General features: G+C 71.9%; 110 protein-coding genes and 1 pseudogene (2 of these 111 running past the window's edge). 69 read left to right on the plus strand and 42 right to left on the minus strand.

The genetic code is table 11. From position 1 onward, the window contains the following. From IEY61_RS07395 to IEY61_RS07405, 4 genes are all read left to right on the plus strand, one after another. A protein-coding gene (locus IEY61_RS07395; protein WP_189041852.1) for an LmeA family phospholipid-binding protein crosses the window boundary here: on the plus strand, window positions 1-714 show its 3' portion. 72 nt of this gene lie to the left of the window's left edge; the window shows 714 of its 786 coding nt (coding positions 73-786); its start codon lies off the left edge, out of view; the stop codon is at window positions 712-714. A gap of 74 nt (window positions 715-788) precedes the next feature. Further along, complete coding sequence (locus IEY61_RS32100; RefSeq protein ID WP_368046146.1) at window positions 789-866, plus strand: Ms5788A family Cys-rich leader peptide; 78 nt, start codon at window positions 789-791, stop codon at window positions 864-866. Window positions 867-1,078: 212 nt separating this feature from the next. After that, complete coding sequence (locus IEY61_RS07400) at window positions 1,079-1,927, plus strand: sulfurtransferase (protein ID WP_189041854.1); 849 nt, start codon at window positions 1,079-1,081, stop codon at window positions 1,925-1,927. Continuing rightward, window positions 1,927-2,250, plus strand: a complete 324-nt coding sequence (locus tag IEY61_RS07405) for a DUF1416 domain-containing protein (protein WP_189041856.1) — start codon at window positions 1,927-1,929, stop codon at window positions 2,248-2,250. The genes IEY61_RS07400 and IEY61_RS07405 overlap by 1 nt, the downstream gene beginning before the upstream one ends. A 172-nt stretch (window positions 2,251-2,422) precedes the next feature. Here IEY61_RS07405 and IEY61_RS07410 read toward each other — a convergent pair whose 3' ends face one another. Continuing rightward, window positions 2,423-6,778: a S8 family serine peptidase gene (locus tag IEY61_RS07410; RefSeq protein ID WP_189041858.1), complete on the minus strand. Its 4,356-nt coding sequence runs from the start codon at window positions 6,776-6,778 to the stop codon at window positions 2,423-2,425. Window positions 6,779-7,065: 287 nt separating this feature from the next. Here IEY61_RS07410 and IEY61_RS07415 point away from each other — a divergent pair, with 287 nt between their 5' ends. Continuing rightward, window positions 7,066-7,617: a winged helix-turn-helix domain-containing protein gene (locus IEY61_RS07415; RefSeq protein WP_189041860.1), complete on the plus strand. Its 552-nt coding sequence runs from the start codon at window positions 7,066-7,068 to the stop codon at window positions 7,615-7,617. Window positions 7,618-7,667: 50 nt separating this feature from the next. After that, a complete protein-coding gene (locus IEY61_RS07420) occupies window positions 7,668-8,528 on the plus strand; it encodes a hypothetical protein (RefSeq protein ID WP_229705748.1) in 861 nt (286 codons plus the stop codon). A 1-nt stretch (window position 8,529) separates the two neighbouring features. On the opposite strand, the gene IEY61_RS07425 is transcribed toward IEY61_RS07420, so the two are convergent. Continuing rightward, on the minus strand, window positions 8,530-8,892 hold the full coding sequence (locus tag IEY61_RS07425; RefSeq protein ID WP_189041862.1) for a DsrE family protein: 363 nt from the start codon (window positions 8,890-8,892) through the stop codon (window positions 8,530-8,532). Between the two features lie 23 nt (window positions 8,893-8,915). Between IEY61_RS07425 and mtfM the strand changes: the two genes are divergently transcribed. Both mtfM and IEY61_RS07430 read left to right on the plus strand, forming a co-directional pair. Continuing rightward, window positions 8,916-9,020 carry a small membrane protein MtfM gene (gene mtfM / locus IEY61_RS31775; RefSeq protein ID WP_268240634.1) on the plus strand — a complete coding sequence of 35 codons (105 nt, stop codon included), beginning with the start codon at window positions 8,916-8,918 and terminating at the stop codon, window positions 9,018-9,020. 55 nt (window positions 9,021-9,075) lie between these two features. Continuing rightward, window positions 9,076-9,681: a heme-binding beta-barrel domain-containing protein gene (locus IEY61_RS07430; RefSeq protein ID WP_373293109.1), complete on the plus strand. Its 606-nt coding sequence runs from the start codon at window positions 9,076-9,078 to the stop codon at window positions 9,679-9,681. 2 nt (window positions 9,682-9,683) lie between these two features. Here IEY61_RS07430 and IEY61_RS07435 read toward each other — a convergent pair whose 3' ends face one another. Further along, window positions 9,684-10,532 (minus strand): aminotransferase class IV, encoded by an 849-nt coding sequence (locus IEY61_RS07435; RefSeq protein ID WP_189041865.1) that lies wholly within the window; start codon window positions 10,530-10,532, stop codon window positions 9,684-9,686. 69 nt (window positions 10,533-10,601) lie between these two features. On the opposite strand from IEY61_RS07435, the gene IEY61_RS07440 reads away from it, so the two are divergent. From IEY61_RS07440 to IEY61_RS07455, 4 genes are all read left to right on the plus strand, one after another. Next, window positions 10,602-11,030 carry a Fur family transcriptional regulator gene (locus tag IEY61_RS07440; protein ID WP_189041867.1) on the plus strand — a complete coding sequence of 143 codons (429 nt, stop codon included), beginning with the start codon at window positions 10,602-10,604 and terminating at the stop codon, window positions 11,028-11,030. Then, window positions 11,027-12,136, plus strand: coding sequence for a CAF17-like 4Fe-4S cluster assembly/insertion protein YgfZ (ygfZ, locus tag IEY61_RS07445; protein WP_189041869.1), 1,110 nt, complete (start codon window positions 11,027-11,029; stop codon window positions 12,134-12,136). The genes IEY61_RS07440 and ygfZ overlap by 4 nt, the downstream gene beginning before the upstream one ends. 91 nt (window positions 12,137-12,227) lie before the next feature. Further along, on the plus strand, window positions 12,228-13,055 hold the full coding sequence (locus IEY61_RS07450) for a beta-keto acid cleavage family enzyme (RefSeq protein ID WP_189041871.1): 828 nt from the start codon (window positions 12,228-12,230) through the stop codon (window positions 13,053-13,055). An 87-nt stretch (window positions 13,056-13,142) separates the two neighbouring features. Continuing rightward, entirely contained in the window at window positions 13,143-14,096 is a 954-nt protein-coding gene (locus IEY61_RS07455; protein WP_189042082.1) for an asparaginase, read from the plus strand. Window positions 14,097-14,225: 129 nt separating this feature from the next. On the opposite strand, the gene IEY61_RS07460 is transcribed toward IEY61_RS07455, so the two are convergent. Beyond that, the gene (locus tag IEY61_RS07460; protein WP_308424554.1) at window positions 14,226-15,023 is read right to left on the minus strand and encodes an alpha/beta fold hydrolase; all 798 of its coding nucleotides are present in this window, start codon (window positions 15,021-15,023) and stop codon (window positions 14,226-14,228) included. Window positions 15,024-15,134: 111 nt separating this feature from the next. On the opposite strand from IEY61_RS07460, the gene IEY61_RS07465 reads away from it, so the two are divergent. The 6 genes from IEY61_RS07465 (at window position 15,135) to IEY61_RS07490 (ending at window position 19,671) form a co-directional block, all read left to right on the plus strand. Beyond that, a complete protein-coding gene (locus IEY61_RS07465; protein ID WP_189041872.1) occupies window positions 15,135-15,731 on the plus strand; it encodes a helix-turn-helix domain-containing protein in 597 nt (198 codons plus the stop codon). Next, window positions 15,731-16,576: a hypothetical protein gene (locus IEY61_RS07470; protein ID WP_229705749.1), complete on the plus strand. Its 846-nt coding sequence runs from the start codon at window positions 15,731-15,733 to the stop codon at window positions 16,574-16,576. Before IEY61_RS07465 ends, IEY61_RS07470 begins: the two co-directional genes overlap by 1 nt. A gap of 88 nt (window positions 16,577-16,664) precedes the next feature. Beyond that, the gene (locus IEY61_RS07475) at window positions 16,665-16,979 is read left to right on the plus strand and encodes a DUF2516 family protein (protein ID WP_189041874.1); all 315 of its coding nucleotides are present in this window, start codon (window positions 16,665-16,667) and stop codon (window positions 16,977-16,979) included. Further along, window positions 16,976-17,863, plus strand: a complete 888-nt coding sequence (locus tag IEY61_RS07480) for an alpha/beta fold hydrolase (protein ID WP_189041875.1) — start codon at window positions 16,976-16,978, stop codon at window positions 17,861-17,863. The genes IEY61_RS07475 and IEY61_RS07480 overlap by 4 nt, the downstream gene beginning before the upstream one ends. Window positions 17,864-17,874: 11 nt before the next feature. Then, window positions 17,875-18,612, plus strand: coding sequence for an alanyl-tRNA editing protein (locus IEY61_RS07485; protein WP_189041876.1), 738 nt, complete (start codon window positions 17,875-17,877; stop codon window positions 18,610-18,612). Between the two features lie 144 nt (window positions 18,613-18,756). After that, complete coding sequence (locus IEY61_RS07490; protein WP_189041877.1) at window positions 18,757-19,671, plus strand: SDR family oxidoreductase; 915 nt, start codon at window positions 18,757-18,759, stop codon at window positions 19,669-19,671. Here the strand turns inward: IEY61_RS07490 and IEY61_RS07495 are convergent. The 7 genes from IEY61_RS07495 to IEY61_RS07525 all read right to left on the minus strand — a co-directional run bounded on the left by IEY61_RS07495 (window position 19,662) and on the right by IEY61_RS07525 (window position 26,324). Further along, complete coding sequence (locus IEY61_RS07495; RefSeq protein WP_189041879.1) at window positions 19,662-20,642, minus strand: helix-turn-helix transcriptional regulator; 981 nt, start codon at window positions 20,640-20,642, stop codon at window positions 19,662-19,664. The two genes, IEY61_RS07490 and IEY61_RS07495, sit on opposite strands and share 10 nt — an antisense overlap. Window positions 20,643-20,717: 75 nt before the next feature. Next, window positions 20,718-21,365: a response regulator gene (locus IEY61_RS07500; protein WP_189041881.1), complete on the minus strand. Its 648-nt coding sequence runs from the start codon at window positions 21,363-21,365 to the stop codon at window positions 20,718-20,720. Next, entirely contained in the window at window positions 21,362-22,633 is a 1,272-nt protein-coding gene (locus tag IEY61_RS07505; RefSeq protein ID WP_189041883.1) for a sensor histidine kinase, read from the minus strand. Before IEY61_RS07505 ends, IEY61_RS07500 begins: the two co-directional genes overlap by 4 nt. 14 nt (window positions 22,634-22,647) lie before the next feature. Then, a complete protein-coding gene (gene tnpB, locus IEY61_RS07510) occupies window positions 22,648-24,027 on the minus strand; it encodes an IS607 family element RNA-guided endonuclease TnpB (protein ID WP_189041886.1) in 1,380 nt (459 codons plus the stop codon). Beyond that, window positions 24,024-24,605, minus strand: a complete 582-nt coding sequence (locus IEY61_RS07515) for an IS607 family transposase (RefSeq protein WP_189041888.1) — start codon at window positions 24,603-24,605, stop codon at window positions 24,024-24,026. The genes tnpB and IEY61_RS07515 overlap by 4 nt, the downstream gene beginning before the upstream one ends. A gap of 64 nt (window positions 24,606-24,669) precedes the next feature. Then, a complete protein-coding gene (locus tag IEY61_RS07520; RefSeq protein WP_189041890.1) occupies window positions 24,670-25,404 on the minus strand; it encodes an ABC transporter permease in 735 nt (244 codons plus the stop codon). 11 nt (window positions 25,405-25,415) lie between these two features. Beyond that, window positions 25,416-26,324 carry an ABC transporter ATP-binding protein gene (locus IEY61_RS07525; protein ID WP_189041892.1) on the minus strand — a complete coding sequence of 303 codons (909 nt, stop codon included), beginning with the start codon at window positions 26,322-26,324 and terminating at the stop codon, window positions 25,416-25,418. Window positions 26,325-26,492: 168 nt separating this feature from the next. Between IEY61_RS07525 and IEY61_RS07530 the strand changes: the two genes are divergently transcribed. Next, window positions 26,493-27,269 carry an EI24 domain-containing protein gene (locus IEY61_RS07530; protein ID WP_229705759.1) on the plus strand — a complete coding sequence of 259 codons (777 nt, stop codon included), beginning with the start codon at window positions 26,493-26,495 and terminating at the stop codon, window positions 27,267-27,269. 537 nt (window positions 27,270-27,806) lie between these two features. Here the strand turns inward: IEY61_RS07530 and IEY61_RS07535 are convergent. The 7 genes from IEY61_RS07535 to IEY61_RS07565 all read right to left on the minus strand — a co-directional run bounded on the left by IEY61_RS07535 (window position 27,807) and on the right by IEY61_RS07565 (window position 35,030). Beyond that, window positions 27,807-28,217 (minus strand): RidA family protein, encoded by a 411-nt coding sequence (locus IEY61_RS07535; protein ID WP_189041896.1) that lies wholly within the window; start codon window positions 28,215-28,217, stop codon window positions 27,807-27,809. 96 nt (window positions 28,218-28,313) lie between these two features. Next, complete coding sequence (locus tag IEY61_RS07540; RefSeq protein ID WP_189041898.1) at window positions 28,314-29,321, minus strand: LacI family DNA-binding transcriptional regulator; 1,008 nt, start codon at window positions 29,319-29,321, stop codon at window positions 28,314-28,316. 19 nt (window positions 29,322-29,340) lie between these two features. Beyond that, window positions 29,341-30,714, minus strand: coding sequence for a GH1 family beta-glucosidase (locus tag IEY61_RS07545; RefSeq protein ID WP_189041900.1), 1,374 nt, complete (start codon window positions 30,712-30,714; stop codon window positions 29,341-29,343). Beyond that, the gene (locus IEY61_RS07550) at window positions 30,711-31,544 is read right to left on the minus strand and encodes a carbohydrate ABC transporter permease (RefSeq protein ID WP_189041902.1); all 834 of its coding nucleotides are present in this window, start codon (window positions 31,542-31,544) and stop codon (window positions 30,711-30,713) included. The genes IEY61_RS07545 and IEY61_RS07550 overlap by 4 nt, the downstream gene beginning before the upstream one ends. Further along, window positions 31,541-32,548 (minus strand): carbohydrate ABC transporter permease, encoded by a 1,008-nt coding sequence (locus IEY61_RS07555; RefSeq protein ID WP_189041904.1) that lies wholly within the window; start codon window positions 32,546-32,548, stop codon window positions 31,541-31,543. Before IEY61_RS07555 ends, IEY61_RS07550 begins: the two co-directional genes overlap by 4 nt. A gap of 110 nt (window positions 32,549-32,658) precedes the next feature. Further along, complete coding sequence (locus tag IEY61_RS07560; RefSeq protein WP_189041906.1) at window positions 32,659-33,960, minus strand: ABC transporter substrate-binding protein; 1,302 nt, start codon at window positions 33,958-33,960, stop codon at window positions 32,659-32,661. 305 nt (window positions 33,961-34,265) lie between these two features. Then, window positions 34,266-35,030 (minus strand): maleylpyruvate isomerase family mycothiol-dependent enzyme, encoded by a 765-nt coding sequence (locus tag IEY61_RS07565; RefSeq protein ID WP_189041908.1) that lies wholly within the window; start codon window positions 35,028-35,030, stop codon window positions 34,266-34,268. A gap of 70 nt (window positions 35,031-35,100) precedes the next feature. On the opposite strand from IEY61_RS07565, the gene IEY61_RS07570 reads away from it, so the two are divergent. Next, complete coding sequence (locus IEY61_RS07570; RefSeq protein ID WP_189041910.1) at window positions 35,101-36,183, plus strand: UDP-N-acetylmuramate dehydrogenase; 1,083 nt, start codon at window positions 35,101-35,103, stop codon at window positions 36,181-36,183. A 91-nt stretch (window positions 36,184-36,274) separates the two neighbouring features. On the opposite strand, the gene IEY61_RS07575 is transcribed toward IEY61_RS07570, so the two are convergent. Both IEY61_RS07575 and IEY61_RS07580 read right to left on the minus strand, forming a co-directional pair. Further along, window positions 36,275-37,069: a class I SAM-dependent methyltransferase gene (locus IEY61_RS07575; protein WP_189041912.1), complete on the minus strand. Its 795-nt coding sequence runs from the start codon at window positions 37,067-37,069 to the stop codon at window positions 36,275-36,277. A gap of 4 nt (window positions 37,070-37,073) precedes the next feature. After that, a complete protein-coding gene (locus tag IEY61_RS07580) occupies window positions 37,074-37,838 on the minus strand; it encodes an SDR family NAD(P)-dependent oxidoreductase (RefSeq protein ID WP_189041915.1) in 765 nt (254 codons plus the stop codon). 184 nt (window positions 37,839-38,022) lie between these two features. Here IEY61_RS07580 and mshA point away from each other — a divergent pair, with 184 nt between their 5' ends. From mshA to IEY61_RS07595, 3 genes are all read left to right on the plus strand, one after another. Further along, the gene (mshA, locus tag IEY61_RS07585; protein ID WP_189041917.1) at window positions 38,023-39,375 is read left to right on the plus strand and encodes a D-inositol-3-phosphate glycosyltransferase; all 1,353 of its coding nucleotides are present in this window, start codon (window positions 38,023-38,025) and stop codon (window positions 39,373-39,375) included. A gap of 87 nt (window positions 39,376-39,462) precedes the next feature. Continuing rightward, complete coding sequence (locus IEY61_RS07590) at window positions 39,463-39,987, plus strand: type III secretion system chaperone family protein (protein ID WP_373293110.1); 525 nt, start codon at window positions 39,463-39,465, stop codon at window positions 39,985-39,987. Window positions 39,988-40,234: 247 nt separating this feature from the next. Further along, window positions 40,235-41,059, plus strand: a complete 825-nt coding sequence (locus IEY61_RS07595) for a hypothetical protein (protein ID WP_444543344.1) — start codon at window positions 40,235-40,237, stop codon at window positions 41,057-41,059. Between the two features lie 347 nt (window positions 41,060-41,406). Here IEY61_RS07595 and IEY61_RS07600 read toward each other — a convergent pair whose 3' ends face one another. Both IEY61_RS07600 and IEY61_RS07605 read right to left on the minus strand, forming a co-directional pair. Beyond that, window positions 41,407-42,753, minus strand: a complete 1,347-nt coding sequence (locus IEY61_RS07600; RefSeq protein ID WP_189042085.1) for an MFS transporter — start codon at window positions 42,751-42,753, stop codon at window positions 41,407-41,409. Window positions 42,754-42,937: 184 nt separating this feature from the next. Continuing rightward, complete coding sequence (locus IEY61_RS07605; protein WP_189041922.1) at window positions 42,938-44,245, minus strand: MDR family MFS transporter; 1,308 nt, start codon at window positions 44,243-44,245, stop codon at window positions 42,938-42,940. Between the two features lie 150 nt (window positions 44,246-44,395). Here IEY61_RS07605 and IEY61_RS07610 point away from each other — a divergent pair, with 150 nt between their 5' ends. Continuing rightward, window positions 44,396-45,163 (plus strand): phosphoglyceromutase, encoded by a 768-nt coding sequence (locus IEY61_RS07610; RefSeq protein ID WP_189041924.1) that lies wholly within the window; start codon window positions 44,396-44,398, stop codon window positions 45,161-45,163. A 65-nt stretch (window positions 45,164-45,228) separates the two neighbouring features. Here IEY61_RS07610 and phoU read toward each other — a convergent pair whose 3' ends face one another. Then, on the minus strand, window positions 45,229-45,882 hold the full coding sequence (phoU, locus tag IEY61_RS07615; protein WP_189041926.1) for a phosphate signaling complex protein PhoU: 654 nt from the start codon (window positions 45,880-45,882) through the stop codon (window positions 45,229-45,231). Window positions 45,883-46,085: 203 nt separating this feature from the next. Between phoU and IEY61_RS07620 the strand changes: the two genes are divergently transcribed. Continuing rightward, the gene (locus tag IEY61_RS07620; protein ID WP_189041927.1) at window positions 46,086-47,378 is read left to right on the plus strand and encodes an ATP-binding protein; all 1,293 of its coding nucleotides are present in this window, start codon (window positions 46,086-46,088) and stop codon (window positions 47,376-47,378) included. Window positions 47,379-47,467: 89 nt separating this feature from the next. Next, window positions 47,468-48,151, plus strand: a complete 684-nt coding sequence (locus IEY61_RS07625) for a response regulator transcription factor (protein WP_189041928.1) — start codon at window positions 47,468-47,470, stop codon at window positions 48,149-48,151. 52 nt (window positions 48,152-48,203) lie between these two features. Here the strand turns inward: IEY61_RS07625 and IEY61_RS07630 are convergent, their stop codons facing one another. Next, a complete protein-coding gene (locus tag IEY61_RS07630; RefSeq protein ID WP_189041929.1) occupies window positions 48,204-49,013 on the minus strand; it encodes a DUF3109 family protein in 810 nt (269 codons plus the stop codon). 72 nt (window positions 49,014-49,085) lie between these two features. Between IEY61_RS07630 and IEY61_RS07635 the strand changes: the two genes are divergently transcribed. Further along, window positions 49,086-50,030 (plus strand): Ppx/GppA phosphatase family protein, encoded by a 945-nt coding sequence (locus IEY61_RS07635; protein ID WP_189041930.1) that lies wholly within the window; start codon window positions 49,086-49,088, stop codon window positions 50,028-50,030. 75 nt (window positions 50,031-50,105) lie between these two features. Further along, window positions 50,106-50,912, plus strand: a complete 807-nt coding sequence (locus IEY61_RS07640) for a sugar phosphate isomerase/epimerase family protein (RefSeq protein ID WP_189041931.1) — start codon at window positions 50,106-50,108, stop codon at window positions 50,910-50,912. Window positions 50,913-50,928: 16 nt separating this feature from the next. Here the strand turns inward: IEY61_RS07640 and IEY61_RS07645 are convergent, their stop codons facing one another. Genes IEY61_RS07645 through IEY61_RS07655 form a run of 3 tightly spaced genes read right to left on the minus strand, consistent with a single transcriptional unit; the run spans window position 50,929 to window position 52,947 of the window. Beyond that, window positions 50,929-51,486, minus strand: a complete 558-nt coding sequence (locus IEY61_RS07645) for a CGNR zinc finger domain-containing protein (RefSeq protein WP_189041932.1) — start codon at window positions 51,484-51,486, stop codon at window positions 50,929-50,931. A gap of 19 nt (window positions 51,487-51,505) precedes the next feature. Then, complete coding sequence (locus IEY61_RS07650; protein WP_189041935.1) at window positions 51,506-52,672, minus strand: glutathionylspermidine synthase family protein; 1,167 nt, start codon at window positions 52,670-52,672, stop codon at window positions 51,506-51,508. Window positions 52,673-52,674: 2 nt separating this feature from the next. Then, a complete protein-coding gene (locus IEY61_RS07655) occupies window positions 52,675-52,947 on the minus strand; it encodes a hypothetical protein (RefSeq protein ID WP_229705751.1) in 273 nt (90 codons plus the stop codon). A gap of 89 nt (window positions 52,948-53,036) precedes the next feature. Here IEY61_RS07655 and IEY61_RS07660 point away from each other — a divergent pair, with 89 nt between their 5' ends. The 11 genes from IEY61_RS07660 (at window position 53,037) to IEY61_RS07710 (ending at window position 63,196) form a co-directional block, all read left to right on the plus strand. After that, window positions 53,037-53,957, plus strand: coding sequence for a proline dehydrogenase family protein (locus IEY61_RS07660; RefSeq protein WP_189041937.1), 921 nt, complete (start codon window positions 53,037-53,039; stop codon window positions 53,955-53,957). Window positions 53,958-54,029: 72 nt separating this feature from the next. Continuing rightward, window positions 54,030-54,830 carry an alpha/beta fold hydrolase gene (locus IEY61_RS07665; protein WP_189041939.1) on the plus strand — a complete coding sequence of 267 codons (801 nt, stop codon included), beginning with the start codon at window positions 54,030-54,032 and terminating at the stop codon, window positions 54,828-54,830. Next, window positions 54,823-55,401, plus strand: a complete 579-nt coding sequence (locus tag IEY61_RS07670; RefSeq protein WP_189041941.1) for a TetR/AcrR family transcriptional regulator — start codon at window positions 54,823-54,825, stop codon at window positions 55,399-55,401. Before IEY61_RS07665 ends, IEY61_RS07670 begins: the two co-directional genes overlap by 8 nt. Before the next feature lie 72 nt (window positions 55,402-55,473). Beyond that, a complete protein-coding gene (locus IEY61_RS07675; RefSeq protein WP_229705752.1) occupies window positions 55,474-56,883 on the plus strand; it encodes a hypothetical protein in 1,410 nt (469 codons plus the stop codon). A 36-nt stretch (window positions 56,884-56,919) separates the two neighbouring features. Then, a complete protein-coding gene (locus tag IEY61_RS07680; RefSeq protein ID WP_189041943.1) occupies window positions 56,920-58,311 on the plus strand; it encodes an efflux RND transporter periplasmic adaptor subunit in 1,392 nt (463 codons plus the stop codon). Between the two features lie 44 nt (window positions 58,312-58,355). After that, window positions 58,356-59,099 carry an ABC transporter ATP-binding protein gene (locus IEY61_RS07685; RefSeq protein ID WP_189042088.1) on the plus strand — a complete coding sequence of 248 codons (744 nt, stop codon included), beginning with the start codon at window positions 58,356-58,358 and terminating at the stop codon, window positions 59,097-59,099. Continuing rightward, window positions 59,096-60,280 (plus strand): ABC transporter permease, encoded by a 1,185-nt coding sequence (locus IEY61_RS07690; protein WP_189041945.1) that lies wholly within the window; start codon window positions 59,096-59,098, stop codon window positions 60,278-60,280. Before IEY61_RS07685 ends, IEY61_RS07690 begins: the two co-directional genes overlap by 4 nt. Before the next feature lie 216 nt (window positions 60,281-60,496). Beyond that, window positions 60,497-60,706 carry a helix-turn-helix domain-containing protein gene (locus IEY61_RS07695; protein WP_091079691.1) on the plus strand — a complete coding sequence of 70 codons (210 nt, stop codon included), beginning with the start codon at window positions 60,497-60,499 and terminating at the stop codon, window positions 60,704-60,706. A 221-nt stretch (window positions 60,707-60,927) separates the two neighbouring features. Further along, window positions 60,928-61,029, plus strand: coding sequence for a 30S ribosomal protein bS22 (locus tag IEY61_RS07700; protein ID WP_007465623.1), 102 nt, complete (start codon window positions 60,928-60,930; stop codon window positions 61,027-61,029). A gap of 119 nt (window positions 61,030-61,148) precedes the next feature. Further along, window positions 61,149-62,222, plus strand: a complete 1,074-nt coding sequence (locus IEY61_RS07705) for an NAD-dependent epimerase/dehydratase family protein (protein ID WP_189041947.1) — start codon at window positions 61,149-61,151, stop codon at window positions 62,220-62,222. Window positions 62,223-62,284: 62 nt separating this feature from the next. Beyond that, window positions 62,285-63,196, plus strand: coding sequence for a lysophospholipid acyltransferase family protein (locus IEY61_RS07710; protein WP_373293114.1), 912 nt, complete (start codon window positions 62,285-62,287; stop codon window positions 63,194-63,196). 22 nt (window positions 63,197-63,218) lie between these two features. Here IEY61_RS07710 and IEY61_RS07715 read toward each other — a convergent pair whose 3' ends face one another. The 3 genes from IEY61_RS07715 to IEY61_RS07725 all read right to left on the minus strand — a co-directional run bounded on the left by IEY61_RS07715 (window position 63,219) and on the right by IEY61_RS07725 (window position 66,261). Beyond that, window positions 63,219-64,088, minus strand: a complete 870-nt coding sequence (locus IEY61_RS07715) for an HAD family hydrolase (protein WP_189041950.1) — start codon at window positions 64,086-64,088, stop codon at window positions 63,219-63,221. A 95-nt stretch (window positions 64,089-64,183) separates the two neighbouring features. Next, window positions 64,184-65,044: a DUF5667 domain-containing protein gene (locus IEY61_RS07720; RefSeq protein WP_189041952.1), complete on the minus strand. Its 861-nt coding sequence runs from the start codon at window positions 65,042-65,044 to the stop codon at window positions 64,184-64,186. A gap of 272 nt (window positions 65,045-65,316) precedes the next feature. After that, a complete protein-coding gene (locus tag IEY61_RS07725) occupies window positions 65,317-66,261 on the minus strand; it encodes an ECF subfamily RNA polymerase sigma factor, BldN family (protein WP_189041954.1) in 945 nt (314 codons plus the stop codon). A 682-nt stretch (window positions 66,262-66,943) separates the two neighbouring features. On the opposite strand from IEY61_RS07725, the gene IEY61_RS07730 reads away from it, so the two are divergent. Together IEY61_RS07730 and IEY61_RS07735 are read left to right on the plus strand one after the other, a co-directional pair. Continuing rightward, window positions 66,944-67,195, plus strand: a complete 252-nt coding sequence (locus IEY61_RS07730) for a glutaredoxin family protein (protein ID WP_189041956.1) — start codon at window positions 66,944-66,946, stop codon at window positions 67,193-67,195. A gap of 36 nt (window positions 67,196-67,231) precedes the next feature. Continuing rightward, a complete protein-coding gene (locus IEY61_RS07735) occupies window positions 67,232-67,879 on the plus strand; it encodes an HAD family hydrolase (RefSeq protein ID WP_189041959.1) in 648 nt (215 codons plus the stop codon). Window positions 67,880-67,967: 88 nt separating this feature from the next. Here IEY61_RS07735 and IEY61_RS07740 read toward each other — a convergent pair whose 3' ends face one another. Next, window positions 67,968-68,609, minus strand: coding sequence for a response regulator transcription factor (locus tag IEY61_RS07740; RefSeq protein ID WP_189041961.1), 642 nt, complete (start codon window positions 68,607-68,609; stop codon window positions 67,968-67,970). 25 nt (window positions 68,610-68,634) lie between these two features. Continuing rightward, window positions 68,635-69,924, minus strand: coding sequence for a sensor histidine kinase (locus IEY61_RS07745; RefSeq protein ID WP_189042092.1), 1,290 nt, complete (start codon window positions 69,922-69,924; stop codon window positions 68,635-68,637). Between the two features lie 403 nt (window positions 69,925-70,327). On the opposite strand from IEY61_RS07745, the gene IEY61_RS07750 reads away from it, so the two are divergent. From IEY61_RS07750 to hemB, 5 genes are read left to right on the plus strand one after another with little or no spacing between them, the layout of a single operon-like run. Continuing rightward, a complete protein-coding gene (locus IEY61_RS07750) occupies window positions 70,328-71,098 on the plus strand; it encodes a redox-sensing transcriptional repressor Rex (protein ID WP_189041963.1) in 771 nt (256 codons plus the stop codon). Then, complete coding sequence (locus IEY61_RS07755; protein WP_189041965.1) at window positions 71,095-72,423, plus strand: glutamyl-tRNA reductase; 1,329 nt, start codon at window positions 71,095-71,097, stop codon at window positions 72,421-72,423. The genes IEY61_RS07750 and IEY61_RS07755 overlap by 4 nt, the downstream gene beginning before the upstream one ends. A 26-nt stretch (window positions 72,424-72,449) precedes the next feature. Then, window positions 72,450-73,445: a hydroxymethylbilane synthase gene (hemC, locus tag IEY61_RS07760; RefSeq protein WP_189042094.1), complete on the plus strand. Its 996-nt coding sequence runs from the start codon at window positions 72,450-72,452 to the stop codon at window positions 73,443-73,445. Next, window positions 73,442-75,022 (plus strand): bifunctional uroporphyrinogen-III C-methyltransferase/uroporphyrinogen-III synthase, encoded by a 1,581-nt coding sequence (locus IEY61_RS07765; RefSeq protein ID WP_189041967.1) that lies wholly within the window; start codon window positions 73,442-73,444, stop codon window positions 75,020-75,022. Before hemC ends, IEY61_RS07765 begins: the two co-directional genes overlap by 4 nt. A gap of 17 nt (window positions 75,023-75,039) precedes the next feature. Further along, window positions 75,040-76,023 carry a porphobilinogen synthase gene (hemB, locus tag IEY61_RS07770; protein ID WP_189041970.1) on the plus strand — a complete coding sequence of 328 codons (984 nt, stop codon included), beginning with the start codon at window positions 75,040-75,042 and terminating at the stop codon, window positions 76,021-76,023. 144 nt (window positions 76,024-76,167) lie between these two features. Here the strand turns inward: hemB and IEY61_RS07775 are convergent, their stop codons facing one another. Next, entirely contained in the window at window positions 76,168-77,184 is a 1,017-nt protein-coding gene (locus tag IEY61_RS07775) for a GNAT family N-acetyltransferase (protein ID WP_189042096.1), read from the minus strand. Window positions 77,185-77,256: 72 nt separating this feature from the next. After that, the gene (locus IEY61_RS07780) at window positions 77,257-78,501 is read right to left on the minus strand and encodes a lytic transglycosylase domain-containing protein (RefSeq protein ID WP_189041972.1); all 1,245 of its coding nucleotides are present in this window, start codon (window positions 78,499-78,501) and stop codon (window positions 77,257-77,259) included. A 56-nt stretch (window positions 78,502-78,557) separates the two neighbouring features. Here IEY61_RS07780 and IEY61_RS07785 point away from each other — a divergent pair, with 56 nt between their 5' ends. Together IEY61_RS07785 and IEY61_RS07790 are read left to right on the plus strand one after the other, a co-directional pair. Continuing rightward, a complete protein-coding gene (locus IEY61_RS07785) occupies window positions 78,558-78,776 on the plus strand; it encodes an FmdB family zinc ribbon protein (RefSeq protein ID WP_189041974.1) in 219 nt (72 codons plus the stop codon). A 136-nt stretch (window positions 78,777-78,912) separates the two neighbouring features. After that, on the plus strand, window positions 78,913-81,738 hold the full coding sequence (locus tag IEY61_RS07790; RefSeq protein WP_189041976.1) for an ATP-binding protein: 2,826 nt from the start codon (window positions 78,913-78,915) through the stop codon (window positions 81,736-81,738). A gap of 70 nt (window positions 81,739-81,808) precedes the next feature. Here IEY61_RS07790 and IEY61_RS07795 read toward each other — a convergent pair. From IEY61_RS07795 to IEY61_RS07805, 3 genes and pseudogenes are all read right to left on the minus strand, one after another. Further along, a pseudogene (locus tag IEY61_RS07795) lies at window positions 81,809-82,051 on the minus strand (phospholipase A2); the annotation flags it as partial. Between the two features lie 184 nt (window positions 82,052-82,235). After that, complete coding sequence (locus IEY61_RS07800; RefSeq protein ID WP_189041978.1) at window positions 82,236-82,961, minus strand: methyltransferase domain-containing protein; 726 nt, start codon at window positions 82,959-82,961, stop codon at window positions 82,236-82,238. A 95-nt stretch (window positions 82,962-83,056) separates the two neighbouring features. Beyond that, window positions 83,057-84,694, minus strand: coding sequence for an ABC-F family ATP-binding cassette domain-containing protein (locus IEY61_RS07805; RefSeq protein WP_189041980.1), 1,638 nt, complete (start codon window positions 84,692-84,694; stop codon window positions 83,057-83,059). 132 nt (window positions 84,695-84,826) lie between these two features. Between IEY61_RS07805 and IEY61_RS07810 the strand changes: the two genes are divergently transcribed. The 5 genes from IEY61_RS07810 to IEY61_RS07830 all read left to right on the plus strand — a co-directional run bounded on the left by IEY61_RS07810 (window position 84,827) and on the right by IEY61_RS07830 (window position 88,172). Beyond that, entirely contained in the window at window positions 84,827-85,579 is a 753-nt protein-coding gene (locus tag IEY61_RS07810; RefSeq protein ID WP_189041982.1) for an ROK family protein, read from the plus strand. 179 nt (window positions 85,580-85,758) lie between these two features. Continuing rightward, window positions 85,759-86,139 carry a tetratricopeptide repeat protein gene (locus IEY61_RS07815; RefSeq protein ID WP_189041984.1) on the plus strand — a complete coding sequence of 127 codons (381 nt, stop codon included), beginning with the start codon at window positions 85,759-85,761 and terminating at the stop codon, window positions 86,137-86,139. Between the two features lie 167 nt (window positions 86,140-86,306). Then, on the plus strand, window positions 86,307-86,561 hold the full coding sequence (locus tag IEY61_RS07820) for a Smr/MutS family protein (RefSeq protein ID WP_189041986.1): 255 nt from the start codon (window positions 86,307-86,309) through the stop codon (window positions 86,559-86,561). Between the two features lie 263 nt (window positions 86,562-86,824). Beyond that, window positions 86,825-87,316, plus strand: coding sequence for a SigE family RNA polymerase sigma factor (locus tag IEY61_RS07825; protein WP_189041988.1), 492 nt, complete (start codon window positions 86,825-86,827; stop codon window positions 87,314-87,316). Between the two features lie 16 nt (window positions 87,317-87,332). Further along, window positions 87,333-88,172 (plus strand): hypothetical protein, encoded by an 840-nt coding sequence (locus IEY61_RS07830; RefSeq protein WP_189041991.1) that lies wholly within the window; start codon window positions 87,333-87,335, stop codon window positions 88,170-88,172. Between the two features lie 61 nt (window positions 88,173-88,233). On the opposite strand, the gene IEY61_RS07835 is transcribed toward IEY61_RS07830, so the two are convergent. Beyond that, a complete protein-coding gene (locus tag IEY61_RS07835; protein WP_189041993.1) occupies window positions 88,234-90,612 on the minus strand; it encodes a M28 family peptidase in 2,379 nt (792 codons plus the stop codon). 183 nt (window positions 90,613-90,795) lie between these two features. Between IEY61_RS07835 and IEY61_RS07840 the strand changes: the two genes are divergently transcribed. From IEY61_RS07840 to IEY61_RS07875, 8 genes are all read left to right on the plus strand, one after another. Beyond that, complete coding sequence (locus IEY61_RS07840) at window positions 90,796-92,010, plus strand: PP2C family protein-serine/threonine phosphatase (protein ID WP_189041995.1); 1,215 nt, start codon at window positions 90,796-90,798, stop codon at window positions 92,008-92,010. After that, window positions 92,007-93,752, plus strand: coding sequence for a sensor histidine kinase (locus IEY61_RS07845; protein ID WP_189041997.1), 1,746 nt, complete (start codon window positions 92,007-92,009; stop codon window positions 93,750-93,752). The genes IEY61_RS07840 and IEY61_RS07845 overlap by 4 nt, the downstream gene beginning before the upstream one ends. Beyond that, the gene (locus IEY61_RS07850) at window positions 93,749-94,201 is read left to right on the plus strand and encodes a response regulator (RefSeq protein WP_189041999.1); all 453 of its coding nucleotides are present in this window, start codon (window positions 93,749-93,751) and stop codon (window positions 94,199-94,201) included. Before IEY61_RS07845 ends, IEY61_RS07850 begins: the two co-directional genes overlap by 4 nt. Then, a complete protein-coding gene (locus IEY61_RS07855; protein ID WP_189042002.1) occupies window positions 94,194-95,024 on the plus strand; it encodes an inositol monophosphatase family protein in 831 nt (276 codons plus the stop codon). The genes IEY61_RS07850 and IEY61_RS07855 overlap by 8 nt, the downstream gene beginning before the upstream one ends. Window positions 95,025-95,216: 192 nt before the next feature. Continuing rightward, window positions 95,217-96,233, plus strand: a complete 1,017-nt coding sequence (locus tag IEY61_RS07860) for a coiled-coil domain-containing protein (RefSeq protein WP_229705753.1) — start codon at window positions 95,217-95,219, stop codon at window positions 96,231-96,233. Window positions 96,234-96,269: 36 nt separating this feature from the next. After that, on the plus strand, window positions 96,270-97,823 hold the full coding sequence (locus IEY61_RS07865) for a fused MFS/spermidine synthase (protein ID WP_189042004.1): 1,554 nt from the start codon (window positions 96,270-96,272) through the stop codon (window positions 97,821-97,823). A 71-nt stretch (window positions 97,824-97,894) separates the two neighbouring features. Further along, a complete protein-coding gene (locus tag IEY61_RS07870) occupies window positions 97,895-99,589 on the plus strand; it encodes a serine/threonine-protein kinase (RefSeq protein ID WP_189042006.1) in 1,695 nt (564 codons plus the stop codon). An 80-nt stretch (window positions 99,590-99,669) separates the two neighbouring features. Continuing rightward, the gene (locus IEY61_RS07875) at window positions 99,670-101,091 is read left to right on the plus strand and encodes a CLIPPER-2 domain-containing protein (protein WP_189042008.1); all 1,422 of its coding nucleotides are present in this window, start codon (window positions 99,670-99,672) and stop codon (window positions 101,089-101,091) included. 64 nt (window positions 101,092-101,155) lie between these two features. Here IEY61_RS07875 and IEY61_RS07880 read toward each other — a convergent pair whose 3' ends face one another. After that, entirely contained in the window at window positions 101,156-101,827 is a 672-nt protein-coding gene (locus IEY61_RS07880; protein ID WP_189042010.1) for a potassium channel family protein, read from the minus strand. Beyond that, on the minus strand, window positions 101,817-103,151 hold the full coding sequence (locus IEY61_RS07885; RefSeq protein ID WP_189042012.1) for a TrkH family potassium uptake protein: 1,335 nt from the start codon (window positions 103,149-103,151) through the stop codon (window positions 101,817-101,819). The genes IEY61_RS07880 and IEY61_RS07885 overlap by 11 nt, the downstream gene beginning before the upstream one ends. 222 nt (window positions 103,152-103,373) lie before the next feature. Between IEY61_RS07885 and IEY61_RS07890 the strand changes: the two genes are divergently transcribed. Beyond that, window positions 103,374-103,640, plus strand: a complete 267-nt coding sequence (locus tag IEY61_RS07890) for a hypothetical protein (RefSeq protein WP_189042014.1) — start codon at window positions 103,374-103,376, stop codon at window positions 103,638-103,640. A 92-nt stretch (window positions 103,641-103,732) separates the two neighbouring features. Here the strand turns inward: IEY61_RS07890 and IEY61_RS07895 are convergent, their stop codons facing one another. Then, window positions 103,733-104,008, minus strand: a complete 276-nt coding sequence (locus tag IEY61_RS07895; protein WP_189042016.1) for a GntR family transcriptional regulator — start codon at window positions 104,006-104,008, stop codon at window positions 103,733-103,735. A 452-nt stretch (window positions 104,009-104,460) separates the two neighbouring features. On the opposite strand from IEY61_RS07895, the gene IEY61_RS07900 reads away from it, so the two are divergent. From IEY61_RS07900 to IEY61_RS07920, 5 genes are read left to right on the plus strand one after another with little or no spacing between them, the layout of a single operon-like run. Beyond that, entirely contained in the window at window positions 104,461-105,666 is a 1,206-nt protein-coding gene (locus IEY61_RS07900) for a substrate-binding domain-containing protein (protein ID WP_189042018.1), read from the plus strand. Between the two features lie 8 nt (window positions 105,667-105,674). Beyond that, the gene (locus tag IEY61_RS07905; protein ID WP_189042020.1) at window positions 105,675-106,418 is read left to right on the plus strand and encodes an ABC transporter ATP-binding protein; all 744 of its coding nucleotides are present in this window, start codon (window positions 105,675-105,677) and stop codon (window positions 106,416-106,418) included. Next, entirely contained in the window at window positions 106,415-107,209 is a 795-nt protein-coding gene (locus tag IEY61_RS07910; protein ID WP_189042022.1) for an ABC transporter ATP-binding protein, read from the plus strand. Before IEY61_RS07905 ends, IEY61_RS07910 begins: the two co-directional genes overlap by 4 nt. After that, the gene (locus tag IEY61_RS07915) at window positions 107,209-108,099 is read left to right on the plus strand and encodes a branched-chain amino acid ABC transporter permease (protein ID WP_189042024.1); all 891 of its coding nucleotides are present in this window, start codon (window positions 107,209-107,211) and stop codon (window positions 108,097-108,099) included. The genes IEY61_RS07910 and IEY61_RS07915 overlap by 1 nt, the downstream gene beginning before the upstream one ends. Further along, window positions 108,096-109,220, plus strand: a complete 1,125-nt coding sequence (locus IEY61_RS07920; RefSeq protein WP_189042026.1) for a branched-chain amino acid ABC transporter permease — start codon at window positions 108,096-108,098, stop codon at window positions 109,218-109,220. The genes IEY61_RS07915 and IEY61_RS07920 overlap by 4 nt, the downstream gene beginning before the upstream one ends. 55 nt (window positions 109,221-109,275) lie before the next feature. Here IEY61_RS07920 and IEY61_RS07925 read toward each other — a convergent pair whose 3' ends face one another. Beyond that, window positions 109,276-110,079 (minus strand): hypothetical protein, encoded by an 804-nt coding sequence (locus IEY61_RS07925; protein WP_189042028.1) that lies wholly within the window; start codon window positions 110,077-110,079, stop codon window positions 109,276-109,278. 107 nt (window positions 110,080-110,186) lie between these two features. Here IEY61_RS07925 and IEY61_RS07930 point away from each other — a divergent pair, with 107 nt between their 5' ends. Both IEY61_RS07930 and IEY61_RS07935 read left to right on the plus strand, forming a co-directional pair. Beyond that, entirely contained in the window at window positions 110,187-112,310 is a 2,124-nt protein-coding gene (locus tag IEY61_RS07930) for a RecQ family ATP-dependent DNA helicase (RefSeq protein ID WP_189042030.1), read from the plus strand. Between the two features lie 161 nt (window positions 112,311-112,471). After that, window positions 112,472-112,927: the 5' portion of a DUF8832 domain-containing protein gene (locus tag IEY61_RS07935; protein ID WP_229705754.1), read on the plus strand. It continues 546 nt past the right edge of the window; the window shows 456 of its 1,002 coding nt (coding positions 1-456); its start codon is at window positions 112,472-112,474; its stop codon lies beyond the right edge, outside the window.

The following is a 112,927-nucleotide window of genomic DNA, read 5'->3' on the forward strand; positions in this document are numbered from 1 at the left end:
CTGCTGCTCGTGCTCGTCGGCCTGGTCGTCGTCGCCGACCGGGTGGCGGTCAGCGTGGCCGAGCGCACCATCGCCGACGAGGTCAACCAGCAGGTGGCCCAGCAGGGCGCGCGGTCCGCTCCGCCGGAGGTCGAGGTGGGCGGCTTCCCCTTCCTCACCCAGGTCCTCGACGGCCGCTACGAACGCATCACGATCAAGCTGCGTGACGTGCAGGGTTCGGTGCAGGGTGAGGCGGTCGCGCTGCCCAGCCTGAACGTGGACGCCCGGGGCGTGCGGGCCTCGCTGGACACGCTCCGCTCCGGCCAGGGCGACGTGGTGGCCGAGACCGTCAACGGCACCGGCACGATCAGTTACCAGAGTGTGGCCGACCTGCTGAACCGGGAGGGTTTGGTACTCAGTGAGCGGGACGGGAAGCTCGCCGTCACCGCGCCGGTGGACATCCTCGGCCAGCGGCTGACGGCCACCGGCACCGCCGACATCGTCGTCGGTGAGCAGGGACGCATCGCGCTGAAGTTCGACAACCTGGACGTCGAAGGGCTGCCCGACGTGCCGCTGGCCCGCACCCTGGTGAAGAACTTCGCGCGGAGTATCTCGGTGGACGTACCCCTGCCGGAACTGCCGTTCGGGCTCACCGTCCGCGAGGTTCTCCCGCGACCGGAGGGGCTCACGGTCACCGCCGATGCGCGGGACGTACCGATCAACGCGGCCGGCTGAACTCGACGGGGCGGCGTCCCGGATGCTGGTCGACCCGGTGGAGATGCCTGGGATGGCTGGTAGGCTCGCTGCTCATGGGGACGCTCCTCACCAAACGGCGCGCGGTCGACCTGTGCCGCGTGACCACCTGCCTGTGTCGCCCCGTCATCTGACGGCGGGGCTGTTCCGGGTCGCCTAGCGGCCATCGGCACTTGGGGTATGCGAACCTGCATCCCGGTGTACCCCACCGGACGCCCGGCAGCGGCGCCGTCGCACGAACCCGTGATCCGTTCCTAGCTATGGGTCCCGCGCGTGGTGCGACACATCCACACCCAACGATCTCCGCGCGCTGGCTCACCATCCATCCTCACCAGGGAGTGATCTGATGAGTCGCGACACCGCACTCGTCTCGGCCGACTGGGCCGAGAAGAACCTCGACGCCCCGGGCGTCGTCTTCGTCGAGGTCGATGAGGACACCTCGGCCTACGACACGGGCCACCTGCCCGGTGCCGTCAAGCTCGACTGGAGGACCGACCTCCAGGACCCGGTCCGTCGGGATTTCCTCAACAAGGCCCAGTTCGAGGCGCTGCTCTCCGAGCGCGGCATCAGCAACGACGACATCGTCGTCCTGTACGGCGGCAACAACAACTGGTTCGCCGCGTACGCGTACTGGTACCTCAAGCTCTACGGCCACCGCGAGGTCAAGCTGCTCGACGGCGGTCGCAAGAAGTGGGAGCTGGACGCCCGGCCGCTGGTCGCCGACCCGGTGACCCGCCCGGCCACCCAGTACGTCGCGAGCGAGCCGGACAACTCCATCCGGGCCTTCCGGGACGAGGTCGTCGCCGCCATCGGCACCAAGAACCTGGTCGACGTGCGCAGCCCCGACGAGTACGCTGGTCGGCTGCTCGCCCCCGCCCACATGTCGCAGGAGCAGGCCCAGCGCGGCGGCCACATCCCGACCGCGATCAGCGTGCCGTGGTCGAAGGCGGCCAACGAGGACGGCACCTTCAAGTCCGACGACGAGCTGCGCAAGATCTACGGCGCGGCCGGGCTGGACGACAGCAAGGAGACCATCGCCTACTGCCGGATCGGCGAGCGCTCCTCGCACAGCTGGTTCGTGCTCCAGGAACTGCTCGGCCACCGCAACGTGAAGAACTACGACGGCTCCTGGACCGAGTACGGCTCGCTGATCGGCGTGCCGATCGCGCTCGGCGACGAGCCCGGGGAGGCGTGATGACCGCACCCACGGCCGCCGGTTGCGCGGCACCGGACCAGGCCGCCCCGCTGCCCGCCAGCATCGACCTGGAGAAGGAGACGGTCATCACCGGTGTCGTCCGCTCCGCGCAGGGCGAGGCGGTACCGGGCGCGTACGTCCGTCTGCTCGACTCGACCGGTGAGTTCACCGCCGAGGTGGTGACCTCACCGGCCGGTCAGTTCCGGTTCTTCGCCGCGCCGGGCAACTGGACCCTGCGGGCGCTCTCCCGCCACGGCAACGGCGATGCCGCCGTGACCGCGGATCGAGGCATCCACGAGGTGGCCGTCACGGTCACCAACTGACCCACGCTCTGAACGGCCTCGTGGCCCGTGCCCCCGCTGTGGGGGTGCGGGCCACGAGCCGTCTCAGCTCCGTTTCGGCGGAATGGCGGTCATCGCGCCCGCCGGACACCGCCATTGGGTGCGGCAGAGGTGGCCGCCGGGACGAGCCGGCGGCCACCTCTGTGTGACGGGATCAGATGCCGGTGGCCCTGGTGCAGGTGGAGGCCGGATCGAGAGCGAAGTCGAGGGTGCCGACGATACCCGCTTCGATCTGGTGGCGGTGCACCTGCGGTACCCAGCCGTCCTTGGCCACGATCACCTCGTACCGGCCCTTCGGCAGCCACCAGTCGTACCGGCCGTTGCCGGCCGCGGTCAGCGTGGTGCCGGTCCCGGCCGAGACGAGGTTCACCCGGACGGTCGCCGGGATGCCGACCGTCACACCGCCACAGGTGGTGCCGGTGACGGTGCCCTGGATCTTGCCCCAGTTGGCCGGCGGCGACACGTTCATCTCCACCGACACCGGGGTGGCCGGGTACGGGGTGTTCGAGACGACGGCCAGTTCGGCGGCGTACCGGCCCGGCTGGGCGACGCCGGCCTCGGCGGTGGCCGTGAGCGTGACGGTCACCGCCCGCGAGGCGCCCGGCGCCAGGGTGAAGGTGGTCGGCGTGCCGCTGAGCCAGGGTACGTCCGCGTCGGCCGCGCACAGTTCCAGGCCGCCGAGCCGTTCGCTGTCCGCGCTGCCGACGAAGGAACTGGGCGAGCCGCCGATCTTGTACGTACCGCAGGCGGCCGCGCCCCGATACCTGCCGAACCGGGCGTTCGGCAGGTCACGCCAGGCTCCGGTGGCCGGATCGAAGCCGATGGTGCGGTTGGTGACCGTGGTGGACGCCGCCGTCACGCCGCCGGCCAGCACGAGCATCCCGCCGGCCGCCGCGTACTGCGAACCCCACAGCTCCAGCGGCAGCTCCGGCAGCGGACTCCAACTGTCGCTCGTCGGGTCGTACCGGTGGGCGTCGGCGTACTCGGTGCTGCCGATGCCGCCGGCGCAGTAGATCGCGGTGCCGATCCCGCCGCAGGACAGCCAGGACACCGGGTGCGGGTAGGCGGCGTGGGTGGCGAACGAGCCGGTCGCCGGGTCGAAGACCACCAGCTGGTCGGAGTCCGTGCAGGTGGCGTCGGCGCAACCGCCCACCAGGTACACCTTCCCGCCGAGCACGGCCTTACCGGCCGCCGCTGTCGGCGCCGGGTTGGTCACCCCCGGCAGCGTGCTCCACGTGCCGGCGGCCGGGTCGAAGACGTCGACCGTGGCGTTCACGCCGCTGCTCGCCCAACCGCCGATCACGTAGAGCTTGCCGCTGGCCGCCGCCACCACCGGCTTGGAACGCGCCGTCGGCAGGTCGGGCAGGGCCGTCCAGGCGTTGACCCCCGGGTCGTACGCCCATGCCTTGCGCTCGGTGCCGGTGCCACCGCCACCACCGATCGAATAGACCTTGCCGTTCAACCACGCCGCGGCGTTGTCGTAGGTCGCCGCCGGCAGCCGGGCGATCTCGTCCCACGTCTCCTCGACGGCCGGTCCGGCCTCGGGCGCCGCTGGGCCGTACACGGTGCCGGTCCGCTCCTTGCTGATGCCCTTCACCTTCTGCTCGCGCAGCGGTGCGCCGCCCTGGTTGAGCAGTTCGAACCGGCCGGAGCGGTCCAGCAGCTCCACGGTGGCCGGTGCGGTTCCGGTGTTGCGCACGGTGGCCCGGGTGGTGCGGGTGCTGCCGTACGGCTGATGCGACTCGATCGTGGTCGGGGTGACCGTCAACCGGCCGGCGGCGAGCGCGAGATCGGCTCGTCGCACCCCGTCGGCGGCCACCGCCACCTCCCTGGTCGCGGGCTGGTACGGCGCCCTGCCGGCGGTGAACGGGTGGGTGCCGGTCAGGCCGGAGAAGAGCCAGTAGAAGCCGTCCGGTTCGCCCGCGTCCTCGCTGGTGGCCGCCGACACCGCCCGGTCCTGCGGCCGGTCGTCGCTGACCACGGTCACCCCGTTGAGGGCGGCACCGGTGGTGCGATCGGTGGTGGTGCCGACCACCAGCCCGCCGGGCACCGGCGAGCAGTTCCGGTTGACCACCTCCACGTCATCCACCTGCCACCACCAGGCGAAGGTGCCCTTGTAGCGGAAGCGGACCCGCACGGCGGAGCCGTTCGCCGCCCCGGTCAGCGGCACCTCCTCGACCCGGGGTCCACGCCGGCTGGCCGTCTGGTGCCAGACGTTGGCCCAGGTGGCGCCGTCGTCGGTGGAGACGTCGATGTCGGCCGTGTCGCTGATCCCGACGGCCCGCCAGTCGCTGTGGAAACGCAGCACCGGCGCGCCGACCCCGGTCAGGTCCAGCGGTGGGGTGATCAGGTCGGTGTCCTGGGTGTTGCCGCTGCCGAGCGCGTCGCTGTCGACGATGGCGAACCCGCCGGAACCGCCGGTGAGGTTGCCGCGCGAGCGCGCATCGGTGAAGACCCAGCCGCCGGAGGAGGTGCGGTTGGTCACCGTCCAGCTCGCCGGGGCGCTGGTGCCGTCGAACGGCTCGCGCAGCAGCGGCTCGCCGAACCGGCCGGTGTAGCCGGCGGCGGTGCAGGCGGCGTCGACCGGCACGGACACGTCGACCGTGGCGCCGTCGTCGCCCACCGCCACCTCCCGGTTGACGGTGCGGTAGCCCGGGTACCGGGCGGTGACGGTGAGCCGGTACGAGGAGCCGCCCGGCACGGTGAAGGAGTAGCGACCGGTGACCGGGTCGGTGAAGACGGCGCCGGGCCGCCCGGCCACCTCGACCTTGGCGTACAGCGGCCAGCCGTGGCCGGAACCGTCGGTGACCCGTCCGCTCACCGTGACCGTGGGAGTCGCGACCAGGGCGAAGTGCCGGGTGACGGCGTCACCGTCGGGCACGGTGACGGCCGCCGACTGGCCGGTGTAGCCGTAGGCGCGTACCGCGAGGGTGATGTCGCCGGTCGGCGCGTTGAGCGCGTACCGCCCGTCGGGTCCGGTGGTGGTGCTGCGGGTGCCGTCGGTCACCGTCGCACCGGCGACCGGGTCACCGCCGCGCGCGTCGCTGACCACGCCGGTGATCCGGCCGATCGAGTTCCGGGGTGCCTGACGCACCGCCGCGTACGCGTCGAGGCGCCCCTCCCCGAAGACGTTGTTGTCGGCCGGAGTGCCGCCGCAGGTGGTGGCGTCGACGTCGCGGGCGGTCCGGTCCAGCAACTCCTCGGTGGCGCCGAGGTCGCCGCGCAGGCCCGGTGCCGCCGACCAGAGCAGCGCCACCGTGCCGGCGACGTGCGGTGCGGCCATCGAGGTTCCGCTCATCGAGGCGTATCCGCCGTTGCGGACGCTGGAGCGGATGCCGCTGCCCGGTGCGGCGATGTTCGGCTTCAGCGGAGCGGTGCCGGAGCCACGTCCGGAGAAGTCGGCGATGTTGCCGTTGATGTCGTACGCCCCGACCGCGTACGCGTTCGGGTAGTCGCCGGGCGAACCGGCACTGCCGCACGCCGGGCCGTCGTTGCCGGCGGAGAAGACCGGGAAGATGCCGGCCGCCCGCCAGGCGGTGACGGTCTGCTGGTACCAGGGGTCGTCGCCGTCGCCGCCCCACGAGTTGTTGACGATGTCGGGGCGCAGGTCCGGCCGCGGATTCCGGCCGCTGGCGTCGGTCGGAGCGAGCACCCACTGGCCGGCGGCGAGCAGCGAGGCGTCGGAGCAGTCGTCCGACTCGCAGCCCTTCGCGGCGATCCAGCGGGCACCCGGCGCGACGCCGATCTGGTTGCCGGCACCGTCGTCGCCGACCATCGTGCCCATGGTGTGCGTGCCGTGGTTGTTGTTGTCGCAGGGCGCGGCGCTGGGGCAGACTCCGGCCGGGTCGAACCAGTTGTAGGCGTGGTCGAAGCCGCCTCCGGTGTTGCCGCGGTAGGAGCCGACCAGCGCGGGATGGTCGTAGCGGACCCCGGTGTCGATGTTCGCCACCACGACGCCCTCGCCCCGGTCGCCGAACTCGTCCCACACCCGGGGCGCGCCGATGTTGGTCAGCCCCCACTCGACGGCGGCGGTGCGGGCCCGCGTGGCGTCCGGGGTGGGCCGCACCAGGGGGTAGCTGCGGCTCGGGGTGATCCGGGCAACCTCGGGCCTTTGCGCGATCTCGTCGAGCAGCGCCTTGTCGCCCTCGACCCGCAGCGCGTTGGCGATCCAGTACGCGGTGTGCGACACCTTCCGCTCGTCGAGCACCGCGCGCAGGTCGCGCTGGGTACGGGTGGCCGTGCTGGTGAGCAACTGATGCACCGCACGGGCCCGGCCGTCGGGGTCACGCAGCCCGGTCGCCTGGGTCAGCGGAGCGGTCTCCCGCAGGTACACCATGAACGTCGCGATCGGTGCGGCGTCGAGCCGGTCGAGCAGCTCGTGGTCGACGGTTGCTCTGGGCTGCGCCGGTTGCGTGGCCGGCGCGGCGAGCGCGGGCTGGGTGGTGACGCCCAGCACGGCGGCGGTCAGCAGCGCCACCGCCCGCCACCGGGTGGATGGTCGTGTGAACAAGTTTCCTCCCCACGTCTCGGTCCCGATCTGTTCGGTCCCGCACATCCACGCGCCCGCTGGGGCGTCGCGGAGCGGCCGGGGCGATGTGGGTGGCTGGTGGTGGCGCCCGCCCGCTGAGAGTCATGCTCTTGCCAGGAGAGCCGGTGATCAATGGGCGGCGTCGGTCAGTACTCGGTCAGTGACGGGTCGCAATCCTGACCGTTAGGCTGAGGGAGGGCGCCATTGGTGATCGTCGTTGTCGATGGGTGAGAAGTCGCAGGTCAGTGCGGTGCTCTCGGGGAGGCAGCGTGTCCGGTGGAGAGATTCCCATCCTGGTCTGCGTCAGCTCCGACGCCACCGTCCGCCAACGTGTGGTGCAGCGGCTCGACGGGGTGGGGCCGTTGGTGATCTGCGCGGACCTGGCCCAACTCCGGGCGATGTTTCCCGCACCGCCGGCGGAGGCCGTCGCACCCGACGAGGGGTCGGGCGAGGCGTCGGCGCCACGCTCGGGCATCTGGCGCGACCTCGTGGTCGACCGGGCCGGGCACCTGTTCACCTGGCGGGGCGTACCGCTGGGACTGACGCGCACCGAGCGGGAACTGCTGGCCCGGCTGGCTGGCCCACCGCTCACCCTGTGGAGCTACGAGCGGCTGTTCGCCTCCGTCTGGGGCGGTGCCTACCTCGGCGACACGGCGATCCTGCACTCGGCGGTGAAGCGACTGCGGAGCAAGCTGCGTCCCCTGCCCGACGGACCGCAGGTGCAGACCGTCCGTGGCGTCGGCTACCGGCTCAGCGCGCCGCCCGAGACGGTCGACGGTCGAGCTCCGGGCAGCGGGCCGGCGGACGCCGCCCAGGGCTGACCGTGGGCGCTGGCGGCGGAGTCCCCTGCCGCCCGTGACACGATGGCCCGGTGAGCGGCGCAGTTCCCACGTGGTACCCCCCACCCGCAGACCCTCGGCCACCGGCGCGCGGCCCCCGCTGGCCGCGCTGGCTGCTCGCGCTGACCGTGGCCTGGGCGGTGCTGCTCGCCGGTCTCACCTGGTTCTCGACCCGCAACGACCCGCCGACCGTTCGTGAGCAGCGCACCCTTGCCGAAGCCGGTCCGGTGGTCGACGGCGCGATCGGCGAACTGGTCGCGGCGGCGTCCGACGCGGTGCTGGCACTGGCCCCACCCGAGATCGACCGGGGCTGCCGGATCACTCCGTTCGCCGACGGTGCGACGCTGAGCCGCGAGGTCGAGCTGGCGGTGCCCGGCGGCGAGGAACGAGCCGTGCTGGAGCGGGTCGCCGGGCGGTTGCCCGCGACGTGGCGAGCCGGCGTCCGGGTCACCACCGACGGCCCCCGGCTGCGGGCCGACGCGGGTGAGTTCGTCGTCGTGCGGGGCCGGCCGGTCGCGGACGGCCGGATCCGGTTGACCGTCGACACCGGCTGCCGACTGGTCGGCGGCGGATACGTCCGACCGGGACCGGGCGCCGCCGGAGCCGAGGCCGGCGTGCTGGCCGAGGCGCTACGCACGCTCGGTGGCTCGGCGGCGGGTGCCGAGACGGCGGTGACCGCGCCCTGTCCCGGCGGCGGGCTCGCCCGTACCGCCTGGTCCGGCGTGGGCGAGCCGACGGTGTCGCCGCAGGCCGCGCTCGCGCCGCTGGCCGGCGGCGCGCCGGTGGTGGAAACCCCGGAGGTGTACGCCTTCCGGCGCGACGGGGTGGCCCTACTGGCCGATCTGCACCCGGACGGGATCCGGGTCGCCGCGACCAGTGGCTGCACCCGGTGACTCAGTAGACGAGCGCCTGCGCGCCCTCGGCCATCGTCTCCTCGACGAACACCGCGGCTCCGGCGATCCGGATGCCGGGCAGCACGTCGCCGACGCCGATGTCGCGGCGGGCCGCGCACTGGGTGCACGCGGTCACCGTGCCGGTGGCGAGGATCACGTGCAGCAGCTCGGCCAGCGGCGGCGAGTGCGGCAACTCGAAATCCTGTGCCCGGCCGGGCAGGGCGAACCAGGTCGACTCGCCGGTCAGCCAGAGCGAGACGGGCACCCCGGCGGCGGCCGCGGTCGATGCCACGGTGAACGCCTGGGCGCAACGCTCCGGCGCGTCGGAGCCGGCGGTGGCCTTGACGACGAGAGTGCGGGCCATGCCACCAGCATAGGATGGCCCGGATGGTCACCGAGATCGGGTTCGTCAGCCTGCTGGTCGCCGGCCTGGGCGGGCTCGCTGGTGGCCTGGTCTACCTGGCGGTACGCATCTCGAGAGGTAAATGGTGAGCGCGAGGAGTGAGCCGGTTTTGCGAGCCCCGCAGTCGCGAACGAAGGTGGCATGGTGAGCGCGAACGCGTCGAACGACAACCCGCTGGCACCGCCGCCGTGGCTGAACGCGCCGCCGGTCGAGCCCTATCCCTTCGAGGAGAGTCACGACCTGCGCGTCGGTCCCAAGCTGCACCCCACGCTGGACGGCCTGCTGCCGTACGTCGGTGTGTGGCGGGGCCGGGGCCGGGGCGGCTTCCCCACCATCGAGGACTTCGACTTCGCCCAGGAGATCCGGATCAGCCACGACGGCCGGCCGTTCCTGCACTACGAGTCGAGGGCCTGGATCCTCGACGAGCAGAGCCGCCCGGTGCGCCCGGCGGGCCGGGAGGTGGGCTGGTGGCGGCCGGTGCTGGACGGTGACCGGGCCACCGACGAACTGGAGGCACTGCTCACCACCCCCACCGGTGTGATGGAGCTGCACATCGGCCGGCGCAAGGGCACCCAGATCGAGTTCGTCACCGACGCCGTGGTGCGTACCTCCACCGCCAAGGAGGTCACCGCCGGGCACCGACTCTTCGGCATCGTCGAGGGCGCCCTGCTCTACGCCCAGGACATGGCCGCCGTCGGGCAGCCGCTCTCGCCGCACCTGTCCGCCCGGCTCATCCGGGTGGCCGGCTGACTCTACGGCACCGGGTACCCGAGCAGCTCCTGAAGTGCCCGGGTACGCGGGCTGTGGCGCAGCGGCTCGCCATCGAGGCTGAGCACCGCCACCAGGCCGCGTACGGACGAGGTGAGCCAGACGCCGTCCGCGTCGCGCAGCCCGGCCGGGGTGATCATGCGCTCGGCCGGGTCGCAGCCCACCCGGTCGGCCTGAGCGAGCAGCCAGCCGACGGTGGTGCCGGGCAGGATGCCGGTGCGTCCGGCCGGCACGGCGCAGAGCGTGTCGCCGGCCAGCCAGACCACGTTGGAGGTCGGACCCTCCAGCACGTAGCCGTCGGAGGAGACCCAGAGCACGTCGTCGACGCCAGCGCGGGCGGCCCAGCGGCGGGCCGCCGTGCTCGCCCCGTACGACGTCGACTTGATGCCGGCGGGGAGCCAGTTCAGGTCCGGGCGCGCCTCGGCGGGCACCCCCAGCGAGAGGGTGGCCACCCGGACCCCGTCGCGCCGGGCCTGGCGGGCCGCCGGCGGGACCGCCGACAGGGTGGCGTAGACGGTCGGCGGTCCGCCGCCTTCGGGCCCGCGGGTGCAGACCAACCGCAGCGCGCCCTCCACCTCCGGTGGCCACCCGGCGGCGACGGTGTCCAGCAGTTCGACCAGGGCCGCGTCGTCGGGCAGGGGCAGGTCCACGGCCGCGGCGCCGGCCCGCAGCCGGGCCAGGTGAGCCTCACGCAGCCAGGGACGCGCGCCGCGCAGGTGCATGGTCTCGAAGAGTCCGTCGCCCCGCAGCACACCGAGGTCGTCCCCGCGCAGCACCGGCTCGTCGGCCGGCACCAGTCCCCGGCCGAGTATGCCGATCCGTGACGGCACCATGGGAGGTGAGCATAGTGGGCGCACCGGTCGCGCCGGGAGGAGCGCGGACGGCCGCACTATGATCGGGGGGTGTCCGAATCCTCCCTCGCGGAACTGCTCCGCGCCCGTGGGCTGCGGCTGACGGCGCAGCGACAGCTGATCCTTCAGGCGGTGCTGGACCTGGGGCACGCCACCCCCGAGCAGGTACACACGGCGGTACGCGAGGTGGCCGCCGGCGTCAACATCACCACCATCTACCGCACGCTGGAGCTGTTGGAGCGGCTCGGTCTGGTCACCCACACACATCTGTCGCACGGTTCGCCGACCTATCACGCCGCCGGTGAGGACCAGCACGTCCACCTGGTGTGCCGGGAGTGCGGCGCGATCGACGAGATGGAGCCCGAGTTGCTGCGCCCGCTGGCCGACCGGTTGGCGCGCGAGCAGGGCTTCCGGGTGGACATCGGCCACGTCTCCTTCTTCGGCCTGTGCGGACGTTGCGGAAACGGGGAGCAGGAATGATCGACATCGCGGGTGCGGTGGCCGTGGAAAACATCGACGAGGCCAGCCGCGATCAGCCGGAGCCGGCCCACGCGGCGGCCGGGGTGCGGGGTGTGGCGGCGCACTACGGCGACCCGATGCGCGAGCAACGCCTGCTGGACACCGAGGTGGGCCTGGTGGACCGGTCCCACCGGGGCGTGGTCGCGGTGCCGGGCGCGGAGCGGATCTCCTGGCTGCACACCCTCACCACCCAGCACCTGGCCGAGCTGAGCCCCTGGCAGGGCACCGAGCTGCTGGTGCTCTCGCCGCACGGTCACCTGGAACAGCACGCGATGGTCGCCGAGGACGGCGTCACCACCTGGCTGGACACCGAGCCGGGCGCGACCGAGGGCCTGCTGGGCTACCTGGAGAAGATGCGGTTCTTCAGCCAGGTGGAGCCCCGCGACGCCACCGCCGAGTACGCGGTGCTGTCGCTGGTCGGGCCGAAGGCGACCGAGGCGGTGGCGACGCTGGACGTGCCCGCCCTGGCCGAACCGGACGTGCTGGCGGTCCCCGGCCCCAAGTTCCGTGCCGGTGAGCTGCCGCCCCGGCCGACCGCCCGCTACGACGTGAAGCCGCTGCCGGTGGGCGGGTGGGCCCGGCGTGGGCCGCTGGGGATCGACCTCCTGGTGCCGCGGGCTGCCATGGAACAGACCGTGGCGCAGCTACGCGGCAACGGAGTGCCCGCGGTCGGGCTGTGGGCGTACGAGGCGGTGCGGGTGGCCGCCCGGCGGGCCCGGGTCGGTGTCGACACCGACCACCGGACGATTCCCGCCGAGGTGGGCCTGATCGCCCCGGCCGTGCACCTGGACAAGGGCTGCTACCGGGGGCAGGAGACCGTCGCCCGGGTGCACAACATGGGCCGCCCGCCGCGCCGGCTGGTCCTGCTGCACCTGGACGGCGTCATGACCGACCAACTGCCGGCCGCCGGCACCCCGGTCACCCTCGACGGCCGGGCCGTCGGCTTCGTCGGCACCGCCGTGCACCATCACGAACTGGGTCAAATCGCCCTCGCGGTGCTCAGGCGCTCCACCGCCGACGACGCACCGCTGCGCGTCGCCGACAGCGCCGCCGCCATTGACGTGTAAGGAAGGGCCCCTTATTAACGCCTGCGGTAGAGGAAGGGCCCCTTCTTAACACCGGTGCCGGTGCCGGGGCGGCCGTTCTAGGATCGCCGGCATGACAACAGGGACGTTGATCACGGTTGCCCCCACCGGCGCGGAGTCGGCCAAGACCGAGGTGTCGGCACTGCCGGTGACCCTTGACGAGCTACTGCTCACCGCGAAGGAGTGCGCGGCGCTGGGCGCCGCCGTGATCCACGTACACATCCGCGACGACGAGGCGCGCCCCACGCTCGACCAGGGCCGGCTGCGGGAGACCGTGGCGGCGCTGCGCGACAACACCGACCTGATCGTGCAGCTTTCCACCGGCGGAGCGGTCACCGACCCGGAGCGCGATCGCCTCGCCGTACTGGACGCTGCGCCGGACATGGCCTCGTGCACCATGGGTACGGTCAACTTCGGCGACGACGTCTTCCTCAACCGCTGGGAGTTCATCGTCGACCTGCACACCCGGATGCAGGAGCGGGGCATCGTGCCGGAGTACGAGATCTTCGACCTCGGCCACCTGACCGCGTTGCAGCGCCTGCTCGGCCGGTACGGCCTGCCGCACGGCGGGCACGTGCACGTCGACTTCGTGATGGGCGTGCCGGGCGGCATGCCGGGCAGCACGGCGACCCTCGTCGCGGCCCAGCAGATGCTCCGCGACCTGCCGGAGGGCACCACCTTCTCGGCGACCGGCATCGGGCGTACGACCATCCCGGTGATGCTGGCCGCGCTCTCCGCCGGTGGCCACCTGCGGGTCGGCATGGAGGACACGGTGACGTACGCCAAGGGCCGCCCGGTGGAATCGAACATGCAACTGGTCGCGCGGGCCGTCGCCCTCGCCCAGCTCGCTCAGCGCCCGCCGCTGCACCCCACCGAGGCGCGTCAGCTGCTCGGTATGTGAGCCGGGTCTGCCTGGCAGCCGGTGACGCCCGGAGGTCGAGTCCCTGCCCACCCCGGCATCCGCACCGGTAACGTCCACTTTGTGGGAATGACGTACCGGGGTGGCGTGCCGCTCGCCGAGGTGGTCCGGTCCGGCTTCGTGGAGGGCGTGCACCGTGGCTCGGTGGTGGTGCTCAACGCCACGGGCACGCTGCTGGCCGGCGTGGGTGACGTGCGGTCGCCGATCTTTCCCCGCTCGTCGAACAAGCCGATGCAGGCGGTCGGGATGCTCGACGCCGGGTTGCCGTTGACCGACCCCGCCGAGCTGGCACTGGTGGCGGCCAGCCACGCGGGGGAGGAGTTCCACCTGGCCCGGGTCGCCGGGCTGCTCGCCGGCGCCGGGTTCGACGAGGCGGCTCTGCACTGTCCGCCGGATCTGCCCGTCGGGGAGCAGGCCCGGGCGGCGGTGCTGCGGGCCGGGGGCGGACCCACCCGGATCCAGATGAACTGTTCCGGTAAACATGCCGGGATGCTCCTGACCTGCCGGGCCGCCGGCTGGCCGGTGGACGGGTACTGGCGCCCCGAGCATCCCCTCCAGCAGCGGCTGCGGGACGTGATCGAGAAGTCCACCGGTGAGGAGGTAGCAGCGGTCGGGGTGGACGGCTGCGGAGCTCCGGTGCTGGCCGTGTCGTTGACCGGGCTGGCCGGGGCATATCTCCGGCTGGTCGCGGCCGAGACCGGCACGCACCCGAGGACCGTGGCCGACGCGATGCGGGCGTACCCGGAGATCGTCGGTGGGACCGAGGCCGACGATACCCGGCTGATGCGCGGCGTGCCGGGACTGTTGGCGAAGGTGGGCGCGGAGGGGATCATCGCCGTGGCGCTGCCCGACGTGGGCGCCGTGGCTCTCAAGATCGACGACGGTGCCGCCCGGGCCCGGATGCCGGTGCTGGTCTCCGCGCTGCGTCGGCTCGGCGTCGCTGCGCCGGTGCTGGAGGAGTTCGCGGAGGTGCCGCTCTTCGGCGGCGGCCTTCCGGTCGGCGCCGTGCGCCCCCTTTGGTAGCCCCGTCCTCGCCGATCTTGCACTTTCGGTCGCCGAGATGCCCCGTCTGATGTGATTTGTCCCGGCGGAAAGTCCATGATCGGCGAGGAGAGGGTGGGGTGCGCGGAGGGGTGGGGCGGGTGGGGTGGGTCAGGGGAGGAAGTTGAGGAGGGCGGTGTTGACCGGGGTGGGGCGTTCCAGGGGGAGTAGGTGGGCGGCGTCGGGGACGTCGGGCAGCCGGACCGCCTGCGGGGCCTCGGCCGCGATGTGGTCGGCCAACTGCCGGATTTCGGGGACGTCCGCCGCGCCCGCGCCGACCAGCACCGGTACGCGCAGCTCCCGGAGCCGTCCGGTGGCGGGCGGATGCAGTTCGGCGACGTCCACCGCGCCGAGCGCCAGTTCGGCGGCGAGCGCGCGTTCGTCCATCGCGGTGGCGAAACGGAGCAGCTCCGGATCGACCTGTTCCGGGGCGCGCTCCGGGCCGACCACCCAGAACCGCACCTCGCCTGCGGCAGCGGCGGCGAAGTCCTCCGGGTCGACGTCGCCGACCAGGCTCTCCCACAGGTCGTTGGTCTGCTCCGACCACTCGTGTCCGGACACGGCGGTGCCGAGTAGGGCGAGCGCGCTCACCCGATCCGGGTGAGCCAGGGCGGTGTCGATCGCCACCGCCCCACCGAACGAACAGCCGACCAGGGCGGCGCGGGCCATGCCGAGCGCGTCGAGCAGCCCCACGACGTCGTCGTGGTGGGCGAACGGCGTGGGCGGCAGCTCGGACTCGCCGTAGCCGCGTAGATCCAGGGCGATCACGCGGTGCCGGGTGGCCAGCGCGTCGATCTGCTCCCGCCACATCCGTCGGTCGGCGATGCCGGCATGCAGGAGTACGACCGGGGTTCCATTGCCGGCCTCGTCGTACGCCAGCATTGCGCCATTAACTTCGATCTTGGTCACCGCAGAACCGTACGACCAGGTACGAGTAACGTGCAACCGGACAATGAGACGCTGCTAACTCTGGCAAGCGTTCTGCTTGCAGATGCTAGCGGGGCGAGCTAGCGTTGGGTCATGGCCACTCCCAAAGACCTTCCCGACGTCGGCGGGTTCATTCGTGACCTGCGGCGGAACGCGAAGATTTCGCTGCGGCAGCTCGCCGAGCAGGCGGGGGTCAGCAATCCCTATCTCAGTCAGATCGAGCGTGGCCTGCGCCGGCCCAGCGCGGAGGTCCTGCAGCAACTCGCCAGCGCGCTGCGGGTCTCCACCCCGGCGATGTATCTGCGGGCCGGGTTGCTCGACGACAAGGAGGGCCAGGGCGTGCTGGCGGCCATCGCGGTCGACCCGGACCTGACCATGGCCCAGAAACAGTCCCTCACCCAGATCTACGAGACGTTCCGTCGGGAGAACGCCCGGCTCGCCGAGGCGACCGCCGCCGCTGCCACCACCGCCCCCGAGGACGCCGCTGTTCCCGAGGGCGCTGCGTCCGACGTGGCCAACCTGGCTGCGACCGGGCCCACCACCGTGCAAGGCACCCCGACCGAGGCCGTGCTCGAGTCGGTTGCCGTGACCGAGGCGGGCGCGGCCCCAGCGCCGACCGCCACCCCTGCCAGGAAGGCCGCCCGCAAGGTGGTCCGCAAGGCCGCCGCGACGGCCCAGGAGGAGAAGTGATGACCGAGCCGAAGACCAAGCGCATTCCCGCCCCGATCTACGCCGCCGCCGGTGCCGGTGAGCTGGCACTCGAGCAGCTGCGCAAGCTGCCCGCCGTGGTCAGCGAGTTGCGCGACCGAGTCGTCGCCGACGGCGGCCGGGTCGTCAACGACCTCGGTGGCAAGGCCGTGGTCACCGGCTTCGAGCTGCGCCAGAAGGCCAACGACGCGCTGCGCAACGCCAACCTGACCACCGAGTCGCTGCGCCAGAAGGCCGCCCCGGCCGCCGATCTCACCAAGCTGCGCGAGGCCGCCGACGTCAACCGGCTGCGCGAGGCCGCCGATTTCACGAAGCTGCGTGAGGCCGCCGACCTGGATCGGTTGCGGGCCCTGGCCACCCGCAACGCGGCCGTGGTCGTCGCCGGCGCCCATGCCGCCCAGGAGCGAGCGCTGGCCGCGTACGGTGCGCTGGTCGCGCGGGGCGAGCGGGTGGTCGGCACGGGCGTGCTCGACGCCGCCGAGACGGTGAACGCCGACATCGAAGCCACCGAGGCCACGGTGGAAGACGCCGCCGAGACGGCCCCGACCGCCGCGACCGCCGAGACGGCCCCGACCGCCGCGACCGCCGAGCCGGCCCCGACCGCCGCGACCGCCGAGCCGGCCGCGACCGCCGCGACCGCGGGCAAGTCGGCCGCCGACGTGCCGAGTCCGGCCGAGGTGGCCGAGATCGCCGAGGCCAAGCCGTCCGCCGCCAAGAAGGCCGCCCGGGCCAAGGCGACCACCCGGCAGCCGGCCGCCAAGCGGACCGCCACGCCGTCGGCGAAGCTGCCCCCGGCCACCAGGCGGAGTCGCCCGGCCGCCGAGTGACATGGCCAGGCGATCGCGCTGAGCTGCCGGCGACCCCGGTGACCGTCCTGTCGGACGGATCCGAGGTCGCCGGCATAAGCTTGCCGTCATGGCCAACGCCGCGCCGATCTTCGCCTTCGACATCCGCCTCGTGATCGACCTGATCCTGTTCGTCTTCGCGTTGATCGTGCAGGGGGTCGCCCTCGTGCACGCCATCACGCAGCGCTCCGACGCCTTCCCTGCCATCGGCACCCTGCCGAAGGGCGGGTGGATCGCGATCCTCGCGGTCACCCTCCTGTTGACCCTGCTCACCAAGACGACGCTCAGCATCTTCGGCCTGATCGGCATTGCCGCGGCGCTCATCTACCTGCTCGACGTCCGGGTCGGGCTGCGCGAACTGGGTGACGGTAGAGGATCCTGGTGAGATCCTTCCGCTGGCCTCCACCGCCGGACGGTGGCCCACGGACCTGGGGTCCCGGTCCGGGCGGTCCGCGCAACGGGAGGCCCGCGCTACCCGAGCCGGAGACCGAGCTGGTCGCCACGCCGCACGGCGTACGACTGGAGCGGCTGGTCACCGGCACCGGCGAGCCGGTCACCGTGTTCGCCCACGGGTTGGGCAACGGCATCGCCACCACCCGACCCTTCGGCAGCGGCGTCACCGGTCGGAAGGTCTTCTTCCAGTTTCGCGGCCATGGCCGTTCGGAGGCGCCCGAGGGCCGGTGGAGCTATCTCGACCTCGCGCGGGACCTGCGGGCAGTCGCGGACCTCAGCGGCGCGACCCGCGCTTTCGGGGCCAGCCTCGGCGCGGGCGCGCTGTGCCGCCTGCTCGTCGAGAGCCCGGAGCGCTTCGAGCGGCTCGTCTTCTTCCTGCCCGCCGCCCTCGATCAGCCTCGGGCCCCGGTCGCCCGGGCGGGGCTGGACGAGTTGCTGTCGGCGGTGGAGAGCGGGGACGCCTCGGCGGTGGCCGAGGTCGTCGCGGCCGAGCTGCCACCGGCCGTACGCAACACGCCGGCGGGGTGGGCCTACCTTCGGCAGCGCCTCGATCATCTGCTGCGCGACGGGCTCGCCCCCGGGCTGGCCGACCTGCCTGGGCAGGTGCCGCTCTCCGACGCCGGGGGCCTGGCCGCGGTCACCGTGCCGGCCCTGGTCATCGCAGTTGAGGGGGACGAGGTGCACCCGGTCGAGGTCGCCGAGCAGCTCGCGAACGTGCTGCCCCGGGCCACCCTGCACCGGTACGCCCGCCCCGGGATGCTGTGGACGGAACGCGCCGACCTGCGGGGGCGGATTTCCGAGTTCCTGAACGGGTAGCCTGCGCTGTCATGGGCGTCACACACCATGGCCGTACGCACCGTCTCGATCTGGCCGATCCCAGCCTGCGTGAGTGGGAGTGCACGGTCCTGCACAGCGATCTTGAGCAGGGCATCGTGCTGGACCGATCGGCCTTCTATCCCGGCGGCGGTGGACAGCCGCCGGACCATGGCGTACTGCTCTGGCAGGGGGTGCAGACCCGCATCGTGGGCACCCGCAAGGCCGACGACCTGTGGCTGATCCCCGCCGAGGGTGACCCGCTGCCGCCGGCCGGCACCATCGTCGTCGGCGCCGTGGAGGACGAGCGGCGTAGCCGGCTGATGCGTACGCACTCCGGGTTGCACGTGCTCTGCGGAGTGGTGTTCCGTGACTTCGGCGCGCTGGTCACCGGCGGCAACATGGAACCCGGCGAGGCTCGGATGGATTTCAACCTGCCCGAGGTGCCGGCGGACTTCAAGGCCCGGATCGAGGAGTTGGTCAACGCTGAGGTGGCTGCCGACCGGGCCGTCGCGACGCGGGTGCTGCCGCGCGAGGAGGCGTTGGCCCTGCCGGACATCATCCGTACTCAGTCGAACCTGATTCCGCCCGACGAGCGGGAGGTGCGCATCGTCGACATCGTCGGGCTGGACGTGCAGGCCGACGGGGGCACGCACGTGGCGTCGACCGCGCAGATCGGCAAGGTGCGGGTGGTCAAGGTGGAGAGCAAGGGCCGGGCCAACCGTCGCGTCCGGATCCGCCTCGCCGACTGAGCTCCGGTCCTCGGCCGGTAGCTGGCCAGCGGGCCACCACGGCCGTCGCCGTCCACCCGGCCGCAACAGCCCGACCGGCAGCGGGACGACCTGCGCCGGGAAACCTGACTTCGGCTGTCAGGTTTTGCTGGCAGCGTGGTGACCATGACGAAATCGCTGATCGGAAAAGTGGCGCTGGTCGCCGGGGCGACCCGGGGCGCCGGCCGGCAGATCGCCGTGCAACTCGGCGCTGCGGGCGCCACCGTGTACGCCACCGGGCGCAGCAGCCGGGCCGGCCGCTCGGAGCTGGACCGGCCGGAGACCATCGAGGAGACCGCCGAGCTGGTGACCGAGGCCGGCGGCACCGGCATCGCGGTCCGGGTGGACCACCTCATCCCCGACGAGGTACGGGCACTGGTCGACCGGATCGACGCCGAGCAGGGCCGGCTCGACGTGCTGGTCAACGACGTGTGGGGGGCCGACCCGCTGATCACGTGGGAGAAGCCGGTCTGGGAGCAGCCCCTGGACGCCGGCTTCCGGGCGCTGCGGCTGGCGGTCGACACCCACGTGATCACCAGCCACTTCGCGCTGCCGCTGCTGATCCGCCGGCCGGGTGGCCTGGTGGTGGAGATCGGTGACGGCACGAAGGCGTACAACGAGAAGAACTACCGTCTCTCGGTCTTCTACGACCTGGCCAAGACCTCGGTGAATCGGCTCGCCTTCAGCTGGGCACACGAACTGAAGCCGTACGACGGCACCGCGGTCGCGCTCACTCCGGGCTGGCTGCGCTCCGAGGCGATGCTGGAGCACTTCGGCGTGACCGAGGCCAACTGGCGCGACGGTGCGGCGAAGGACTCACACTTCCTCATCTCGGAGACCCCGGCGTTCGTCGGGCGGGCGGTCGCCGCCCTGGCGGCCGACGAAGACCGGGCCCGGTGGAGCGGTCAGTCGGTCTCCGCCGGAGAACTGGCCAAGGTGTACGGCTTCACCGACGTCGACGGCAGCCAGCCGGTCGCGTACCGCTATCTCACCGAGGTGGTCGACGCCGGCAAGCCCGCCGACGTCACCGGCTACCGCTGATCGTCCAGATAGAGCGTGGCGGTCCGGGCTGCCGCCTCGGCCATGCGAATCCGCAGCTCAGGTGGGTCGAGCACCTCCACCTCGGGGCCCAGCCCGAGCAGTTGGGTGTACGCCACGTCGACGGATTCGACGGGCAGCCGGGTGGTCACCCAGCCCTGCCCGTCGGGTTCGCCGGCGGCGGCGACTGCTTCGGCGTACCCGAAGGGGATGTCGGTCAGATGCTTCAGCCGGCGCAGGCCGACGGGGCTCAACCGGAGTCCCACCTCGGCCCGCAGCATGCCCCGCAGGAACGACTCGGCCTGCTCCCGCCAGTACCCGGCCAGGTCGAAGCCCGGCTCCCGGTCGAAGGTCTCCTCGTGCTGCTCGACCGCGGTGACCCGGTCCACCCGGTAGGTCCGCAGCTCCTCGCCGACCCGGCCGACGAGATACCAGATCCCGCTCTTGAGGACCAGGCCGTATGGGCGGGCCCGCCGGGTGACCTCCCGCTCGCCGCGCCGGTACCGCAGCGTCACCACCTGGTCCCGCCAGACCGCGCCGGCCAGCTCGGCCAGCCACGGCGGCGGTGCGCTCCGGCGGTACCAGCCCGGCACGTCCAGGTGGAACCGTTGGCCGGTGCGGACGGGGGCGTCGCGCAGGCTCGGCGGCAACGCCGCGAGCAGCTTCAGTTCCGCCGCCGCGACCGCGTTGGCCAGCCCCATGTCACCGGCCGGGCCGGGCAGCCCGGCGAGGAAGAGCGCCTCCGCCTCGTCCCGGGTCATCCCGGTCAGCCGGGTCCGGTAGCCGCCGAGCAGCCGGTAGCCGCCGGCCCGCCCCCGGTCGGCGTAGACCGGCACCCCGGCGGCGGAAAGCGCCACGACGTCCCGGTAGACCGTCCTCTCCGAGACCTCCAGTTCGCGCGCCAGCTCGGCGGCGGTCATCACCTCCCGCGCCTGCAACAGCAGCAGCAACGAGATCAACCGCGAGGCACGCACCCGCCCATTGTGTAAGGAAGGGCCCCTTCTTAACGCCTCCGGTATAGGAAGGGCCCCCTATTAACAAGCCGCCACCTACTTGCCGCCGGGGGTGAGCAGGCCCCGGTCGTACGCGGTGGCCACCGCCGCCGCCCGGTCGTTGACCCCGAGCTTGGCGTAGACGTGCAGAAGGTGGGTCTTCACGGTGGCCTCGCTGATGAACAGCCGGGCGGCGGCCTCCCGGTTCGAGGCACCCTTCGCGACCAGCGTGAGCACCTCCAGCTCGCGCTGGCTCAGCGGCTCCTCGGCCGGTCCGGGTGATCGCAGGCGCCCCATCAGTAGGCCGGCCACGCTCGGCGCCAGCACCGACTCGCCCCGGGCGGCGGCCCGCACCGCCCGGACCAGTTCGTCGCGGGGCGTGTCCTTGAGCAGGTAGCCGGTAGCGCCGGCCTCGATCGCCGGCAGCACGTCCGCGTCCGTGTCGTACGTGGTCAGCACCAGCACCTTCACCGGACTGCCCGACGCGACCAGCCGACCGATCGCGGTCACCCCGTCCATTCCCGGCATGCGCAGGTCCATCAGCACCACGTCGGGACCGGTGTTCGCGGCCACCGCCAGCGCCTCGGCCCCGTCCCCGGCCTCGCCGACCACCTCGAACCCGGGGTCGCCGGTGAACATGCCACGCAGGCCGTCGCGGACCACCGGGTGGTCGTCCACGATCAGCAACCGGATCGGGCTGGTCAACGGGCACCTCCGGCGAGCGCCGGTACGGACGCCGACACGGCGGTGCCGCCGCCCGGCTCGCTCTCCACGGCCAGCTCGCCACCGACCCGCGCCACCCGCTGCCGCATCACGGTCAGCCCGTACCCGCCGTCGGCGCGGCGGACGGCGGGTACGTCGGTGACGGGGAAACCCACGCCGTCGTCCCGGACGTCCAGGGTCACCACGTCCCCCATGTACGACAGGGTCAGGCCGACCCGCGACGCCTCGGCGTGCCGGGCCACGTTGGCCAGCGCCTCCTGGGCGGCGCGCAGCAGGGTCACCTCGACCTCCGGGTGCAGCGGGTGGGCGTCGCCGGTCACGTTGACGTCGGCGCGTACCTCGTTGATCGTCGACCAGCGTCGCGCCAGCTCGGCGAGCGCCTCGGGCAGCCGGGCCGCCTCCAGCGCCTCGGGCCGGACCGCCCGCACCGAGCGGCGGGCCTCGGTGAGGCTCTCCCGGGCCAGTGCGACCGCCGTGTCGACGTGGCGTTGCCAGTCGGCGCGCCGGTCCCGGGCCTGCCCGGCGGCCTCCAACTGGGTGATGATGCCGGTGAGGCCCTGGGCGAGGGTGTCGTGGATCTCCCGCGCCATCCGCTGCCGCTCGTCGGTCACCCCGGCCTCCCGGGCCTGGGTGAGCAGCTGGGCGTGCAGCCCCTCGTTCTCCCGCATCGTCTCGGCGAGCCGGCGGTTCGTCTCGGCCAGCTCCTCGACCAGCAGCTTGCGGTTGGCGTTCTGCCGCTCCGTGACCGTGCCGAACCAGCTGACCACGCCGGCCAGGCCCGCGTTGAACAGTACGAGCACCGACCAGAGCAGCCAGTGCCCGAGCGACGACGGCAGACCGCCGCTCTGCCCGGTGCCGACCAGGACGCCGGTGGCCGCCACCCCGACGAACCGCCACCGCCCGTGCAGCGCGACGAACGCGTGCACGAACCCGACCCAGGCGAAGAAGGCGTACCAGGGGCTGTCCAGCACCAGCAGACCGGCCAACCCGATCAGCCCGATGTAGTAGATCCCCATCAGCTTGCGCCGCTTCACCCAGGCGGGGTGCAGGTTCACGAACCAGGCGATCCAGGCCGCGGCGAGCGCGGCCAGCACCGGATCGGGGAGCACCGAGAAGCCGGCGGGGGTCGGCGCGACGGCGGTGAGCAGCATCCCGACGGCCAATCCGACGTACGGCAGCAGCCGGTAGAGGATCGACTCCCGGTTTTCCCAGGCGGCCAGCCGGTCGACCTGCTCGGCAGTGCTGGTCATCGGACCGTTACCTTTCAGTGCGCTCTAGTGAGCATGTGATCGGTAGTCCTACCTTGCGGTGGGACGGTCCCGGTCTGATCGGCGGTCGCCGTGCCGGGTTGACGCTTCGTAGCCACCAGCCCGCGTACGCGGGTCTTACGGTTGGCTCCACGTCCGGCCACCGGGCCACTCCCGGCGGTGTCCACCTCGGCCGCCAGGGCAGCGAGGTTGCGTGCGGCGTTGAGATCGCGGTCGAGGATGATGCTGCAGGTGGTGCAGGTGTAGGTGCGCTCGGACAGGGGCAGCTTGGTTTTCACCGCGCCGCAGCCTGAGCAGGTCTTGCTGGAGGGGTACCAGCGGTCGGCCACGACCAGCCGGCCACCGTTCCATTGCGTCTTGTACGCCAACTGTCGGCGAAGCTCACCGAAGCCGGCGTCGGCGATGTGCCGGGCCAGCCTGCGGTTGCGCAGCATCCCGGCCACATTCAAGTCTTCGACCACGATCGTGCCGTGGGTGCGGGCGAGGCGGGTGGTGAGCTTGTGCAGGCCGTCACGACGCAGATTGCTCACCCGGGCATGCGCGCGGCCCAGGCGAGCCGATGCCCGGGCCCACCGCTGCGATGGACGCTGCCTGGTACGCCGGTCAGGGCCGGTCTTGCGGGACAATGCCCGTCCCAGACGCCGCAGCCGGGCCTGGGCGGCGCTCAGGTGACGCGGGTTGTCGACCAGTTCACCGGTGGACAACACCGCCAGGTGCGTGACGCCGACATCCACACCCACCACCGAGCCAGGGCACTCTGGCGCCCGGTCGGCCCGGTCCACCTCGACGCAGAACGCCACCTGCCACCGTCCGCCGTCACGTCGCAGCGTGGCGGACATGATCCGGGCGGTGGAGTTGTCAAGGCGGCGGGCCAGCTTCCGCGCCGACTCGTGCAGCTTCAACCGACCCAGCCGCGGCAGTACGACATGCTTACGGTCCGCCTCCACCCGCATCGTTTCGGTGGTGAACCGCACGCTCGGCACGCTACGCCGGCGGGACTTGAACCGGGGAAACCCGACCGGCCGGCCAGCCCGTTTCCCGGTGCGGGAGTCGGACCAGTTCTTCAACCCGCGGGCCAGAGCGTCCAGGCCGGTGTTGAACGCCTCCTTGGAGCATTCCCGCCACCATGGCGCGGCCTCGTCCTTCGCGGCGTTCCACGCCTTGCGCAGCGCGGGCAGCGACCAGCCGATCGCGGGCGTCAGATCGGCGTCGGCGACCCCGTAGGTGCGTTCGGCCGCCCGCTGGTTCATCACCGCCACCACCCGGGCCAGCGCCCAGTTATGGGCAACCCGCGCCGCCCCGGCATGGGCCAACACCGCCCGCTCCTGCACCGGCGTGAGGTCCAACGCGTAGCGATACGCCTGAATCACCTTCACGCCGGGTCATCCCCGCAGGCAACCTCGACCGCCCGACGGACGCGGTCCGCGGCGGCACGCCGGCCGTACCGGCGGGCACACAACGACGTCAACATCTCCGTCACGTCCCGAACAAGGTCGTCATCGACCCCGGCAGGGTCCACCACCAGCAGCCGGCGGCCCTGCGCCGACAACGCAGCTTCAACGTACTCGGCACCGGAACAGGCGAACCGGCCGCGATGCTCAACCACAATCGTGCTCACGGTCGGATCACGTAGCAGAGCGAGGAACCTCTCACGATGGCCGGTGAACGCGGACCCGACCTCGGTCACCACCCGATCCACTGGAACGCCCTGCCCGGTCGCCCATACCGTGACACGCGCTACCTGCCGGTCAAGATTCGCCCTCTGGTCGGCCGACGACACGCAGGCGTACACCACCGTCTGCCCCACCGTCGGGGCCGAACCGGCTAATGGCTCTCCGACCATAATCAGCCGCCCGAGACGGTACGTGGGCACGGGAAGCTTCCCAGCCGCGTACTGCCGCCGCGCAGTCACATACGCGACGCCCTGGGATGCCGCCCACTCCTTCAAATTCACCCGACCACCCTGCATCCCATAGAGCGCTAAGCAGCGCTGACACGCCAGCAGCAGGCGCCCCCGCTCACTCCCAGCGGAACAGCTTCGCCGCGGCGGAACCAGCGAGCACGGCGATGACCGCCATTATCGCCAGGTGCAGCGGACGCGGCGCATCCGTGGTCCAGGCGTCGAGCAGCGCCTGCACGCCGGGTGGCGTGTAGTCGCCGATCCGGACCAGGAAGTTCGGCAGCATGAACCGGGGCAGATAGACCCCGCCGAAGAACATGACCAGCATGAACAGCGGCACCGCGATCGCCTGCGCCGACTTGTTCGTGGGGGCCACCGCCGCGACCAGCAGCCCCAGCGCGAGCAGCGCCGCCGTACCGAGGACGAGGGCCAGCGCGAAGCCGAGCGGGTGCCGGGGCAGCGGCACGTCGAAGGCCAGCCGGCCGACCACGATGAGCAGTACGGCACTGATCAGGATGGTGCCGAGCGAGATGACCAGTTGGGCGGCGAGCAGCGCGGCCGGGCTGGCGGGCGTGGTGGCCAGGCGACGCAGCACGCCGCGTTCCCGGTAGGTGGCCAGCACCGTGGGCAGGATGTTCACCGCCGCCATGGCGAGCGTGATCACCAGCAGCGACGGTGCGAAGTACTGGATGAAGGACCGGTCGCCGAAGTCCGGATTCGACTCCCGCAGCGCCGGGATCATTCCGAACACCGTGAGCAGCAGGAGCGGCAACACGATGGTGATCAGCGGCGCGGCGAGGTCCCGCAGGTACAGTCTCGTCTCGATTTTGAGGATCTGCCCGAAGGCGTGCATGTCGCTTCCTCTCACTCGGCGGGCCGGTGCCCGGTCAGCTCGACGAACGCGTCGTCGAGCGTGGCCTGCTCCAGCCGTAGGTCGGCGGCGATGATCTGGTTACGGGCGAGGACCGAGGTGACCGCGTGCAGCACGTCGCCGGTGCCGGTCACCACCACCTGGGTGCCGCTGCGGGTCACGGCGGAGACCTGCGGCAGGTCGGCGAGGAGCCGATCGTCCAGTGGGGCGGACGGCCGGAACCGGATCCGCTGCTCCGGCGCCACGGCCGAAACCAGCCCGGTCGGGCTGTCCAGGGCCACCACCCGCCCCTTGTCGATCACGGCGAGGCGGTCGCAGAGCCGCTCGGCCTCCTCCATGAAGTGGGTGACCAGCAGGATGGTCACCCCGCGCTCGCGGACCCGCTCGATCAGGCCCCAGGTGTCCCGGCGGGCCTGCGGGTCCAGCCCGGTGGTCAACTCGTCCAGGATGGCGATCTTCGGGTTGCCGACCAGCGCCAGCGCGATGGAGAGCCGCTGCTTCTGGCCGCCGGAGAGCTTCTGGTACGGGGTGTTCCGCTTCTCGCCGAGGCCCAGCTCGTCGATCAGCCGGGCCGGGTCGGTCGGGTCGCGGTAGAAGGAGGCGTACATCTCCAGCGCCTCGGCGACCCGGAGCCGGTCGGGCAGTTGGCTCTCCTGGAGTTGCACCCCCACCAACTGGCGTAGCCGGGTGGCGTCCCGGCGAGGGTCGAGCCCGAGGACCGACACCTCGCCCCCGTCAGGGACGCGCAACCCGGCGACGCACTCCACCGTGGTGGTCTTGCCAGCGCCGTTCGGGCCGAGCACGCCGAAGATCTCGCCGGCCGCGACGTCGAACGACACGTCGTCCACCGCCACGGTCTCGCCGTACCGCTTGTGCAGGTTGGTCACCTCGATGACCGGCATGAACCCCGCCTTTCGCCGTTGCGTTCCGCGTACCTCCCAAGGGTCGCGATTCGGCGCCGGCGGCGAATCGACCAGCCGTAGGTGATCTTGGATGGTGCCGGTTGATCCCCGTGATCCACCAACCGGTTGATGCGGCGGTCAGGCCTTAGGCTTCACGGCGTGAACGTGATTCCCGGCACCGCCGTGGGCGCGGCCCGTCGGTTCGCCGGCGGCGCCGCGCTGCTGCTGCGCGGCATCGGTCTGTACGTGCGCAGTCCCGGCCTGATGCTGCTGGGCGTGGTGCCGGCGCTGATCTCCGGCGCGCTCTTCCTCGCCGCGTACGCCACCCTGCTGTTCTTCGTCGGTGACCTGGCGGCCGCGGTGACCCCGTTCGCCGACGACTGGTCGGCGGCGGCCCGAAGCGTGGTCCGGGTGATCGCGGCGCTGGCCTTCCTCGGCCTCGGCGGGCTGCTCATGGTGCTCACCTTCACCGCCGTCACCCTGGTCGTCGGCGATCCGTTCTACGAGAAGATCTCCGAACGGGTGGAGGAGCGGTACGGCGGCACACCCGACTCCGTCGAGGTGCCGTTCTGGCCCTCGCTGCGGCGCAGCATCGCCGACTCGCTCCGCCTGATGGCACTGGCCGTGCTGATCGGCATCCCGCTCTTCGTGGCCGGCTTCATCCCGCTGGTCGGGCAGACCGTGGTCCCGGTGATCGGCGCGGCGGTGGGCGGCTGGCTGCTCGCCGTGGAGTTGGTGGGCGCACCCTTCTACCGACGGGGCAAGCGGCTGCCGGACCGTCGCGCCGCGCTGAAGGCCGATCGCCCCACCGCACTCGGCTTCGGGGTGGCGGTCTTCGTCTGCTTCCTGATCCCGCTCGGGGCCGTCCTGCTCATGCCGGCCGCGGTGGCTGGCGCCGCCCTGCTGGCCCGCCGCTCGCTCGGCCAACCGATCACGGAGGACTGACGCCCGAGGCTCGGCTGCCCGAGGCTCGGCTGGTGCGCTTCGGCGCCGACACCCATGCCACCGCCGAACGAGTGCCGGCGGCCGGCTGACTCCGACCGTCGCGCGGGTGCCTGCGGGCCGCGGCTACCGGTCGCGGTTGGATCTGCTCACGAAATACCAGGCCAGGCCGGCGACAAGCGCGACGGACGCGATGACACAGAGCAGCGTGGTGACGTGCCACGGCCGGAGAGCACCCATACCGCGCACTGTAGCCAGCGCATGCTCGCCGGCGGCGTCCCGATCTCCGTCGGGTGCACTCGGCGCTGCTGGCAGCCGGCGGCGAAAATCTGCTGCGCTTCCTCGTCGGTACGCACCCACTGCGCCGCGTCGGCCGGCCCGGCTCGCAGGACGCCTCGACACACCCGGCTCCATCGTCCGGTTGCCACCAGGTGCCGCACTTTGGCCGGGGTCAACTCGGCGGTCGCCCGTGCCCAGCTGAGCACCCCTGCCTGCCCGAAGAGCAGCCACTGCAGCGCGTCCGCGTCGCCCCTCACGGGGTCAGGAGGCCGGGACGGTGGCGATCGCCTCGACCTCGACGAGTTGGTCGGCGTAGCCCAGCACGGCCACTCCGAGCAGGGTGCTCGGCGGATCGTGGTCGCCGAACGCGTCCCGGACCACTTCCCAGACCGTGACCAGGTCATCCCGCCGGGACGAGGCCACGTACACCGTGGTCTTGACCACGTCGGTGAGGGTCGCGCTGCCAGCGGCGAGGGCGGTCGTCAGGTTGGCCATCACCTGCCGGGCCTGGGCGGTGTAGTCGCCTGGGGCGACCGTCTGCCCGTCGGCGTCCAACGGGCAGGCGCCAGCGGTGAAGAGCAGGCGGGCGGACGGGTCGACGGTGGCCAGGTAGGCGTACTCGGCGACGTCGGAGAGCACGGGAACGTGCGGCAGTCGTACCGGATGGGACATGCACGGCAGGCTAACCGCCTCGGATGGCCGCGGCGACTTGTTAATAAGGGGCCCTTCCTCTACCGCAGGCGTTAATAAGGGGCCCCTCCTTACACCTCAGGCGGAGTCGCGGATGATCAATTCGGTGGGGAGGATGAGGGCCGGCTCGACCGCCTCGCCGGCGGCGAGGCGCAGCAGCAGTCGGGTGCCCTGCCGGCCGAGTTCCACGATCGGTTGCCGGACGGTGGTCAGCGGCGGATCGGTGTAGGCGGCGGTCTCGATGTCGTCGAACCCGATCACCGCGACGTCCTCCGGCACCCGCCGTCCCGCCTCGCGCAGCGTACGCAGGGCGGCGTGCGCCATCAGGTCCGAGGCGGCGAAGACGGCGTCCAGGTCGGGGTGGGCGGCGAGCAGTTCACGCATCGCCGCCGCCCCGGACTCGCGGGTGAAGTCGCCGACCGCCACCATCTCCGGCAGCCCGGCGGCGGCCACCGTGTCCCGGTAGCCGGCCAGCCGTTCGATCCCGGCGACCATGTCCTGCGGGCCGGCGATGGTGGCGATCCGTCGCCGGCCGCTGTCGATCAGGTGCCGTACCGCCCGGGTCACCCCGCCGACCTGGTCGACGTCGATGTACGGCACGTCGGCCCCGTCGAGCGGCCGGCCGCTGCACACCACCGGGATGCCCAGCGCGGCGAGCTTGGCGGGCAGCGGGTCGGCGCCGTGCAGCGAGGCGAACAGCACCCCGTCGACGTGCCGGCCGGTGGTGTACCGCTCGACCCGCTCGTGCCCGGCCGGCGAGCCGGCCAGCATCAGCACGAGCTGCTTGTCGGCGGCCTCCAGTTCCTGCGCCGCGCCCCGGATGATGCCGGGAAAGACCTGGTCGTCGGAGAAGACCCGGGTGGCCTCCTCGGGCATGACCAGGGCGATCGAGTCGGTCCGTTGGGTGACCAGAGTGCGGGCGGCCAGGTTCGGCACATACCCGAGCTCGGCGACCGCCTGGCGGACCGCCTCCTGGATCGGCTCGGCGACCGTGGTCGAGCCGTTCACCACCCGGGAAACAGTGGCCCGGGAGACCCCGGCCCGCCGTGCCACCGCTTCCAGAGTGGGCCGTTGCGCCCCCGTCATAGGAACTACCACCACCTCGTCACAGCCCGTTCCGGGAGATCACCTCCTGGTACCACCGGGCGCTGGACTTCGGGGTACGCCGCTGGGTGAGGTAGTCGACGTGCACGATCCCGAACCGCTTTCGGTACCCCTCGGCCCACTCGAAGTTGTCCAGCAACGACCATACGAGATAGCCACGTAGGTCGACGCCGCGGGAGATGGCGTCGTGTGCCGCGCGCAGATGACCGTCGAGGTAGGCGATCCGATCGGAGTCCTGCAAGGGGCTGGTCACGTCCGTCGCCGCCTTGTCCGGGAACGCGGCGCCGTTCTCGGTGATCAGCAGCGGCGTACCCGGATAGTCGGTGGAGATCCGTTCCAGCAGCCGGGTCAGCCCAGCCGGTTCGATCATCCAACCCATGTCGGTCAGCGGCCCGACCGGCGGCAGGAACTCCACCGCGCCCTCGGTACCCGGGAACGTGCCGCCGCCGCCGGCGCCGTCCGGTCGCCCGGCCACGTAGGTCGGCGCGTAGTAGTTGATGCCGAGCAGGTCGAGCGGCGCAGCGATGATCTTCTCGTCGCCGTCCCGCACGAACGTCGGCTCGACCATCCGGGCGACATGTTCCCGGATGTCGTCCGGATACCCGCCGGCCAGCAACGGGTCGAGGAAGATCCGGTTCTGCAGGCCGTCGACCAGGCGTACCGCCGCGGCGTCGGCCGCACTCGTCGGGTCGGCTGGGCGTACGTCGGCGGGGTTGAGGGTGATGCCGACCCGGCCGGCGCCGGCCGCGCGCAGCGCCTGGGTCGCCAGGCCGTGCGCGAGCAGCAGATGGTGTACGGCGGCGAAGGCGGCAGCCGGGTCCTGACGCCCTGGCGCGTGCACCCCGCTGCCGTAGCCGAGGTACGCCGAGCACCACGGTTCGTTGAGCGTCGTCCAGGTGCCGATCCGGTCACCGAGGCGGGCGTAGACGGCGGAGGCGTAGGTGGCGAAGTGCTCGGCGGTTTCCCGAGCGGCCCAACCGCCGCGATCCTCCAGCGTCTGCGGCAGGTCCCAGTGGTAGAGGGTGATGATCGGATCGATGCCCCGGCCCAGCAACGCGTCGGTGAGCCGATCGTAGAAATCCAGGCCGCGCGGGTTGACCGGGCCGCTGCCGTCCGGCTGGATCCGGGGCCAGGACACCGAGAAGCGGTACGCCTGCAACCCCAGCTCGGCCATCAGCGCCACGTCGTCGGCGTACCGGTGGTAGTGGTCGCAGGCGACGTCGCCGGTGTGCCCGGCGTGGACCTTGCCGGGCGTACGGCTGAAGGTGTCCCAGATCGACTCGCCGCGCCCGTCGTCGCGGGCCGCGCCCTCGATCTGGTACGCCGCGGTGGCCGCACCCCAGAGAAAGTTGTCGGGAAATCGAAGTTCACTCACGCCTTGACCGCACCTTCCATGATGCCGCCGATGATCTGGCGGCCGAACAGGACGAAAACCAGCAGCAGCGGCAGCGTGGCGATGGCCGTACCGGTGAACACCTGGGACATGTCCTGGTAGTAGCCGTCGGACAGGGCCCGCAACGACAGCTGCACCGTGGGATTTTCCGGGTCGTTGAGCACCGCGTACGGCCACAGGAAGTCGTTCCACGTGGTCATGAAGGTGAGCAGGCCGAGCACGGCGGCGGCCGGACGCAGCGCTGGCACCACCACGTTCCAGTAGATCCGGGCGGTGCCGCAACCGTCCACCCGGGCCGCCTCGATCAGCTCGGTGCTGACCGCCTGGCCGGCGTACTGCCGCATCATGAACACCCCGAACCCGGTGACCAGCGCGGGCAGGATCACTGCGGGTAACCGGTCGTTGAGGTTGAACTTCGTCATCAGCATGTACAACGGGATGACGCCGAGCTGGGTGGGCACCATCATGGTCGCGATGATGACCATCAGCAGTGCGTTGCTGCCCCGGAACCGTAGCTTGGCGAAGGCGAAGCCGGCCAGGCTGGAGAAGAGAACCACGGAGACGGTGACCGTGATCGCCACGATCGCCGAGTTGATCAGCCCGGCCAGGAAGTACGCGTCGGTGTTGCCGAACAGCCGGGCGATGTTGGCGCCCAGATTGTCGCCCGGGGTCACCGGCGGGGGCAGCTGTCCCATCGCGTCGCTGGAGCGGCTGGCCACCACGAACATCCAGTAGATCGGAAAGATGGACAGGACCCCGGCGGCGATCAGCGCGCCGTAGGTGAGCGGGCTGGCCCGCCACAGCTTGCTCATCGCGCCGCCCCCTTCCGCTGGCCGACCCGCGGGCGGGCACCGGCGCCGAGCCGGCGGATGATCAGCACGTTGATCGCCGCCACGATGGCGATCAGGGCGAAGAGCAGCCAGGCCACCGCCGAGCCGTAGCCGAAGTTGTAGTAGGGCGCGAAGGCGTTCTCGAACATGTACATGGTCAGTGTCTGTGATTCGCGCAGCGGTCCGCCCCGGATCGCGTTGGTGCCGGAGTGGAACAGCCGGGGTTCGGTGAACAGCTGGAGTCCGCCGATGGTGGAGATGATGACGCAGAAGATGATCGTCGGCTTGAGCAGCGGCACGGTGACCGACCAGAACTGTCGGGCGCGGTTCGCGCCGTCGATCGCGGCCGCTTCGTACATGTCGCGGGGGATGGCCTGCATGGCGGCGAGGAAGATCAGCGCGTTGTAGCCGGTCCACCGCCAGTCGACCATGGCCGAGATGGCCACCCAGGAGGCGAACCGGTCGGATTTCCACTCGATCCCGTCGAGGCCGATCAGGTCGAGCAGCCAGTTGACCATGCCGAACTCGCGGCCGAACAACACTCCGAACACGATCGCCACGGCGGCGGTGGAGGTCACGTTGGGGATCAGCACCGTCATCCGCCAGCCGGTCCGGAACCGCAGCTGCCGGTTGAGCAGGTTGGCCAGCCAGAGCGCCAGGAGCAGCTGCGGCGCCGTGCTGATGACGAAGATGCCGAGGGTGTTGACCACCGAGTGCCAGAAGTCGCCGTCGGCCAGCAGTCGGGTGTAGTTGTCCGTACCGATGAAGGTGGGGTTGCTGCCGAGCAGGTCCCAGTCGTGCAGCGAGACCCAGAAGGTGTACGCCAGCGGCCAGGCCCCGAAGATCGCGAAGACCACGAAGAACGGGGCGATGTAGAGGTAGGGCGAGTACTTCGCGTCGATCCGGCTGAGCCGGCCGGTCCGCGCCGGCCGGGACCGGCCCGATGCCGGCGTGGCCGGCGGTCGCGCGTCGAGCTGCAACGCCATGACCCGTTGACTCCTTTCCACGCCCCGCCCGCGCCGACCCAGGGGCGGTCACCACGCGTCGACCGGCGTGGCGGAGCCTGGATCGGCGGGGGCGGGAGCCGTCGGGCCGGTTACTTGGCGGCGGCCTTCTTGGCGTTGGCGATCGCGTCCTGCCAACCCTGGTCGGGGTTGCGCTGGCCCAGCTCGACGGTGCGGACCGCGTTCTCCACCTCGGTGCGTACGGCCTGGTTCTTCGGGCCCATGTAGACCGGCTTCAGGGTCTTGGCGCCCGCCCCGAAGATCTTGCCGACCGGGGCCTCGGAGAAGTACGCGTTGGTGGCGTCGGTGATCGCGGGGTCGTCCAGCGCCTGCGGCGAGGAGGGCAGCGGGCCCTTGGCCTTGAAGGCGCCGATGTGCCCCTGGGCGCTGGTCAGGAACTTGACCAGCTTGATGGCCTCCTCCTGGTGCTTGCTCTGGCGCGGCACGGCCAGGTGCGAGCCGCCCCAGTTGCCGCCGTCGCCCGGCACCCGGGCGATGTCCCACTTGCCCTTGGCCTCCGGGCCGGCGTTGCCCTCGATCACCCCGGTCATCCAGGCGGGGCAGGCGATGGTGGCGAACTTGGACTGCTTGAAGGCGGAGACCCACTCCTCGGACCAGGAGCCGTACTTGCCGGACAGGCCGGCGTTGATGATGTTCATGGTGATGTCCCAGGCCTGCTTGACGGCCGGGTTGCTCTCCACCACGAGGTTGTCGCCGGTGTCGTAGTAGTGGTAGCCCTGCGCGTTGCCGGCGGTCTGGAGCACGATGGTGTTGAACGTGTTGGTGGCCGCGTCGAGGAACGAGGCGCCGGTGTTCGCCGCCTTGAACTTCTCGCCGACGGCGATGTAGCCCTCCCAGGTCGGCCAGAGCTTGGACACCTCTTCGCGGTCGGTGGGTAGCCCGGCCTTGGCGAACAGGTCCGTGCGGTAGCACATGGCCATGCCGCCGACGTCGGTACCGAGCCCGATCAGCTTCTGGCCGTCGGCGGTGAGCCCCTGGTTCCACTTCCACTCCAGGAAGTTGCCCTTGAGCTCGGCGGCCCCGTGGTCGAGCAGGTTGACGAAGTTGTCCGGGTTGGCCTTGTACTCGACCATCAGGCCCTCTTCGATGGCGACGACGTCACCGGCGCCCTTGCCCGCGGCGAGCCACTGGGTCAACTTCGGTGAGTACTCGTCGAGGTTGCCGCCGGTGCCCCGTTCGACGATCTTCACACCGGGGTTGGCGTCCATGTACTCCTGGTAGAGCTGCTCGTAGCCGAACTGCCCGAAGACGTCGACGGTGAGCGTTATCTTGCCGTCCCCGGCGTCGTCGCTGCTGCAACCGCTGCTGACGAGCAGCGCGCCGGCGGCGGCCAGGGCGACCGCGGCGAGGCGGTGGCGTGGAAATGTGCCCATTGTCCTGGTGACCCCTCTCAGGTCGGGTGGTGTCGGATGGGTCTGAGAGCGCTCTCGCGTAGCCTGCGGCCCCCGCCGGCCGGTGTCAAGAGAGCGCTCTCTCGTCGGGGTCACAGAACGGCCACGGCCCCAGCGCCCTCCCGACCCCATGCAGGACGCCCGCCGCGGGTGGGGTGGGCTGGGGCCGCCGTTACGCCGGAATGGCGGCTACCGACTTGTCTGGTAACCGCCATTCCGTCGGAACGGTGTTGATCAATGGGGCGTAGGTCGGGTATGGGCGACGCGGGTGCCCGGCCGGCGTGGGGTCAGCCGGTGCGTACCCCGTCGAGCAGGGCACGGTCGCCGACGACGCTCAGCGTGTCGAAGCTGACCCGGCCCCAGAGCGCCAGCAACAGGTCGCTCGCCGTGCCGCTGACGTGCACCCGGGCAGGGTGTTCGTCGTGATCGAGGATGGTGCCGGTGTCCAGCAGGGCCACCCCCTCGCCGCGCAGCCGCAGGAACCATTCCTGGGCGGCGTCGGTCGCGCTCAGCCGGACCACCCCGCGCCACTGCCCGCTCGCCTTCCGCCGGCCTGCCGGCAGCCAGGTGTCCAGCACCTCGCTCACCCCGTCGGCCGCGAGCTTCGCCTCGACCGGCTCACCGGCGGCGATGGCCAGCTGAGCGTCCCAGCGGTGCACCGCCGTCTCGTGCGCCATCCGGCGCGGCCAGAAGCTGGCCTTTTTCGGTTGTGGCGCCCAGTTCCACGCCGGTGCCTCCGGGTCGAGGGACTCGAAGAGCGCCATCAGTTCGTCGTACGCCTGCTGCCACTGCTGCGCGGCGGTGACCCCCGGCGTGGGCTCGGGCCGCTGCGACCGGGGTTGCTCCGGCGGCGTGTTCTCGCCCGACCCGGCGATGGTGCGCACCCACTGATAGGTGCCCGCGAGATGCAGGGCCAGGTCGGTCACCGTCCAGCCGGGGCAGGACAGCACCGGTGTCTCGGGCGGGGCCTCGGCCACCGCGGCGGCGAACGCCGGGCCCTCCGCCCGGAGCGCGCCGATCCAGAAGTCCTTGGTGCCGTGCATTCTGCTCATCGCCATCCTCCCGGGGGTGACCGGGCCACCTGTGGGTGCCACGGCTGCCCCTCAGCCTAGGGTGAAAGACGTGTCTGACGTCTACGCCCAGCCGACAGCGGCCGCTGAACCTGTCACCCCGGGTGATCTGTCGCAATACACCACATTGTGCCTCGGTGGGCCGGCGGGACGGATCATCCCCGCTGGCAGCGCCGAGGAAATCGTCGCCCGGGTGCGCGAGGCGGGCGAGGACCTGCTCCTGCTCGCCGGCGGTAGCAATGTGGTGATCGGCGACGTCGGTTTCCCGGGCACCGTGCTGCTCGTCCGCTCCCGGGGGCTGCGGGTGCTGGCCGAGGACGAGCAGACCGTCACGGTACGGGTCGAGGCCGGCGAGCCGTGGGACGAGCTGGTCGCGGCGACGGTCACGAACGGATGGTCCGGAGTGGAGTGCCTCTCCGGCATTCCCGGCTCGACCGGTGCCACCCCGATCCAGAATGTCGGGGCGTACGGGCAGGAGGTCGCCGAGACCATCACCGGCGTCCAGGTGTACGACCGGGTCAACGGGACGGTCGATCGGGTCGCCGCCGCGGACTGTGGATTCGCCTATCGGACCAGCATCTTCAAGTACAGCGAGCGCTGGGTGGTGCTCTCGGTCGACTTCCGGCTGAACCGTTCGCCGCGCTCCGGTCCGGTGCGCTACGCGGAGCTGGCCCGGGCGCTCGGCGTCGACGTCGGTGACCGGGTGCCGCTGACCCAGGCACGCGCCACGGTGCTGCGGTTGCGCGCCGGCAAGGGCATGGTGCTCGACGCGGCCGACCCGGACACCCGCTCGGTCGGCTCCTTCTTCACCAATCCCGTGCTGGACCGCGCCGGCTACGAGTTGCTGCGCCAGCGCGCCGCCGACCTCGGGGAGCCGCCGGCCTGGCCGGGCGCCGGAGATGTGGTGAAGATCAGCGCGGCCTGGTTGATCGACAAGGCCGGCTTCGGCAAGGGTCACCTCGGCCCCGAGGGCGTCGCCATCTCCCGCAAGCACACCCTCGCCCTGACCAACCCCACCGGTGCCGCCAGCACGGCGGCCCTCATCACCCTGGCCCGCGAGATCCGGGACGGTGTGCACGCCCGCTTCGGCGTCACCCTCCACCCCGAACCCGTCCTCATCAACTGCACCCTCTGACCCACCGCCAGCCGCCCTACCTCGTTGATCATGGACTTATTGCTCCGGTAAGCGCTTTCCGTGAACAACAACGTCATGATCAACGGGATGATCAGCGGCGTGGGGCGATGGCGGGCCAGGGGACGGTGAGTTCGCCGAGACGCCAGCGGCGGGGGCGATCGAGGACGGGCCAGCCCTGGGCGCGGATGGCGGCCACGGTATGCAACCAGCGCTGCCGGGGGCCAAAGGTGGCGTAGCCGGCGGCGGACCGCCAGGCGTCGTCCAAGGCGCGGATCAGGTCGTGGACGCCTTCGCCGGGAACGTTGCGGTGGATCAGCGCCTTGGGCAGCCGCTCGGCCAACTCGGCCGGGCTGCCCAGAGTGGTCAGTCGGGCGGCCAGGGTCAGCGAGCGGGGGCCGTCGGCGTCGAGCAGCACCCAGCCGCCGAGCCGGCCCAACTCGTCGCAGGTGCCCTCGACGAGCAGTCCGCCGGGGGCCAGTTGCCCGGTGAGCGTGGCCCAGGCGTCGGCCACCTCGCTCTCGTCGTACTGGCGCAGCACGTTGGCCGCGCGGACCAGGGCCGGGCGTAGGCCGGCCAGCTCGAACCCGCCCCGGACGAAGGTCAGACCGGGCGGGTCGGCGGCGGGCTGGGCGGCGGCGACGCGTACCGGATCGATCTCCAGCCCGACCACCCGCACGTCGGCGCGGACCCGCGCGGCGAGCCGGGCGCGTAGTTCCACCGCGGTCACCGGCGTCGCGCCGTAGCCGAGGTCGACCACCAGCGGATCCGCCGCACTCCGCAACGCGTCGGCGCAGCTCTCGATGATCCAGTTGTCCATCCGGCGCAGCCGGTTGGGGTTGGTGGTGCCCCGGGTCGGCGCACCGATCGGCCGGGCGGGTCGCGACATCGCCTCAGCTGGCCCGGTGCACCTTGTGCTGAGCGGCCTGGGCCAGTGGGCGGACGACCAGCCGGTCCACGTTCACGTGCTGCGGGCGTGTCGCGCACCAGGCGATGCAGTCGGCCACGTCCTCGGCGACCAGCGGCTCGGCGACCCCCGCGTAGACGGCCTCGGCGCGGTCCGCGTCGCCGGCGAAGCGGACCAGCGAGAACTCGTCGGTCTTCACCATGCCCGGATCGATCTCGATCACCCGGACCGGGCGTCCGCAGAGTTCCAGGCGCAGCGTGCCGGCGATCGTGGTCTGCGCGTGCTTGGCGGCGGTGTAGCCGCCCCCGCCCTCGTACACCGTGAAGCCCGCGGTCGACGAGACGATGACGACGGTCCCGGCGCCGGAGGCTTCCAACGCGGGCAGCAGCGCCTGGGTGACCCGCAGCGTGCCGAGCACGTTGACGTCGTACATCCACTGCCAGTCGCCGATCGCGCCGGACTCCACCGGATCCAGCCCGCGCGCCCCACCGGCGTTGTTGACCAACAGGGTCACCGGCCCGGGCGCCAACGCGGCGGCCTGCGCGAGGGCGGCCACCGACTCGTCCGAGGTGACGTCACAGGCCACCGCCGTGGCGGCGCCCCCGGCAGCGGCGATCTCGGCGACCAGCGCGGCCAGCCGGTCGTTACGCCGGGCCGCGGCCAGCACGTGGAAGCCCTCGGCGGCGAGCCGTCGGGCGGTGGCGGCACCGATTCCGCTGGAGGCACCGGTGACGATGGCGACACGACTCATCCGGCCATTCTCGCCCCGGCGGCCCGGACGCCGGCACCGCTCGCGGAATGAGGTCGGTCACGCCCGGGCGGCCGACCCCGGTATTTCCCACCGCCGATCGGGAAGATGTGACCCGGCGTCGGAGTTGACCTCAGGAGCGCGCCGGTCGTGCGAGACGGCATCAACCGTGGCAAAGGGAGCGGACGTGGCGGAAATGCACACCGGTGTCGGTCGGCAGCGAGATTCCCTTTCGTGGCGACGGCCCCGGCGGATCGCGACGCTCTCGGTGCACACCTCACCGCTGCACCAACCGGGCACCGGGGACGCGGGCGGCATGAACGTCTACATCCTGGAGGTCGCCCGGCGGCTGGCCGAAGCGGACGTCGAGGTGGAAATCTTCACCCGCGCCACCTCGGGAGACCTGCCACCGGTGGTGGAGGTGGCTCCCGGCGTGCACGTCCGGCACGTGATGGCCGGCCCGCTGGAAGGGCTGACCAAGGAAGAACTCCCCGGCCAGCTCTGCGCCTTCACCGCCGGCGTACTGCGCGCCGAGGCGGCCAAACCGCCCGGCCACTACGACCTGATCCACTCCCACTACTGGCTCTCCGGCCAGGTCGGCTGGCTGGCCAAGGAGCGCTGGGGGGTGCCGCTGGTGCACACCGCCCACACCCTGGCCAAGGTGAAGAACGACCGGCTCGCCGTCGGCGATCGGCCGGAACCCAAGGCCCGGGTGATCGGCGAGGAACAGGTGGTCGCCGAGGCCGACCGGTTGGTGGCGAACACCCGGGTCGAGGCACGGGACCTGATCGGCCGGTACGACGCCGACCCGACCCGGGTGACGGTGGTCGAGCCGGGCGTGGACCTGGAACGCTTCCGCCCCGCCGATGGTGACCGGGCCGCCGCCCGTGCCCGGCTGGGCCTGCCCGTCGGCGGGCACCTGGTGGCCTTCGTCGGCCGGATTCAGCCGCTGAAGGCACCGGATGTGCTGATCCGCGCGCTCGCCGCGTTGCGCGAGCGGGATCCCGCGCTGGCCCGCGACGTGTCCGTGGTGATCTGCGGCGGCCCCAGTGGCAGCGGGTTGGACCGGCCCACCGCCCTGATCGAGCTGACCGCCTCGCTAGGGATCACCGACCGGGTGCGCTTCCTGCCGCCCCGGACCGGTGCCGAACTGCCCCTGCTTTACCAGGCGGCCGACCTGGTGGCGGTGCCGTCGTACAACGAGTCCTTCGGACTGGTCGCGCTGGAGGCCCAGGCCTGCGGTACGCCCGTGGTGGCCGCCGCCGTCGGCGGCCTGGTGACCGCCGTCCGGGACCAGGTCAGCGGGGTGCTGGTGCGCGGCCACGATCCGGGCGACTGGGCGGCTGCGCTGGCCCGCCTGCTGCCCGACCGGGCCCGCCGGGCCGAGCTGTCGGCCGGTGCCGCCCGGCACGCCCGCAACTTCTCCTGGCAGCGTACGGCCGAGGGCCTGCTCGCCGTCTACGGCGAGGCGATCGCCGCCCACCGCTCCCATCTCACCACCGAACTCGCCACCTTGGTGAAAGGAAGGGCCCCCTGTTAACGCCTGGTGTATAGGAAGGGCCCCTTGTTAACGCTCGCTGGTAGCCACCCTGCCATGGTCGGCGACGGCGGTCGTAGAGTTGATCGGATGAGTGACCTTGGGGCCCTGATCGAGTCGGTCTGCGCCGAGCGGGAGCTCGCCTGCGAGCCCACCGGCCCGGGGTCGTACGCGGTGACTCTGCCCGGCACGCACAAGCTCAAGACGATCTGTCACCTGATCGTCGGGGAGCACGCACTGCGGATCGAGGCGTTCGTGATGCGCCAGCCGGACGAACGCCGCGAGGAACTGTGGGCCTGGCTCTTGCAGCGCAACGCCCGGATGTACGCCGTGTCGTTCTCCATCGACGCCGTCGGCGACGTCTATCTCACCGGTCGGGTCAACCCGGGCGGGGTCGACGCGGACGAACTGGACCGGCTGCTCGGCGCGGTGCTGACCTACGCTGACGAGTCCTTCGACACGATGCTGGAGATCGGCTTCGGCAGTTCGATCCGTCGGGAGTGGGAGTGGCGGGTCAAGCGGGGTGAATCCACCGCGAACCTCGCGGCCTTCGCACATCTCTTCGAACCATCCGGTACGGGCCCGTCGGCGGACAGGGATGCGGGTCAGCCCTGATCGCCGGCGCGAATCAGCCTGACCGAGGTCCCGGCGCAGTGGTTCAGACCGGTTTCGTTGGGTAACCCGCACCGCGCGGTGCGGCGTTTGGGACCCGCCGCGCGCCGAGACTGAGTGCCGAGGAGCGTGAGCGTTCATGGCTCAGCGAAACAGCTCGGGTCGCGGCGGGACCGCGACCGGAACCAAACGGCAGGCCGGCAACCGGACCCCGAACACGCCGCAGATTTCCGAAACGGAGATCTCCCGGATGCGGGTGGACGACATCCGCAGCCAACTGCGTCGGTACGGGGTTTCCGGCATCTCCGCCCTGCGTAAACCGGAGCTGGTGAAGACGCTGGCGAAGACGCTCCGATCGGGCGGGGCGGCCCGTCGGAGCAGCGGACCGGCCGGGCGTGCCAGCGCCACCAAGGCGCCCGCCGGCACCGCGCGCAAGACGACCACCGCCGCGCGCAAGACGACGACTGCGGCACGAAAGACCACGACCGCCGCGCAGAAGAGCACCGTGCGGAAGGCGACCGCCGCCGGGGCGAAGAAGGCCGCCCCGCGGAAGGCTGCCCCGAAGACCACCGCGGCCCGCAAGTCGACGACGACGCGTACGGCGGGAAGTGCGAGCGCTCGCAAGTCCGGCGGCGCGGCACGCGGGCCGGCGAAGGCGGCACCGGCTCGTGCGGCGGCGAAGGCGGCACCGACTCGCGGCAGCGGGGTGCGGACCGGCCGGTCGACCGCTCGGTCGACCCGGTCGTCGCAGGTCATCTCCTCGCTCCAGGATCGGCCGGAACGTCCCGGCCGGAGTCTGGTCACCACCAACCATGAGGTCATTCAGCGATGGGCCCGGGAGCGGGGAGCCAAGCCGGCGACGATCGGCGGCACCGAGCGCGACGGCCGGGCCGGCGTGCTGACGTTCAACATTCCGGGTTACCGGGAGAGCAGCCGGATCCGGGAGATCACCTGGGACGAGTGGTTCCACACGTTCGATCTGCGGCGGCTGAACCTGATCTATCAGGAGCAGATGCGGGACGGCCGGCAGAGTAACTTCTTCCGGACCGAATCACCCGATCGGGAAGATGCGTGAGCGTTTGCGGGAATGTGCGCGGGGTACCCGATGTTGCCTCTGCACGAGGGTCCCGTGAGGCGCGGGGACGGCCGAAGCTGTGACGGGCGAGACAGCCAGCCAGCCAGGTTGAATCGCGGCCAGGGGGCCAAACTAGCTTTATTGCACCACGGTCGCTCGGTACCGTTCGGGGGAGCGGTGGATCGATCAGATCCGTGCACCGGGTGGGCCGTGGTGGACGGGTGGACCGAACCGTTGGGGGACGGTGGGCCCACCTGTTTGGACCGGCGGCGCGAGCGGGCGTTGCTTACGGGGGTGAGCTTCGCCCGCCGCCGCCGGTCGTACGTTCAAACGCTCGCACGGCTCGGTCAGCGGCCGTCGCCGGCAAACGAGGGCTCGACGGCGTCCGCGTCCGCCGATGCTCGCAGGGCCGATACGCGACGTTCCCGGGACGGGCCGGCGAGCAGGTGGCCACCGGCGGCCAGCAACCCCACCCCGCCGACGATCAGCCAGTGGACATCGCCCCAGTGTTGCAGGCTGATTCCGCCGAGCGTGGGCGCGACGAACGACGCGGCCGGGAAGGCCAGGTAGAACACCGACTGGTAGCGGGCCCGCAGGGCGGGTGGCGCCAGCTCCGCGTTGATCTGTGCGTTGGGTGGCGCGGCCAGCATCGAGCCGACCGTCCAGACCACGCAGGCGCCCAGGTAGAGGGCGAGCACATCGGCGATGGCAAGGGCGCCGAAGCCGATCGCGAGCAGTGCGGTCGAGACGGCGAGCACGTGCGCCTTGCGGTGGCGGTCGATGAGCCGGGGCACGAAGAGTTGCCCCAGGACGATCAGGACTCCCCCCAACGCCATGACGGTCCCGTACGCCGATGGTCCCAGCCCGTCGGCGCGCATCGCCAGCGGCATGATCGTCGAGGTCTGCGTGGTCAGTACGGCCAAAACGAAGGTCAGCCCGACGAAGAGCATGAAGTGGCGATCGGTCAGCGCCGTGTGCAACCCCGGTCGGCGCGAGCCGGTGACCGGCAGCGACGAGCGCGCCGGACCGGGCCGTCCGGTCGGACCGGGCCGGCCCGGGGGTGCCGAGGCCGATGGCGCGGGCCGGGTCGGTGCGGTGGTGGACGCAGCCGCGCGGGTGATCGTCTCGGGCACCTTCCATGCGATGACCACGGCGGTGGCCAGCGTGGCGGCCGCGTCCACCAGGAAGAGCGCGAGGTAGCTCGCCTCCGCCAGCAGACCGGCCAGCAGCGAGGCCACCGCCATGCCGAGGTTGAACGCCCAGAACTGAAGGTTGAAGGCGCGGGAGCGGCGGGCCTCGGGTACCACGTCGACGATGGCTGCGACGAAGGCCGGGCTCGGCATCGCGTGCGTGACCCCGACCAGCAGGGCGAGCGCCGCGATCACGCCGAGGTGCTGGCTGAGGGCCAACGCGACCATCAGTACGGCGGTGGCCAGGTGCGCCGCCACCAGTGTGGCGCGGCGTCCCCAGCGGTCGGCCAGGACCCCGCCGAGCAGTACGCCGGCCGCTCCACCTGCGCCGAAGGCCCCGACGACCAACCCGGCCAGGGACTCGCTGGCACCCCGGACGGCGGTCAGATAGAGCGGCAGGAAGAGCATCGCGAACGCCCCGGCCCGGTTGATCAGCAGGCCGGTCCAGAGGTACCAGAAGGTGGCGGGTAACCCGCCTGCGGTGTCGACCAGCCAGGCGCGCAGCGCCGCAGCGGGCCGGTGGTAGGGCGTGGCAGCGGGCCGATGGGGCGGTGCTTCGGGCCGCACCCGACCTCCTGATCTGTTCGGTTACCTGACAGATCTTGCCCTGGTGGCCCGGTGTCGGAGCGGCGGGGCCACCTGTGCTGCCTCGCGACGCCTGTTGACCCCGCCTGCCGACCCCGCCTGCCTATCCCCGGGTGGTGGCGACCGGCTCGGCGGCCTGAGGCGCGGTCGGCGCAGGTGCGCTCGACTGGATCGTCACCACCGGAGCTGATCCGGCCGTACGCAGTGCGAGCGCCCGCCGCTCCCGAGCCGGCCCGGAGAGCAGGTGGCCGATCGCCATCAGCGCCCCGATCGCGGCGCAGCCGAACCAGAGGGCGGCGTTGCCGGCCTGCTCGCGTACCAGCCCACCGAGGATCGGCGCGGTAGCACCGGCCAGCTGCCAGGAGAGTGAGAAGACGCCCTGGTAACGGCCGCGCAGCTCGTCGGGGGAGAGTTCCGCGATGAGGGTGGCGTTGGACGGGGAGTTGAGCATCTCGCCGATCGTCCAGACCAGCACGGTCAGCCCGTAGAACCAGGCGACGTCGGCGAACGCGGTCAGCCCGAAGCCGACGCCCACCACCACCGAGGCCAGGGCGAGCACGTGGGAGCGGCTCCGGCCCCGGATGAGCCGGGGCACGAACAGTTGGCCGACCACGATCAGGACACCGTTGAGCGCGATCACCGTGCCGTACGTGGCGGGGCTCAGGCCCGAGTCGGCCATCGCGATGGGCAGCATCGAGATGTGCTGGAGGAAGATCAGCGCGCCGAGCAGGTTCAGGGCCACGAATCCCAGGTACACCCGGTCGGACAGGATGGTACGCAGTGCTCCGGTCGGAGCGGCGCTCTGCCGCGTGGCGACGGTGACCGTCCGGGTCTCCCGCACCTTGACGAAGATGATCAGTGCGGTGACCACTGTGGTGGACGCGTTGACCACGAAGAGCAGGAGGTAGCCGGCCTGGGCGGCGAAGCCGGCGAGCACCGCCGCGCAGGCGAAGCCGAGGTTGATCGCCCAGTAGTTGAGCGAGAAGGCACGCAACCGGTCCCGCTTGGGCACCACGTCGATCATCATCGCGCCGAAGGCGGGACGGGCCGCCTCGGCGAAGAGGCCGAGCAGCAGGGCGCCGGCCGCGACCGTCCACAGATCGCGGGTGAAGCCGAGGGCGAGCATCATGACCGCCCCGCCGAGGTGAGCCGTGAGCAGGGTCGGGCGTCTTCCCCAGCGGTCGGCCAGCATGCCGCCGATGGTGGTGCCGACCGCGCCACCCGCTCCCCACATGCCGAGCACCAGGCCGGCCTGGGTGGCGGAGAAGCCGCGCACCTGGGTCAGGTAGATGGCGAGGAAGATGAGGACGAACGAGCCGAGCCGGTTGATCAGGGTGCCAGTCCAGAGATACCAGAAGGTCTTCGGTAAACCGCCCGTGGTGTCCTGGAACCAACCCCGCATCGCGCGCACCCCGGCGCCCCCGTTTCCGTAATGACTGATCTTGATGTTGTGCCTTACAACCTAATCGGAGGCGGGAGCCGGGGCCATCGCGTTTTCCACGTGGTGGTCGTCACGACCCTTCCCGCGCGTCCCGCCCCGGGTTGCGGCAGGATGATCGGCATGACAGCTAGCGAGGGGCCCACCGTCGGGACGCTGGTCCTGCTGCGGCACGGCGAGAGCGACTGGAACGCCAAGAACCTCTTCACCGGCTGGGTCGATGTGGACCTGACCGAGAAGGGGGAGAACGAGGCGTGCCGCGGCGGCGAGCTGCTGCGCGAGCACAGCCTGCTGCCGGACGTGGTGCACACCAGCGTGATGCGACGCGCCATCCGTACCGCAGAGCTGGCGCTGAACGCCGCGGACCGGCACTGGATCGCGGTACGCCGGTCGTGGCGGCTCAACGAGCGTCACTACGGCGCCCTGCAGGGCAAGGACAAGAAGCAGACCCTTGACGAGTACGGCGAGGAGCAGTTCATGCTCTGGCGCCGCTCGTACGACACGCCGCCCCCGCCGATCGCCGACGACGACGAGTGGTCCCAGGTGGGCGACCCGCGGTACGCGCTGCTGCCGACCGAGCTGATGCCGCGTACCGAGTGCCTCAAGGACGTCGTGGAGCGGATGCTGCCGTACTGGTACGACTCGATCGTGCCGGACATCCTGGCGGGCCGGACCGTGCTGGTGGCCGCGCACGGCAACTCGCTGCGCGCGTTGGTCAAGCACCTGGACCAGATCAGCGACGAGGCGATCGCGAAGCTCAACATTCCGACCGGGATCCCGCTGCGCTACGACCTGGACCCGCTGCTGCGTCCGCAGACCCTGGGCGGCACCTACCTCGACCCGGCGGCGGCCAAGGAGGCCGCCGCCGCGGTGGCCAACCAGGGGCGCTGATCCTCCGGGCAGTTTGTTAAGAAGGGCCCCCTGCTATACGCAAGGCGTTAACAGGGGGCCCTTCCTTACACCGGTTCGCCGGTGATCAGGTAGACGACGTGCTCGCCGCTGTTCACCGCGTGGTCGGCGAACCGCTCGTAGAAGCGGCCGAGCAGGGTGGCGTCGATGGCCGTCTCCACCCCGTACGGCCAGTCCGCCCCGAGCAGCACCTCGAACAGGCCCCGGTGCAACTCGTCCATCGCGTCGTCGTCGCTGTCCAGCTCGGCGGCGAGGTCGGCGTCCGGGTTGGCCAGTACCGAGGCGATCTTCTCGGCCATCCGGTCGGCGATGGACGCCATGTCGGTGAAGGCCGGCCGCAGCTCCGCCGGAACGGCGGGCGACGGATGCCGGCGCAGTGCCGTCTTGGCCACGTGGTTGGCCAGGTCGCCCATCCGTTCCAGGTCGGCGGCGACGTGCAGCGCGGTGATCATGGCGCGTAGGTCGGACGCGACCGGTGCCTGCCGGGCGAGTACCTCGGAGACCCGCTCCTCCACCTGCCGGTAGAGCTCGTCGATTTCGACGTCCCCCTCGATCACCGCCTCGGCCGCCCGGCGGTCGGCGGTCAGCAGGGCCCGGGTGGCCTGCCGCAGCGCCGCCCGTACGCCTTCGGCCATCTCCACCAGCAGCTGGCTGACGGCCTGGAGTTCGGCCCGGAATTCGGCCCGGAACTCGTCGCGCATACCTCACGTCCTGTCGGTCGGTGCCGGCGGCTGCGCCGGCGGGCTGTCACGGGGGTTTCGCCGGCCAAGCTAGGGGCCGGGGAAGGACCGCAGATGAACGCCGGTGAACTACGCGGGACGGGGAAGTGAACTTTCCCGGAAGTGAGGGTGCTTCGTCCTGGTCTGCCCGGTAGCCCGGTGAACAATGACCCTACGATCGCCGGATGACGTGGGCAGTGACGGGTGGTGTGGCCGCGGCCCTGGTGGCCGGGGTGGTCGCCGGCCTGTGGCTGTCCCAGGTCATCCCGGCGGCACGCCGGCCGAGTGGCGATCCCAGGGGGATCGGACGGGCCGGTTTCCGGCTCGGTAAGGGGAGGCACACGATCGCCGAGGATGTACAGGGCGGGCTCGGCCGCCGCGCGATCGACTCGTTGCGGGCCGGAGTCGTGGTGCTCGACGCCGACGATGTGCCGGTGCTCGTCAACCCGGCGGCTCGGGCGATGGGACTGCTGCGCACCGGTGGTCGGCCTGGTTCGATCATTGCCCATCCGCTGGTGCGCACCCTGGCCGGCCAGGTGCGGCGCACCGGGGTGCGCCGCGAGATCCAGCTCGACCTGCCCCGGGGGCGCGACAGCGCCGGGGAGAACCCGCTCGGTGTGCACCTGCGGGCGATGGGGCTGGGCGGTGGGTTCATCGCGGTGGAGGCGGTCGACGTGACCGAGGCGCACCGGCTGGCCCGGGTCCGCCGCGACTTCGTGGCCAACGTCAGCCACGAGCTGAAGACACCGATCGGCGCGCTGCAACTGCTCGCCGAGGCGCTGCTCGACGCCACCGGGCCGACCGGCGAGGAGCGGCCGGAGCTCTCCGAGGACCTGGTAGCGGCGCGGCGCTTCGCCGAGCGGATCCAGCACGAGTCGACCCGGCTGGGACGGCTGGTGCAGGAGTTGCTGGAACTGACCCGGCTCCAGGGCGCCGAGCCGCAACCCGCCCCCGAGCCGGTCGCGGTGGACTGGGTGATCTCCGAGGTGGTGGACCGCACCCGGACCGCCGCCTCCGCACGGCGCATCGACGTGACGGTCGAAGCCGAGCGGGGACTGACCGTCTACGGCAGCGACAGCCAGCTGGCCACCGCGGTGGCTAACCTGGTGGAGAACGCCATCAACTACTCGGGGACCGAGACGACGGTACGCATCACCGCCCGCAGCACCGAGGAGCACGTCGAGATCGCCGTCACCGACCAGGGCATCGGCATCGCCCCCGGCGAGGTGGACCGGATCTTCGAGCGGTTCTACCGGGCCGACCAGGCCCGCTCCCGGGCGACCGGCGGCACCGGGCTCGGTCTGGCGATCGTCAAGCACATCGCCAGCAACCATGGCGGACGGGTGGAGGTGACGAGCACTCTTGGTGGTGGGTCGACGTTCACCCTCCGGCTGCCCGCTCGTCCTCCGGACGACCTGCTGGCGACACTGCCGTCGGGTGGGATCGAGGCCGGTCCGGCCGGGTCGTACCCGGTCTGAGCGCCGATGGGTCCGGCCGGGCTCCGCCCGGTCTGACACGGATGGATCCGCCCGGGCTCCGCCCGGTCTGACACTGGAAAGGAAAGCCGTTGAGCCGGGTTCTGGTGGTCGAGGACGAGGAGTCGTTCTCCGACGCCCTGTCGTACATGCTCCGTAAGGAGGGGTTCGAGGTGTCCGTGGCCGCCACGGGCACGTCAGCTCTCACCGAGTTCGACCGGACCGGTGCCGACATCGTCCTGCTCGACCTGATGCTGCCCGAAATGTCGGGCACCGAGGTGTGCCGGCAACTGCGGCAGCGCTCACACGTGCCGATCATCATGGTCACCGCACGGGACAGCGAGATCGACAAGGTGGTCGGTCTGGAGATCGGCGCCGACGACTACGTCACCAAGCCGTACTCGCCCCGGGAGCTGGTGGCCAGGATCCGCGCGGTGCTCCGCCGGCGGAGTGCCGAGGCGGCCGAGGCGGGAGGGCCGACACTGGCCGCCGGGCCCGTGCGGATGGACATCGAGCGGCACGTGGTGACCGTCGCCGGTGCCGCCGTGCAGCTGCCGCTCAAGGAGTTCGAACTGCTGGAGCTGCTGCTGCGCAACGCCGGCCGGGTGCTCACCCGTGGGCAGCTGATCGACCGGGTCTGGGGCGCGGACTACGTGGGCGACACCAAGACGCTCGACGTGCACGTCAAGCGCCTGCGCTCCAAGATCGAACCGGAACCGTCCACCCCGCGCCACCTGGTCACCGTGCGTGGCCTCGGCTACAAGTTCGAGCCCTGACCCGCAGGGAACGGACGGTAGCAACGGTGCTACCAGGATCACTGGGGTGCGGTCAGAGCGGGTCGGCGGGGTGGGGGGCGACCATGCCCTGCCGCAGCCGCGTGGCGCACAGCTCGGCCAGTCTGGCGTACGCGGCCTCGCCGACGAGCGCGGTCAGCTCCGGGGCGTACGACAGGTACATCGGTTCGGCGCCGACGTGCGCGTCCGTGGACGAGGTGCACCACCAGTCGAGGTCGTGCCCACCGGCGCCCCAGCCCCGCCGGTCGAACTCGGCCAGCGTGGAGACCAGCACCTTGGTGTTGTCGGGTCGCTTCACCCACTCCTGGTCCCGGCGGATCGGCAACTGCCAGCAGACGTCCGGCTTGTATTCCAGCGGATGCACCCCGTCGCGCAGTGCCTGGGCGTGCAGCGCGCAGCCGCCTCCGCCGGGGAAGTCCGCGTCGTTGAGGAAGACACAGGGGCCGTCGGAGTCCCGGGTGGCGGTACGACGGGCCGGGGTCTTGCCGTCCACCGTGTCGTTCTCGGTCCAGTTCTTGAAGCCACGCCGGAAGTCCTGCCAGGTCTCCGGCGTCAGTCGCTTCACCGCCGCCCGGACCCGCTTCTCGTCGTCGGAGTCGGTGAAGAACGCGCCGTGCGAACAGCAGCCGTCGGCGGCCCGCCCGGCGATGATGCCGTGGCAGCCCTGGCCGAAGACGCACGTCCAACGGGACAGCAGCCAGGTCAGGTCGGCCCGGATCACGTGCCGTTCGTCCGCCGGGTCGACGAATTCGATCCACTCCCGGGGGAAGTCCAGCGACACCTCCCGGCTGCGCGGGTCCGTCGAGTCGTCCACCAGCACGCGGAGTTCGGTCTGCCCTGTCACCCGGCCCAGCGTACGCGGGGTGCGCCGGGCAGGCCGGCGAGTGCCGTGAACGGTTGGCCTAGTGTTCTGCCCATGCGACTGGGTGTCCTCGACGTCGGCTCGAACACGGTGCATCTGCTGGTGGTCGACGCCCACCGGGGAGCCCACCCGTGGCCGGCGCACTCGGAGAAGGTCGTGCTGCGGCTCGCCGAGCAGATCGGTCCGGACGGCGCGCTCCGCGAGGCCGGCGCGGACGCCCTGGTCGAGGCGATCGGTGCGGCCCGTGCCTCGGCCACCGCCCTGGAGGTCGACGACCTGCTCGCCTTCGCCACCTCCGCGGTACGCGACGCCACCAACGCCGCCGAGGTGCTGGCCCGGGTCCGGGACGCCAGTGGCGTACGCCTGGAGGTGTTCTCCGGCGCGGACGAGGCGCGGATGACCTTCCTCGCGGTCCGGCGCTGGTTCGGCTGGTCGGCGGGTCGGCTACTGGTGCTCGACATCGGCGGCGGTTCGCTGGAGATCGCGGCGGGCATCGACGAGGACCCCGACGTCGCGGTGTCGCTGCCGCTCGGCGCCGGCCGGCTCACCCGCGACCGGCTCGGCGTCGATCCGCAGGACCCCAGCCCGCCCTCGACGGAGGCGGTGCGCGAGCTGTGTGAGTACGTCGACGCCCGGCTCGATCCGGTGGTGGAACAGATCACCGGGGTGGGCTGGGATCGCCCGGTGGCCACCTCCAAGACGTTCCGTACGCTGGCCCGGCTCGCCGGGGTGGCCCCCAGCGATGCCGGGCCCCGGGTCCGGCGCAAGCTGACCGCCTCGGGACTGCGGCAGGTGCTCGGCTTCATCCGCCACATTCCGCCGGCGCAGCTGGTCGAGCTGGAGGGGGTCGGCGTCGGTCGCGCCCACCAACTGCTGGCCGGTGCCGTCGTCGCCGAGGCGGTGATGCGCCGCCTCGGGGTCGACTCGGTGGACATCTGTCCGTGGGCGCTGCGTGAGGGTGTCATCCTCAGCCGGCTGGATCGGCTGGCGCCGGTGTGACGCCCTTCGTCTCCGTCGTCCGATTCGCCCGCTCTCGTCATGATGTCTCGATCGATGGCGGCTACCCTCGGTGGTGTGACTTCCCGCGTCCCGGTCCTCCTGTCCACCTCCTCGCTCTTCCCGGAGCGGACCGCGGCGGCGTTCCAGCTGGCCGCGGCCCTCGGTTACGACGGGCTCGAGGTGATGGTGTGGACCGACGCCGTCAGTCAGGACGCCGGTGCGCTGCGCGGGCTGGCCGACCACTACGACATGCCGGTGCTCTCCGTGCACGCGCCCTGCCTGCTGGTGACCCAGCGGGTCTGGAGCCCGGACCCGTGGGAGCGGCTGCGCCGCGCGGCCGCGCTGGCCGAGACGCTGGAGGCGCCCACCGTGGTGGTGCACCCGCCGTTCACCTGGCAGCGGGACTACGCGCGCAACTTCGCCGACGGGCTGGACAGGGTGGCCGACGAGTTCGGCGGGCTGCGGTTCGCGGTGGAGAACATGTACCCGGTGCGGATGGCCGGCCGGCAGTTCGTGCCGTACGTCCCCGGCTGGGACCCGACGGAGACCGGCTACCCCTCCTACACGCTGGACCTGTCGCACTGCGCCGCAGCGCACACGGACGCGCTGGCGATGGCCGACCGGATGGGCGACGGCCTGGCGCACGTGCACCTCGGCGACGGCACCGGTGAGGGGCGGGACGAGCACCTGGTGCCGGGCCGCGGCAGCCAGCCCTGCGCCGAGTTGCTGCGGTCGCTGGCCGGGCGGGGCTTCACCGGCTCGGTGGCGGTGGAGGTGACCACACGGGGCGCGAAGAGCCGGCAGGCGCGCGAGGCGGACCTGCGGGAGGCGTTGGCCTTCGCCCGCCAGCACCTCAACACTCCGTCCCCGATCGACGCCTGACCGCCGGGCGGCCGGGTCAGGGGACGGGCGCCAGCGGGTCGCTCTGCGTCGGGACGGCGGCCCGCTTGCGGGCCCGGTGGGCGGCCACATGTGAGCGGGTGGCGCAGCGCTCGGAGCAGAACCGCCGGCAGCAGTTGGACGAGGTGTCCAGGTAGACGTTGCCGCAGCGGTCATCCGCGCAGACCCCGAACCGGGCGCTGCCGTATTCGCAGAGCCAGACCGACAGTCCCCAGACCGCCCCGGCCAGGAACTCCGAACTCACCGAGGCGCCCCGGCTGGTGACGTGCATGTGCCAGTCGCTGGAATCGTGCCCCGAGATGCGGGGCTGCACCGGGAACGCCTCGAGCATCGAGTTCAGCTCGGCCACCGCCTGGCCGTCGCGGCCGGAGGTGCCGTATTCGAAGACGTCACGCAACCGCTTCTGTGCTCGTCGGAAGATGGCCAGATCCCGTTCCGCGACCTCGTCGCGCATCCATGCGTTCTCGTCGGGAAAGATGGCCCGCAGGTCGTCGAGGCCGTCCAGCCGGGTGTTGACGAGGTCAACCCCGGTCCGGGCGTACGCGTCGAAGTTCACGCCTTCAAAGGTAGACGACTCAAGCGGCGCGTGGCGCGTCGATGTAGTGCGGAAGGAACCGTGCGTAGCCATCGGTGATCAGGCTTCGGCTTTCCCGTAGCCCGGCGCCCGCCGACTCGCCGTCGACGATCCAGCTGCCCAGCACCAGGTGGCTGCCGGCGAACTCGGGCAACGCCCGGAACTCCTGGTAGCAGAATCCCTCGTCACCGTAGTCGCCCGGGTTGGTGATCTCGCCGTCGGCGGTGACGATGCGTACCGCGGCACCCTCTCGGCCGAGTAGCGGCTTGGCGACGTACTCCGACATCCCGCGCGGCGAGTCGAGGTACGCGGGCAGCAGCAGCTCGTGGTCGGGGTACAGCTCCCAGAGCACCGCCAGCAACGCCTTGTTGGACAGCAGCAGCTTCCAGGCCGGCTCGATCCAGGTGGTCGGCGTGCCGGGCGCCAGCGCCAGCGGCCCGTACGGCTCGGCCAGCATCCACTCCCAGGGGTAGAGCTTGAAGCAGGTGGTGATCGCGCGGTCGGTGGGGTCGACGAAACGCCGACCGTCCCAGCCGATCTCCTGGACCGGCAGCAGCTCCACCTCCAGCCCGGCCTGGCGGGCGGTCTCCGCCAGGTAGCCGGCGGTCATGTGGTCCTCGCCGGTCTCCTCCTCGTTCGACCAGACCACGTGCACCCGCCGGTCGTGCAGGCCGGTGCCGATCTTCGCCCAGGCGGCGACGAGCCGCTCGTGCAGGCTGTTCCACTGATCCAGTTCGGGTCGGGTGTGCTCCAGCCAGTACCACTGGATGATGCTCGCCTCGACCAGCGCGGTCGGGGTGTCCGCGTTGTACTCCAGCAGCTTCGGCGGCCAACTGCCGTCGTACCAGAGATCAAAACGACCGTAGAGGGTGGGTGGCGTCTCCCGCAGCGACCGGGCGACCGCCTCGGCCGCCCACCCGGGAATGCCGAACTCGGCGTACCGGTTGCGCGCCACCACGTGCGCGGCGGCGGCCACCGACATCCGGTGCAGCTCCTCGGTGGCCTCCTCCAGCCGCAGCACCTCATCCAGCTCGAAGGCGTACGCGGCCGTCTCGTCCCAGTACGACATCACCCCACCGTCGGGCAGTTCGGTGTCGACGTACACCAGACCCTGGGCGCGGATGGTGGCGTCCCAGTCCGGACGCGGGTCGACCGGCTCGCGGCGCACCGTCAGCCGCCGCAGGAGGCGAGGTGGGTGCCGAAGCCGCCCCGCTCGGGCACGGCCGCGGCGGACTCCGGGGCGACCCGGCCGGCCGACCCGGTCACGGGTGCCTGGATCCGCATGGCCAGGGCCACCGTGTCGCCCCCACCGGTGGGGCCGAGCGCGCAGTCGTCATCGTCGTCGTCCGAGGTCATGTTGCAGCCGGAGAGGGCGAGGGCCAGCGCGGTGAGCGCGCCGAGCTGCACGGAGGCCGAACGCAGCCGGCGGGGGTGTCGTTCCACGCCATGGTTTGTAGCCGATCGACGCCATGTGCGTAAGGGCGACCGCGGTGGACCCGCCTCGGGCACCGGGCGGGCGTTACGCTCGGCTCATGCTCCGTACCGTCATTCTCGCCGCCTCCCGGTCATCCCGGATGGAGCGGCTCGTCGAGACGGCTCCGTTCTCCCGGGACGTCGTGCGCCGGTTCGTCGCCGGCGCGCAGAGCACCGACGCGTTGCGCGTGACCCGCGAACTCGTCGAGGACGGTCTCGCCGTCACCCTGGACAACCTCGGCGAGGACACCGTCACCGGTGAGCAGGCCACCGCCACCCGGGACGAGTACGTGACGCTGCTGCGGATGCTCGCCCAGGCGGGCCTGACACCGGCCGCCGAGGTGAGCGTCAAACTGTCCGCGCTCGGCCAGGCCTTCGACGAGCAGCTCGCCTACGAGAACGCCCGGGCGATCTGCGCCGCGGCCGACGCCGCGGGGACCACGGTCACCCTGGACATGGAGGACCACACCACCACCGACTCGACCCTGGACATCCTGGCCAAGCTGCGCGAGGACTTCCCGTCGACGGGGGCGGTGCTGCAGGCGTACCTGCGGCGAACCGAGTCGGACTGCCGCGAGCTGGCCTCGGCCGGCTTCCGGGTGCGGCTGTGCAAGGGGGCGTACTCCGAACCGGAGTCGGTGGCCTACCAGGCGGCCCGCGAGGTGGACAAGTCCTACGTCCGCTGCCTGAACATCCTGATGTCCGGCGACGGCTACCCGATGCTGGCCACCCACGACCCCCGCCTGATCGCCATCGGCGAGGACCGGGCGCGCTGGTTCGATCGCGGCACCGACCGCTTCGAGTTCCAGATGCTCTACGGCATCCGGCCGGAGGAGCAGGCCCGCCTGGTCGGCGAGGGCTACACCGTGCGCACCTACGTCCCGTACGGCGACGACTGGTACGGCTATCTGATGCGCCGCCTCGCCGAGCGCCCCGCCAACCTCGCTTTCTTCGCCCGCGCGGTGGCCTCCCGGAAGTAGCCCGGCGTCGCACCGGGAACGACTGACGGTAATCGCTTGACTCGCTTAGCTAATGCCATTAGCCTCCTGGCTATGACGAATAGCTTTGTTGAGCGCGACGGTGGCCGGATCGCGTACGAGGTGCACGGGCAGGGGCCGCTGGTGGTCCTCTCGCACGGCATGGGAGAGAACCGCCACTCCTACCGGCACCTCATTCCGCTGCTGGTCGCGGCGGGCTACCGGGTGGCCTCGGTCGATGTCCGGGGGCACGGCGACTCCAGCGCCGGATGGCCGACGTACGCCCCGGCCGAGGTGGGCGGCGACCTGCTGGCGGTGGTCCGCGATCTGGATGGCGGGCCAGCCACCCTGGTCGGCAACTCGTCCAGTGCCGCGGCGGTGGTCTTCGCCGCCACCGACGCGCCGGAGCTGGTCACCGGCATCGTGCTGGTCGGCGCGTTCGTGGCACAGCCGAAGCTCAACCCGTTCATGCGTCTCGCCGTGGCGGCAGTGGTCCGCAGTCCGCGACTGTTCGGGATGTTCCACCGCACCCTCTTCCCGGTGCACCGGCCGGCCGACGACGCGGCGTACCGCAGGGAGTTGGTGGCCGCGCTCCGGCGGCCGGGCCGGATGGTGCCGGTGCGGGGCGTGATCGCTCCGACCGAGCCGCACTGGACCGCGCGGGCCCCGCAGGTACGGCAGCCGGTGTTGGTCCTGATGGGCACGAAGGACCCGGACTTCCCCGACCCGGCGGCCGAGGCCCGGGCCGCCCGGCGGCTCTTCCAGGTCGCCGAGGCGCGGATGCTCACCGACGCCGGGCACTACCCGCACGCCGACCGGCCGGAGGCGATGACGGCCGAGCTGGTCGACTTCCTGGCGGTGACCGACCGTGGCTAGGGCCGGGCTCAATCCGCAGGTCGTGGTGCGCGCGGCGGCTCAACTCGCCGACGAGGTCGGGTACGAGAAACTGACCCTGGCCGCCCTGGCCAGCCGGCTCGGCGTCGCGTTGCCCAGCCTCTACAAGCACGTCAGGGGTGCCGACGCGCTCGCGCAGAAGCTCTCCGCGCTGGCCATTGCCGAGTTGGCCGACGAGATGATGACCGCTGCCGCCGGTCGCAGCGGCGGGGACGCGCTGCGCGCCGTGGCCGTCGCCTACCGGTCGTACGCCAGGCGGCATCCCGGCCGTTACCCGGCCTCCCAGCGAGTGCCGGACCCGGCCGATCCGGAGCACCTGGCCGCGGGAGAGCGTGCGGTGGGCATCGCCTACGCCATGCTCCAGGGGTACGGGATCGACGGTGACGCCGCCGTGGACGCGGCCCGGATGTTCCGCGCCGCCGTGCACGGTTTCGTCGCGCTGGAGGCGACCGGTGGCTTCGGCCTGCCCCGCGAGGTCGACCGTTCCTTCGCGCAGTTGATCGCCGCCCTCGACGTCGCCTTCCGCTCCTGGCCGTCGGCCGTCGCGGGATGATCGGCCCGATCGTGATCTCGCCAGCTGGGGCCCGACCGTCCTCAGTGGTGTGTGGCTCGTACGCTTCGGGGCGTGAATCACGGGAAACCCGAGGCCGGCGATGCTTTGCCGGAGACTGTCGCGTCGAGTGCGGAGCCGGTAGCGCCCAGTGCGGAGCCTGCCGCGCCTGAACTGCTGGCCGCCGCGCCCGAACCGGCGACCGCTCCGGCGCGGCGGCGCTGGTGGCGGTGGGCGCTGCCGGTCACGGCCGTGCTGCTGCTGGCCGGCGCCGTGCCGGTGGCGTTGGTGGCGATCGGCGACGCCGATGTCGAGACGCCGGCCGAGGCCGTGGCGCCGACCGAGAACCCGACCACCCTCGCCGCCCGGCAGGTCGCCGAGCGGATCAACGCGCAGCTGGATCGGCAGTCCGCGGCGCTGCTCGCCGGCGACCGGGCCGGCTTCCTGGCGATCGCGGATCGCAAGGTCCACAGTGACCTGCGGCGTCGGTTCGCCGGGCTTCGGGAACTGCGGGTGACCCGCTGGGAGGGCCGCCCGAACGGCCTGCCCACGCCGGCCGGCAACGCCGGTGAGTGGCGGTTGTCGGTGGAGTTCCGGTACTGCTTCGTGGAGCCGGACTGCCGGCCCAGCCCGTTGCTGGTCAACACCTTGTGGCGGGACGGGACGGAACCCCGGCTGATCGAACTGGAGAAGTCGACGTCCACCCCGCAGGTGGGCGGTCGGGTCCGAGCGCAGGCCGGCACCCTGCCCTGGGAGGTCAGCAAGCTGGCGGTCGTGGTGGGCAAGCGCACGATCGTGGGCACCACACCGGCGTACCGCGACCGGCTGCCGGGCCTGTTGAAGCGGGCCGAGGCGGCGGCCAAGGTGGCCGACGGGTACGTCGTGGACGGCGCGGTGCCCGAGCGGTACCGGATCTTCTACGCCGGCCCGAAGGAGTGGAAGCGCTGGTACGGCGGAGATCAGCCGGAGTGGGGCGCCGGCTACGCCGTCAACGTCGGCGGCGGTCATCACGACGTGGTACTCGGGCCGGACAGCTTCAACGACAGCGCCTATCTCGACGTGATGCTCCGGCACGAGCTCGCGCACGCCGCCTCGTTGCCGGAGAACGACTACTGGGACGATTCGGCCTGGTGGTTGATCGAAGGGCTGGCCGAGCACGCAGGGGCCGACGGTGCGTCGGTCGCCCGGTACGACGGGCTGATTCCCACCCGGAAGTTCGTCAAGGGCGACTGGACCGGCAAACTGGACAAACTGCTGCCCGCCGAGGACGCCTCGACCGAGGAGGCGATCGGCAGCTACGGCGTCGCGTACCTCGCCTTCCGGTACCTCCTGGACCGCTTCGGTGAGGAGAAGGTGCTCGCCTTCGTCAAGGTGGTGGTGCACGACCTACGGGTGCCGAGGCAGGTTTCCGAGGAGATTTTCGGCAAGCCCTGGAGCAAGCTGCAGGCCGACTGCGCCAAGTACATCCGCCGCGCCGTCAACTGAGGGCGTGCAGCGGTCGGATCGACGCCGGCTCGTAGCATGGGCCGAGTGCGCCGCCTCGACCCGCCACGGCCGGCCGCCGCCATGCGGCCCCGCCTGCTCACCGCCCTGTTCGCCGTCGCCGTCCTGACCCTCACCAGCGCCGCCTCCTGTGGTGCCGACGAGCCGTCGATCGCGCTCGCCTCGGCCACGCTGGCCCCGGTGACGGAGGAGATCGACGCCCCGGCCACGGTCACCGCCCGGGCGGCGGCGACCCTCACCGCGCCCGCCGACGGGACGCTGGCCAGCCTGCGGGTCGAGCCGGGCCAGCGGGTCAGACGCGGCCAGGTGCTCGCGGTGGTCAACTCGCCGTCGGCGCGGGAGCGGCTCCGCCAGGCCCGTGCGGCGTTGAGCGCGGCGAAGCGGGCCGGCGGTGGTGGTGGGGGCGACCTCGCCGGCTCACTGGCCGGCACCGATCGGGCCGCGGCCGAGGCGCACTCGGCCGCCCGCACCGCCGCCAAGAAGATCAGCGACCCGGAGCTGCGGAAGGCGCTGCTCGCGCAGGTCGAGTCCGCCCGGCGACAGTACGCCGCCGCCGCGCGGGCCGCCGACCGCGCGGTACGCGAGGTGCAGCGTGGCGTCCGCAACCTCAACTCCGCTGTCGGCGCGCTCGCCACCGCCCAACGACTCCAGGCCCAGCAGGCGTACGACCTGGCCAAGGCGACCGTCGACGCGCTGACGCTGCGCGCCCCGATCGCCGGGGTGGTGCAGCCGGGTGGTGTGAGCACCGCCGGCTCGGCGAGTGCGCTCGCCGGGCTGCTCGAGGCACCGGGTGGACTCCCGGCCGGGCTCGACCCGGCGGTGCTCGGCGGCGCACCGGCCGGGCCGCCGCCGGGCGTGGACACCGCCGTCCCGGTCGGCGGCCGGGTCACCGCCGGAACCCCGGTGCTGACCGTGGTGGACACCGGCGAGCTGGGCCTGTTGGCCGAGGTCGACGAGACCGACGTGCTGCTGGTCCGGGCCGGCCTCACCGGCACGGTGGAACTGGACGCGGTGCCCGGTGCGACCTACGCGGCCAGGGTCCGCTCGATCGACGTGCTGCCCAGCACGTCGGCGCGGGGTGGGGTCAGCTACCGCGTCCGGCTGGCGCTCGGCGCCGGCCGGTTCGGCGAGGCGGAACCGGCACCGATCCCACGGCCCGGCATGAACGCCGTGCTGCGGCTGCGGGTCCGGGAAGCGGCGGAGGCGGTCACCGTGCCCGCGTCGGCGGTCTTCTCGATGGACGGGAGGGACGCGGTCTGGCTGGTCCGGGACGGCCGGGCTGACCGGGCGGTGGTCACCGTCGGCGTGCAGGGTCAGGATCTGGTGCAGATCGTGGACGGTGTGCAGCCGGGGGACCGGGTGGTGGTCCGCGGCGCCGACCAGGTGAGCGACGGCCAGGAGGTCGGGTGAGTCGGGATCCGCGACCGGCGGATCGCGGTGGCCGGGCGGGCGCGGTGCCCGCCATCGAGGCGGTCGACGTGTCCCGGACGTACCAGCTGGACGGGGTCTCGGTGCCGGCACTGCGGGGGGTGACGCTGACCGTCCCGGCCGGCGACTACGTGGCACTGATCGGACCCTCCGGGTCGGGCAAGTCCACTCTCATGCACCTGCTCGGCGGGCTCGACCGGCCGACGGCCGGCCGGTTGGTGATCGACGGGCGGGTGGTGGGCGGGCTGTCCGCGCCCGAACTGGCCCGGCTGCGCAACCAGACCATCGGCTTCGTCTTCCAGGCGTTCCACCTGCTGCCGCGCACCTCGGCGGTGGAGAACGTGGCGCTGCCGCTGGTGTACCGGGGCGTGGGTGCCCGGGAGCGGCGCGAGCGCGCCGCCGCGATGCTCGGGCGGGTCGGCCTGGGCCACCGGCTGGACCACCGGCCGAACCAGCTCTCCGGCGGCGAGCAGCAGCGGGTGGCGATCGCCCGCGCCCTGGTCACCGACCCGACCGTGCTGCTCGCCGACGAGCCGACCGGTAACCTGGACAGCACCACCGGCGCGGCCGTGCTCGAACTGCTGGAACAGCTCAACACCGAGTCGGGGGTGGCGCTGGTGATGGTCACCCACGACGCGGAGGTGGCCGCCCGCGCCCGCCGGCGGATCGCGATGCGGGACGGCGTGATCGTCGCCGACAGCGATGCCGGTCCGGCCACCGGCGGCGCTGGCCCGGGTGGCGGACCCGCCGAGGGTGGGGCCGGCTCGTGAGGCTGGCCGAGGCGTGGCGGGTGGCGTCGGACGCGCTGCGCGCCAACCGGATGCGCAGCCTGCTGACCATGCTCGGAGTGATCATCGGGGTCGCCTCGGTGGTGTTGCTGGTGGCCATCGGCACCGGCACCAAGCAGACGGTCGAGCAGCAGGTCGAGGGGCTCGGCTCCAACCTGCTGCTGGTCGTGCCGGGGCGGCTCGACGTGGGTTCCGCGCCGGCGGTCTCCCCGCTGACCCTGCAGGACGTGGACGCCGTCGGCCGGGTGGTCGGCGATCCCGGCCGGGTCGCGGTGACGGTCGCCTCCGGCGCGACCGTACGCGCCGGCACCCGGCAGGACTTCACCACCGTGCAGGGGGTGCTGGAGACCACCCCGGCGGTCTTCGCCCGGGACGTGGCCCGGGGCCGCTACCTGAGCCGGTCCGATGTGGACACCGGACGGCGGGTCGCGATCCTCGGCGACTCGGTCGCCCGGATCCTGTTTCCGGACCGGGAGGCGGTGGGCCAGCAGATCAACGTCGCGGGGGTCCGGTTCCGGGTGATCGGCGTCTTCGCGCCGCTGGGGCAGAGCCTCGGCGTCGACCGGGACGACGAGGTGCACATACCGGTGACCGCGGCACAGCGGTTGTACGGCACCCAGCGGGTGGACGCGATCGCGGTGAAGGCACCGGACCGGGAACGCATCGACGAACTGGGCGAGCGGATCGTGGCGGAGTTGAACGGCCGACATCCCGGCACCGAGTTCAGCGCGGTCACCCAGGAGCAGATTCTTGGCGTGCTCGGTGACATCCTCGGCATCCTGACCGGCGTACTGGCCGCCATCGCGGGCATCTCGCTGCTGGTCGGTGGCGTCGGCGTCTCCAACATCATGCTCGTTTCGGTCCGGGAACGGACCAGGGAGATCGGGTTACGCAAGGCCGTCGGCGCCCGTCCCCGCGACATCGGCGTCCAGTTCCTGCTGGAAGCGGTGCTGCTGACCGCGATCGGTGGGCTGACCGGGATGGCCCTCGGCGTGGGCGGTGCGCTGCTGGTGGCCGCAGTCTCGCCCATTCCGGCGGCGGTGACCTGGTGGTCGTTGGCGCTGGCCTTCAGCGTGTCGGCGGCGGTGGGGATCGTCTTCGGGGTGGTGCCCGCGCAACGGGCCGCCCGGCTCGACCCGGTGGTCGCCTTGCGCGCCGAGTGATCGTGGCCGAAGATGATCGCTGTTGACGAACCGGGTGCGAGCCACCCGACCAGGGGTTTTTCGCGAGTTGCCGGGATCGGGGTCATGATCAGTTGCAGGAAGGGATCGCGCCGGTCACAGCGGCCCCGCTACCGTACTGGTAACACGCGCGTCGCCGGCCGTGCGGGAGGACCTGTGGGGCGGCACGCGCCGGGCATGGGATTGGTCGGGTGAGCCATGGCCGGGTCGCAGTCCGACGGTCGGCTGTCGGATGTCAAGTTCCTCACCGTCGCGGAGGTGGCGACGGTCATGCGGGTCTCCAAGATGACGGTCTACCGTCTCGTGCACAGCGGTGAGTTGACCGCCGTGCGCGTCGGCAGGTCGTTCCGGGTGCCCGAGCACGCGGTGCACGAGTATCTCCGCGGTGCCTTCCAGGAGACCGCCTGACGGCGGGCGGATCCGGCCCGACAGGCCCGGTGAACGGGCATCGACCGGGGGCGCGTTGGTCCCGCCGTCGCGGCCCCGCTACGCTGGACTGGCGATCGTGACCGCTGGTGCGCCCCGTCGCCCACCCCGCCGGTCCGATCCGTTTGTCCGCAAGCGGTCGCCGACGCCACTGTTCACGGCGTCTTCCGATCGCGCCGCACGTTGCATCGAAAGGCTGTCGTATGGGCTCGGTGGTCAAGAAGCGCCGCAAGCGCATGGCTAAGAAGAAGCACCGCAAGCTGCTGCGCAAGACCCGCGTCCAGCGTCGCCGTCTCGGCAAGTGACGGAGGCCGGGCTGCGGCCCGGCCCCTCCGTGACTTGCCAACTGTCGACCCTCGGAGGCACAGGTGATCAGGCCGTGGCTGTCCCGGCTCGGTCTCAGCTGCCGGGGTAGGTGCGAGACGTGACCCCCGGTGGCTCGGTGAGCCCTCCGGGGGTCGTCGTCGTGACCGGGGTCAGCCGTTACCTCGGCGCGCACGTCGCCGCCCGGCTGGCCGCCGACCCCCGGATCGACCGGGTCATCGGCGTCGACGTGCCGGAGCTGGCGCCCGAGGTCGGCGGCTTGCTCGACCGGGTCGAGCGGGTCCGCGTCGACGCCGGCGCGGTCGGCGGGCTCCTCGCCGACCTCGACGTCGACACCGTGGTGCACCTGGCCCTGGCCAGCGCCCCCGATCCACAGCACGGCGACCGGGCGGCGATGAAGGAACAGAACGTCATCGGCACCATGCAGCTGCTCGCCGCCTGTCAACGGGCACCCCGGCTTCGCAAGCTGGTGGTCCGCTCCTCGACGGCGGCGTACGGTGCCTCGTTCCGGGACCCGGCTGTCTTCACCGAGGAGACCGAGCCGCGGGAGGTGCCGCGCGGCGGCTTCGGCCGGGACATCCTCGACATCGAGGGGTACGTCCGCGGTTTCCGCCGCCGGCGTCCCGACGTGACCGCCACCGTGCTGCGCTTCGCACCGTTCATCGGCTCGACGGCCGACACCACGCTGACCAGGTATTTCTCCCTGCCCGTGGTGCCCACCATCTTCGGTCGGGACGCCCGGTTGCAGTTCCTGCACTTCGATGACGCGTTGGAGGTGCTGCACCGGTCGGTCGTCGAGGACCACTCCGGCACGTACAACGTCGCGGGGCCCGGGGTGCTCGCCCTGTCCCAGGCGATCCGGCGTGCCGGCCGGGTCGCCGTCCCGGTGCTGGAGCCGGGCCTGTCCGGCGCCGTCGCTCTCGCCCGGGCCATGGGCTACGGCCGCTACGGGCTCGACCAGGTCGACCTCTTCGTGCACGGACGGGTGGTGGACATCTCCCGACTGGAACGGGAGTACGCCTTCACCCCCCGCTCGACCGCCGCCGCGTTCGACGACTTCATCCGGGCCCACCACGGCCGTGCCCTGCTGACCCGGGACCGTCTGGCCGCCGCCGAGCAGTTGGTGCTCGACGGGATCCGGCAGGTCCGCGCCGCCGCCCGGGAGCGGTCGTGACCGGGCCCGGGGAGCAGCGTGACGGGACGCGCCGCGACGGCGGGTTCGCCGTGCCGCCACCGGTGTCCTCCTCCGCCGCCGCCGAGCCGGCCGCGCAGAACGGCCACCACCCGGCGGTGGCGGACCAGCCCGGTGACGACTGGGACCGGCGGATCGCCAGCGGGCTGGCGTTCCTGCGTCGGCGGCTGGCCGGCGACTACGAGGTGGACGAGTTCGGCTTCGACCCGGAGCTGACCCAGGCGGTCTTCCACCCGCTGCTGCGCCGGCTCTACCAGGACTGGTTCCGCACCGAGGTCAGCGGCCTGGAGCACGTCCCCGCCGACGGCGCCGGGCTGGTGGTCGGCAACCACTCCGGCACGGTGGCGCTGGACGCGCTGATCCTCTCCACCGCCCTGCACCACGAACACCCGGCCCGTCGCTTCCTCCGGCTGCTCGGCGCGGACCTGGTCTTCCGGATGCCCGTGGTCTCCGAGGTCGCACGCAAGACCGGCGGGACGGTGGCCTGCAACCCGGACGCCGAGCGGCTGTTGCGCGGCGGTGAGCTGGTCGGCGTCTTTCCGGAGGGCTTCAAGGGTGTCGGCAAGCTGTACGCGGAGCGCTACAAGCTGCAGCGCTTCGGTCGGGGCGGATTCGTCTCGGCGGCGCTGCGCACCGGCACCCCGATCATCCCGGTCGCGATCGTCGGCGGCGAGGAGATCTATCCGATGCTCGCCGACATCAAGCCGTTGGCCCGGCTGCTCAAGCTGCCGTACTTCCCGGTGACGCCGACCTTTCCCTGGCTCGGTCCGCTGGGCATGGTGCCGCTGCCGAGCAAGTGGCTCATCCAGTTCTGCCCGCCGATCCCGACCGCCCACCTGACCGACTCGGCGGACGATCCGCTGGTCGTGTTCAACCTCGCCGACCAGGTCCGGGAGACGATCCAGCAGACCCTGCACGAGTTGCTGGAACGGCGTCCGGACCCGTTCGGTCCTTGAGAACGCCCGCTCCCCGGCGCTTTCAGCCGCTACGGCGACGGCGTTGCAGCGCCACGCCGGCGGTGACCGCGCCGACCACGAGTCCGGCGGCGGCGGTCGACGGAACGGCGATCTTCACGGCGCGGCGGCCGGTGCGGAAGTCGCGTACCTGCCAGCCCTGTCGGCGGGCCTGACGCAGCAGAGCGGTGTCCGGGTTGACCGCCACCGCCCGGCCGACCGTGGAGAGCATCGGCAGGTCGTTGGCGGAGTCGCTGTAGGCGGCGCAGCGATCCAGGTCCAGGCCCTCCACGGCGGCGAGCTGGGTGATCGCCTCGGCCTTGGCCGGCCCGTGCATCAGGTCGCCGATCAGCCGGCCCGTGTACGCTCCGTCGATAACCTCGGCGACCGTACCGATCGCACCGGTCAGGCCGAGGCGGGTGGCGATCACCCGGCCGATCTCCACGGGGGCGGCACTGACCAGCCAGACCCGTTCGCCGGCGTCGAGGTGCCCCTGGGCCAGATGTCGGGTGCCGACCCAGATCCGGGGTGCCATCAGCTCGTCGAAGATCTCCTCGGTGAGCCGCTCGACATCCTCCACCCGCCAGCCCTCGACGAAGGCCAGGGCGGCCTCCTTGGCCCGCGACATGTCCCCGGCGTGCTCCCGGGCAAGCAGCCGGAAACGCAGCTGCTGCCAGGCGAACCGGGCCAGGTCCGCGCCGGTGAAGTAGTTGCGCGCGGCGAGACCACGGGCGAACCAGTAGATCGAGGCACCCTGCATCATCGTGTTGTCCACGTCGAAGAAGGCGGCGGCGCTGGGATCCGGTGCGACCGGCGGAGCGGGCTCCGTCTGGGCCCAACCGGCGGTGTGCCCCTGCGTGTCGGTGCTGACGGTCACCTTGCGGCTGCGCGCCACCCGTTCCCCCTCATGTTGCCCGCCGGGCCTGCTGGTGCCCCCGGTCCGAGGGTAACCGGCCAGGCGGTCGACCGTTCCGATCGCGGTGCGACCGCTCAGGGGCAGGTGCCGGGGGTGGGGCCGAGATGATCGCTGGCGGTGGTGGCGGGCTGACCGCAGCCGATGGCGGTGCGCAGCGTGTCGGCGCGTTCGGCGACCGACTCCAGCAGGACCAGAGAGTGCGAGGTGCGCTCCCGGTCGGCCCGGGACGCTCCCTCCGTCAGTGCGTCGAGGGCCCGGCGCTGCCGGCCGACGAAGCTGTCGACCGCGTCCAGCGGCGCGGCGTCCGCACGCTGCGCCGCAGCGCCGGTGAGGAGGCGTACGCCCTGGCGGGTGTCCGAGTCCATGTCATCCAGCACCGCGCTGTACCCGGCCCGGTCGCCCCGCAGCGCGGACGCCTCGGCCAGCCGGGTGCGGGCGAAGCCGAGGAAGAGTTGGCCTCGGTTGATCTCGGAGCTGGTCAGCGCGAGCTGGGCCCGCTCGGTGCCGCGCTTCATGCCGTACAGCGCGTCACCCGGCACGGCGTTCTCGCTGGCCGCCGAGATGCCGGAGACGGCGATGGCGCCGGCCGCGATGCCGACCAGGATCGCGCCGCGGGCGCGGGCCCGGCGAGCGGTGACGGCCGGCAGCAGGGGACCCCGGCCGGCGCTGGCCTTCTCGGCCGGCCGGGCGGCGGCGGAGGTGCCGATGCCATCCCGGGCGGCCGTGGCAAGCAGCATTGCCCGCAGGCCGGCCCGGAACTCGGGATCCGCCGTGGCCTCGGCCGGTTCGGCGGCCAACTGCCGGCTGAGCGAGACGAGCGGCGTGAGCTGCTCGTCGGACCGGGAACGGACGTGATGGCGTCGGCCGCCGTTCGCTTCGTCAAGAAGCTGCGCAAAGCGCTCGGCGCGCCGACGGGAGAAGAGGGCGTTGTCCACCGCGGCACCTCCTCTCGCTGGACCCGGCCGGTCGGCCGCGGTCACCGGCAGCGACCGATGACCGCGTGACGCCACGGCGGAGGCCGTTGGCGCCGGTCGCCCGTCATCGGGGAAATCCGGAGGTCCCGGACTGTCACCGGTCGCACCCGGAGAAACGCGCCGCGCCGCCTTCCGGTTACGGGCTGCCGGCCCGAAATGTCGCAAATTGATCACCGCCCCGAGGCTGCCCGAGGCCGAGATGTCCGGACACCCAGGACGACCATGTTCGTGGACTAGGGCTGGAAACCGTCCGGGAGCAGCCGGGCCAGGGCCCGGACAGCGCGGTACTGAAGCGCCTTGATCGCGCCCTCGTTCTTGCCCATCGACCGGGCCGTCTCGGCGACCGAGAAGCCCTGGAGGAAGCGGAGCACGATGCACTCCTGCTGCTCCGGGTTGAGCCGCTTGACGGCGCTGAGCAGGGCGACGTTGGTGATGTGCTCCACCACCGCGGCCTCCGGGCTACCCTCCGGGCCGCGATCCTCCCGGTCGGCGTCGAGCACATCGCCGGTGGTCACCTCCAGCCGGTAGCGGCCGGACTTGAAATGGTCGGCTACCAGGTTGCGGGCGATGGTGACCAGCCAGGCTCCGAGGTCGCGGCCCTGCCAGGTGAAGCTGCCGATCCGCTTGAGCGCCCGCAAAAAGGTGTCGGAGGTGAGATCCTCGGCGAGTTGCCGGTTGCCGACCCGGAAGTAGACGAAGCGGAAGACGGTGTCGACGTAGCGGTCGTAGATCAGGCCGAACGCCTCGGCCTCACCGGCTTGCGCGCGTTCGACCAGGGCCCAGACCTCGGTGGCCGGATCGGAGGGATCGGGGCGACTCGGAAAACCGGTGGAGGCGCCGGGAGCGGCGGGGACGGCGGGAAGGATCGTGGTCTCGGCCGCCGGCCGTTCGGTGACCACCCCGTCTCCGCCGCGCCGGGCCTGGGCCGGCATGGTCGGTCGGCTCGGGGAGGCGACCCGGCCACCAGCCGGTCCCGCGTTTCCGCCGGGCGTCGATGGTCGATGCGGCGGCTCGTTCTGGTGCGGCCTGCTGCTCACCCGCTGTGCGGCACCCTCACCCCGAGTGGGCAGGTTGCCCGCGGTGTCCTGCGGGCCGCGACCGCCCGCCCGCTCGTTGACCGGGGTGCGTGCCGGATCGGTCAGGCCCACCAGGCGGTGCGCGAAGCCGAAGGTGGTCATCGTGCCGCCTCCGTTCCGCCGTCCGCCAGCCCGCCGGTGGACGATGGTCGATTGGTCAGGTCACCGCTGGGTAGGATGCCTCCGGGGCTTGCCGGCGGGCGGCAGATCCCCTTGAGGTGCTGGTCCGATGCGCTCACGAGCACGGGGGGCCTCCTCGGGCTGAGGGGTGTCGACTCACGGCAAAACGGGGTGAGCCGACCCGAGTGATGATAGGGCCAACGTCACCCGCGCGTGGCAAGTCCGTTACACAGGGCCGAAGTATTTCCCGACCCGCCGGGGGCGTGGCGGACCGGTTGTCCGTCGAGGGTGGTTGACAATCGAATTTCCGGCTGTTTGGGACGAGGTCGCAGGTCAGGGTGGTCGTCAACGATGTATCGCCGGTCTGCCGAGACCCCGGCTCGGCCTCCGCGCGAGGTGCTCCGCCTGTGGCCGCAACGCCTCGCGGGGCCTTCCGAACGCTGCCGGTGCGGCCCGATCGGGTTCCGTGCACGGGACTCAGCCGCGTCCGGCGGTCGGGGGCGCGCGTTGTCGTCGTAGGACCGTCCCGTCCCCCGGCGCCCTCGGTCGTGCGGTGGCCGGATCCGGCGTCGACCCGGGGCCGGGTGGACGTGGTCGGCTGGAGCAGGGCTGTGCCAGACTCGGCCACCGTGCAGTACGCCGCCGACGCGAGGTGAGGAGACCGATGCGTGAGCCCCGCCTGACCCTGATCACCAGACCTGGCTGTCACCTGTGTGAGGACGCCAAGGCCGCGCTTGATCGGGTGGTCGCGGTCACCGGCGACCGGTGGACCGAGTGGGATGTCAGCAATGACGTCGAGTTGGAACGCGAGTACGGCGATCGGCTACCGGTGGTGCTGCTCGACGGCAAGGAGCACGGCTACTGGCGGGTCGAGGAGGACCGGCTGCTGCGGGATCTGACCACGCCTCAGCTCTAGCCGCCAGGGATGTTCGCGCCCGGATAGGGTGCGGCGATGACCCCTGCGCGTACCCATCTGGTGTGGGACTGGAACGGCACCCTGCTCAACGATCTCGATCTGGTGGTGGCCTGCACCAACGCCGTGTTCGTCAGCGAGGGCGGGCCGACGGTGACCGCGGCGGAGCATCGGGTGCGCTTCCGTCGGCCGATCGCCGACTACTACGCGGAGGTGCTCGGCCGCGCGGTGGACGGCGAGAACTTCGGCCGCTTAGACAAGATCTTCCACGAGGCGTACCGCCTCGGGCTGACCACCTGTGAGCTGGCCCATGACGCCGTCGACGCGCTGGCGGCCTGGTCGGGCAGCCAGTCGCTGCTGTCCATGTGGTTCCACGACGAGTTGGTGCCCGCCGTGCGGACGTACGGCCTGGCCGGGCGCTTCAGCCGGGTCGACGGGCTGCGGGCCGAGGTCGGCGGCGACCGCAAGGCCGAGTCGCTGGTGCGGCACCTCGACGAACTCGGCGTGGACGGTCGTTCGGTGGTGCTGATCGGCGACTCGATCGACGACGCCGACGCCGCGCTCTCGGTCGGCGGTCGCGCGGTGCTCTACGCCGGTGGTTTCACCGACCGGGCCCGCCTGGAGGCCTCCGGTCACCCGGTCGCCGACACCCTGGCGGAGGCGGTCCACCTGGCCCGGTCCGTCTAGGGCCGCTTCTCCGCGTTGACCGTGAGGTCGGCGGCGATGTCGTCTCCTCCGGTGCCGTCAACCTCATGATCAACGGGATCGGGTGGGGTCAGGTGCGGAGGTAGGCCAGGACGGCTCGGACCCGACGGTGCTGCTCAGTGTCGGGGGGCAGGTCGAGCTTGGTGAAGATGTTGCGGACATGCTTCTCGACCGCGCCGTCCGTCACAACGAGGGTGCCGGCGATCGCGGTGTTGGAGTGCCCCTCGGCCATCAGGGCGAGCACCTCGCGCTCGCGTGGGGTCAGGTTCCGCAGCGGGTCGTCGCGGCGGCGGCGGGCGAAAAGCTGGGCGATCACCTCGGGGTCCAGGACGCTGCCACCGTCGGCGACCCGCTCCAAGGCGTCGAGGAACTCGCCGATCGCGGCCACCCGGTCCTTGAGCAGGTAGCCGATCCCGGCCCCGGTGGCGAGCAGATCGTCGGCGTACGACACCTCGACGTACTGGGAAAGCACCAGGATCGGCGTCCGGGGCACCAGCCGGCGGGCCTCGACGGCGGCCCGCAGCCCCTCGTCGGTGTGCGACGGCGGCATCCGGACATCGACGATCGACACGTCCGGACGGTGGGTCACCACGGCCGCCACCAGGGACTCCCCGTCACCGACGGCGGCCACCACCTGGTGGTCGCGCTCGGTGAGCAGCCGGACCAGCCCCTCCCGGAGCAGGACGGCGTCGTCGGCGATCACGATCCGCATGGACGTGTTGTCTACCACGAACCGCTCACAGCGGCAGTTCCGCGCGTACCTCGGTGGGGCCGCCGGCCGGGCTCGTCACGGTGAGCTGCCCGCCGGCCGCGCGGACGCGGTCGGCGATTCCGGCCAGTCCATGCCCCTTGGCCAGGTGCGCGCCGCCCTGGCCGTCGTCGGCGACGCCGACCCGCAGCTGCGACCCGTCCCGCTGGACGGTGACCTGGCACTCGGTGGCCCGGCTGTGCTTCGCCACGTTGGTGAGCGCCTCGGCGACCACGAAGTACGCCGTGCTCTCCACGGCCGGGTCCAGCCGTCCGCCGGGCGTACCCAGGTCGTCCTCGACCTGTAGTTCGGTGGGAACGAGGGCGAGGGCGGCGAGGGCGGCCAGGGCACTGGGCAGCCCCCGGTCGACCAGAATCGGCGGAGCGATTCCCCGGGACAGCCCCCGCAGCTCGTTCAGGGTCTCCCGGGTCTGGGCGACCGCCTCGTCCAGGGTCCGCCCGGCCGCCCCCGGATCGGCGGCGAGCTGCTGCCGGGCCCGGCTGAGGTCCATGGCGAGGCGGACCAGGCGCTGCTGCGGGCCGTCGTGGATGTCCCGCTCCAGCCGGCGCAGCGCGGATGCCTCCGCAGACGCGGCGGCCCGCTTCTGTTCCTCCAGCATGATGATCCGGTGCCGCATCTCGGCCACCCCGGTCAGCAGGGAACGGGCCAGGCCGGCCTGGAACCGGGCGCAGCCGCGCGCCACCAGCGGCAGGGTGAGCAGGAAGAACAGCCCGATCGAGAGGTTCAGTGCGAGGCGTGCCGCGACACCGTCCCCCATGCCGAGCAGCTCGCTGAGGTCCTGGTTGTCGGGGCCGTCGGGCAGCGCCCAGAAGTAGGCCGGGTAGAGCATGCCCCCGACGGCTCCGGCCCACCAGGTGAGCACCACGGCGAACGTGGATAGCTCCACCATCGGCCGGACGAGCGCGTGCAGCAGGTCGAGCCAGGACTGGGTGTCCCGCACCGGCACCAGGCTCCGCCGCCAGATGCCCTCGGACGGGTCGGGGGTCAGGTAGTCGGGCCGGACCAGTGGCTGGCGCAGCAGGGTGGCGATCCGCAGCCGCTCGAAGTCGGCCAGACTGCGGACCACCTGGAGGGAGCCGGCGAGGACCGGCAGGCCGATCGCGACGACCAACAGACCGCTGCTGAGTGAGATTCCCGCCACGGCCAGCACGAAGGCCGCCAACCCGAGCGGCATGCCGGAGAGCACGTAGCCCGAATCCAGGAGGAGTTGCCGGTGGACGATCCGGACACGGGTGGTGACGGTGGGCGCGGGGGTCATCGGTACGACGGTCACGTTTCGAGGCTATGGCGCGGAACCCGCTCGGCCCATCCCGTGCGCCGGCCTCTCCATGGTAGGGCTCTCCCTACCATGGGCGAGAAATTCGCGTCGTCGAGCGGTGACATGACGTTACTGGGCGCGCGTGATTGGTCAGAGAAGTCGGGATTGGGCAATAATCGCGCCGGCGGGTCGCCACGAGGATTGTCATCGATCTTGCGGAAGGGAGGGGCTGGTGAAGACGGGGTGCGTGCCAACAAGATCGCGATTTGTGCACGTCTTCACAAGCGCCTACTCTGTGATTCCGACGCGTCCTGCTAGCACAGCCGGCAATCTCGGTCGTCAGCGGGAGTCCCTAGTTGGCCGGCCGGTGGAGTTGGTCAAGGATCGCACCGCACGGAGTCTCATGAGTCAGCACCGTCACCCTGGCGCGCCCGACCGCGCCGGTGCCGTACCGGCGCTTCCGGATCTGCCTGAGGCGACGGTGGCCCGGCTGCCCGAGTACCTCCGTGCCCTGCACAATCTCGCCGAAACCGGTCACGAGACGATTTCCAGCGAAGGGTTGGCCAACGCCGCCGGGGTCAACTCGGCCAAACTCCGCAAGGACCTGTCCCAGCTCGGCTCGTACGGCACCCGGGGGGTCGGCTACGACGTGGGGCTGTTGATAGAGCAGATCGAGTACGTGCTCGGTCTCACTCAGCGCCGGGCGGTCGCGCTGGTGGGCGTGGGTAACCTCGGTCACGCCCTGGCCGGGTACGACGGCTTCGCCAGCCGCGGCTTCCGGATCGCCGCCCTCCTCGACGCCGACCCCGGTCGGGTCGGCGAGGAGATCAACGGCCTTGTCGTCCGGCACATCGACGAGCTGCCCCGGGTGGCGGCCGAGGACTCGATCGCGATAGGTGTCATCGCCACCCCCGCGACAGCGGCCCAGCAGGTGGCGGACCAACTCGTGGCCGTCGGCGTGACGAGCATCCTGAACTTCGCGCCCTGCGTGCTCTCGGTCCCCTCCGGCGTCGACGTACGCAAGGTCGACCTCGCCGTCGAGCTTCAGATCCTGTCGTTTCATGAGCACCGCAAGGCATCCCAGACCGCGTTTCCCACCGCCGGTGGGTCCGCCCTGACCGCCCTTCCGGGTGGCCTCGCGGTCACCGAGAGCCAGGAGGCGATCGGCACGTGAAACTCCTCGTCGTTGGCGCGTCCTACCGCACCGCGTCGGTCGCCGCCCTGGAACGGCTCGCGGTGTCCTCGGCCGATCTCACCCGCATGCTGGACCGTCTGGTCGCGCAGCCGTACGTGAGCGAGGCCGTCCTGGTCTCCACCTGCAACCGGGTGGAGGTCTACGCGGCGGTGTCCGGCTTCCACGGCGGTCTCGGTGACATCTGCGCGGTGCTCGCCGAGCAGGCCGACTGCCAGCCGGCCGGGCTGGCCAACCATCTCTACGTGCACTTCGACTCCGCCGCGGTGAACCATGTCTTCCGGGTCGTCGCCGGCCTGGACTCGATGGTGATCGGCGAGGCGCAGATCCTCGGTCAGCTCCGGGACGCCTACCACCGGGCCAGCGAGGCCGACACCGCCGGACGCCTGCTGCACGAACTGATGCAGCAGGCGCTGCGGGTCGGCAAGCGGGCCCATTCCGAGACCGGCATCGACCGGGCCGGTCAGAGCGTGGTCACCGCCGCGCTGGGGCTGGCCGCCGGTCATCTCGACGACGACCTCGCCGGTCGTCCCGCGCTGGTCGTGGGAGCGGGGGCGATGGGCTCGCTGGGCGTGGCGACGCTGTCCCGGCTCGGCGCCGGGCCGCTGAGCGTGACCAACCGGAGCGCCCAGCGGGCGGCCCGGCTGGCCGAGTCGTACGGCGCGACCGCGCGACCGATGGCCGAACTGGTCGACACACTTTCCACAGTGGACATCGTAGTGGCCGCCACTGCCTCCGCCGAGCCGGTCCTCACCCGCGAGGTCGTCGCCGAGGCGGTGGCCGCTCGTGACCCCGAACGTGGGCCGCTGGTCCTGCTCGACCTGGCGGTGCCGCGCGACGTCGGCCCCGGCGTGGCCGGGTTGGCCGGTGTCGAGGTGATCGACATCGACCGGATGGCGGCCCTGCTCGCCGATGGTCCGGCCGCCGTCGACGCCGCCGCCGTCGAACGGATCGTGGCCGGCGAGGTCGAGTCCTTCCTGACCTGGCTGCGCGGGGCCGACGTGGCGCCGACCGTGGCCGCCCTGCGCGGGCGGGCCGACGACGTGGTCGGCACCGAACTGCGCCGGCTCGCGCAGCGTCGCCCCGACCTCACCGACGACCAGCGCGCCGAGATCGCCCGTACCGTGCACCGGGTGGTCCAGCGGCTGCTGCACCAGCCGACCGTGCGGGTCCGGCAACTCGCCGCCGAGCCCGGTGGCGACCAGTACGCGGCACTGTTGCGCGAACTCTTCGACCTCCAGGTCCCACAGACCTCACCGGTGGACACCGTCCCCGACATCACTCCAGCCGAGGAAGGTGAGCGATGAGCGAGCGGCAGCGAGCGAATCATCAACTGAGCGTCCCGCTGCGCCTCGGTACCCGCGGCAGCAGGTTGGCGATGGCCCAGTCGGGACACGTCGCCGACGCCCTGACCGCCCGCACCGGGCGCCCGGTCGAACTGGTCGAGGTGATCACCGCCGGCGACCAGTCCACCGCCCCGGTGCACCGGCTCGGTGTCGGCGTGTTCGTCTCCGCGCTGCGCGACGCGCTGCTCGCCGGGGAGATCGACTTCGCGGTCCACTCGTACAAGGATCTGCCCACCGCGATGCCGGCGGGGCTGCACATCGCCGCGGTGCCGCCGCGACAGGACCCGCGCGACGCGCTCGTCACCCGCGACGGCAAGGGGCTGGCCGAACTCGCCCCCGGCGCGAACGTCGGCACCGGCGCGCTGCGGCGGATCGCCCAGCTGCACGCCCTGGGCATGCAGTTGACGGTCACCCCGATCCGGGGCAACGTCGACAGCCGGCTGGCCCGGGTACTCGGGCCGGAGGCCGACCTGGACGCGATCGTCCTGGCCCGGGCGGGGCTGGCCCGCCTCGATCGGACCGACCTGATCACCGAGACGCTCGACCCGATGCTGATGCTGCCGGCACCCGCCCAGGGCGCGCTGGCAGTGGAGTGCCGGGCAGACGACCCGGATATGGTCGAACTGCTCGCCACGCTCGACCACGCACCGTCACGCGTCGCGGTCATCGCGGAGCGGGCGATGCTGGCCACCCTGGAGGCCGGATGCTCCGCTCCGGTCGCCGCCTACGCCGTCGTCGCCGAAGGCGAGCCAACCGGCTCCGGCGCCGAAGGCGATGTTGTCCAGGAGATCTACCTGCGCGGGGCGGTGATCAGCCCGGACGGCAACCGCGACATCCGGCTGTCCCGCACCGGTACGCCCGCCGATGCGGCGGAGATCGGCAAGGCACTCGCCGCCGAACTCCTCGACCTCGGCGCCGACTCGATCCTCGGCCCGCACGTACACGACGGCCCGGGGACCCAGCAATTTGGGAGCACAGAATGACCCGCACCCGTAAGCCCGTAGGCCGTATCGCGTTCGTCGGGGCCGGTCCCGGCGACCCGGGCCTGCTGACCCGCCGGGCGCACGACGCCCTGGTCGACGCCGACCAGGTGGTGTACGACCGGGGAGTCCCCGAGTCGCTGCTCGACGTCGTCCGGGCCGAGGCGAAAACCGACACCCAGTTCACCCCCGCCGAAGGCGTGCCGGGCGACGTGGCGAAGGTGTTGATCTCGGCCGCCCGCTCCGGGCAGAACGCGGTGCACCTGGTGACCGGCGACCCGTTCGGCCACGACTCCGTGGTCAAGGAGGTGCAGGCGGTGGCGCGTACCGCCGCGCACTTCGAGGTGGTGCCCGGCGTGGGACAGGCCGAGGGGGTGGCCACCTACGCGGGCGTTCCGCTACCGGGCGTCCGCACCGCCGCCGACGTCGAGGACGTCAGCACCCTGGACTTCGAGGCGCTGGCCGCCGCCGTGCACCGCGGCTCGCTGGCGCTCTCGGTGGACGCCGGTGACCTCGCCGCGATCCGCGACGGGCTGCTCGCCGCCGGGGTGGACGGGGGCACCGACGTCGGGGTGACCGGCGACGGCACCGGGGAGACGCAGTACACCACCACGTCGACCGTGGACTCCTTCGTCGCGGCGGCACTCGGCTTCACCGGCCGGGTCGTGCTGACCGTCGGTGACGGGGTGGGCCAGCGGGACAAGCTCAGCTGGTGGGAGAACCGGCCGCTGTACGGCTGGAAGGTCCTCGTTCCCCGGACCAAGGAGCAGGCCGGCGTGATGAGCGCCCGGCTGCGCGCGTACGGGGCGATCCCGTGCGAGGTGCCGACCATCGCGGTGGAGCCGCCGCGTACCCCGGCCCAGATGGAGCGCGCGATCAAGGGCCTGGTCGACGGCAGGTACGCCTGGGTCATCTTCACCTCGGTCAACGCGGTCCGCGCCGTCTGGGAGAAATTCGCCGAGCACGGCCTGGACGCCCGGCACTTCGGGGGTGTCAAAATCGCCTGTATAGGGGATGCCACCGCCGACGCGGTCCGCGCCTTCGGCATTCAGCCGGAGCTGATCCCCAGCGGGGAGCAGTCCTCCGAGGGCCTGCTGGCCGAGTTCTCGCCGCACGACGAGGTGCTCGACCCGGTCGGCCGGGTGTTGCTGCCGCGCGCCGACATCGCCACCGAGACGCTCGCCGCCGGGCTCACCGAGCGCGGCTGGGAGGTCGACGACGTGACCGCTTACCGGACGGTCCGGGCGGCTCCGCCGCCCGCGGAGATCCGGGACGCGATCAAGTCGGGCGGGTTCGACGCGGTGCTGTTCACCTCCTCCTCCACGGTCCGGAACCTGGTCGGCATCGCCGGGAAGCCGCACGCGCGTACCGTGGTTGCCGTCATCGGGCCCAAGACGGCGGAGACCGCCACGGAGTTCGGCCTGCGGGTCGACGTCCAGCCGCCGAACGCCTCCGTGCCCGAACTGGTGGAGGCGCTCGCCGGCTACGCCGTCGAGCTGCGGGAGAAGCTCGCCGTGATGCCGGCGAAGCAGCGCCGCGGCTCGAAGGTGCAGGGCCCGACCGCACTCAGGTTCCGGTAGTCGCCAAGGAGACCCTCATGCCGTACCCGGAGATCCGGCCCCGCCGGCTGCGCCGCACCGCAGCCGTGCGGCGGCTGGTCGCCGAGACCCGCGTGGACCCGGCCGAGCTGGTCGTGCCGATGTTCGTCAAGGAAGGGCTGACCGAGCCACGGGCCATCGTCTCGATGCCCGGTGTGCTTCAGCACTCCCGCGACTCGCTGCGTAAGGCCGCGGCGGAGGCCGTCCAGGCCGGCGTCGGCGGGATCATGCTGTTCGGGGTGCCGGAGTCGCGGGACGAGCGCGGCTCCGGCGGCATCGACCCGGGCGGCATCCTCAACGTCGCGATCCGGGACGTGGTCGCCGAGGTGGGCAACGACACAGTGGTGATGAGCGACCTCTGCCTGGACGAGTTCACCTCGCACGGGCACTGTGGGCTGCTCACTCCGGACGGGTCGGTGGACAACGACGCGACCCTCGCCGCGTACGCCGAGATGGCGGTCGCCCAGGCCGACGCCGGGGTGGCGATGGTCGGGCCGTCCGGGATGATGGACGGCCAGGTCGGCGCGGTACGCCGGGCGCTGGACGCGGCCGGCCACACCGACGTGGCGGTGCTGGCCTACGCCGTGAAGTACGCCTCGGCGTTCTTCGGCCCGTTCCGGGACGCGGTGGAGTCGGCGCTCGAGGGCGACCGGCGCACCTACCAGCAGGACCCGGCGAACCTGCGCGAGTCGCTGCGCGAGGTCGAACTGGACGTGGCCGAGGGCGCCGACCTGGTGATGGTCAAGCCAGCCCTGCCCTACCTCGACGTGGTCTCGGCGGTCCGGGCCGCGGTGGATGTCCCGGTCGCCGCCTACCAGGTCTCCGGCGAGTACGCGATGGTCGAGGCAGCCGCCGCGAACGGCTGGATCGACCGGGAGCGGGTGATGCTGGAGACGCTCACCTCGATCCGCCGTGCGGGCGCCCAGATCATCCTCACCTACTGGGCCGTCGAGGCCGCCCAGCTGCTCCGCCAGCGCTACTGAACCAGGAGGGGCGGGCGGCTCGCGTGCCGACCGGGAGGCCCGGCGACGGCGCAGCCAGTGGGAGGTACGGGTGGCCAAGTATCGCAGCCTCCCACCGCCCCCGGATCCTCGGACCTGGGACTACTGAGCGCCGCCCGCCAAGGTTCAGCGGGAGTTGTCGAGGCGGTGCACCAGGTCGGCCACGTCGACGCTGTACTCGCACCAGTCTCGATCCGGGCGATAGCCCAACTCGGCGTTGACCTTGAGCATGGCCTCGTTGGCCTGGGCGTTCCACGTCTGGACCTCGGTGAGCTGCGGCTCGGCCGAGCGCAGCTCCAGCAGCATCCGGGCCTTGATCGCGCGGTCGATCCCGTAGCCGCGGTGGTCCTGCACCACGATGGTGTCGTACTGATCGGCACGGCTCGGATGCTGGGCCGGCACCACCACCTCGGTCAGGCCGGCCACCTCGCCCGTCTGTTCATGCAGGGCGAGCACGATGTACGGCTTCATGCCCCGCCGATGCAGGCAGTCCAGGCTGTCGCGTAGCCGCTCCGGGTCGTACGAGCTGGGCCGCAGCTCGCCGTCCTCGACGTCCCGGAGCTCGGCCTTGGCTCGCGCGTACGCCTCGATCAGCTCGTCCGGTGGGCCACCCGGGTGGAACTGGACGTGGTAGCCCGTGCCGACGCCGGTGGACATCTCGGCCAACTCGGTCCAGTCGACGCTCGACAGGTCGAGCACACTGCGAGTCTCCACGTACTCCCGGCTGAAGCCGAGCGACTCGTAGAAGCCGACGGCGGGGGTGTCGCCCACCACCTCGACGCCGATCGACTCGAAGCCCTCCTGGTAGACCCGGCGAGCGGCGCGCAGGACGAGATCCCGGCCGATGCCGCGGCGGCGGAGGGAGGGGTGCACGAGCACCTCCAGCACGCCGATGTTGCCGAGCAGCAGCACGTGCACGTGACCCAGGATGGCGCCGGGCGTCCCGTCGGGGGAGGGCTCGGCCTGGGCCACCCACGAGATCCGCCGTTCGCCCGGCATCACCTCGGCGAGGTATTCGCGCAGGCGACTCTCCCGCCACGGCGGATCCTGCGGGAGATCGGCCGCCAGGACCGCGTTCAGCGTGTCCAGCAGCGACGCGATCTCGGCGGACGACGCGGTCCGGGGGCCCCACTCGCGCACCATCACCCGTCTAGCTTGCCGTCAACCGCAGCCTGGGGGAAGTGTCCAGTTCTCCAATGTATGCAGACGATCACTTCACGTGCGACTGGCCTGTCCGTATCGGTTGGCGGTGTCGAAGACATCCTGGGCGTACCTACGGACATCGTTGTACGACAGAATGGCGTTCCACCAGTCACCCGGAATGGTGAGGTTGCGGCCGCCCTTGCAGAGGTACTTTCCGGCGGCGAGGGCGGCGTCGTGAATGTTGTGCGGATCCTTGCGCCCGTCGCCGTCCGCGTCCGCGCCGATCTCCTGCCAGGTGGTCGGGATGAACTGCATCGGCCCGATCGCCCGGTCGTAGGTGGTGTCCCCGTCCAGCTCACCCCGATCCGTGTCGGTGATCCGCATCCGGCCGCCCTGCCCGTCCAGCGGCAGGCCGATGATCTCCGGAGTCGCCCGGCCGTCCAGGCCCAGCCGGGCGTTGTTGAACTGCCCGTGGCGGGACTCGACGAAGCCGATCGCGGCCAGCGTGGTCCAGCTCAGGCCGCAACTGCGCTCGGTCTCGGCGAGCACCAGCTCGGCATAGCCGTACGCCTGCATGGCGATCGGGTCGATGCCCACCTTGGCGCCGACCTCCCGGGCCCAGCCGGCCAGGGCATCGGAGGGACGCCCGGCGGCCGGCGCGTCCGTTGGAATCGCGCCCGGCGGCGGTGTGGCGCCCGGCGGCAGCGCCGAGCCCGGCGGCGCGACGGCACCGGGCGGGGGTGCCTCGGCCGACGGTGGGTTGTCGCCGGGTGTCGTGAGACCGCTGGCGGTGGCGCCGGCCGCAACCGGCCGCGACGAACCGAGGGTGGCCGGCACCAGCAGCGCACCGGCCGCCGCGGTCGCCGCCACCAGAGCGAGCAGGAACATCCCCGGCAGGGCCAGCCGTCCGGCGGGCCGCCGGGACCAGGCGCGGGCCGCGCGGGCCACGGCGCGCGGCCCGGGCATGCGTACGGCGTGCGCGAAGCGCACCCGGCGACGCCGGGCTCCCGGTGGACCGGCGTCCGGTGTGGACCCGGCCGGCTCGCCGTCGGTCCGGGTGGCGGCGTCGGCCTTGGCGGTGGCCGGTTCATCGGTCTTGGCTGCGGGGCCGTCGCTCCCGGCCGCGGCTGCCGGCTGATCGGTTTCGGCAGCGGGATCGTCGGTCTTGGCTGCCGGCTCATCGGTCTGGGCTGCGGATCTCAGCCAGCCTCGGCGGGGCCGCGGCAGCCTGATCGCCGGCCCGTCGGGGGCGGCGTCGGCGGGCGGCGCGGCCGGCCGTAGGGGCCGAAGGGTCCTGCTCTCTTCGCCGTCTGCCACCCGTCGAGTATCACCCATCTACCCGCCAACGTCAGGTCCGGTCGTACCCTGGTGCCATGCCCCGGTACGAGTTCCGTTGCCGCGCCTGCGGCGACACCTTCGAGGTCAACCGCCCAATGGCCCGGGCCGGCGAGCCGGCTTCCTGTCCACAGGGGCACGCCGACACGGTGAAATTGTTGTCCACGATCGCGATCACCGGACGGGGTGGCGGCGTCAGCGGTGGCGCGCCAGCGCCCACCGGCGGCGGTTGCTGCGGCGGTGGTTGCGGCTGCTGAGGTGATCGCGGCGGGCCTTGCCCGGAGGCCGATCCCGATGGCACCTTGGGGCGGAGCCGCGACCGGCCGTTCCTACGATGCGTGACGATCTGGTTTCGGGAAGTATCACGTTGAGGCCAGGGGGGAGGTTCCACGCATGTCGGCACGGCTCCACCTCCCGACCGGCTGGGTGACGTTCGTCTTCACCGACATCGAAGGCTCCACCCGGCTGGCGCAACTGCTCGGTCCCGGTTACCGGCCGGTGCTGGCGGAGCACCACCGCCTCCTGCGCCGGACGATCGCGGCGACCGAGGGAGCCGAGTTGCTGACCGAGGGCGACTCGTTCTTCCTGGCCTTCGGCGACGCCAGCGCCGCGCTGACCGCCTGCCTGTCCGCGCAGCGCGCGCTCGCCGATCACGAGTGGCCCACCCCGGAGGCGGCGCCGCGGGTCCGGATGGGCCTGCACACCGGTTGGGCGGAGCCGCGCGACGGCGAGTACGCCAGCCCCGAGGTGCATCGGGCCGCCCGGGTGGCCGCCGCCGCGCACGGTGGACAGGTGCTCTGCTCCGCCGCCACGGCGTGGCGTGCCGAACCTCTGCCGGCCGGCGCGTCCCTGCTCGACCTCGGCCTGCACCGGTTGCGTGGCTTCGACGACAGGGAACGACTCTTCCAACTCGTCGCACCGGGGTTGGAACGGCAGTTCCCGCGTCCGCGTACCGCCGACGCGGTGGCGCACAACCTGCCGATCCAGGTCACCTCGTTCGTCGGCCGGCAGGCCGAGCGGGTCGAGTTGCGGCAACTCGTCGCCGGGCACCGGCTGGTCACCGTGCTCGGGGCGGGTGGGGGCGGCAAGACCCGGCTGGCCGTCGAACTCGCCACCGACCTGGTCGAGCAGTATCCGGACGGGGTGTGGTTCGTCGACATCGCCGCGGTGACCGACCCCGGGCTGGTGGCCTTCGCGATCGCCGCCGTGCTCGGGCTACGTCCCGAGCCGGGGCGGCCGATGGTCGACACGCTGGTGGAGTACGCTGCCGCCCGCCGGATGCTGATCGTGCTCGACACCTGCGATGCCCAGCCGGCGGCCTGCGCGGACGTGGTCTCCCGGCTGCTCGCCGGTGGAAACGGAGTCCGGGTGCTGGCGACCACCCGGGAGCCGCTGGCACTGCCCGGTGAGGTGGTGTGGCGGATCCCGCCGTTGTCGGTCGACCCGTCACCCGACGGCACGGAGAGCGACGCGGTCGCGCTGCTGCTGGACCGCACCACGGCGGCCCGGGGTGGCCGGGAGCCCGATCCCGCCGAGTCGGCGGACCTGCGGCGGGTGGTGCGGCGGCTGGACGGCCTGCCGCTGGCCATCGAGTTGGCCGCCGCCCGCCTGCGGGTGCTTTCGGTCGGGCAGCTCGCCGAACGCCTCGACGACGTACTCGGCACATTGGACGCCGGGCGGGATGATCCGCAGCCACCGGTCGACCCGGACCAGGCCGACAGCCAGCGGGAGCCCGACCCGGCCCCGGCGGCGCCCCGCGCCTCCCCACCCGCCCAGGCGAACCGGGCGGGAACCCGGTCGGCGGCCGAGCGACACCTGACCATGCAGGCAACTGTCACCTGGTCGTACCGGACGCTCGGTCCGCGCGCCGCGCGGCTGCTGCGCTGGTTGGCGGTCTTCGCCGGCCCGGTCGAGCTGCCGACCGTGGAGTGGATGCTCGGCGACGATCCACTCGACCCGCTCTCCGTGCTGGTGGACAAGTCCCTGGTGCTGGCGGAGCCGCAGGTGGCAGGCGGTACGTACCGGATGCTCGACCCGATCCGGGCGTACGCGGCCCGCCGGCTCGCGGAGGCCGGTGAGGAGGAAGCCGCCCGTAACCGGCACGTGGCCTGGTCGCAGCACGCCCTGGAACGGGCGCACCTTGGCCCGAACGGGCAGCCGGTGACCCTCTCGCTGTACGCGCTCGATCCGCTCGCGGGTGAGCTGCGGGCCGCCCTGCGGTGGTGCGCCACGGGTGGCAGCGCCCGCACCGGCCTGCGGCTGGCCGGTGGGCTGGACCAGTGGTGGCGGGAGCGTGGGCTGGCCCGGGAAGGGCGGCTCTGGCTGTTCCGGCTCTACGGTCGGCTCGCCGAGACCGGCGAGGCCGTTCCGGAGGGGGAACTGGCGGCCGCGTACCACATGCACTCCCTGCATGCCGGGGCGGACGGCGAGTTCGCCGAGGAGCTGCGGTACTCGCAGCGGGCGGAGGCTGCGGCCCGGCAGGCCGGCGATGCCGGCCTGTTGGCCCGGGTCCTCGCCGGGCGCGCGGCCCCCCTGTTCGACATGGGACAGTTCGCCGAAGCCGAGCGGGTCTGCCGGGAGGTCATCGACTGGGCGCACGAGCAGGGCGTCGACTCCGAGGCACTGTTCGCCGTGCTTCGGCTGGCCGAGCTGCTGTGGCGCCGGGGCGCGTTGGACGAGGCGGCGGAACTGCTCGGGGCGGCACGGCCGGTCGAGGCGTCCCGGCCGGTCGACCGGGGCCGCCGGTCGGTGGACATGCTGCTCGGCATGGTCGCGTTGGCCCGGGGTGACCTGGTGGCGGCGCATGAGCATCTGCTGGCGGCGTTGCGTTCGCGGATGAACCACGGCTTCCACGGGCGGGCCTGCGACACGCTGAACGCGATCGCGGTGCGGTGTGCTGCCGGGGGCGAAGCGCTGACCGCGGCCCGGCTCTTCGGCGCGGCACAGGCGACCCGGGCGGGCCTGAGGTCGGCCTCCGGCATCTACGACGCCTACTGGGCCGAGCAGCAGACGAGGCTGCGCCGGGTGCTGGGCGACACCGCCTTCGACGAGGCGTACGGCGAGGGCACCGAGCTGGGGCTGGACGAGGCGGTCGAGCTGGCGCTCGGCGTCGAGCATCCCGACCTGGCCGCCGATTCGGCCCGGTTCGCGGCCCAGGCCGGCGGCATCGTCCCGCGCCAGCCGACCGCCACCGCGGACCGCCACACCGGGCACGCCTGACCACGATCCGACCTGGCCTGCCCGTATGCCCGGCCGGGGGCCGGCCGGGCATACGGTCCGAGTGCAGCGGTCAGGAGCGCGCGAGGCGCTCCGCGTCGACCTTCATCCTCGCGGCGCGGTCGATGTCGGACTGTGAAACGGCGGCGACCGAGCCGAAGATGGAGACCGCCTGGTAGTAGGTCCAGGCCAGGCTGAGGCACGCCGGCCGGACGACGGCGTTGTACGTGGCGCAGACCCGCTTCAGGTCCTCGTAGAAGGCACTGTCCAGGCGGGACTTGTTGGCGCTGAACTGGCCGACCGCCTTGTAGTTGCGTTGACATCCTCCTCGCCCTAAGGGACGAATGCCCCGGACGTCCGACGGCGTCCAGGGCTTGCGCAGCGTCAAGCGCGTGTAGAGCCTGCGCGGCTCCGAGCGCGTGTAGAGCCTGCGCGGCTCCAGGTGTTAAAAAGGGGCCCCTATACAACGCCAGGCGTTAACAGGGGGCCCTTCCTTCAGCTCAGTCGAAGAAGCGGGCCAGGTGGGCGGGGGAGGGGCCGGCGTCGTCGGGGCCGAGCGGGGTGAGATCGGCGAAGATCGAGGCGCCGTCGCTGCCGGCGTGCAAGGGATACCAGCGTGGCGTGCCCGGCGGGCGCATCACACAGACACCCTTGATGGTCTGTACGTCCAGCAGCCGGACATGGGTCGGGTCGGCCACCGCGTTGACATGACCCCACCACGGGCTCATCACGTGCAGCACGCCGCCCGGCCGGAGCGCCCGGTGACACTCGTCGAGCAGCGGCAGGAAGTCGAGCAGATGCTCCAGGATGTGCACCGCGAACAGCACGTCCACCGAGTCGTCCGCCAGCGGCAGGGAACCGGAGAGGTCGGCCACCGCGTCCACGCCCGCCGCCGGGAAGATGTCCAGCCCGAGGTTGCCCGGCCACTGCTTGGTGGCGCCGCAGCCGAGGTCGACCACCACCGGGTCGCGGCCGCCCACCCGTACCCGGCACCAGACGCCGAAGACTCCGGCCAGCCGGCCGACCTGTTCGCGGAGCATCCGTAACTGCCCCGGCTCGTCGACCTCGCCGGTCAGGTGGGCGACGCCCCGGTCGAACCTGACCTCGACCGCCAGCGAGCGCAGCCGGTCGTCGTGTTGAACGCGGTCCGCCCACGCCTCGGCGAGGAACCCGTCCACCGCCCGCAGCCGCTCGGCCGAGGGCGCCGTGTGTGCCATCGCGACCATGCGGCCACCTCCGGCCCGCCGTTACCCCATTCCCCGCCCGGTATGCGAAAGGAAGGGCCCCTTCTTAACGCCTCCGGTATAGGAAGGGCCCCCGCTTAACACTCGGCAACCCGCCCGGCGGCGACGCGTAGCCGGCGGTCGAGGCGTACGACCTCCAGCATCCGCCGGTCATGGGTGACCAGCAGCAGCGTGCCCGGGTAGCTCGCCAGCGCCGACTCCAACTGCTCGATGGCCGGCAGATCCAGGTGGTTGGTGGGCTCGTCCAGCACCAGCAGGTTGACACCGCGCCCCTGCAACAGCGCCAGCGCGGCCCGGGTCCGCTCGCCGGGCGAGAGCGTCGCCGCCGGTCGCAGCACATGCTGGGCGCGCAGGCCGAACTTGGCCAGCAGCGTGCGCGCGTCCGCCGGCGACAGTTCCGGTACGGCGGCTCGGAAGGCGTCGAGCAGCGGCACGTCCCCGAGGAAGACGCCCCGGGCCTGGTCCACCTCGCCGACCACCACCCCGGGGCCGAGCGCGGCCTGGCCGGCGTCCAGCGGCAGCCGGCCGAGCAGGGCGGCCAGCAGGGTCGACTTGCCGGACCCGTTCGCCCCGGTGATCGCCACCCGGTCGGCCCAATCGATCTGGAGGTTCACCGGGCCGAGGGTGAAGTCGCCCCGGCGTACCACGGCGTCGCGGAGAGTGGCCACGACGGCGCCGGCGCGGGGCGCGGCGGCGATCTCCATCCGCAGCTCCCACTCCTTGCGCGGCTCCTCGATCGCCTCCAGCCGTTCGATCAGCCGTTCGGTCTGTCGGGCCTTCGCCGCCTGCTTCTCGGTCGATTCGGACCGTAAGTTGCGGCCGATCTTGTCGTTGTCGGTGGCCTTGCGGCGGGCGTTGCGGACGCCCTTCTCCATCCAGGCCCGCTGGGTCCGGGCGCGAGCCTCCAACGCGGCCCTCGTCCCGGCGTACTCCTCGTAGTCGGCGCGCGCCTGGTGGCGGGCCACCTCCCGCTCCTCCAGGTACGCGCTGTAGCCGCCACCGAAGTGGTTGACCTGCTGCTGGTGCAGGTCCAGTTCCAGCACCCGGGTCACCGTGCGGGCCAGGAACTCCCGGTCGTGGCTGACCAGCACGGTGCCGGCCCGCAGCCCGGTGACGAAGCGTTCGAGCCGGTCCAGGCCGGCCAGGTCCAGGTCGTTGGTGGGCTCGTCGAGCAGGAAGATGTCGTACCGGCTGAGCAGCAACGAGGCCAGTCCGGCACGGGCGGCCTGGCCGCCGGAGAGCCCCGTCATCTCCCGGTCGAGGTCGACGGCGAGACCCAACTCGGCGGTCACCTCCTCGGCCCGCTCGTCGAGGTCGGCCCCGCCCAGGCCGAGCCAGCTCTCCAGCGCGCCGGCGTAGGCGTCGTCGGCGCCGGCTACCCCGGCGGTCAGTGCCTCCGTCGCCGCGGTCAGCGCAACCTCCGCTGCCGCTACCCCGGTGCGCCGGGCCAGGAACTCCCGGACCGTCTCGCCCGGCCGCCGCTCCGGTTCCTGCGGCAGATGCCCGACGCTCGCGCCGGGCGGGCTCACCGTGACTCTGCCGGCCTCTACCGGAAGCAATCCGGCGAGGGTACGCAGCAGCGTCGACTTGCCCGCTCCGTTCGGCCCGACCAGGCCGACCACGTCGCCGGGCGCGACCACCAGGTCCAGCCCGGTGAACAAGCTCCGGTCACCGTGTCCTGCGGCGAGGTCCTTGGCGATCAGCGTGGCGCTCACAAGCAGGCGAGCCTACCCGTCGCGGTGTACGGCCGGACCTCCATGAACGTCCGTGGGCCGGCGGCGGCCCTGGCGGAGTGGTTGTCGCCGCCCGTCGCGCCCGCCTTCCGAGTACGAGGCAGACTCACGGTCGTGCAGACCACTCTGGCGATCGACTGCGGTGGGGGCGGGATCAAGGCATCCGTGCTCGACGGCGCGGGCACCATGCGGGCACAACCGCTGCGGATGCCCACGCCGTACCCCCTGCCACCGGAGCTGTTCGTCAAGACCCTGCTGGAATTGGGTGCCCGGCTGCCGCCGGCGGACCGGGTGACGGTGGGGATGCCGGGCATGATCCGGCACGGTGTGGTTATCGCCACCCCGCACTACGTGACCCGCTCCGGCCCACGCAGCCGGGTCGACCCGGCGCTGCTCGCCCAGTGGTCGGGCTACGACGCCCGAAACGCCCTCGCCGTGGCGTTCGGGCTGCCCACGCTGGTGCTCAACGACGCCGAGGTGCACGGTGCCGGGGTGGTCGCGGGCACCGGCTGCGAGCTGGTCCTGACGCTGGGCACCGGGCTGGGCAGCGCGCTCTTCGACGGCGGGGTGCTCGCCCCGCACCTGGAACTGTCGCACGCCCCGGTGCGCTGGGGCACCACCTACGACACGTACGTCGGCGAGCCGGAGCGCCGCCGCCTGGGCGACGCGTTCTGGTCCCGCCGGATCCGGCAGGTGGTCGACGGCTTGCGTCCGGTCTTCCGCTGGGACCGGCTATACCTCGGCGGCGGCAACGCCCGGCTGATCCGTCCCGAGCAGCTCGCCCGGATGGGCGACGACGTGGTGGTGGTCCCCAACAGCGCCGGCATAGTAGGCGGCGTCCGCGCCTGGGACCTCGCCCCGGTGTAAGGAAGGGCCCCTTGTTAACGCCTGCGGTATAGGAAGGGCCCCTTATTAACAGCGGTTGACAGCCCGGCACCCGGCGCGGGGATGTGCGTCCCGCCAGAAAAGCGCTCGGGAACAGTCGCGGTACGGCCGGTGTTGTGCCAGCGTCGGGAGAGTGGTGCGACACGGAGGGGGTGGGCGGAATGGATCTTCTGGCCGAGTACCGGCGGGCGACCCTGTTCTTCGAGACCGGGGACCCGATCGGCGCGGCCCGGCTGCTCGAACCGATCGTCGAGGCCGAGCCCGACAACGCCGCGGTACGGCAGCTGCTGGCCCGGGCGTACTACCAGTCGGCCCAACTCAGCCGGGCCGAGCAGCAACTGCGGGAGCTGGTCGACCGCAACCCCAGCGACCACTACGCCCACCACGTGCTGGGCCGGACGCTGGAGCGGCTGAACCGGCACACGGACGCCCTGCGGCACCTGCGCATCGCGGCGGCCATGCACAGCTCCGAGAACGACGACAACGACTACACGACCGCCCTGCGGCGGGTTGAGACCAGGGTCGGCGGCGGTGGCCGCTGAGGCCATCCCGGCGGTGTTGATCGCCGAAGCGTGACGCGCGACGAGGGGAAGCCCATCCGGGCTTCCCCTCGTCGTCTCAGCGGAGGGTGGACCGTACGGGCTGCCGGAGCCGCCGGCCGGCGTGCCTACCATGGCCGCATGGGAGCCGACCGGACGGTGGACGCGGCATGAAGCTGAAGCTGGACCTGCACGACATCTTCAACAAGGGCCACGACATCGACCGGGCGCTACGGGGGATCATGGACGAGGCAATGGCGAAGAAGGCCACCCTCGTCGAGATCATCCCCGGCAAGGGTTCCGGCCAGTTGAAGAAGCGGGTGCTGCGCTTCCTCGACCAGAAGGACGTCAAGCAGCTCTACCACCGGGTGGAGAAGGACTCCAAGAACTTCGGTCGCGTCTTCGTACATTTCCGCTGGAAATAAGAGCCCCAGCCTTCGGACCTCCCACGAGATCCCCTGCACGCTGCTGAGCTGCTCAGACGCCTCCCGTCATTTTCCGCCGCCGTTCGCCGGCTACTCGGGCTCGGTTGTCCGGCGCTGCCGCGTGTCGCGGGTGCAGGTCTGACCGCCATCCAGTTCGTAGCGGGGCAACGCGCGGCGTGGGCCGTCGCGCAGGGGTGATGCAACCTTCGTGGACGACCCGTCCGTCGTACGACCGTGATGGTCACCAGAGAGAAAAGACCGCGATGAGGCGGGCCGACGCGGACGACTTCGAGGCCTTCGTCGCAGACCGGATGGACCGCTGGCGACGTAGCGCCTTCCTGCTGTGTCAGGACTGGCACAGTGCCGACGACATCGTCTCGGTCACGGTCGCGAGGCTCTACCGGAGTTGGCGCACGGTGAGTCGGGCGGACAACCGCGACGCGTACGCGCAGCGGGTTCTGACCCGCTGCTGGCTCGACGAGCGGCGCCGGCCCTGGAGCAACCGGGAACAGTCGTGGGCGGAGGTGCCGGACATGGCGGCCGCGGTGCCGGAGGTGGTGACCGACCGGGACGGGCTCGCCGCGTTGCTGCGCTCGCTCGCCCCGAAGCAGCGGGCGGTGCTCGTCCTGCGCTTCTACCTCGACTACTCCGTGGAAGAGACCGCTCGGATGCTCGGCATCTCCGCCGGCACCGTCAAGAGCCAGTCCGCACGCGGGCTGGCGACCCTGCGCACCATCGCCAGTGGACAGGTCTGAGAGAGGAGTGCACCAGATGAGCCATCAGTTGTTCGACGAGTTGATCGGTACCCCACCGCCGCCGGCGGTCGATGTTCGAGGCATCGTCCGGCGGGAACGGCGGGCCAGGGCCGCCCGGCGGCTCGGCGGCTCGTTGGCCGCCGTGCTGGCCGTGGCGATTGCCGGCGGCGTCAGCATCTCCGTACGCGATCAGCAGCCCGGCGGGGCGCTGGCCACGCCGCAGGCCGCTGCCTCCTCGTCCGCCGCGGACACCCGGTTCCGCCTGGTCTTCAGCACGAGTGAGACGACCGGCGCCACCGCCAAACGCCTCGCCAAGGAGCTGGACCGGGCGCTCCGAAAGGTGGCGCCGGGCGCGACGTGGATCTGGATGCCGGAGTACATCGGCGAGCCTCGCAAGCCGGACGGGCAACCGCCGGCGTTCACCCACCAGAGAGAGGACAACTCAGACTTCGTCTATGGCTCCTCCGGCATCTCCTACCAGGGACGCAAGGGCTCCCTGGGCCTGTCGATCACCCCTGACGTGCACCCCGACACGTCCGCCGAACCGGCCGGGATCCACTGGCCGTGCCAGCTCCCGGCGGACATCCAGGAGGACACGCGTTACCGGAGGGTGTGCGAGGAGGGCACGACCCCGAGTGGCGCCAAGATGAGGATCGAAACCTACACCGGCAAGCGGCAGCAGAGCGTGCAGCACCTCGTCTTGATCCAGTTGCCCGACAACCGGGCGCTCGAGGTGGGCGTGCTGAACATGGTCGGGGTCGACGAGTCGGCGGTTCCCGCGCAGCCGGAGTCTCCACTCTCCGTGGAGCAGGTGAAGGCCATCGCCTTGGAGATCGCCGAGCAGGTCAAGGCCTGACAGCCGTCGAGGCGGGTGGGGCAGAGGGCGGGGCGGGGTTGAGGGCGGGGCGGGGGCGGGGCTAGAGGGGGTAGGTGTGGGCTACGGCGAGCAGGTCGGAGGTGTGGGAGCCGGCGATGCCGACGTGGGGTGGGCGGGGGCGGAATCCGGGCAGCTCGTCGAGGCCGTCGCTGGCGTCCATCGCGCGTAGCGCGACCCGCTCCGCCCTCGGCTCGACGGTCAGAGTGATCTCGATTCCCTCGGGCGGTGGGGCGTGGAAGACCACCCCGAAGCCCCACCGGCCGTCGCGCGGCTCGACCGGCACCGGGCGTCCCGCCACCTGGGCGGTGCGGACCGTCGCGGTCGCCGTGTCGACGTGCAGGGTGATCAGGCGTACCGGGCGTTGCGGGGTGAGCCGCAGCCGCAGGGTGCGCTCGCCGGCCGTGGTGGTGTCGGCCAGCACGTCCAGCCGGGGCGCGGGCAGCTCGGTGGCCTGCGCCGGGCCGCCGAGCAACTCGGCGCGGCCGATGCCGGGGAAGTCGTCGGCGACGGAGACCGGCCCGGCCACGTAGCCGGCGGTCCAGGGCTGTGGCGCGGACTCGCGGCTGAGCCAGCGGGCCTGGCCGGTGCCGGTGTCCAGCGCGTACATCAGGTGGCTGGACGCGGGGTGGGCGGCGTCGAACCGGTCGACGGCGAGGCCGATCCCGGCGCACACCACCGCCGCCAGCGCGGCGGCGCCGGCCGGCAGGGCGCCGAGCCGGCGGGCCCGCAGCGCCACCATGCCCCGCTGGCCACCGGCCTGCGGATGCAGCAGGTCGACCACCGGCAGCACGGCCAGGCCGAGCAGCACCGCGAAGAGCGCCGCGACGCCGCCCATCGCCATGCCCAGCGCCGGGAAGAGCAGCACCACGGTCGGCAGCAGCACGACCACCGCCACCGCGGCGGCGGCGGTCGCCGCGATCACCGGCACCGGGCCGTCCAGACGACCGGCCATCGCCACCAGCCCGGCCAGCGCCCCGGCCAGGGCCGGCAGGGTCGCGAGGTACGCGCCGCCGGGCACCAGGACCGCCAGCAGTACGCCGAGCAGCGCCAACCAGGCCAGCCCGCCGATGGCCAGCGCGGCCGGACCGACCCGTCGACGGGTCAGCGCGTACCAGGCGCAGAGGACCGCGGCGGCGATCGCCAGCACGGCCAGCCGGTACCAGGTGGGCCGGTACGGGTCGAGCAGCTCGGCGTAGCCCGGCCGGACGGCGGTGATCCCCGCCCAGAACAGCTGCGCGCCGAGCGGGGCCACCACGATCGGCATCAGGGCCAGCCCGAACCCGGCGACCAGCCGACCGACGGTGACCCGGCCCCGGCGCCGGGCCAGCCAGCCCAGGACCAGCACGCCGGCCAGCGCCAGCAGCGCCAACGGCAGCACCAACACCCCGGGGTAGCGGGCCAGTCCGCCGGGGACCGGGAAGTAGGTGGCGTCCTGGCCGGCGCGCAGGGTGCCCAGGTCGGTCCGGCCGAACTCGCGTACCAGGCCCAGCGCGTTGTCCCCGTGGTGCTGGAGGCTGGCCCGGTCCATCGACTCCGGGGTGTCCAGCGGGGTGTGGTAGATCGCACCGCCGTCGAGGTACGCCGAGTTCAGCCCGACGAACCCGGCGTCGAGGAAGGCGGTGAAGTCGGTGTCGTTGGGCAGCGCGCGGTAGACCTCCACCGCGAACGAGGTGCCCACCGGGTGCGGCGCGCCGCGACCGAAGACTTCGACCAGCGCGGCGTTCTTCGGCGACGTCTCGAACATGATCACCGGGCCGGTGCGGCCCCGCGCCTCCAGGTTGAGCACCACCCCCCTGCCGGCGGCGAGCGGATGGTCGGAGGCGAAGGCCGACGCGCCGCACAGGCACGCCTCCTCCGCGTCGGTGAGCAGCAGCACGACGTCGTTGCGGAGTCGGGGTCCGCTGGTCAGCGCCCGTGCCACCTCCAGGATGGTGCCCACCCCGGCACCGTTGTCGTTACCGCCCGGCCCGCTCTGCACCGAGTCGTAGTGGGCGACCAGGAACACGGTGCCGGTGGGGTCGGTGCCGGGCAGCCGGGTCACCAGGTTGCGGACCCGGGCCAGGGTGGCGCCGCCGGCCGCGCCGGTGAGCTGACCGGCCTCCTCGGCCACGGTGTCCTGCACCTCGGTCTCCAGGCCGAGGCCGCGCAGCACCGCCTCCAGGTGGGCGCGGACCGCGTCGTTCGCCGGGCTGCCCGCCGGATGGATCCGCTCGGCGATGTGCTGTACGTGCGCGTACGCTCGCGGGGCGCTGAACTCCTCGGCCGGCGCGTCGGCCGGCCGGGGTGCCGGCGGGCGCAGGTCGAACAGCACAGCCGCGCCGACGGCGACGAGCGCCACCAGCGCTGCCAGCGCGGCGAGGGGACGCCGGCGGGGCCGGGCGAGGGCACGGTCGGCGGCGGGGCTGGGGGGTGCGCCCACGGGTGGCTCCTCGGGGGTGGGAACTGGGTGGGTAATCATCCCCGATGCCGGCCCAGGGCATCCCGTCGTGTTGTGTGCGAACGTTGTGTAATACAGGATCAGCAGGGCAGCCGGAAGGAGCCCGACATCACCAGCGATCTCCCGCCCGTCGCGGCGGCGACCTGGCCGCACCGGGGGACCGGTATGACCGGTCCCTCCGTCGTGTCGTGGCCCTACCCCCAGGGCGGCAGCCTGAACCTGCCGCCCGGTGAGCGGCTGCGGGTGCTGCTGGTCGAGGACGACGAGGGTGACGCCTTCCTCGTCGGCGAACTGCTGGCCGAGACGAATTCGGGGATCGAGCTGCTGGTCGCCACGAGCCTGAGTGAGGCCCGCCAGCGGGTTGCCGGCGTGGACTGCGTCCTGCTCGACCTCGGCCTGCCCGACGCGCAGGGGCTGGACGGTCTGCGGCAGGTGCTGGAGATGTCCGGCAGCGCGGCGGTCTGCGTGCTGACCGGCCGCTCCGACGAGCATCTGGGCATCGTCGCGGTCGCCGAGGGCGCCCAGGACTACCTGGTCAAGGGCCAGGTGGACGGAGTGTTGCTGACCCGGGCGCTGCGCTACGCGGTGGAGCGCAAGCGGGCCGACGAGAACGCCCGCAGGCTGCGCGAGGTGGAGCTGCGCCAGGCCGAGTCCGCCCGCCTGGAGCGCGGCCTGCTGCCCCAGCCGCTGATGTCCACCGAGCAGATCGCGGTGCACACCTTCTACCGGCCGGGCCGGCACGCCGCCCTGATCGGCGGTGACTTCTACGACGTGGTGCAGACCCGTCCCGACCGGGTCGACCTGATCGTCGGGGACGTCTGCGGGCACGGCGTGGACGAGGCGGCGCTCGGCGTCGAGCTTCGGGTGGCCTGGCGGGCCCTGATCCTCGCCGGGGTGCCGGACGACGAGGTGCTGCCCGCGCTGGAGCAGGTGCTGATGAGCGAGCGCCGGCTCCAGGAGATCTTTGCCACCGTGGCGACGGTCCGGCTGGACCTCGGCGCCAACCGGGCAACCGTACGGCTGGCCGGTCACCCGCCGCCCGTCCTGCTCGCCGGCGGCCGGGTGGCCCCGGTGGCGGCGCCGGGCGGCCTGCTGCTCGGCGTACGCCCCCGTCGGCCCGTCGCCTTCGACCTGAAGTTCGACACCGATGACTGGTCCCTGCTGATGTACACCGACGGCCTGATCGAGGGCCGGATCGGCGACGGCGACGAGCGCCTCGACGTGCCCGGCCTGACCCGCCTGCTCGACGAACCGGCCAGCCGGGCCGTCCCGCTGCCCGAGCTGCCGGCCTGGCTGGTCGGGCGGGCGGAGGAGCTCAACGATGGCCCGTTCGCCGACGACGTGGCGATGCTGCTGGTCTCCCGGGGCGGTGGCCGATGAAGCCCGGGACGAGCCGGTGGACGTGGACCCTGCGCAGTCGGGTGCTGGCGCTGCTCGGCGTCGTCGGCGCGATGCTGCTCAGCGTCGCGGTGGCCGAGGCGGTGGTCGCCACGAAGAACCGCGAGTACACCGATGTGCTGTTGGTGCAGGTCGGGCCACTGCGGGTGCAGGGCGAGGAGCTGCTCAGCGCGCTGCTCGACCAGGAGACCGGGGTCCGCGGGTACGCGGTGACCGCCGATCCCGAGGACCTCGCCTCGTACGAGGGGGGCATGGCGCGGGAGCGGGCGACCGCAACGCGGATCCGGGAGTTGGCCGCCCGCTATCCCGCCATCGAGGCGGAACTGCGCACGGTCGAGCGGCTGGCCGACGAGTGGCGGCGGGACGTCGCCCAGCCGGTGATCGACACGACCGACGTCCGTGGCACCGCGGCCGGGCAGGCGCTGCTGACCGACGAGAGCCGGGGGCGCTTCGACGAACTGCGTACCGGGGTGGGCGTGCTGCAGGAGGAGATCCTGACCGCCCGGGAAGCCACCGCCCGGGACGTGGAGCGGGCCGGGAACCTTCTGGTCGTACTCCTCGTGGTTGCCGGCCTGGTGGTCGCGCTGGCCGGTATCGCGCTGCTGCTCTCGCTGGACCGGATGGTGCTGCGTCCGTTGACGGCCCTGGCCGGGCAGATCCGCCAGGTCGCCACCGGCGACTACGGTCACCGGGTCGCCGGCACCGGCCCGCCGGAGTTCCAGCGCCTCGGCGAGGACGTGGACGCGATGCGCCAGAAGATCGCGGCGGACCTGGCCGAGGTACGCGAGGCGCGGGAGCGGATCGAGTGGGTCAACTCTCAGTTGCAGAAGCAGGCCGAGGAGCTGACCCGGTCCAACCGTGACCTGGAGCAGTTCGCCTACGTCGCCTCCCACGACCTCCAGGAGCCGCTGCGGAAGGTGGCCAGCTTCTGCCAGTTGCTGCAACGCCGGTACGCGGGCCGGCTCGACGAGCGGGCCGACCAGTACATCGCCTTCGCGGTGGACGGCGCGCAGCGGATGCAGCGGCTGATCAACGACCTGCTGGCGTTCTCCCGGATCGGCCGGATCACCGCCGGCTTCACCGACGTCGACCTGAACCGGCTGATGGCCGAGGTCGCCGAGCAGACCGAGCCGGCCCGCCAGTACGCCGACGCGGAGCTGACCTGGGGCGACCTGCCGGTGATCCGGGGCGAGGAACCGCTGCTGACCAACCTGCTGGTGAACCTGGTCAGCAACTCGGTCAAGTTCCGCCGCCCGGATGTGCCGCCGAGGGTGCACGTCTCCGCCCGGCTGGTCGGCGACGAGTGGGAGATCACCTGCCAGGACAACGGCATCGGGATCGAGCCGGAGTACGCCGACAAGATTTTCGTGATCTTCCAGCGGTTGCACGCGAAGGACGCGTACCCCGGGACGGGGATCGGGCTGGCCATCGTGAAGAAGATCGTGGAATACCACGGTGGGCGGATCTGGGTGGACACCGATGTGCCTGAGGGCACCGCGATCCGGTTCACCCTGCCGGCGTTGCCCACCGAAATCGGGGGTACGACGACCGCCGACGGAACGGACGGCCTGGCCACCGGTGTCGGCGGTGCGCAGGAACTCGCCGACCACCCGGTGGACGGTTCGCCCGGCGGCGACGGGTCCGGAGCCGGCGAGGTCGGCGCGGGTGCCGTCGACGCGCCGGACAGCGGTGGCACAGGTGGCACGAAGGAGGCGGTGAGATGACTGCGCCGACGGACGGCAGCAGCCCGATCGAGGTCCTGCTGGTCGAGGACGACCCGGGCGACGTGCTGATGACCCGGGAGGCGTTCGAGGAGCACAAGCTGCGCAATCGGCTGAACGTCGTCTCCGACGGGACCGAGGCGCTCGCCTACCTGCGCCGCGAGGGCCAGCACGCGGACGCGGTGCTTCCGGATCTGATCCTGCTCGACCTGAACCTGCCCCGCCGGGACGGCCGGGAGGTGCTCGAGGAGATCAAGAAGGACGAGCAGCTCTGCCGGATTCCGGTGGTGGTGCTGACCACCTCCGAGGCCCACGAGGACATCCTGCGCAGCTACCAGTTGCACGCGAACGCGTACGTGACCAAGCCGGTGGACTTCGAGCGGTTCATCACGGTGGTCCGGCAGATCGACGAGTTCTTCGTCAGCGTGGTGAAGCTGCCGCCACGTGGTTGACACTTTGCTTGACGATGTCGCCGGGCTGCTGCGGGAGACCGCGGCCCGGGTCGTACTGCCGTTCTTCCGCCGCCTCGACGAGGCCGACGTGGCCGAGAAGGCCCCTGGTGAACTGGTCACCGTCGCCGACCGCAAGGCCGAGGAGATGATCACGGACGGGTTGCGCCGGCTGCGGCCGGGTTCGGTCGTGGTCGGCGAGGAGGCGGTGGCGGACGATCCTGACCTGCTACGCCATCTGCGCGGCGGGGGCGACGTGTGGCTCGTCGACCCGATCGACGGTACGGCGAACTTCGCGGCGGGGCGCTGCCCGTTCGCGCTGATGGTCTCCCTGCACACCGACGGCGAGCCGGTGGCCGCCTGGGTGTACGACCCGCTGGCCGGGACGCTGGCCACCGCCCGGCTCGGCGAGGGCGCCTACCTGGACGGCCGCCCGCTGCGGCTGCCGCCCGCGCCGCCGATCGGCGAGCTGCGCGGCGTCGCGATGACGAAGTTCCTTCCGCCGGCCGCGCGCCGGACGGTCGAGTCCGGCGGACGACTGGTCGGCGAGTTGCTGCCGGGTCAGCACTGCGCCGGCCGCGAGTATCTCGACCTGCTCACCGGCCGGCAGCAGTTCGCCATCTTCTGGCGCACCCTGCCCTGGGACCACGGCCCCGGCACGCTGCTGGTCCGGGCTGCCGGCGGCGTCGCCCGCCGTTTCGACGGCACCGACTACCACCCCACCGACTACCACCCCACCACCACCCACCACGGCCTCCTGGTAGCCGTCACCCCCGACGTCTGGACCCAGGTCCGCCAGGCCCTCCTCCCGACCTTCGCGCGTTGATCATGAGGTTAGCGGCAGTTTGAAGATCGACGACTGCCGCTAACCTCATGATCAACGCGGGATGGTGTGCGGAGGGTGAGGTGGGGGTTGCGGGGGGTGGAGAAGGGGAGGGTGGGGGACTGGGTTGGGGCGGTGGTTCCGGTATCGTGACCGGCGGTTTTGCCAGCAGGCCGCCGACGGAAGGATGCCTTCGTGCGCAGGTCCATCTCCATCCGGCGGCGGATCCACCGGCCGCTGATCGCCCTGCTCGCCGCTGTGGCGCTGCTGCTCGGGGTCGGTGCCGTGCCGGCGTACGCCGAGCCCAACGAGGGTGGCAGCAAAAAGCTGCGGGACGCCCTGGAGGCCACCGCCAAGGCGCACATCGAGGCCAAGCGCAAGCTCGACGGCTCCAAGAAGCGGCAGAAGCAGCTCGGCGTCGAGTTGGCCGCGGTGGAGGATCGCCTGGTCGAGCTGACCGTCCTGGTCGGCGAGGTGGCGGCACAGTCCTACCGGGTCGGCCGGCTGAGCGCCACCGCCGCGCTGCTGGACAGCGTCACCCCGGAGGCGTTCGTGCAGCGGGCTGCCAGCCTCGACATGATGGCCCAGCGGGACAGCCGTCGGGTGCGCGAGCTGACCGAGGCACGCGAGCAGGCCCGGCAGGCGAAGCTCGCGATCAACGCCGAGGTCCGCGAGCAGCAGAAGCAGGTCGCGGTGATGGCGAAGAAGAAGCGGGAGGCCGAGGCCGCACTGGCGGCGGTCAGCTCGGGCAGCAGCGGCGGGTTCAGCGGTGCCAACTCCACCTCGGCGAGGCCGGCGCCGCGCAACTCCGACGGCTCGTGGCCGGGCGAGTCGTGCTCGGTGAACGACCCGACCACCTCCGGCTGCATCACGCCCCGCACCCTGCACGCCCTCCAGCAGACCCAGGCCGCCGGGTACAAGCGGCACGTCTCCTGCTACCGCAGCGGCGGCTCGGGCGAGCACCCGAAGGGTCGGGCCTGCGACTTCTCGGCGGCCACCAACGGCTTCGAGGACCGCACCGCCACCGGCGGCGACAAGACGTACGGAGACAGCCTGGCCGCCTGGCACGTGCGTAACGCCGACCGGCTCGGTGTGTTGTACGTCATCTGGTACCGGCAGATCTGGCACCCGGGCACCGGATGGCGGGCGTACAGCGGCAGCGGCAGCCCCGCCGCGGACCACACGAACCATGTTCATCTCTCGATGTACTGACCTGCGGCCGGGGGATCGCTGCGTACGATCGCCACGATGAACTCGCCATCGTCCGACGTGTCGGTCCCACCCGCACCGCCCGAGCCGCAGGCCGCTCGGGCCCTGCCCAACGGGCTCGCCGCGTTCCTGGTCTTCTACGCCAGTGGCGCCGTCCTGGTCCTGGAGACCGCCGCGCTGCGCCTGGTCGGGCCGTACGTGGGCGTCACCCTCCAGGTGACCAGCTCGGTCATCGGCATCGCGCTGGCCGCGATCGCGTACGGAGCGTGGGCGGGCGGCTGGCTCGCCGACCGGCGTAACCCGCGCATCCTGCTCGCGCCGGCACTGGTGCTCGCCGGCATCGCCACCGCGATCACCCTGCCCGCGGTGCGCTACGCCGGTGAGGTGCTGCGCGGCGGCGCGGCCAGCGCCATCCTGCTGCTGGTCGCGGTCGCGGTGTTCGCGCCCGCGATGCTGCTGTCCGCCGTCACCCCGCTGGTGGTCAAGCTGCAACTGGCCGACCTGCGCCGCACCGGCCAGGTGGTCGGCCGGCTCTCCAGCATCGGCACGCTGGGTGCCGTCACGGCCACCCTGGTCACCGGCTTCGTGCTGGTCGCCGCCCTGCCCAGCACCGTCATCCTGTTCGGGCTGGCCGGCTCGCTCGGCATCGTCGGCGTCGGGCTCTGGGTCTATCTGCGCCGGCAGGACCGCGCGGCGCTGCCCGGTCCGGCCCGGCTCAAGTCCGCCCTGGCGGCGCTCGGCCTGATCGGGGCCGGACTGACCGTGATCGCGCCGAACCCGTGCGACGTGGAGACGGCGTACCACTGCGCCCGGGTCGAGGCCGATGCCGTCCGGCCCGGCGGGCGTACGCTGCTGCTCAACTCGGCCCAGCACTCGTACGTCGACCTGGCCGACCCGACCCACCTGGAGTACGCGTACACCCGGTGGATCGGTGCGGTGGCCGACGTCATCGCGCCGCCCGGGCAGCGGCTCGACGCGCTGCATCTGGGCGGCGGCGGGTTCACCGTGCCCCGCTATCTGACCGCCACCCGCGCCGGCACCGACAACCTGGTCTTCGAGATCGACGGCGGGCTGGTCGAGCTGGGCGAACGGCAGCTCGGTGTGACGCAGGGGCCCGACCTGCGGGCGGTGGTGGGGGACGCCCGGATACTGGTGGCCGCCGAGGCGACCGACAGCCGGGACTTCGTGGTCGGTGACGCGTTCGGGCATCTGGTGGTGCCCTGGCACCTGGCCACCCGGGAGATGGCCGCCGAGATCCGGCGGGTCGCCCGGCCCGGCGGCGTGTACGTGCAGAACGTCATCGACTACCCCCCGCTGCGGTTCATCACCAGCGAGGTGGCCACCGTCGCCGCCGAGTTCCGGCACGTGGCGGTGATCGCCCCGCCGGAGGCGCTGGCCGGCGCGCGGGGCGCCAACTTCCTGATCGTCGCCTCCGACGCGCCGCTGCCGTTGGCGGCCGTGCGGGCCCGCCTGGACGCCGACAACGAGCCGGCCAGCCTGCTCTCCGGTGGCGACCTGACCGACTTCATCGGCGCGGCGCTGGTGCTGACCGACGATTACGCGCCGGTGGACCAACTGCTGGCCACCGCCTGATCGGGTGACATCGCTGACCGAATCTGACCAGAAAGGTGTAGCCGGCCTCGTGTCGGGCAACAACGCCGACCATGGGTGGAGGGGTACACGGTGGCGCACAGTTGCTCGGTGAGCGGTACCGGCTGATCGAGCAACTCGGCGCGGGCGGGATGTCGGTGGTCTGGCGCGGCTACGACGAGGTGCTCGGCCGCCAGGTCGCGGTCAAGGTCCTGGCCTCCCGGCTGGCCAGCGACCGGGCGTTCCGGCATCGGATCCGCAGCGAGGCCCAGGCCTCCGCGCGGCTCTGCCACCCCAACATCACCAACGTGTACGACTACGGGGAGTCCGAACAGGTCGGGCTGACCGTGCCGTACGTGGTGATGGAGTTGATCGACGGCGCCCCGCTGACCGCGCGGCTCGCCTGCGACCGCCACCTGCCGTGGCGGGAGGCGGTGACGGTCGCCGCGGAGGTCGCCTCCGCGCTGGCCGCCGCGCATGCCCGGGGCGTGGTGCACCGTGACGTCACGCCCGGCAACGTGATGCTCACCCCGACCGGCGTGAAGGTGGTCGACTTCGGCATCTCGGCGCTGGTCGGCGAGAGCGAGCAGGGGCCGGACGGCACGCTGCTCGGCACACCCGCCTATCTCGCCCCGGAACGGCTCGACAACGGCCAGGTCAGCCCGGCCACCGACGTGTACGCGGTGGGGCTGCTGCTCTACCGGATGCTCACCGGACGGCTGCCCTGGCAGGCCGACACCACCACGCAGATGCTGCGGGCGCACATGTACCGCGAGCCCGAACCGATGCCGTCGGTGTCGGGCCTGCCCACCGAGGTCGCCGACCTGGTCCACCGCTGCCTGGCGAAGCGACCGGCGGACCGGCCGGCCACCACCGAGCTGGCCCGGACCCTCGCGCTGGCCGCTGGCAGGTCGCCGGCGGTGCCCGCCGGTGTGGCACGGGCCGAGCCGTTGCGGCTGTCCAGCGCCAGCACCACGATCCTGTCCTGGTCCGCCGCGACCGACGCGTTGCCCTTCGCCGGCCTGCGGACCCGTCGGACGATGGACCGCCGCCGCCGCATCGAGGCGGGGGTGGCCGCCGCAACGCTGATGGCCGTGACGGCGGGAGTGTGGGGGGTCACCTCGCGCAGCCCGGCCAGCGGCGGCATCGACCAGCCGGCCCAGGCCCGCATCGGCGGCGAGCAGCAGTTCCCGTGCCAGGTGTCGTACACGCTGCGCAAGGACTCCGGCAAGGACTTCACCGCCGAGGTACGCCTGACCAACACCGGCGACCGCGAGTTGCGTGACTGGACGGTGCGCTTCGCCTTCCCGGGTGAGCAGAAGGTGACCGGGGCGACCCCGGCGCCGGTGCGCCAACAGGGGCGGGCGGTGGTCGTGCAGCCCGATCAGCAGCGCCCCCCGTTGGCTCCGGGCGCCACCGAGAAGCTGAGCCTGTCCGGCACGTACACCGGGTCGAACCCGCTGCCGGTGGAGTTCCGGGTGGGCGACGAGATGTGCGGTGTGCAGGTCGCCGGAGTGGCCGGTGCCGCGCCGAGCACCAAACCGGCCCCGAAACCGGTGCGGGCCGCGGCCGGCAAGGCCGGCTCCGGTGGTGCCGGTGGCACCAAGGCCAAGCCGGAGTCGAAGCCGAAGAAGAGCCAACCGGGCAAGGGCAAGCCGAAGAAGGGCAAGCCAGAGCACGCCCAGCTGGCGAAGGGCACGAAGGGCAAGTCGGAGAAGGCCAGGGGTGGGAAGAAGGGCAACCCGGGCAAAGGCCAGCCAAAAGGGTGAATCGTCTCCGCGTCGCATCACATGTCTGCCCGGGGCTCGTTGATCTCGGCGTCAATGAGGCTTCACGACACGGGGATGACATGAGCAGACTTGTACCATCTGGACGGGCAGGTGCGTGGGCCCGTCTGGCCGCTGGCACCCTGCTGGTCGGCGCGATGCTGGTGGTGGGCGCCTCGCCGGCCATGGCCGACACGGAGATCAGCATCAACCCGGGGAACGTCCCGACGACGGCGGCCGACTTCACCCAGAACTGCGATCCGAACCTGGGTGGCGGACCGTATCCGAACGAGGACGTCTGGGTCTTCGACCTGCCCGGCAGCAATCCGCCCACCGACGAGTTCGTGACGGTCACGGGCACCTGGAGCACGCCCAGCGGCACCGTCACCAGGACGATTCCCGCCGCCCAGGACAGCGCGCTGGTCAACGACATGGGCACCAGCAAGGCGTGGATCCGGCTTCCGGCCGGCTGGACGCTGACCGGGGCGACGGCGGTGGTCACGGGCACGGAGAGGTTCTTCGTCCTCACCAGCACCTGCGCCGCCTCGAACCCTGAGGTGCGCCCGCGCCTGTCGCTGGCCAAGAAGGGTGCGCCGGCCAGTGGGCTGAAGGCCGGTGACGTGGTGACGTACACGTACACGGTGACGAACACGAGTACGGGTACGACGTCTCCGATCACGGGTATCACCGTGAAGGACGACACGGTCACGGGCATCACCTGCGTGGCGACGTCGTTGGCGCCGGGGGCGAGTACGACGTGTACGGGTAAGTACACGGTGACCGCTGCCGACGCGGCCAAGGGCAAGATCGTGAACGTGGCGCAGGCCAGTGGTTTCTTCAGCGAGCAGACCGTGCGCTCCAACGAGGCGACGTTCACCGTCACGACCCAGACGCCGCAGGCCAGCTTGTCGATCGACAAGAAGGCGCGGATCGATTCGAACTGCCGGGACAAGTGTGAGAACGACGGCTACGCGGCCAAGGGCGACAAGATCCACTACACCTACCGGGTGACCAACACCGGCACGGTGACGATCACCGACGTCGCGGTCGACGACCCGACCGCAGGAGCGGTGGTCTGCAACAGCACCACGCTGGCGCCGGGCACCTCGACCGACTGCCACGCCGTGAAGCCGTACGTCGTGACTCGGTCCGACGTCAAGCACGGCAAGGTGGTCAACACCGCCCGGGCGACCGGCAAGTTCGGCAGCCGGACCGTGGTCTCCGACCCGGCCACCGTCACGATCTGCATCCGGCACGGCAAGCACGATCACCGCAAGGACCACGGCAAGGACCACGGCAAGGACCACGGCAAGGACCACGGCAAGGACCACGACAAGGACCATGGCAAGGGCCACGGCAAGGACCATGGCAAGGGCCACGACAAGCTCCCGGTGACGGGCGACGACACCGGCGGCGCACTCGCCCTGGGTGGCGGCCTGCTGGCCGCTGGCAGCCTGCTGCTCGGCGCCTCGCGGTTCCGCCGCAGGGCTGGCTCCACCCTCTGACCCGTACGCCAGAACGCTCCGGGCACCGCACGCGATGCCCGGAGCGTTCGTGGTACGCGCACGGTCAGGTCAGGGTGGAGAAACGCTGGACCTGCTCGATGGCTCCCTCCACGATGATGATGTCGTCCGGGCAGAGTTCCAGCCCCTCCGAGACGTAATGGAACCGGTCTTCGGTTGTCCGCTTGACCCCGACCACCCGTACGCCGTGGCGGTTCAGCAGCCATGCCTCGGTGATCGCGCCACCGACCAGTGGCTGGGGCACCCGCATCTTGGCGATGGCGAAGGCACCCTCGAACTCCACGAAGTCGAGCATCCGGCTGACGATCAGATGAGCCAGCCGTTCGCCCGTTTCCGCCTCCGGAAAGATCACGTGTTGGGCGCCGACCGCTTCGAGGATCTTCGCGTGTTGGGTGGAGGTGGCTCGGGCCCAGATCTGCGGTACGCCGAGCTCGACCAGGGCGAGCACGGTGAGCACGCTGGCCTCCACCGAGGCGCCGATGGCCACCACCACCCGTGGCAGTTCCGCCACGCCGAGCTGGCGCAGTGCCTCCCCGTTGGTGGAGTCGGCCTGCGCCACCTGGGCGAGCTGCGCCGACCACTTCTGCACCTGCTGCGGGTTGTCGTCGATCGCCAGCACCTCGTGGCCGAGTGCGTTGAGCGACTCGGCGAGGTGGCTGCCGAACCGACCTAGCCCGATCACGACGACGCCGTCGGAGTCGGCGTTCCTATCCGACAATGGGTTGCTCCTCTGCGTAGCGATAGAGCCGGTGCCGGGTGTTCAGGGCGATCGCCGAGCCGAGGGTGAGTGGCCCGACCCGGCCGATGTACATCAGCGCGATCAGCAGGAGGTGCCCGGCGTCGGAGAGCGCCGACGCCACGCCGACCGTGAGTCCGGTGGTGCTGAAGGCCGAGGTGATCTCGAAGAGGGCGGCCTGGAAGGGCAGGTGGTTGGTCATCGCGATGAGCAGGGTCGCGGCAACGGCCACGATCGCGACACTCAGCAGTGCGACGGTGAGTGCCTGTCGTTGGCTGGCGGTGGCGACCCGCCGATGCCCGACCGTCACGTCGGGCTCGCCGCGGACCTCCGCCCAGATGACGAAGGCGAGCAGGAAGAAGGTGGAGACCTTGATCCCACCGGCGGTGCTGGCGCTGCCGCCGCCGATGAACATCAAACCGATCAGCAGCGGATAGCTTTCCTCGCGGAGCGCGCTGACCGGCACCAGCTCGATCCCGCCGGTCCGGGCCAGCGCGATCTGGCCGAACGCGGCGAGCAGCTTGTCCGCGACGGAGTACTGCCCGATGGTCCACCGGTTGGCCCACTCGACGGCCAGGAACACCATGGTGCCGACAGCGACCAGGATGAGGCTGCCCCAGATGCTCAGCTTGGTGGCGACCGCCCAGCGCCGCGGCTGTCGCCATTGGCGGGCCGCCTCGAACAGCGCTGGGAAGCCGAGCCCACCGACGATGCCGCCGAGGGCCAGCGGCAGGGTGACCCAGGGGTCTTGGGAGAAGCCTCGTAGCCCGTCGGGGTAGAGCGAGAAGCCGGAGTTGTTGAACGTTTGTACGGAGTGGAAGCCGCCCGACCAGAGCGCGCGGCCCAGTGAGTAGTCGTAGTCCAGCCAGAGCCGTCCGCTGACGATGATCGTCATCAGCGTCTCGCAGACCAGCACCGTGGCGCCGATGTGCAGCAGCAGCCGGCGGATGTTGCCAAGCCCGTACTCCAGCGTCTCGGCCTGGACCAGCAGTCGATTGTGCAGGCCGAGCCGCCGGGAGACGGTCAGGATCACCAGCGCGGCGCCGGTCAGGATGCCGAGGCCGCCGATCTGGGTGAGCACGGCGATCACCACCAGACCGGAGGTGGACCAGTAGGTCGGGGTGCTGACGACGGCCAGACCGGTGACCGAGATCGCCGAAGTGCTGGTGAACAGCGCGGTGAGGAAGGACGGGTGCCGAGGCTCGACCGCCATCGGGGGCAGCATCAGCAGGCCGGTGCCGAGCAGGATCGCCACCAGGAAGCCGATCGGCACGAGCCGGACGGGGTGACGGAAGAACCGGCGCATCAGACAATCTTCCGATTCCGTCCCTTTCTCGGGAGTCGAATACGCCAATCCCGAGGATTCATCGGACGGTCAGGCAGCGACCAACTGCCGGTCAGCCCGGCCCGGTCTGCTGAGGCGGATCCCTGAGGAGAAGGAGACCGCCTTGCGGCGAAGGAGCGGCTGCCGCAGTGATCATCCAACGATCCATGTCGTCGTCGCTGACCGGGTCGGGTAGGAGAGCCGATGATTACCGATGCAACGCTCGCCCGCATCAACCAAGGGGTGCAGTTGCATCATCATCAAGGCCAGCGTGCGGCTGCTCGCGACCTGTTCGCACAGATCTGGGACGAGACCGGCGGGACCGAAGCCCGCAAGATCGGCGATCTCGGCCGGGCTCGCGAGCACCTCCAGCGTGCGGAGGCGGGAATCGGCGCGCTCGGCGATGACGAGTACGGGCAGCTGATCAAGGGCGGCCTGGACCGGCTGGCCCAGCAGTTGACGTCCGAGTAGGCGCTGCCGCAGACACCGGGTAGCCGGTGGGAGCACTACTCGTTGGCTGCGTTGTTTCACGGTGAAATATTTATGTCTGTGTGAAATGACGCCTATTCGAAGCTGTGGCCTCCGGCCTCGGCCCGCTCAACCAGGTGCTGACCGTCAGTGCGCTCGGCGACGAAGGTGCCCCGTCCGGGCTGACCGGTGATCAGCTTGCGGTCGTGCAACAGCGACAGGGCGCGGGACACCGTGTTCATGTGGACGTTGTACGACTCGGCGATCTCTCGCGTTGACGGGAGCTTGTCGCCGGGCTTGAGTTCGCCGCTCTTGATCTTCGCGGCGATGTCGTTGGCGATGCGGTGGTATGGGGCTTCTGCTGTTGGCATGGGAGGACTCCGGTTGGTTCGGCGAGCCCGGTTCACGCCGGAGGGGCGGCGATGAGCACCGGTCCTTTCGTGGTGCACCTGCCGGTGCGGGTCACCAGTCTGGCCGCCGCGAAGCGGTTCGCCCGGGCGGTCACCCGCGCGCTGCGCAGCGGTGATCGGCCCCCGTTCCGGCGGAATGGCGGTATCCGGCGGCGGTGGTTGCCGCCACTTCGGCGAAACGGAGTTGATCAAGAGGCAACGTGTCCGGGGCCGACACACGAGCGGGCTGGAGGGTGGGGGTGGTCGCCGCCCGGGCGCGGTGGCGCGATCGCCGAGGCCGGCTGCTTGTCAAGGCTGGCCACTCCATCCTGGCTACTTGTGTGTTGCCGCCACATAGCCCGTGGGTGACGTCACTTCTAGCGTGAGCCGACACATAAGGTTTCTCTTCCTCTGAGTCCTCACGTGGAGTCGCTATGACGGTCCGGACGACACGACGGGTGTTCCTGTCCACCGCCACGATGATGGCCGCGGCGCTCGCGGCCACGGCGTGTGGCAGTCCGCAGGACACCGCCAGCGGCGGTGGCGACGGCGCCGCGCCGGTGAAGGTTGGTCTGGTCTACTCCCAGTCGGGAGCGTTGGCCAGTTACGGAAAGCAGTACATCGAAGGGTTCCGGGCGGGTCTGGACTTCGCCACGAACGGCACCAACAAGGTGGGTGACCGGGCGATCGAGATCACCGAGGTCGACGACGCCGGTGACCCGGCGAAGGCGGTCTCCGCGGCCAAGGACCTGATCGGCAAGGGCAACAAGATCATCGCGGGCTCGACGGCCTCCGGGGTGGCGCTCCAGGTGGCTCCGATCGCGGCCCAGAACAAGGTGCTGTTCATCTCCGGGCCGGCCGCCACCGACGCGGTGACCGGCGCGAACAAGTACACGTTCCGTTCCGGCCGGCAGTCGTACCAGGACGTGGTGACCGCAAAATCGTTCATCGGTGACCCGGCCGGCAAGAAGGTTGTGGTCTTCGCCCAGGACGGCGCGTTCGGTGACGCCAACGAGGCGGCGGTCAAGGAGGTCATCGGCGGTGCCGGGGCCACCGTCAGCGCGGTCCGGGCACCGGCCAGCGCCACCGAGTTCACCCCGTTCGCCAGCCAGATCAAGTCCGCCAAGCCGGACCTGCTCTTCGTCGCCTGGGCCGGCACCACCGCCCCGGCGATGTGGCAGACCCTCGACCAGCAGGGCGTACTCACCTCCACCACGGTCGTCACCGGCCTGGACATCCGCGCCTCCTGGCCCACCTTCGGCGCGGCCGGCAGCAAGATCTCCTTCCTGTCGCACTACTTCGACGGGGCCAGTGACACCGAGGCGGCCGAGGCCGCGAAGGCCAAGGTTCCCGGCGGCACCCTCGACCTGTTCCACCCGGACGGCTTCGCCGCCGCGCAGATGGTGGTCCGGGCCGTTCAGGAGGGCGGCGACGACGTGGACAAGATGGTCTCCGCGCTGGAGGGCTGGAGCTTCGAGGGCGTGAAGGGCACGATGACCATCCGCGCCGAGGACCACGCCCTGCTCCAGCCGATGTACCAGGCCAACCTGACCGGCAGCGGGGAGAACTTCACCGCGACCGCGCAGAAGGCGCTCACCGGCGAGGAGACCGCACCGCCGGTCCAGGCGATGAAGGGCTGAGGTTCGCCATGCTCGCCACCCGCGGTCTGACCTGGCGGATCGGTGAGGTCGCCATCGTCGACTCCGTTCACCTCGACCTGGCGCCCGGGGAGTTCCTCGGCGTGATCGGGCCCAACGGCGCCGGCAAGACCTCACTGTTCAACCTGATCACCGGCCTGCGTCGGCCCACCGAGGGAAACGTCACCCTGGACGGGCGGGACATCTCCGCCCTGCCGCCGCACCGGCGGGCCCGGCTCGGGCTGGGGCGTACCTTCCAGGCGTCCTCGGTCTTCGGCTCGCTGAGCGTGCGGGAGAACGTCCGGCTCGCCGTGCAGGCACAACGCGGGGGCTCGATGAAGCTGTGGCGGCGGGCGGCGGCCGACCGGGAGGTGGCCGCCGCCGCCGACGCGGCGCTCGACCGGGTCGGCCTGGCCCACCGGGGTACGGCGTTGGCCGGCACCCTCGCCCACGGCGAGAAACGCAAGCTGGAGATCGCGCTGCTGCTGGCCGGCGAGCCGCGGGTGATGCTGCTGGACGAGCCGATGGCCGGGGTCAGCGCCGAGGACGTGCCGGAACTGGTGCGCGTGATCCGGTCGTTGACCGGCGACAGCGGCCGTTCGGTGCTGATGGTCGAGCACCACATGGACGTGATCCTGGAGCTGGCCGACCGGATCGCCGTGATGCACCACGGCGCTCTGCTCGCCTGCGACACCCCGGAGACGGTGATGGCCAACCCGACCGTGCAAGAGGCATACCTGGGTGAGGAGCTATGACTGAGCCGGTGCTGACGGTAGAGGACCTGTCGGTGCGGATCGCCGGACTGCACATCCTCCAGGGGGTGTCCTTCACGGTCGCGCCGACCGGCGTCACCGTGCTGCTCGGACGCAACGGCGTCGGCAAGACCACCACCCTGCGCGCGATCGTCGGCCTCACCCCGCGGAACGGGGAGGTCCGCGGCACGGTGCGGATGAGCACCCGGAGCCTGCTGGAGCAGCCCACCCACCGGCTGGTCCGCGGCGGGCTCGGCTACGTGCCGGAGGACCGTTGCGTCTTCGCCGGGCTCACCGTCGCGGAGAACCTGCGGCTCGCCGAGCGGCGGGGCACCACTGCAGCGTACGACCGGGTGTTCGCGCTCTTTCCCGAGCTGGACCGGCGGTCCCGGCAGCGGGCCGGCTCGCTGTCCGGCGGGCAGCAGCAGATGCTCGCCATCGGCCGGGTGCTGCTCAACGACAACCAGCTGTTGCTGGTCGACGAGCCGACCAAGGGGTTGGCGCCAAAGGTGGTGACCGAGGTGGCCGAGGTGCTGGAACGGGTGGCCGAATCCGTGCCGGTGCTGCTGGTCGAGCAGAACCTGGCCGTGGTCCGGCGGCTGGCCCACGACGCGGTGGTGCTCGCCGCCGGCCGGGTCGCCTGGACCGGTGACGCCCAGGAACTGCTGTCGGCGACCGCGCTGACCAAGTCGCTGCTCGGCGTCGGCTCGGCGCAGGGCGAGCACCACGGGGCCGGCACGGAGCCGGGGGCACCCGCCAGCACGCCGGGCCCGGCGCGGGAGGACGGCAGCTGATGGACACGATCATTCTGCTGACGCTGACCGGGCTCGGCCTGGCGGCGCTGTACTTCCTGGTGGCCTCCGGGCTGTCGCTGGTCTTCGGCCTGGCCGACGTGCTCAACTTCGCGCACGGGCTCTTCCTCGGCGTCGGCGCGTACGCCACGTGGTGGGCGGCGGGGAACCTGCCCGGTGCCGGGCCGGACGGCCTCGGCTTCGTGGTCGCGGTCGCCTTCGGGGTGGCCGCCGGCACGCTGATGGCGGTGCTGGTCGAGCTGGTGCTGATCCGGCCGCTCTACTCCCGCACCATCGAGCAGGTGCTGGTCACGGTGGGTCTCTCCCTGGCCGGGGTGGCGCTGCTGCAGGCCACCTGGGGCGCGGACGCGCGACCGTTCCCGCGCCCGGAGTGGACCCGGCAGGTGACCTCGATCCTGGGCGCGCAGGTGCCCAACGGCGGCCTGCTGCTGATCATCGCAGCGGTGCTGGTGCTCGCCGCGATCCTGGCCTTCCTCCAGTGGACCCGCTACGGCCTGATCATCCGGGCCGGGGTGGAGAACCGGGAGATGGTCACCGCGTTGGGCATCGACGTACGCAAAGCGTTCACCCTGGTCTTCGCGATCGGTGGGGCGGCGGCGGCGCTGGCCGGCGCGCTGGGCAGCGTCTACTTCGGCACCGTCTCGCCCCAGCAGGGCGGCTCGCTGCTGATCTTCGCGTTCATCGTGGTGGTCATCGGCGGCATGGGCTCGGTGGTCGGGTCCGCGTACGCGGCGGTCGCGGTCGGGCTGCTGCAACAGTTCGTGAACTACTACGGCACCTCCGGGCTGGGCGACATCTGCGTGGTCGCGCTGCTCGCCGTGGTGCTGCTGCTGCGCCCGCAGGGCATCGCCGGAAAGGTGGCAACGGCATGACCGAGGTCAAGAGCCCCGAGCTTCCCGCGCCCCCGGCGGCGGTGCCGACCGAGTCGACCCCGGGCCGTTTCAACCGGCTGCGCCCCTACCTGCCGCTGGTGGTGCTGGCCGTGGCGGTGATCCTGCCGTACTCGACGCTGCACCTGCCGGGCATCTTCGAGGGGACGCTGAACTCGCCGGGCACCCTGCAACTGCTCGCCGTCTGCCTGGTCTTCGGCGGCCTGGCTGCCGGCTACGACCTGCTGTTCGGGCGGACCGGGATGCTCTCCTTCGGGCACGCCCTCTACTTCGCCGCCGGGGTGTACGGCACCGACATCCTGATCACACGGGCCGGGCTGCCGCTGTGGCAGGCCGCGCCGCTGGCGATCGTCGGTGGGGCGACCCTCGCCGGCCTGATCGGGGCGGTGGCACTGCGTACCATTGGCATCGCTTTCGCCATGGTGACGCTGGCCTTCGCCCAGGTCGGAGCGATCCTGGTGGCTCGCGACTTCGGCGGGCTCACCGGCGGCGAGGAGGGGCTGCCGCTGGACGTCGCCGGGCTGCCCGCCGGTCTGGTCGGCGTCGCCAACACGGTCAACCTGTACTGGCTGGCCCTGGCGTACCTGGTCGCGGTGGTGTTCGTGGTGCACCGGGTCGCTGCCTCGCCGACCGGGCGGGTGCTGGCCGGGGTACGCGACGACGAACGCCGCATCGGGGTGCTCGGGCTGGATCCGTACCGCTTCAAGCTGGTCGCCTTCACGCTGTCGGGCGGTCTGGCGGCGGCGGGCGGAACGGTCTACTGCCTGATCGTCGGCGGCGCTTCGCCGCACATCACCAGCAGCGAGCTGACCCTGTCACTGCTGGTGATGGTGGTGCTCGGCGGGCCGGGCACCCGCTGGGGCCCGGTGCTGGGCGGCATCCTCTACATGTACCTGGACCACCGCCTGGTCTCCTTCGGCAGCTCCGACGCGGTGAGCGCGCTGCCGGCCTTCCTCAGCCGCCCGCTCTCCGAGCCGCTCTTCGTCCTGGGCACCGTCTTCATCCTGGCCGTCTACTTCTTCCCCGGCGGCCTGGCCAGCCTGGCCCCCCGCCTGGCCCTGCTCCGCAACGCCCTGCGCCTCGGTCCACGTCGGCCGGGCTGATCACCGGCGGGCGGCACAGCGGCGTGCCGCCCGCCAACCTCACGAGTGGCCGACGTCAGCCGTTGTTGAGCATGTCGTACGCCGCCTTCGGCGCAGGCTTCGCCTCGTCACCGACGAAGGCGACGATCTCCGGGGCGGTGCCGAAGTCGGAGTACTCCACGACGTACTTCGACGCCTTCTGCTTACCGAGTGCCGGGATCGCCAGGGTGAGCGAGGTGAGGTTGCCGTCCGGGCCGACGACGGCGGTGAGCGGAACCGGCTCGGCGGCGTCGCCGAGAGGCGCCACGCCCGCCATGGCCTCCACCAGCTCCGGCTCGGTGGAGAAGTCGACCACACCCGTGTACGTCCCGTCCTCGCCGGCCTGGACGTCGGTGGCCGCGCGAATGATCACCTCGGCGTTGCCCGGGTCGGTGCCCTCGTACGTGGGCATCTCGTCGGCCCCCTCGACCTTCGTCCGATCCAGCTCCATCCAGGTGGTCGGCAGCTTCATCAACTTCTGGATGTCCCGATCGCCCTTGAACCTCACCTTCATCCAGGTGCGTGACTCGACGAACCGGAAGGACATCTCCAGGGTGAAATCCTTCTCCTTGCCGACGATCTTCATCTCCATGCCGCGGTTGGTCGGGTCGATCACGCCCGAGACGTCACCCGAGGCGTCGCTGGTGATGAAACGGAAGGCCGGGTCCTCGTCGTCGGGCACCGCCGTCAGCAGTTCCTGCTTCGGGTCCGGTGGCGGTGGGGCCGCCTGCGGGCTGGCATCCTTGTCGTTGCAGCCGGCCAACAGAGTCGCAGCCAGCAGGGCGACCGCGGTGGCCGCGAACCGCCGGGTGGTGGCGGTGGTGCCGGTTCGCTGAGTCATTTCGTCTCTCTCCCGGATCGAACGAGAACCGTACGACTCTAGACGAGGCGGCGGCCGGGTTGTCGGTGGCCGTGAACCCGGCGGCCGGACGCTGGTAGAAAGGCCGGATGAGCCAGGAACGGACGGCGGTGCGGCAGCGGGCCGAGGCGGTGCTGCGGCGGCTGGCGGGCGAGGACGCCCGGCTCCGCGAGGACCAGTGGCGGGCGATCGAGGCCCTGGTGATCGACGAGCGGCGGGTGCTCTGCGTGCAGCGCACCGGGTGGGGCAAGTCGGCGGTCTACTTCGTGGCCACCGCCCTGCTGCGCGAGCGCGCGGAGGCGACCGGCCCCACGGTGATCGTCTCTCCCCTGCTGGCGTTGATGCGCAACCAGGTCGAGGCGGCCGGACGGGCCGGGATCCGGGCCCGCACCATCAACTCGGCCAACCTCGACGAGTGGGACGAGATCACTGCCGACATCCACGCCGGCGTGGTGGACGTGCTGCTGATCAGTCCGGAACGGCTCAACAACCCGGACTTCCGGGACAGCGTGCTGCCGAAGCTGGCCGCCACCACCGGCCTGCTGGTGGTCGACGAGGCGCACTGCGTGTCGGACTGGGGGCACGACTTCCGGCCGGACTACCGCCGGCTGCGTACCTTCCTCGGCAACCTGCCCGAGCGCACGCCGGTGCTGGCCACCACCGCCACCGCCAACGCCCGGGTGACGCAGGACGTGGCCGAACAACTCGGCGACGCCCTGGTGCTGCGCGGCAGCCTGGACCGCGAGTCGCTGCGACTGGCCGTGCTCGACCTGCCGAGCCCGGCGCACCGGCTCGGCTGGCTCGCCGACCACCTGGACCGGCTGCCCGGCTCGGGCATCGTCTACACGCTGACCGTCGCCGCGGCGACCGAGACCGCCGAGTTCCTCCGATCGCGGGGCTGGTCGGTGGCCGCGTACACCGGGCAGGCGGAGGACGCCGACCGCCGCGCCGCCGAGCAGGACCTGCTCGACAACAAGATCAAGGCGCTGGTCGCCACCAGCGCCCTCGGCATGGGTTTCGACAAGCCGGACCTCGGTTTCGTGGTGCACCTGGGCGCGCCGCCCTCGCCGATCGCCTACTACCAGCAGGTCGGCCGGGCCGGCCGGGCCGTCGAGCACGCCGAGGTGCTGCTGCTGCCCGGCGTCGAGGACGCGGCCATCTGGCGGTACTTCGCCTCGCTCGCCTTCCCGCCCGAGGAGCAGGTCCGCGCGGTGCTCGCCGCCCTGCACACCGACCGGCCGCTCTCCACCCAGGCCCTGGAACCCCTGGTCGACCTGCGCCGGGCCCGACTGGAGCTGATGCTCAAGGTGCTCGACGTGGACGGCGCGGTCCGCCGGGTGCGCGGCGGCTGGCTCGCCACCGGCGAGCCCTGGGTCTACGACGCGGCCCGGTTGCGCCGTGTCGCCGCCGCCCGCGCCGCCGAGCAGCAGGCCATGCTCGGGTACGCCTCGACGACCGACTGCCGGATGCGCTATCTGCGCGAGTGCCTGGACGACGCGGAGGCGGCCGACTGCGGCCGGTGTGACCGCTGTGCCCGGCCGCTCTTCTCGCCGGAGGTGTCGCCGGCCGCGCTGACCGCCGCGCAGACCTTCCTCGGCCGCCCCGGCGTCCAGATTGCGCCGAAGAAGCTCTGGCCGACCGGGTTGGCGGCGGTCGGCGTACCGCTGAAGGGGCGCATCGCCCCGGCGGAGCAGGCGCTGCCCGGCCGCGCCGTCGGCCGGCTCTCCGACCTCGGTTGGGGTGGCCGGCTGCGGAACCTGGTCGGGCCGGGCACACCGGACGGCCCGTTGCCCGACGACGTGGCCGCCGCCGTCATCGAGGTGCTCAAGGCGTGGGCGCACGGCGACGACCGGTGGCCCGCCCGCCCGGTCGGCGTGGTCGCGGTCGACTCGCGTACCCACCCGGTGCTGATCGGTTCGCTGGCCGAGCGGATCTCCACCGTCGGGCGGCTACCGCTGCTCGGTCGGGTCACCTCGGCCGGGCCGGTGGGCGGCGACGGGCCGCGCGGCAACAGCGCCCAGCGGGTACGCGCCCTGCACGGAAACCTCACCGTGCCCGAGGCACTGGCCGACGCCCTGGCCGGACTGGACGGCCCGGTGCTGCTGGTCGACGACCTGGTCGACTCCGGCTGGACCATGACCCTCGCGGCCCGCGCCCTCCGCCACGCCGGCGCCCCCGCAGTCCTCCCCCTGACCCTAGCCCTGGCAGCCTGACCCCACCCCCACCCCCACCCCGGCGATCTTGCACTTTTGGTCGGGGTAAAAGGGGTGAATGATCTGTATCGGCGACACAAAGTGCAAGATCGGCGAAGGATCGGGGGTGGGGTGGGGTGGGGTGGGAGGGGACGGGGAGGGGCGGCGATACGGTGGGGACCATGGGTGAGCAGGACCTCGACGCGTTGGCGCTCGGGTCGGTGCGGAGGGTCGAGCGATCGGCGGCGGGGGACGGCGCCGATCCCGAAGGGGTCTCCGCGGTGCCGGATCGGGCCACGGTCCGGCTGGCTCTGGTGGTCGGCGGGCTCGTTCTCGCCGTGCTGCTCGGGTTCGGGCTCGGCCGGATCAACGGCGGTGGGCCGGCGGCGGGTGGGGCGGTGGACAGCGCGTTGGCCGACCACGTCCACGCGCCCGGGATCGGCGCGCACTCGCACGGCGCGGGGCAGGCCGAGGCGGCCGAGGCGGGGGGGCTGGCGGTCAGCCGGGACGGCTACACGCTCACCCCGGCGTCCGCCGAGTTCACCGCCGGGCGCGCCGGGGAGCTGCGGTTCCAGATTCGGGACGAGCAACGCCGGGCGGTGACCCGCTTCGCGGTGGTGCACGACAAGCCGATGCAT

The organism is Micromonospora sonchi (genome assembly GCF_014646235.1).
Classification (GTDB): domain Bacteria; phylum Actinomycetota; class Actinomycetes; order Mycobacteriales; family Micromonosporaceae; genus Micromonospora; species Micromonospora sonchi.

Bases quoted from the DNA above. Each gene is read 5' to 3' on its own strand.
- IEY61_RS32100 (WP_368046146.1), top strand. From the start codon at position 789: ATGGGGACGCTCCTCACCAAACGGCGCGCGGTCGACCTGTGCCGCGTG.
- IEY61_RS07400 (WP_189041854.1), top strand. From the start codon at position 1,079: ATGAGTCGCGACACCGCACTCGTCTCGGCCGACTGGGCCGAGAAGAAC.
- IEY61_RS07405 (WP_189041856.1), top strand. From the start codon at position 1,927: ATGACCGCACCCACGGCCGCCGGTTGCGCGGCACCGGACCAGGCCGCC.
- IEY61_RS07425 (WP_189041862.1), bottom strand. From the start codon at position 8,892: ATGGCCCGCACTCTCGTCGTCAAGGCCACCGCCGGCTCCGACGCGCCG.
- mtfM (WP_268240634.1), top strand. From the start codon at position 8,916: ATGGTCACCGAGATCGGGTTCGTCAGCCTGCTGGTCGCCGGCCTGGGC.
- IEY61_RS07435 (WP_189041865.1), bottom strand. From the start codon at position 10,532: ATGGTGCCGTCACGGATCGGCATACTCGGCCGGGGACTGGTGCCGGCC.
- ygfZ (WP_189041869.1), top strand. From the start codon at position 11,027: ATGATCGACATCGCGGGTGCGGTGGCCGTGGAAAACATCGACGAGGCC.
- IEY61_RS07450 (WP_189041871.1), top strand. From the start codon at position 12,228: ATGACAACAGGGACGTTGATCACGGTTGCCCCCACCGGCGCGGAGTCG.
- IEY61_RS07455 (WP_189042082.1), top strand. From the start codon at position 13,143: ATGACGTACCGGGGTGGCGTGCCGCTCGCCGAGGTGGTCCGGTCCGGC.
- IEY61_RS07465 (WP_189041872.1), top strand. From the start codon at position 15,135: ATGGCCACTCCCAAAGACCTTCCCGACGTCGGCGGGTTCATTCGTGAC.
- IEY61_RS07470 (WP_229705749.1), top strand. From the start codon at position 15,731: ATGACCGAGCCGAAGACCAAGCGCATTCCCGCCCCGATCTACGCCGCC.
- IEY61_RS07475 (WP_189041874.1), top strand. From the start codon at position 16,665: ATGGCCAACGCCGCGCCGATCTTCGCCTTCGACATCCGCCTCGTGATC.
- IEY61_RS07485 (WP_189041876.1), top strand. From the start codon at position 17,875: ATGGGCGTCACACACCATGGCCGTACGCACCGTCTCGATCTGGCCGAT.
- IEY61_RS07490 (WP_189041877.1), top strand. From the start codon at position 18,757: ATGACGAAATCGCTGATCGGAAAAGTGGCGCTGGTCGCCGGGGCGACC.
- IEY61_RS07505 (WP_189041883.1), bottom strand. From the start codon at position 22,633: ATGACCAGCACTGCCGAGCAGGTCGACCGGCTGGCCGCCTGGGAAAAC.
- IEY61_RS07520 (WP_189041890.1), bottom strand. From the start codon at position 25,404: ATGCACGCCTTCGGGCAGATCCTCAAAATCGAGACGAGACTGTACCTG.
- IEY61_RS07525 (WP_189041892.1), bottom strand. From the start codon at position 26,324: ATGCCGGTCATCGAGGTGACCAACCTGCACAAGCGGTACGGCGAGACC.
- IEY61_RS07535 (WP_189041896.1), bottom strand. From the start codon at position 28,217: ATGTCCCATCCGGTACGACTGCCGCACGTTCCCGTGCTCTCCGACGTC.
- IEY61_RS07540 (WP_189041898.1), bottom strand. From the start codon at position 29,321: ATGACGGGGGCGCAACGGCCCACTCTGGAAGCGGTGGCACGGCGGGCC.
- IEY61_RS07550 (WP_189041902.1), bottom strand. From the start codon at position 31,544: ATGAGCAAGCTGTGGCGGGCCAGCCCGCTCACCTACGGCGCGCTGATC.
- IEY61_RS07555 (WP_189041904.1), bottom strand. From the start codon at position 32,548: ATGGCGTTGCAGCTCGACGCGCGACCGCCGGCCACGCCGGCATCGGGC.
- IEY61_RS07560 (WP_189041906.1), bottom strand. From the start codon at position 33,960: ATGGGCACATTTCCACGCCACCGCCTCGCCGCGGTCGCCCTGGCCGCC.
- IEY61_RS07565 (WP_189041908.1), bottom strand. From the start codon at position 35,030: ATGAGCAGAATGCACGGCACCAAGGACTTCTGGATCGGCGCGCTCCGG.
- IEY61_RS07575 (WP_189041912.1), bottom strand. From the start codon at position 37,069: ATGTCGCGACCCGCCCGGCCGATCGGTGCGCCGACCCGGGGCACCACC.
- IEY61_RS07580 (WP_189041915.1), bottom strand. From the start codon at position 37,838: ATGAGTCGTGTCGCCATCGTCACCGGTGCCTCCAGCGGAATCGGTGCC.
- IEY61_RS07590 (WP_373293110.1), top strand. From the start codon at position 39,463: ATGAGTGACCTTGGGGCCCTGATCGAGTCGGTCTGCGCCGAGCGGGAG.
- IEY61_RS07595 (WP_444543344.1), top strand. From the start codon at position 40,235: ATGCGGGTGGACGACATCCGCAGCCAACTGCGTCGGTACGGGGTTTCC.
- IEY61_RS07610 (WP_189041924.1), top strand. From the start codon at position 44,396: ATGACAGCTAGCGAGGGGCCCACCGTCGGGACGCTGGTCCTGCTGCGG.
- phoU (WP_189041926.1), bottom strand. From the start codon at position 45,882: ATGCGCGACGAGTTCCGGGCCGAATTCCGGGCCGAACTCCAGGCCGTC.
- IEY61_RS07620 (WP_189041927.1), top strand. From the start codon at position 46,086: ATGACGTGGGCAGTGACGGGTGGTGTGGCCGCGGCCCTGGTGGCCGGG.
- IEY61_RS07635 (WP_189041930.1), top strand. From the start codon at position 49,086: ATGCGACTGGGTGTCCTCGACGTCGGCTCGAACACGGTGCATCTGCTG.
- IEY61_RS07660 (WP_189041937.1), top strand. From the start codon at position 53,037: ATGCTCCGTACCGTCATTCTCGCCGCCTCCCGGTCATCCCGGATGGAG.
- IEY61_RS07665 (WP_189041939.1), top strand. From the start codon at position 54,030: ATGACGAATAGCTTTGTTGAGCGCGACGGTGGCCGGATCGCGTACGAG.
- IEY61_RS07680 (WP_189041943.1), top strand. From the start codon at position 56,920: ATGGGCCGAGTGCGCCGCCTCGACCCGCCACGGCCGGCCGCCGCCATG.
- IEY61_RS07695 (WP_091079691.1), top strand. From the start codon at position 60,497: ATGGCCGGGTCGCAGTCCGACGGTCGGCTGTCGGATGTCAAGTTCCTC.
- IEY61_RS07700 (WP_007465623.1), top strand. From the start codon at position 60,928: ATGGGCTCGGTGGTCAAGAAGCGCCGCAAGCGCATGGCTAAGAAGAAG.
- IEY61_RS07725 (WP_189041954.1), bottom strand. From the start codon at position 66,261: ATGACCACCTTCGGCTTCGCGCACCGCCTGGTGGGCCTGACCGATCCG.
- IEY61_RS07730 (WP_189041956.1), top strand. From the start codon at position 66,944: ATGCGTGAGCCCCGCCTGACCCTGATCACCAGACCTGGCTGTCACCTG.
- IEY61_RS07735 (WP_189041959.1), top strand. From the start codon at position 67,232: ATGACCCCTGCGCGTACCCATCTGGTGTGGGACTGGAACGGCACCCTG.
- IEY61_RS07740 (WP_189041961.1), bottom strand. From the start codon at position 68,609: ATGCGGATCGTGATCGCCGACGACGCCGTCCTGCTCCGGGAGGGGCTG.
- IEY61_RS07745 (WP_189042092.1), bottom strand. From the start codon at position 69,924: ATGACCCCCGCGCCCACCGTCACCACCCGTGTCCGGATCGTCCACCGG.
- IEY61_RS07750 (WP_189041963.1), top strand. From the start codon at position 70,328: ATGAGTCAGCACCGTCACCCTGGCGCGCCCGACCGCGCCGGTGCCGTA.
- IEY61_RS07765 (WP_189041967.1), top strand. From the start codon at position 73,442: ATGACCCGCACCCGTAAGCCCGTAGGCCGTATCGCGTTCGTCGGGGCC.
- hemB (WP_189041970.1), top strand. From the start codon at position 75,040: ATGCCGTACCCGGAGATCCGGCCCCGCCGGCTGCGCCGCACCGCAGCC.
- IEY61_RS07775 (WP_189042096.1), bottom strand. From the start codon at position 77,184: ATGGTGCGCGAGTGGGGCCCCCGGACCGCGTCGTCCGCCGAGATCGCG.
- IEY61_RS07785 (WP_189041974.1), top strand. From the start codon at position 78,558: ATGCCCCGGTACGAGTTCCGTTGCCGCGCCTGCGGCGACACCTTCGAG.
- IEY61_RS07790 (WP_189041976.1), top strand. From the start codon at position 78,913: ATGTCGGCACGGCTCCACCTCCCGACCGGCTGGGTGACGTTCGTCTTC.
- IEY61_RS07800 (WP_189041978.1), bottom strand. From the start codon at position 82,961: ATGGTCGCGATGGCACACACGGCGCCCTCGGCCGAGCGGCTGCGGGCG.
- IEY61_RS07815 (WP_189041984.1), top strand. From the start codon at position 85,759: ATGGATCTTCTGGCCGAGTACCGGCGGGCGACCCTGTTCTTCGAGACC.
- IEY61_RS07820 (WP_189041986.1), top strand. From the start codon at position 86,307: ATGAAGCTGAAGCTGGACCTGCACGACATCTTCAACAAGGGCCACGAC.
- IEY61_RS07825 (WP_189041988.1), top strand. From the start codon at position 86,825: ATGAGGCGGGCCGACGCGGACGACTTCGAGGCCTTCGTCGCAGACCGG.
- IEY61_RS07830 (WP_189041991.1), top strand. From the start codon at position 87,333: ATGAGCCATCAGTTGTTCGACGAGTTGATCGGTACCCCACCGCCGCCG.
- IEY61_RS07840 (WP_189041995.1), top strand. From the start codon at position 90,796: ATGACCGGTCCCTCCGTCGTGTCGTGGCCCTACCCCCAGGGCGGCAGC.
- IEY61_RS07845 (WP_189041997.1), top strand. From the start codon at position 92,007: ATGAAGCCCGGGACGAGCCGGTGGACGTGGACCCTGCGCAGTCGGGTG.
- IEY61_RS07850 (WP_189041999.1), top strand. From the start codon at position 93,749: ATGACTGCGCCGACGGACGGCAGCAGCCCGATCGAGGTCCTGCTGGTC.
- IEY61_RS07865 (WP_189042004.1), top strand. From the start codon at position 96,270: ATGAACTCGCCATCGTCCGACGTGTCGGTCCCACCCGCACCGCCCGAG.
- IEY61_RS07870 (WP_189042006.1), top strand. From the start codon at position 97,895: ATGGGTGGAGGGGTACACGGTGGCGCACAGTTGCTCGGTGAGCGGTAC.
- IEY61_RS07875 (WP_189042008.1), top strand. From the start codon at position 99,670: ATGAGCAGACTTGTACCATCTGGACGGGCAGGTGCGTGGGCCCGTCTG.
- IEY61_RS07885 (WP_189042012.1), bottom strand. From the start codon at position 103,151: ATGCGCCGGTTCTTCCGTCACCCCGTCCGGCTCGTGCCGATCGGCTTC.
- IEY61_RS07890 (WP_189042014.1), top strand. From the start codon at position 103,374: ATGATTACCGATGCAACGCTCGCCCGCATCAACCAAGGGGTGCAGTTG.
- IEY61_RS07895 (WP_189042016.1), bottom strand. From the start codon at position 104,008: ATGCCAACAGCAGAAGCCCCATACCACCGCATCGCCAACGACATCGCC.
- IEY61_RS07900 (WP_189042018.1), top strand. From the start codon at position 104,461: ATGACGGTCCGGACGACACGACGGGTGTTCCTGTCCACCGCCACGATG.
- IEY61_RS07905 (WP_189042020.1), top strand. From the start codon at position 105,675: ATGCTCGCCACCCGCGGTCTGACCTGGCGGATCGGTGAGGTCGCCATC.
- IEY61_RS07910 (WP_189042022.1), top strand. From the start codon at position 106,415: ATGACTGAGCCGGTGCTGACGGTAGAGGACCTGTCGGTGCGGATCGCC.
- IEY61_RS07915 (WP_189042024.1), top strand. From the start codon at position 107,209: ATGGACACGATCATTCTGCTGACGCTGACCGGGCTCGGCCTGGCGGCG.
- IEY61_RS07920 (WP_189042026.1), top strand. From the start codon at position 108,096: ATGACCGAGGTCAAGAGCCCCGAGCTTCCCGCGCCCCCGGCGGCGGTG.
- IEY61_RS07925 (WP_189042028.1), bottom strand. From the start codon at position 110,079: ATGACTCAGCGAACCGGCACCACCGCCACCACCCGGCGGTTCGCGGCC.
- IEY61_RS07930 (WP_189042030.1), top strand. From the start codon at position 110,187: ATGAGCCAGGAACGGACGGCGGTGCGGCAGCGGGCCGAGGCGGTGCTG.